Raw genomic sequence first — 101,751 nt, 5'->3', positions numbered from 1 at the left:
CATCAAACAAGCAGAAGGCCATCCTGACGGATGGCCTTTTTGCGTTTCTTCCGCAGCAAAAAACGCTCGCTACGTAAATAACCCGACCATAAAGCCGGGTTTTCGCCTTTCTGTCTTTTAAATCAAGCCGTTAACCCAGCCTTATTCATAATAAACGCGGCTATCTGTTCCACATTATTCAAATCAAGTACCGGAACGCTGAGCGTCACCGGAATATCGCTGGCAACCGCGATAACATGCTCGTCCAGCGTCAGTTCATGTAATTCATGGCCGCAGCCCTGACGCCAGAGAAGGATCTTAGGTACGGCCTCATGTTTAAAACCCTCAACCAGCACCAGATCCAGCCTGGTGACATCCATTCGGCTAACCAGATAAAAAAGATCCAACTCTTCCTCATCCGGGGTTTCGGTCATCAATGCCCAGCGCTGAGAGCTGGCGACCAGCGTTTGCGCCGCCCCGGCTTTACGTAATTCATAGCTGTCCTTACCGGGCTTATCGATATCCATATCATGGTGAGTATGCTTGATTAAACCGGGGCGAACGCCGCGTGAGCAGAGTTCTGGGATCAGTTTTTTCAGCAGCGTTGTTTTCCCGGTTCCGCTCCAGGCGGCTATCGCAAATAACGGAATCATAGCGTCTCCTGCCAGTGAGCGAGATCGTCAGGGGTGTTGACGTTGGCGAAAGCAGATTTTACATCGCTGAAATCGACCGAATGCCCACCGGCCTGGCGCATAAACACCATCACTCGACGTTCACCACTCGTGAGATAATCCTGCAATAACGGTAAAACACTGCGCTGCACCAGCGCGATGGCCGGATGATCCCGCTCGCCATCGTGTACCCAGGCGGCCGGAGAGTGTTGCACACTCCTCTGTAACCGTTCAGCAAGATCCACAGGTATATGCGGCGTATCACAGGGGCAAAAGAGAAACCACTCGCCAGCGCTCTGTTGCATCACCGAGAGCATACCCGCCAGCGGGCCGGGAAAATCCTGCAGCGTATCGGATATCACAGGTAATCTGCTGGCCCGGTAAATATCGAGGTTGCGGTTAGCGCTGATTACCACGCTAGTAACCTGCGGCGATAACCGTTCGGCAACGTGTTGCCATAGCGGTTTCCCTTTTAATTGCAGCAAACCTTTATCCTGGCCGCCCATTCGCGAAGCTTTTCCCCCCGCCAGTACTACGCCCGTTACTGCACCGCTCTCTGTCACCCTTATCGCCTCTTTTATTGTGGGTTTTACCCTGCTAACGTGTCTGTACCAAGAGTAAGGAGCCTACCCATGAAATGTAAACGTCTGAATGAACTTATCGAACTTCTCCAGCCAGCATGGCAGAAAGAACCCGAGCTTAATTTAGTGCAGTTTTTGCAGAAACTGGCGCAAGAATCGGGTTATCAGGGCGAACTGGCGGATTTAAGCGATGACATCCTCATCTATCATCTGAAAATGCGCGACACCTCGAAAGATGCGGTGATCCCGGGTATTCAAAAAGATTATGAAGAGGATTTCAAAACCGCGCTGCTGCGCGCACGCGGCGTAATTAAAGAGTAAAACCTTGTAAGCGGCGCAACCGAAAGCGCCGTGAAATGATATTCTGAGTCATTCGTCAAATTTTCGGATCTCAGGATGACAAGCGCCTTTACTTTCCAGACATTACACCCGGACACCATCATGGATGCGCTGTTTGAGCAGGGAGTTCGGGTGGATTCCGGGCTTACTCCGTTAAACAGCTATGAAAACCGCGTTTATCAATTCCAGGATGAAGATCGTCGCCGTTATGTGGTGAAGTTTTACCGTCCGGAGCGCTGGTCAGCCGAGCAGATCCTTGAAGAGCATGAGTTCGCCTTGCAGCTCAAGCATGATGACGTTCCCGTCGCCGCGCCGCTCGCTTTCAACAATCAAACCTTATTCACCCATCAGGATTTCTTGTTCGCTATTTTCCCAAGCGTTGGCGGTCGTCAGTTTGAAGCCGACAATCTCGATCAGATGGAGTGGGTTGGCCGCTATCTGGGCCGTTTGCATCAAACGGGCAGCAAAAAGCGCTTCTCAAGCCGGCCGGATATGGGGGTTCAAGAGTACCTCCTTGAACCGCGTGCGCTTTTTGAGACTACCGCGCTTATTCCTGCCGGTCTAAAAGAGGCGTTTTTGCTTGCGGCTGATAAGCTTATTGATGCCGTGATGGCACAATGGCATGACCGGTTTAACGTTTTGCGTCTGCATGGTGATTGCCATGCAGGCAATATTTTGTGGCGCGACGGGCCGATGTTCGTTGATTTAGACGATGCCCGTAACGGTCCTGCGGTACAGGATCTGTGGATGCTGTTACATGGGGATAAAGCCGAACAGCGTATGCAGCTTGAGATGATCATTGAGGCCTACGAAGAGTTCAGTGAATTCAATCCCGCTGAACTGGCTCTCATAGAGCCACTGCGCGCCATGCGGCTGGTTTACTATCTGGCGTGGCTGATTCGCCGCTGGGGCGATCCGGCATTTCCCAAAAATTTCCCCTGGCTGAACAGCGAAGACCACTGGCTCAGGCAAACCGCGATTTTTCTTGAACAGGTGAACGTTCTAAAAGAACCACCCTTAACATTAACGCCCATGTATTAAACGGAGAGAGTTGACCATGAAGAAGATTTGGCTGGCGCTGGCAGGTATGATGCTGGCTTTTTGTGCTTCGGCTGCGCAACCTACAGACGGTAAGCAGTTCAATACCCTGGATAAACCCGTGGCAGGCGAGCCGCAGGTGCTTGAGTTCTTCTCATTTTATTGCCCGCACTGCTACGATTTTGAGCAGGTCTGGCACGTTGCTTCCGCAGTGAAAAGCAAGCTGCCGGAAGGCACTAAAATGACCAAATACCATGTGGAATTTTTAGGTCCATTAGGTAAAGAACTGACTCAGGCCTGGGCGGTGGCAATGGCCCTTGGCGTTGAAGACAAAATCACCGCGCCGATGTTTGAAGCCGTGCAGAAAACGCAAACCGTGCGCTCCGTTGCCGATGTCCGCGACGTCTTTATCCAGGCGGGTGTGAAGGGCGAAGAGTATGACGCTGCATGGAACAGCTTTGTGGTGAAATCGCTGGTTGCCCAGCAAGAAAAAGCGGCGGCCGATCTGCAGCTACAGGGCGTTCCGGCCATGTTTGTTAATGGGAAATATCAAATTAACCAACAGGGCATGGATGGCAGCAGCCTGGATGCTTTCGTTCAGGACTATGCCAATACCGTGAAATATCTGGTTGAGAAGAAATAAGAGAACGCCGGTCACTGACCGGCGTTTTTGTATTTGTAGTGCACTTTAATGCTACCAATCAGTTCATCTTTTTCATGCCACAGATTATTTAACCACTGCTGGAAGCGGCGTTTAAAGTGCTTATCGTTAACATAATCCCCGTGCAGCGTTTCATCCACCGGCACGACATTCACCCGAACGACAATCCGCGTTAACCTGCCGCTGAGCATATCAAAAAAGGGCGTCCGGTCGTTTTCCGGGTAGCACAGCGTCACATCAAGCACTTTATCGAACTGTTTACCCAACACATTTAGCGCCATCGCGACGCCAGCGGCTTTCGGCGGCAGTAAATGGGTATAGGAAGAACGTACCTGATGGCGCTTCTCTTCGGTAAAGCGTGAGCCTTCAACAAAATTCACAATCGTGGTGGGATGATGGCGGAATTTCTCGCATGAACGGCGCGTCGTTTCGACATCTTTACCGCGGCGCTCAGGATGGCGAATCAGAAAACTTCTGGAGTAACGACGCATAAACGGCATATCCAGCGCCCAGCATGCAAGACCGAGAAAAGGTACCCACGCCAGTTGCTGCTTAAGAAAATACTTGTTCATCGGAATATGGTTACGCAGTAGCACACATAACACCACGATATCCGCCCAGCTATGGTGGTTGCAGATCAGCAAATACCAGTTTTTCTTATTCAGCCCCTCCAGCCCTTCAACATCCCATTTTAAATGGGGATTGAGGTGCAGCAGCCAGCCCAGCGCCTCACACCAGCAATACATCATAAAATTGCATAGGGTGGAAATAGCGCGCCACAGCGCAGGAACAGGAATTAACAGCTTGAATATTCCGGCAATAATAATCGGTACAGAGCAAACAAGGGTGACCAATATAGTCAGCAGCACACTCAAAAACAGCGTGATGGCTGCAAGTAATTTCGACATAGATAACGTATTCAAAAAGTTAGCTGTCAACGCAGCCTAAAGAGAAGCACAAGGGGACAGATTTTATCAGAAAAGCGCTATCAACAACGCTAAACCTACTGGTAATACCCGAGGGCAGGAATCCCGGCAAAGCAAATCCACTTTTCTTATATCCACATAGGCTAAATTGGCAGCAAAAAGCGCCAACGATCCTTTTTACTTGAATAACTAATTGATTTAAATATATTTGTATATTTTTGCGATCGTAAAAAAGGCACAAAAATCCAGCCTGATAAAAATTACTCACAAACTTATCCACAGGATGTTTATGCGTGGGATCCCGACGATCGCGAAATCTTTTCCGGCATTTGCCGCGAAAAACTCATGTTTTGCCCCTGTCTGTGGCATCCTTTAAGCCATAATTTGATAAACAGGCATGGACATCATGGTTCAGATCCCAGAAAACCCACTTATCCTTGTTGACGGCTCGTCTTACCTTTATCGCGCGTATCATGCGTTTCCGCCATTGACCAACAGCGTCGGCGAGCCTACAGGCGCGATGTACGGCGTACTCAATATGCTGCGCAGCCTGATTTTGCAATATCAGCCGACGCATGCCGCGGTGGTGTTTGATGCGAAAGGCAAAACCTTCCGTGATGAACTGTTTGAACACTACAAATCTCATCGCCCACCGATGCCGGATGATTTGCGCGCGCAAATTGAGCCGCTGCACGCCATGGTAAAAGCGATGGGATTGCCGTTGATGGCCGTTTCCGGCGTTGAAGCGGATGACGTGATCGGTACGCTGGCGCGTGAAGCCGAGAAAGCCGGCCGGCCGGTGCTGATCAGCACCGGTGATAAAGATATGGCGCAGCTGGTAACGCCTAATATCACCCTTATCAACACCATGACCAATACCATTCTTGGCCCCGATGAAGTTGTCACCAAATACGGTGTTCCGCCTGCATTAATCATCGATTTCCTCGCGCTAATGGGCGACTCGTCAGACAACATCCCTGGCGTACCCGGCGTTGGCGAGAAAACCGCCCAGGCGCTGCTGCAAGGCTTAGGTGGGCTGGATACCTTATATGCCGAGTCGGATAAAATCGCCGCGCTGAGCTTCCGCGGTGCTAAAACCATGGCGGCAAAACTTGAGCAGAATAAAGAGGTGGCCTACCTCTCTTACCAGCTGGCGACCATCAAAACAGACGTCGAACTGGAACTGACATGCGAGCAGCTTGAAGTTCAGCAGCCTGCGGCGCAGGAACTTCTTGAGCTGTTTAAGCGCTATGAGTTCAAACGCTGGAGCGCCGATCTCGAAGCGGGTAAGTGGTTACAGGCGAAAGGCGGTAAAACGGCAGCCAAAGCGCAGGAAGCCGTAGTGGTCGAGGCAGAGGACGATACCCCTGCTGTCGCGCTGTCGGCGGAAAACTACGTCACTATTCTGGATGAAGAGACACTGCAAAGCTGGATTGGCAAACTGAAAAACGCGCCGCTGTTTGCGTTCGATACCGAAACGGACAGCCTCGACAATATCAGCGCTCAGCTGGTGGGCCTCTCTTTTGCCATCGAACCCGGCGTGGCTGCGTATGTGCCGGTCGCCCATGATTATCTTGATGCGCCGGATCAGATCCCCCGCGAGCGCGTGCTGGAGCTGTTGAAACCGCTGCTGGAAGATGAAAACATCCGCAAAGTAGGGCAAAACCTCAAATACGATCGCGGCGTGCTGGAGAACTACGGCATTGAGCTACGCGGCATTGCCTTCGATACCATGCTCGAATCCTATACGCTGGATAGCGTCGTCGGTCGCCACGATATGGATAGCCTCTCCGCGCGCTGGCTGAAGCACAAAACCGTCACTTTTGAAGAGATAGCCGGTAAAGGTAAAAATCAGCTGACGTTTAACCAAATCGCGCTGGAACAGGCTGGCCATTATGCGGCCGAAGATGCCGATGTCACCCTGCAGCTGCATCTGAAGATGTGGCCGGAGCTGCAAAAACACGCCGGTCCGCTAAACGTCTTCGAAAATATTGAAATGCCGCTGGTGCCGGTAATTTCGCGTATTGAGCGTAACGGCGTCAATATCGATCCTGCCGTGCTGCACAAGCATTCCGAAGAGTTAACGCTACGGCTGGCGGAGCTGGAGAAAAAGGCGCACGAAATTGCCGGCGAGCCGTTTAATCTCTCTTCAACCAAACAGCTGCAGACCATTCTGTTTGAAAAGCAGGGCATTAAACCGCTGAAGAAAACCCCTGGCGGCGCGCCGTCAACCTCCGAAGAGGTGCTGGAAGAGCTTGCCCTCGATTACCCGCTGCCAAAAGTGATCCTTGAACACCGCGGGCTGGCGAAGCTGAAATCGACCTATACCGATAAGCTGCCGCTAATGATTAACCCGAAAACCGGGCGCGTGCACACTTCTTACCATCAGGCCGTTACGGCAACCGGGCGTTTATCGTCAACGGATCCGAACCTGCAGAATATCCCGGTGCGTAATGAAGAAGGCCGCCGTATCCGCCAGGCGTTTATCGCGCCGAAAGATTACCTGATTGTCTCGGCGGACTACTCGCAAATTGAGCTGCGCATTATGGCGCATCTGTCGCGTGATAAAGGTCTGCTGTCTGCGTTCGCCGAAGGTAAAGACATTCACCGCGCCACGGCGGCGGAGGTGTTTGGCCTGCCGCTGGAGAGCGTCAGCAATGAACAGCGCCGCAGCGCGAAGGCGATTAACTTTGGCCTGATTTACGGCATGAGCGCTTTTGGCTTATCGCGCCAGCTTAATATTCCGCGTAGAGAGTCGCAAAAGTATATGGATCTCTACTTCGAGCGCTATCCTGGCGTGCTGGAGTATATGGAGCGCACCCGTGCGCAGGCGAAAAAGCAGGGTTATGTCGAAACTCTTGATGGTCGCCGCCTCTATTTACCGGATATTAAATCCAGTAACGGTGCCAGACGAGCCGGTGCTGAGCGTGCGGCGATCAATGCCCCGATGCAGGGCACGGCGGCGGATATCATTAAGCGGGCAATGATCGCCGTTGATGGCTGGCTGCAAAAGGATAAACCGCGCGTACGTCTGATCATGCAGGTGCATGATGAACTGGTATTTGAAGTGCACAAAGATGATGTTGAGGCGGTATCGAAAAAGATCCATGAACTGATGGAGAACAGCACTCAGCTCGATGTGCCGTTGCTGGTGGAAGTGGGCAGCGGGCCAAACTGGGATCAAGCGCACTAAGATATAGCGTAACAGCGGGCTTTTTCTGTAATAAAGCAACATACAGCCCGCTGTTTTGTGACAGCCATTAGAATTCCCTATGTAAAAGTTGAAAAGAAATTACAAAAAGTGCTTTGTGTGGATCAAAAAAGGGAGTAGAGTTATTCGCGTAGGGTACAGAGGTAAGATGTTCTATCTTTCAGACCTTTTACTTCACGTAATCGGATTTGGCTGAATATTTAGCCGCCCCAGTCAGAAATGACTGGGGCGTTTTTTATTGGGCGAAGCCAAAAAAAAGCGCGACCCATGCCGCGCTTACAGGTTACTCGCCAGGCTCTTCGACCGGCGGCAGGGTATTAAACCAGCCATCCAGCTTCTCACGCAGTTTGTCCACGCCCTGTTTCTTCAACGACGAGAAGGTTTCAACCTGCACTTCGCCATTAAAGGCGAGCACCGCTTCACGCACCATATTCAGCTGCGCTTTACGCGCACCGCTGGCGAGCTTATCCGCTTTCGTCAGCAGAACCAGCACCTGCAGATTGCTCTCAACCGCCCACAGGATCATTTGCTGATCGAGATCTTTCAACGGATGGCGAATATCCATCAGCACCACCAGCCCTTGCAGGCACTGACGTTTTTCGAGGTATTCACCCAGCGCACGCTGCCATTTGATTTTCATCTCTTCCGGCACTTCCGCGTAACCGTAGCCCGGTAAGTCGACAAGGCGTTTACCTTCGGCGACTTCAAACAGGTTGATAAGCTGCGTACGGCCCGGCGTTTTCGAGGTGCGCGCAAGGGTTTTTTGGTTGGTTAAGGTATTGAGTGCGCTCGATTTACCTGCGTTGGAGCGGCCCGCAAAAGCCACTTCTATACCGGTGTCGGCGGGTAAGTGGCGAATATCAGGCGCACTGGTGACAAAATGCGTCTGTTGGTAATTCCAGGTAGTCAAAATGGTCGTCTCCATCGTCAAAGCATGCGGCGATTATACCTGAACCCACGCAAAAGACTGTTTTTCTCGCCGGTAACTTTACTGTAAGTGATTAGCGCCTGTTTTGTAGGATATTGGCCCTTCACAGTATGAGAAATTTCAGAGGAATTGCAGGTTTGAAAAGCGCTAAAACATCGTTAATCAACGGGTTATAATTATAGAATTATCTTAAAGTGCTGACTTTAGTCCTTTTCCTGCTTGTTAGTTCGCCGCAGAAGGGTAAAGTGATTCACCAAGGCCGGATGCTGGTTAGGAAGGATAACTCACGGACTGAGGGGTCAGGAGCGCCAGGAGGCGAAGACCGGAGCAAAACGTCAGAGACGTTTAACAAGGAAAAGGATGCATAACAGGGAGCGTTTTCGCTAACGGAAAAACAGGGCACGTTGATAGCGGACACGGAACGTAAAACCCGTTATGGGTAAAGGGTCAAGAAAAAAGGCGACAGTTTGCACTGTCGCCTTTTTTCTTTGCTTGCTTTCTGCTAGATTCCGCCGCAATTCTATACTGATGAAAAACGACCTAAGACAACGATGATGAAAAAACCGTCTACCAACCCGCGCGGTAAAATACAGCGTAAAACCCGTGAAGAGCTGAACCAGGAAGGCCGCGATCGCAAGCGTGATAAAAAGCACCGCGGTAACGTATCAGGCAGCCGTGCGAACGGTGGCGGCGACGCGTCTGGCTCCGGCAGGGGCAAACAGCAAAAAGATCCGCGAATTGGCAGTAAAAAACCGATCCCGCTGGGTGTCACCGACACACCGGTCAACAAGCAGCACAAACCTAAGAGCGAGAAACCTATGCTTTCACCGCAGGCTGAGCTGGAAATGCTGGAAACCGATGAGCGCCTGGACGCGCTGCTGGAACGTCTGGAAGAGGGCGAAACCTTAAGCGCCGAAGATCAGACCTGGGTCGATGCCAAACTGGATCGCATTGATGAACTGATGCAGAAACTCGGACTCTCTTACGATGACGACGAAGAAGAGGAAGAAGAAGGCAAAGAAGATATGATGCGTCTGCTGAAGGGCGGTAACTAATACTTTCCTATGGGGCTTCCCGTCCTGCTTATAACCCTTCCGGTTATATGTTATCTGGTGTGGTTATTCGTTAAACTACAGCGGTTGTCGCGGCGCAAAGTGTGGCTGCGCAACCGGCTTATGACCCGAAACGAGGTCAGGCCAGGCCGCCGGAATCGCCAGCGGCGTCATCGGAAGGAGTAAGCAATGTCTGAGCAAGTCATCGACTGGGATCTGGCCCTGATCCAGAAATATAACTATTCCGGGCCGCGTTATACCTCCTATCCCACCGCGCTGGAGTTTTCCGACGCCTATGGTGAAGAAGATTTTCGCCAGGCCGTAGCGCGCTATCCTGAGCGGCCGCTCTCGCTGTATGTGCATATCCCCTTTTGCCATAAGCTCTGCTATTTTTGCGGCTGCAATAAGATTGTCACCCGCCAGCAGCATAAGGCCGATCAGTATCTGGATGCGCTGGAACAAGAGATAATTCACCGCGCGCCGCTGTTTGCAGGCCGCCATGTCAGCCAGCTGCACTGGGGCGGCGGGACGCCAACCTACCTGAATAAAGCGCAAATCAGCCGCCTGATGGCGCTGCTGCGCGGCCATTTCGCTTTCAATACCGATGCAGAGATCTCCATTGAAGTGGATCCGCGCGAAATTGAACTCGATGTGCTCGACCATCTGCGCCATGAAGGCTTTAATCGCCTCAGCATGGGCGTGCAGGATTTCAATAAAGAGGTTCAGCGTCTGGTCAACCGCGAGCAGGATGAAGAATTTATCTTCGCCCTGCTCAATCATGCCCGCGATATCGGTTTTACCTCGACCAACATCGACCTGATTTATGGCTTGCCTAAACAGACGCCGGAAAGTTTCGCCTTTACCTTACAGCGGGTAGCAGCCCTGAGCCCGGATCGCCTGAGCGTGTTTAACTACGCCCATCTGCCGACGTTGTTCGCCGCCCAGCGCAAAATCAAAGACGCTGATTTGCCGACGGCGCAGCAGAAGCTCGATATTTTGCAGCAGACCATCGCCTCGCTGACCGGTTCCGGTTATCAGTTTATCGGAATGGATCACTTTGCCCGCCCGGACGACGAACTGGCTATTGCCCAACGAGAGGGCGTGCTGCACCGTAATTTCCAGGGTTACACCACCCAGGGCGACAGCGATCTACTGGGGCTCGGCGTTTCCGCCATCAGCATGCTTGGCGACAGCTACGCGCAAAACCAGAAAGAGCTCAAACTCTATTATCAGCAGGTGGATGAGCAGGGAAATGCGCTGTGGCGCGGTATCGCCTTAACGCGCGATGATTGTATTCGTCGCGATGTGATTAAGGGGCTGATTTGCAACTTCCGCCTGGAGTTTGCCGGGATCGAACGCGCCTGGGATCTCGATTTCCACGACTATTTTGCTGAGGATTTGCGCCTGTTAGCGCCGCTGGTGGAGGACGGGCTGGTCACGATGAACGGGACCGGATTACAGGTGACGGCAAAAGGGCGTTTGCTGATCCGCAATATCTGCATGTGTTTCGATGCCTATCTGCGGCGCAAGGCGCGTTTGCAGCAGTTCTCACGGGTTATCTGACATGTATCAGGCCTGCAAAAGAGATTCTGCAGGCCTGATACACGCAGCGTAACGCGATGTTTAGCTAAACAGCCCAACCAACGCGGCGCACAGAACGGCGGCAATGGCCGTTTGTGGTGTGTGACTTGCAGACGCGCCAGCTTCGACGCCTGCCGTGACCACATTAATTAATGATTCCAGCATGATGACCCCCCGATAAACGGGCAAGATCATACGTCACTGTTGGCAACAGTAAAGCGCAAAATAGCATCAATTTGCGATTAGGCATCATTTTTTACATTTTGTGCGCGCGTCATTCCATTCCCAGTTCTTTCAGCTTACGCGTCAGGGTGTTACGCCCCCAGCCTAGCAGGCGCGCGGCTTCCTGTTTATGGCCCTGCGTATGGCGCAGCGCCGTCGTCAGTAAGGTGCGTTCCATTTCGGGTTGCGCTTCGGAAAGCAGGTTTTGATGACCGGAACGCAAGGCGCGATCCGCCCACTGCGCCAGCAGCGTCGCCCAGCTGTCCGGCAGGCTCTGCGACGGGCTATCCGGGACGCTGGTTTCAAACAGTTCAGCGGGCAAATCCTGAATTAATACTTCCTGACCAGCGGCCATCACCGTTAACCAGCGGCAGGTATTTTCCAGCTGGCGAACGTTGCCTGGCCAGGCCAGCCGCGTTAACGCCGCTTCGGTTTCCGGGTGCAGCTGTTTCGTTTCGACACCCAGTTCGCGTGCGGCAACGTGTAAAAAGTGGCGCGCCAGGCGCGGGATATCTTCCCGCCGCTCGCGCAACGGCGGCAGATGGACGCGAATCACGTTCAGACGATGGAACAGATCCTCACGGAATTTCCCCTCCTGAACGCGCACTTCAAGGTTCTGGTGGGTGGCGGCGATAATACGCACGTCGACTTTGACCGGTGCATAGCCGCCAACCCGATAGAATTGTCCATCGGCCAGCACGCGCAGCAAACGCGTCTGCACATCCAGCGGCATATCGCCAATTTCATCAAGAAACAGCGTCCCGCCATCGGCCTGTTCAAAGCGCCCCTGACGGATAGTATTCGCGCCGGTAAAGGCTCCTTTTTCATGACCAAACAGTTCCGACTCAATCAGGTCTTTCGGAATGGCCGCCATATTGAGGGCAATAAACGGTGCTTTAACCCGCGGGCTGTGGCGATGCAGGGCGTGAGCGACCAGTTCTTTACCGGTTCCCGATTCACCGTTAATCAACACGCTAATGGACGAGCGCGACAGTCGGCCGATAATGCGAAATACATCCTGCATCGCAGGCGCTTCGCCAATAATGTCCGTCGTTGGCCCGCTGACCTGCACATTGCGCGGCTGCTGCTGCTCCTGATAGTGGCTAATGGCCCGTTCAACTAGCGCCACGGCTTCATCGATATCAAAGGGTTTAGGCAGATAATCAAATGCCCCTTGTTGATAAGCGCTGACCGCCGCGTCGAGATCCGAGTGCGCGGTCATAATGATCACCGGCAACATCGGATGGCGCTGCTTAATCTGTTTCAGCAGTGCCAGCCCATCCATCCCCGGCATACGAATATCCGAAAGCAGTACATCCGGCGTTTTGGTGGTGAGTGCATCAAGCACCTCATTGGCACTTTCAAACGTCGTACAACTTAAGCCTGCCCCGGTGAGTGCGCGTTCAAGCACCCAACGGATGGAGCTATCGTCATCAACGATCCAGACTATCCCTCGTTGCATAAACACCTCTACTTCCGAATAGGCAGGAATACCGAGAATTCGGTATGGCCTGGCCAACTGGTAAATTCAATTTTGCCCGAATGCTGATCGATCAAACTACGGGCGATAGACAGCCCAAGTCCGGTGCCGCCTTCGCGCCCGCTTACCATCGGATAGAACAACGTATCCTGCAGATTTGAAGGAATTCCCGGACCGTTATCTTCCACATCTATTCTCGCCGCGAGGCGATAGCGCACGCCATGCAGGGTTAGCTGGAAGGCGGTACGGGTACGCAGAACAATCTCGCCCCCTTGCGGCCCCAGCGCCTGCAGCGCGTTACGCACAATATTCAGTAAAACCTGCTCGATTTGGTCGGGATCGTGAGCAAGTTCCGGCAAACTCGGATCATAGTCACGGGTTAAGGTGACGTTCGCCGGCAGCTCCATCGACACCAGTTTCACCACGCGTTCGGCAACTTTGTGGATGCTTTCGGTAACATGCATCCCCGGTTGCTGCGGTCCGAGCAGCCTATCCACCAGATTGCGCAGGCGGTCGGCCTGTTCAATGATCACCCGGGTATATTCCAGCAGGGAGGGATCGGGTAAGGCTTTGCTCAACAGCTGCGCCGCGCCGCGTAAACCGCCGAGCGGGTTTTTAATTTCATGAGCCAGACCGCGTACCAGATCGCGCGCCGCCACTTGCTGCGCATGTTGAAGCTGCTCCTGGCTAAGACGGCGCTGGTTATCCATCGGCGCCATTTCCAGCAAAATCATCCCGTCCGGCAGCCGTTGCGCCGTCAGGGAGAGAATATGCGAGCGTCCGTCGATGACCAGCGTCACTTCGTTATCGGTAAATCCCTGACCGGCATGCAGACTTTCCTGCATCAAACCGATATTCAATGAAAAGTAACTCAGCAGGTCGGGAAGCGGTGTACCGAATAGCTTGCGTGAACTTTGCGCCAGCAGCTGCTGTGCCGCAGGGTTGGCGTAATGTACCGCCAGGTCGTCATCAACCAGCAAAATGCTGTTGATCAAAGAATTGAGGATCTGCCCAGCATCGGGCAGCACGCCACTTGCCATTTAGCAGTCTCCCGGAGGTGTGCACCAATTTAGTGCATTATAGTGACTTATCGATAAAAAGCGCGTGAGATCAGGTTGTTGGTGGAGAAAAAAGCCCATCCAGAGATGGGCTAAAATTTCCACGGCAACAAAAATTTCAAACGTATTTCCTGCTGTAGCGGCGCTGGCAGCCTTCGCTCACCCCGGTCACATAGTTAACCTGTGCTGCCGGGGATTCACTCCGTTGCTGCCTTGCTACAACAAGAAATTCGCCGAGTATAAAAATTAAACGCTGTAATAGAGTTCAAACTCTACCGGGTGCGGCGTCATGCGCACGCGGTCGTTCTCTTCAAGGCGCAGCGCGATGTAAGCATCGATAGCGTCATCGGTGAACACGCCACCGGCGGTCAGGAACTCGCGGTCAGCGTCGAGCGCGTTGAGGGCTTCTTCCAGAGAGCCTGCAACCTGCGGGATCTCTTTCGCTTCTTCAGCCGGCAGATCGTAGAGGTTTTTGTCCATCGCTTCGCCCGGATGGATTTTGTTTTTAATCCCATCCAGACCGGCCATCAGCAGGGCGGCAAAGCACAGGTACGGGTTAGCCGCCGGATCCGGGAAACGCACTTCGATACGACGCGCTTTCGGAGAAGCTACCACCGGAATACGGATGGACGCAGAGCGGTTACGTGCGGAGTAAGCCAGCATAACCGGCGCTTCGTAACCCGGGACCAGACGCTTGTAGGAGTTGGTGGTCGGGTTAGACAGGGCGTTGATGGCTTTCGCGTGTTTGATTACGCCGCCAATGTAGTACAGCGCCATTTCAGACAGGCCAGCGTATTTGTCGCCAGAGAACAGGTTAGTGCCGTTCTTGGAGAGAGACATATGGCAGTGCATACCGGAACCATTATCGCCAAACATCGGTTTTGGCATAAAGGTCGCGGTTTTACCGAAGCGGTGAGCCACGTTGTGCACGACATATTTGTAAATCTGAATTTCGTCCGCTTTTTTGGTCATGGTGTTGAAGCGGGTTGCCACTTCGTTCTGACCCGCCGTTGCCACTTCGTGGTGGTGAGCTTCAACGACCAGGCCCATCTCTTCCATCACCAGACACATGGTAGAGCGCAGATCCTGTGATGAATCGACCGGCGGAACCGGGAAGTAACCGCCTTTCACTGCCGGACGGTGACCTTTGTTACCACCTTCGTATTTGGTGGTGGTGTTCCATGCGCCTTCGATATCGTCGATAGCGACGCTGGAACCGGAGATAGAGCTACCGAAACGCACGTCGTCGAACAGGAAGAATTCTGGCTCTGGCCCAAACAGAACGGTGTCCGCCAGACCGGTGGAGCGCAGGTACTCTTCAGCGCGTTTAGCGATGGAGCGCGGGTCGCGATCGTAGCCCTGCATGGTGCCAGGTTCGAGGATATCGCAACGGATAATCAGGGTAGACTCTTCGTAGAACGGGTCAATGACAGCGGTAGAAGCGTCCGGCATCAGCACCATGTCTGATTCGTTGATGCCTTTCCAGCCGCCAATCGAAGAACCATCAAACATTTTACCTTCTTCGAAGAAGTCGGCATTTACCTGATGGGCTGGGATAGTGACGTGCTGTTCTTTACCTTTGGTATCGGTGAAGCGCAGATCGACAAACTTCACTTCGTGCTCATTCAGCATCGTCAAAACGTGTTCAGCGGACATACTTAAACTCTCCCGGATTTGTCATTGTCGTCGTGGTAACGAGGTCTTCTGGTGCTATATAAAGCTGGCACTGTTGCCGTATAATTGTTGTAGCGAAATCTATGCCAACTTTTAAATGTCACCAAAAAGGCGTTATCATGCACGGCATAGTGCAAAAGGGCTGCACCATGATGGTTGCATTGCACCAATATAGTGCTTTTATGTGAACACAGGGCACTATATTGGTGCAATTTTCGTTAAATGCCCCTTTTAAAGCTCCGTGAAAGCGATCACAAAGGAACTCTGCAATACTTGTTTGCGGAGGATGTTTGTGATCCTGTTTAGTCCTTCGATTAATACGTGTACAATAACGCGCTATTTCTAATGCCTGAGGCAAAGTTGTGATCGAAAATCTGCGTAACATCGCCATCATTGCTCACGTTGACCATGGTAAAACCACCCTGGTTGACAAGCTGCTGCAGCAATCCGGTACGTTCGACGAACGTGCTGAAACTCAAGAGCGTGTGATGGACTCCAACGATTTGGAGAAAGAGCGTGGGATTACCATCCTCGCTAAAAACACCGCTATCAAATGGAATGATTACCGTATCAACATCGTTGATACCCCAGGGCACGCCGACTTCGGTGGTGAAGTTGAGCGTGTAATGTCCATGGTCGATTCCGTGCTGCTGGTGGTTGACGCATTTGACGGCCCTATGCCGCAAACGCGCTTCGTGACCAAAAAAGCATTTGCCCATGGCCTGAAACCGATTGTGGTAATCAACAAAGTTGACCGTCCTGGCGCGCGTCCGGACTGGGTTGTCGATCAGGTGTTCGACCTGTTCGTAAACCTGGACGCAACCGACGAACAGCTGGACTTCCCGATCGTTTACGCTTCTGCGCTGAACGGTATCGCGGGTATGGACCACGAAGACATGGCTGAAGACATGACCCCGCTGTACCAGGCGATTGTTGACCATGTTCCGGCGCCGAACGTCGATCTCGACGGCACCTTCCAGATGCAGATCTCTCAGCTCGACTACAACAACTACGTTGGTGTAATCGGCATTGGTCGTATCAAACGCGGTAAAGTTAAGCCGAACCAGCAGGTCACTATCATTGATAGCGAAGGCAAAACCCGCAACGGTAAAGTCGGTAAAGTTCTGACCCACCTGGGCCTGGAGCGTATTGATAGCGACCTCGCGGAAGCGGGCGATATCATTGCCATCACCGGTCTTGGCGAGCTGAACATCTCTGACACCATCTGCGATCCGCAGAATGTGGAAGCGCTGCCGGCGCTGTCTGTTGATGAGCCGACCGTCACCATGTTCTTCAACGTCAACACCTCGCCGTTCTGTGGTAAAGAAGGTAAGTACGTGACTTCACGTCAGATCCTCGACCGCCTGAACAAAGAGCTGGTGCACAACGTTGCGCTGCGCGTTGAAGAGACCGAAGACGCTGATGCGTTCCGCGTTTCCGGCCGTGGTGAACTGCACCTGTCCGTATTGATCGAAAACATGCGTCGTGAAGGTTTCGAAATGGCGGTTTCCCGTCCGAAAGTTATCTTCCGCGAAATCGATGGCCGCAAACAAGAGCCGTTCGAAAACGTGACGCTGGACGTCGAAGAGCAGCATCAGGGTTCTGTCATGCAGGCACTGGGCGAGCGTAAAGGCGATCTGAAAAACATGAATCCGGACGGTAAAGGCCGCGTACGTCTCGACTACGTGATCCCAAGCCGTGGTCTGATCGGCTTCCGTTCTGAGTTCATGACCATGACCTCCGGTACCGGTCTGCTTTACTCCACCTTCAGCCATTACGACGACGTTCGTCCGGGCGAAGTGGGCCAGCGTAACAACGGCGTGCTGATCTCCAACGGTCAGGGTAAAGCGGTTGCGTTTGCGCTGTTCGGTCTGCAGGATCGCGGTAAGCTGTTCCTCGGTCACGGTGCGGAAGTCTATGAAGGCCAGATCATCGGTATTCACAGCCGTTCTAACGACCTGACGGTAAACTGCCTGACCGGTAAGAAACTGACCAACATGCGTGCGTCCGGTACGGACGAAGCAACGGTTCTGGTTCCGCCAATCAAGATGACCCTGGAGCAGGCTCTGGAGTTTATCGATGACGACGAACTGGTAGAAGTGACGCCGCTCTCTATCCGTATCCGTAAACGTCACCTGACGGAAAACGACCGTAAACGCGCAATGCGCGGGTCCAAAGAAGACTAATTTCGCTTCTTACCTGTGAAAAAGCCGCTGAATCTCAGCGGCTTTTTTTATGGCTCTCTCTTTCCCATGAAGTCGCAAACTATTCAATTTCGCGCTTTCCCGCTACAGTTAATTCTCCAGGGCTGGCAAGGAGAGAAAAATGCTCTATATCTTTGATTTAGGTAACGTGATTGTCGACATCGACTTCAACCGGGTGCTGGGAGCCTGGAGCGATTTTAGTCGTGTCCCGCTGGCAACATTAAAACAAAGCTTCACCATGGGTGAGCCGTTTCATCAACATGAGCGTGGCGAACTGAGCGACGAAGATTTTGCCAAAGCGCTCTGTCACGAGATGGAATTACCGCTGAGTTATGAACAGTTCTCTACGGGCTGGCAGGCGGTATTTGTCGCGCTGCGCAAAGAGATTGTCGACATCATGCAGCGCCTGCGTGAGCAGGGGCATCGCGTCGTGGTGCTGTCGAACACTAACCGCCTGCATACCACCTATTGGCCGGAGCAATACCCTGAAATCCAGGCTGCTGCCGATCACATCTATCTTTCACAGGAGATGGGCATGCGCAAACCTGAAGCACGGATCTATCAGCAGGTGCTTGCGCTGGAAGGCTATCCGGCCGAAGAGAGCGTCTTCTTTGACGACAATGCCGAGAATATTGCCGGGGCTGAAAGGCTGGGAATCGCCAGTATCCTGGTGACGGGGAAATCCACCATCCCGGACTATTTCGCGAAGCAGCTATGATAAAAAACCTCCGTCACCACGCTAGAAACCGCATGCGCACGCTGTGGGCGTGGCTGCGGTTGTTATGGCAGCGTATTGATGAAGACCATATGACGACGCTGGCGGGGAATCTCGCCTTTGTCTCATTACTGTCGCTGGTGCCGCTAATCGCCGTGGTGTTCGCGCTGTTCGCCGTTTTTCCGATGTTTTCCGAGATAAGTATTCAGTTACGACATTTTGTCTTCGCCAATTTTATTCCCACCACCGGCGATGTGATTCAAAACTACATCGAACAGTTTGTCGCCAATTCCACCAAAATGACTGCGGTAGGCGCGGTCGGGCTGGTCGTCACCTCCCTGCTGCTGATGTACTCCATTGATGCGGCGTTGAACACTATCTGGCGCAGCACGCGCGTGCGCTCGCATGTCTATTCGTTCGCCGTCTACTGGATGATCCTGACTCTCGGCCCGTTGCTGGTGGGTGCAAGCCTGGCGATCAGCTCCTTTTTGCTGTCGCTACATTGGGTTAACGAACTGGATAGCGTGATTGACGATGTGCTGCGCATCTTCCCGCTGCTCCTGTCTTGGCTCTCTTTCTGGTTGCTCTACAGCATTGTGCCCACCACGCAGGTGCCGAATCGCGATGCCATTGCCGGTGCCTTTGTCGCCGCGCTGCTGTTCGAACTGGGGAAAAAGGTTTTTGGTCTGTATATCACCCTGTTTCCTTCCTACCAGCTGATTTATGGCGTGCTGGCTGTGATCCCCATTTTGTTCCTCTGGGTCTACTGGACCTGGTGTATCGTCTTGCTTGGTGCTGAAATAACTGTCACTCTCGGTGAATACCGAAAACTAAAAATAGCCGCACAGCAAGAAGAAGCAGACCAACCATGATTGCATTAATTCAACGAGTGACCCGCGCGAGCGTGAGCGTGGCGGATGAAGTGACGGGCGAAATTGGCCCAGGGCTTTTAGTGTTGTTAGGCGTCGAAAGAGAAGATGACGAACAGAAAGCGGACCGCCTGTGCGAACGCGTGCTGGGGTATCGCATTTTTGGCGACGCGGAAGGAAAGATGAACTTGAATGTCCAGCAGGCCGGTGGCAGCGTGCTGGTGGTTTCGCAGTTTACGCTGGCGGCGGATACGGAACGCGGTATGCGTCCGGGCTTTTCCCGCGGTGCCGCACCAGAAAAAGCGCAAGCGCTCTATGACTACTTTGTGGAGCGCTGTCGCAGTAAGCAGATAGAGACGCAAACCGGGCGATTCGCTGCCGATATGCAGGTTTCGCTGGTCAATGATGGCCCCGTCACATTCTGGTTGCAGGTATGAGCCAGCTTGCGGCGTGGCCCCTGGTCACAAGAGAGAATGCAGCTATGTATCACCTTCGCGTACCGCAAACGGAAGACGAGTTAGAGCTCTATTACCAGTTCCGCTGGGAAATGCTGCGCCAGCCGCTGCATCAGCCGAAAGGGTCCGAGCGCGATGGCTGGGATGCGATGGCGCATCACCAGATGGTTGTCGATGAAGAGGGCAACATCGTGGCGATCGGGCGGCTGTATATTAATGCGGATAACGAAGGCTCTATTCGCTTTATGGCCGTACATCCCTCCGTACAGGACAAAGGTCTTGGCACCCTGATGGCGATGACGCTGGAGTCCGTGGCTCGCCAGGAAGGGGTGAAGCGCGTGACCTGTAGCGCCCGTGAAGATGCGGTGGCGTTCTTCGCCAAGCTCGGGTTTATCAATGAAGGGGAGATCACTGCGCCGCAAACCACGCCGCTGCGTCACTTTTTGATGATTAAACCCATCGCCTCGCTCGATGATATCCTACATCGCGGCGACTGGTGCGGACAGCTACAGCAGGCCTGGTATCAGCATATTCCCCTGAGTGAAAAGATGGGCGTCCGTATTCAGCAGTACACCGGGCAGAAATTTATCACCACCATGCCGGAAACCGGCAATCAAAATCCGCACCATACGCTGTTCGCCGGCAGCCTGTTTTCGCTGGCGACGCTCACCGGCTGGGGGCTTATCTGGCTGATGCTGCGCGAGCGGCACCTTGGCGGCACCATTATTCTTGCCGATGCGCATATCCGTTACAGTACGCCGATTAGCGGTAAGCCGAGCGCGGTTGCCGATTTAGGCTCCCTGAGCGGCGATCTGGATCGTCTGGCGCGCGGGCGAAAGGCGCGGGTCCAGCTGCAGGTTGAGCTGTCTGGCGATGAGCAGGCGGGCGCTATTTTCGAAGGGATTTATATCGTGTTACCGGCTAAACCTTTCGGCTCGTTTGTCGAGGGTGGTAACGAAGAAGAGTAAACCGGGCGCGCCCGAGATTTGCGGCGCGCGGTCCTGTTCAGGCTCTTGCCACGCGTGCCGCCACATCTCTTATCGTATCCCTTGCGCTCTGACTAATGCCCGCCAGCTGGAAAAAGCCGTGGATAACGCCCAAATAGCGCGAGCAGGTACAGTTTACGCCTTGCTCAATCATATGCTGGTACAGCGCTTCGCCTTCGTCGCATAACGGATCGAACTCGGCGGTAATGATGTGTACCGGCGGCAGACCGGAAAAATCATCGCGCCACAAAGGACTCACATCCGGCAGCATCCGGTCCGTATCACCCAGATAGAATTCATACCCCGTTAACAGCGCTTCGCGCGTGATGACATAATCGGAACCGTTAAAGGTATAGCTGTCAAAATAGGCGGTGGCGTCGAGCATCGGATAGATCAGCACCAGCTGGGCGGGCTGCCAGGTTGCTGCTGCTTTTAGTCGAAGTGCGGTGACCAGCGCCAGATGCCCGCCTGCGCTGTCCCCTGCAAGGGTGATCCGTTCCCGGTTAATTCCCAGTTTTTCGGCGTTTTTCCAGATGATATCGGCACCCGTTTGCGCATCATCATGCGCTGCAGGCCAGCGATGCTCCGGCGCTAAACGGTACTGAACCGCAATCACCTGACAACCGCTATAAAAAGCCAGCTGCCGCAGCTGATTGTCATGCGTCTCGAAACTACCGCTGATAAAGCAGCCGCCATGAAAGTAGATTAACGCCGGGAGAGAAGCGTTGCCGACATTGGCAGGGGAATAGCGACGAAACGTCATGCCGTCGAGGGTAAGATCTTCAGTATCGACCCTTGTCTCCCGCTCGCCTGCCAGCACCGTACTGGCGAGATAGCCTGCGCGCCTGTCATCAATGCTCATCGCTTTCACCGAGGGGCGCCCGGCGGTGATAAAGTCGCTCACCAAACCGGCAATACCTTTTTCCAGTGCCATTTCCGTAACCTTTATCTGTATATATATCCAGCCTTTATAGCCTGGTTTTTTCACAATGGAAACGGCAGCGTTTTACAAAAAGTGGGGTACACGCAGTTGCGGGGAAAACATAAGAGAGAATAACCCTTGCCAGAGCGGCAAGGGTGGGCATTATTCCCCTTCGCCAGGGAATAAGAAGGGATTGATGGAGCTACGGGCAAAACCTTCCTGCTCCATGCGGGCGTCCAGCACCAGCGAGGCCAAATCATCGGCCACCGCTTCGACGTTGGGATCTTTTTCCTGATACAGCAGCTTCAGGTAAGTACCGCAGTCACCGCAGCTTTCCGCTTTGATCGCCGCCTGCTCGTTATCCAGCGACCAGTAATGCAGATCGCGGGTTTGCTCGCAGTTGCTGCACTTAATGCGCACCACATGCCACTCGGTTTCGCACAGATTACAGTGCAGATAGCGCAGCCCCTGCGTGGTGCCGATATGGACCATGCTGGAGACCGGCATCGCGCCGCAAACCGGGCAGAACTGGCGCTGTTCACCATATTCCGCGCGGGCTTTGCCGGGGATCAGGCTGGCCATTTGCGCCCAGTACAGAGAGAGCGCGGCCCAGATAAACGGCGCTTTATCGCTGCTCACCGAGGCGAAATCAGAGGCAAACAGGGCGCTGGCCATCGCTTCCAGCTCCTGCGCCGAGGCTTTTTCCAGATTCTCAATCACCGCCAGCGCCGGCCCGCTCATCTCCGGTTTTAACTCGGCTATCAGGGAGTGCAGCAGCTTGTGCCAGTGCGCATCGCGCGGCAGCACGTGAATATCCAGCGGCGGCTTACCCTGCGCGGCGGCCTCTTTGATGCGCGCCGTCAGATCAATGTGCAGGGGGTGATCGTAGAGCACCACTTCCTGGGCATGGGCGATAAGCGCGGCGAAACGCAGGTAATCACCCAGTGGGTTACTCTCTGCCAGTTCGCGCAGACGTTCTGCCCGACGGTTGTAGAGATTTTTCAGCCTGGGGAATAATAACGGCGGAATAACTTCCGCCGTGCGTTTATCGCTCTTCTCCAGCTCATCTTGCGGGATTATGCGAATACTCATTCAGTCGATTTTTCCGTTGTCTTTGCGAACTTCCCGGTACCAGCGCGGGTGATGTTTCTTCGCCCACGTGCTGGTCACCCAGCCTTCCACCATTGCGGTAATCGTGCCTTTTACCCACAGGGCGGCGTAAATATGCACCATAATAACCACAATTAGCGCGACTGCGGCAAATGAATGCACCATCAACGCTAAGCGGATCACCGGGATGGGGAACGCTGGCGCGAAGTAAGGGCGCCAGATAACCACGCCGCTTACCAGCAGCAACACCAGGAAAATAATTGCCGCCCAGAAGACACACTTCTGACCGAAATTATAGCGCCCGGTGTCGCCCACTTCCTCATTGACGACAATCTTACGAATATTCTTCGCCCAAAAGATATCATCCCGATTGATTAGGTTATGGTGCCAGTAGCGGAAAAACATGATGATAAACGACGCAAACATCACCACGCCGACGAACGGATGGATAATGCGCGCCATCTGCGGCGTGCCCAGAACATTCATCAACCAGTTGAAGGAGGGGAAGAAAAACCCCAGCCCGCTTATTGCCGCCAGCATGAAGCAGAAGGCGGTGACCCAATGGTTAATGCGCTCTGGCGCCGTATAGCGCACGATGGTGTCACGTCTTTTCATTTGCGCACCTCGTCTTTCTCTTCATGCAGGTTATCGTCTTCCTCTTCCGCGCGGTTCGGACCGACACCGACGTAGTGGAAGATGCTGGCTGCGAAGGTCGCGGCAAAGCCAACCGCCGCAAGCGGCTTCCAGATACCTTTCCAGAACTTCACGGTAGGGCTGATTTCCGGGTTCTCCGGCAGGCCGTGATAGAGATTCGGCTTGTCGGCATGATGCAGCACATACATTACGTGCGTACCGCCAACGCCAGCCGGATCGTACAGGCCTGCGTTGTCATATCCACGGGTTTTCAGCTCTGCCACGCGCTCGCCGGCCAGGTTCTTCATATCCTCTTTGGAGCCAAAGTGGATAGCCCCGGTCGGACAGGTTTTCACACAGGCCGGTTCCTGGCCCACCGTCACACGGTCAACGCACAGCGTACATTTATAGACGCGGTTGTCTTCCGGGTTCAGGCGCGGCACATCGAACGGGCAACCCGCGATGCAGTAGCCGCAGCCAATGCACTGCTCAGACTGGAAGTCGACGATGCCGTTGGCATACTGAATGATAGCCCCTTCTGACGGACAGGCTTTCAGACAGCCAGGATCGGCGCAGTGCATGCAGCCATCTTTACGGATCAGCCACTCCAGTTTGTCGTTCTGCTCCACTTCCGAGAAGCGCATCACCGTCCACGATTTGGCGGTCAGATCCGCCGGGTTGTCATACACCCCGACGTTATGCCCCACTTCATCACGAATGTCGTTCCACTCGGAACAGGCCACCTGACAGGCTTTACAGCCGATACAGGTGGTGACGTCGATAAGCTTCGCCACTTCTTGCTGGTGATCCCGCGCGTGTGGCGCGGGCGTGAAGTCGTTAGTCGCGGAACGACGGATGATGTCTTGCGATTGATAAGCCATAAGTCGTCTCCGTTACACCTTTTCCACATTCACCAGGAACGCCTTAAACTCCGGCGTTTGGGTGTTTGCATCGCCCACATACGGCGTTAACGTATTGGCGATAAAGCCTTTCTTCGCCACCCCTTCGTAACCCCAGTGAATAGGAATACCGATGGTATCGACTTCCTTACCGTGTACGTTCAGCGTGCGAATACGCTTGGTCACCACCGCCTTGGCTTTGATATAGCCGCGGTTGGAGGAGACGCGCACCGTATCGCCCTGCGCGATGCCCAGCTTGTTCGCCAGCTTCTCGCCGATTTCAACAAACTGTTCCGGCTGCATAATCGCGTTAAGGCGCGCATGCTTGGTCCAGTAGTGGAAGTGTTCGGTGAGACGGTAAGTGGTACCGACATACGGGAACTTATCCGCTTTACCCATCGCTTCCAGATCGCCTTTAAAGACGCGAGCAGCGGGGTTGGAGACCACATTCGGGTGCAGCGGGTTGGTGCCCAGCGGCGTTTCAAACGGCTCGTAGTGTTCCGGGAACGGCCCTTCCGCCATCTTATCGATAGCAAACAGGCGGCCCATCCCTTCCGGCTGCATGATAAACGGCCCGACATTACTGCCCGGTGCGGCGGCGCTGTAGTCCGGAATATCGTATCCGCCCCATTTCGCACCGTCCCATTTCAGCAACTGACGCTTCGGATCCCACGGTTTACCCTGGGGATCTGCGGAGGCGCGGTTGTAGAGAATGCGGCGGTTAAGCGGCCACGACCATGCCCAGCCCAGCGTATTACCAAGGCCAGACGGATCGGCGTTATCGCGGTTAGCCATCTGGTTGCCTTTCGGCGTCCAGCTACCGGCGAAAATCCAGCAGCCGCTTGATGTGGTGCCGTCGTCGCGCAGATGGGCGAAGGTACTTAGCTGTTCGCCTTTCTTCGCAAGCACGGTTCCGGTTGCCGGATCGATCACGTCCGCCAGCGCTTTCCCGTTGCTCTCCATGGCCACTTCTTCCGGCGACGGGTTTTCCGGCGTCGAATAGTTCCAGCTCATGTTCAGCACCTGTTCCGGGTTGGCACCGCCTTCCGCCGCATACATATTTCGCATGCGCATGAAGATGCCCGCCAGGATCTCGCCATCGTTCAGCGCTTCGCCCGGGGCGTCCGCACCTTTCCAGTGCCACTGCAGCCAGCGGCTGGAGTTAACGATGGAGCCGTTCTCTTCCGCAAAGCAGGTTGATGGCAGACGGAACACTTCGGTCTGAATTTTCGCCGGATCGACATCGTTAAATTCGCCGTGGTTCTGCCAGAAGTTAGAGGTTTCGGTATTGAGCGGATCAATCGTCACCAGGAACTTCAGCTTCGACAGGGAAGCGACCACTTTGTTTTTGTTCGGGAACGAAGCCACCGGGTTGAAGCCCTGGCACAGGTAGCCGTTAACCTTACCTTCGCTCATCATTTCGAAGTACTGCAGAACGTCGTAGGCCTTGTCCCACTTCGGCAGCCAGTCAAAGCCCCAGCTGTTTTCTGCTGTCGCTTTATCGCCGAAGAAAGCCTTCATCATCGAAACGAAGAATTTCGGGTAATTACTCCAGTAGTTTACCTGGCCTTCCAGCAGCGGTTTCGGCGTGTTGGCGGTGAGGTAAGTCTGGAGATCGGTCTGTTTTTCACTCGGCAGCGTCATATAGCCGGTCAGGCTTTGCGACAGCAGGCCCAGATCCGTCAGCCCCTGGATATTGGAGTGACCGCGCAGGGCGTTCACGCCGCCGCCCGCCATCCCCATATTGCCCAGCAGCAGCTGAATCATCGCCATGGTACGAATGTTCTGCGCACCCACGGAGTGTTGCGTCCAGCCCAGCGCGTAGAGGAACGAGGCGGTTTTATCATGGGCGCTGGTTTCGGCGATGTACTCGCAGACCTTCAGGAAGTCCGCTTTTGGCGTGCCGCAGATATCTTCCACCACTTCCGGCGTATAGCGGGAAACGTGGGTTTTCAGCAGGTTCCACACGCAGCGCGGATGAGTGAGGGTGGTATCGCGTTTGGCGAAACCTTTTTCATCCAGCTCGTAGTTCCAGCTGGTTTTATCATATTTGCGTTTTTGCGCGTCATAACCGGTGAACAGGCCATCGTCGAAGCCAAAATCTTCACGCACGATCAAGCTGGCGTTGGTATAGGCCTCGGTGTATTCACGGTTATATTTTTCGTTGGTTAACAGATACAGCAACACGCCCGACAGGAAGGCAATGTCGGTACCGGAACGAATCGGCGTATAGAAATCCGCAACAGAGGCGGTACGCGTAAAGCGCGGATCGATAACAATCAGCTTCGCGCCATTATGGATTTTGGCTTCCATCGCCCAGCGGAATCCCACCGGATGTGCTTCAGCCGCATTCCCCCCCATCACAACGATAAGGTTGGCGTTTTTCATGTCGACCCAGTGGTTGGTCATCGCACCGCGACCAAAAGATGGAGCAAGACTTGCTACCGTTGGTCCGTGTCAGACACGCGCCTGGTTATCGACGGCTAACATGCCGAGTGCGCGGGTAAATTTTTGCGTTAAATAGCCGGTTTCATTACTCGATGCGGATGCACACAGCATCCCGGTGCTCAGCCAGCGGTTAACCGTGGTACCTTCCGCGTTTTGCGCGATATAGTTGGCGTCACGGTCCGCTTTCATCAATTTGGCGATGCGGGTAAACGCTTCATCCCATGAAATTTGCTGCCATTTATCTGAGCCTGGTGCACGGTATTCCGGGTATTTGAGGCGGCTTTCTGAATGGATAAAATCCACCAGACCTGCGCCCTTCGGACACAGTGCACCACGGTTTACCGGATGATCGGGGTCACCCTCAATATGAAAGATTGACGCTTTGGCGTTTTTTGCTCCGTCGCCGAGGCTGTACATCAACAGCCCACAGCCAACGGAACAATATGTGCAGGTGTTACGGGTTTCACGGGTGCGCAGCAGCTTATACTGCCGCGTTTCCGCGAGCGCGACGGCCGGGGCAAAGCCCAGCGCCGCTGCCGTGGTTCCTGCCATACCGCCAGCACAGATCTTAAAGAACTGTCTTCTGCTGACCTGCATGGTTTGCTCCTGGTTTGACATTACTCTTATCGTTTTTTTCTTTGCGGTGGTTGGCGCAAAGGTTCAGAATTGCTGGTAATCCCTCATATAAAGGGGGACCGCAACGAAGGCTACCACATACCAGGTAGGCTCAATCTGACGTGAAGGATTCAGAAGTGCTGCTATTCCCCCCCTTTTCCCGAGGGATAAGCGCGGAGAATACCATAATGTTGGTACGCTTGTTCGATAACGGTTAAAGCAAAGTGAACAATTTGCAGGCTAAAAAGCACAAAAATGCAACATCAATCACAGGCGCCCGCGAGGTGTTGCTGTGGAAACGCGCCGATTTGCAACAAGCGGTGCCGGATACGCTGGCACAAGAGGTTCCCGTTGCGCTGGTCTACAACGGCATCTCCCATGTTGTGATGATGGCCTCGCCGAAAGGCCTTGAAGCATTCGCCATTGGCTTCTCCTTATCCGAAGGGATTATTGAGAGCCCGTCAGAGATTTATGGCATGGACGTGGTGCCCTCCTGCGACGGCCTTGAAGTGCAGATTGAACTCTCCAGCCGCCGTTTTATGGGATTAAAAGAGCGGCGGCGCGCGCTGGCCGGGCGCACCGGCTGCGGTGTCTGCGGCGTTGAGCAACTCAATGATATTGGTAAGCCTGTTGCCCCGTTGCCCTTTACCCAGACCTTTGATTTACGCGCGCTGGATACCGGACTGACGCACTTAACGGATTACCAGCCGATTGGCCAGTTGACCGGCTGCACCCACGCCGCCGCCTGGATGTTGCCCTCCGGCGAGTTAGCGATCGGCCATGAAGATGTTGGCCGTCATGTCGCGCTGGATAAGCTGCTCGGACATCGCGCGCGCGAAGGGCAGCGCTGGCAGGCTGGAGCCGCGCTGGTATCGAGCCGTGCCAGTTATGAAATGGTGCAAAAATCGGCGATGTGCGGCGTTGAAATCCTGTTTGCGGTTTCCGCTGCGACCACGCTGGCGGTGGAAGTGGCCGAGCGGTGTAACCTGACGCTGGTGGGTTTTTGTAAACCGGGCCGGGCGACGGTCTATACGCATCCGCAGCGATTAATCGCCTGTAATTAACATCAAAAAATTTGAACTTTGTGAGCAAATCCTTCCGCTTTTTGTTGAGTGAGATGAGGTCTATTATTTCTTTCATCGAGGCAAAACGCCTCACTCAAACAAACGAACGTAAGGGTTTATCTCATGAAAAGCATCAAAACTTTTGTCGCATTTATCGCTCTGGCTACTTCTTTCGGTTCTTTCGCCGCGCAATCTGTCACCGCTACCGACTCAACCATGTCCGGTGCCGAAGCGAAAATCGCCGCGCAGGCTCAGCAGGCAGGTGCCTCTTCGTATCAGATTACCGAAGCCTATAACGGTAACCAGGTGCATATGACTGCCGAACTGAACAAATAATCGCACTACAGTCGAAAGAGCGCCTACGGGCGCTTTTTTCATTTGTGCGACAGGTGAAAACAGAATTAAGGCGCGGCGCTGGACTCTGCTATGCGCTTACGGGACACTGTAGGCGTTTTGCCGTCTACGACCCGGAAAGGTATGTCACTTAAAGCCATCGCCAAACAACTCGGTATCTCTGTCACCACCGTCAGCCGCGCCCTCAATGGCTATGATGATGTCTCTGCCGAGACGCGCGCTCGCGTGCAGGCGGAAGCGGACCGGCGTGGTTATCGCCCGAACACCCTGGCGCGGCGTTTGAAAATGGGCAAAATCGATGCCGTGGGTCTGGTCTTTCCCGTGCATCCTGTTCCGCTCAATAACAGCGTGTTTATGGAGATGGTCGGCGAGATTAGCCGCGAACTGGCGAGCCACGATATCGATCTGTTATTGATTGCCGATGACGATCTCGCGGATAAGCACAGCTACCTGCGCATGATACAAAGTCGTCGCGTTGATGCCCTGATTGTCGCCCACACCCTGGATAACGACGCACGACTGGAGCAGTTACAGGCCGCCGGTTTCCCTTTTCTGGCGCTGGGGCGCAGCCAGCTTGCGAAACCCTATGCGTGGTTTGATTTCGATAACTATGCCGGGACCTACCGCGCTACCCGCTTTCTTATCGACCACGGGTATCAGCGTATTGCCATGCTCAGTGAAAATAACAGCCAGGCGTTTATCGCCCAGCGCCGTCAGGGCTATTTAGACGCGCTGCGCGATAGCGGGCTGTCTGACGAGTGGTTACGTACGCTGTCGCCTTCCCGCCGCGCGGGTTACCAGGCCGTTGAAGCACTGCTGGCGCTGCCACAACCGCCGCAGGCGATCGTTACCGACTGCAACACTCACGGCGATGGCGCGGCGATGGCGCTGCTGAAGCATGGCAAACTGCTGGGTGAAAATCGCGTTGCGCTGGTGGTATATGACGGTTTGCCGGACGACAGCATTGTCGACGTCGATGTTGCCGCCGTGGTGCAGGCCACCCGCGAAGCGGTGGGTAAACAGATTGCCGATATGGTCCGCCAGTTGATTGCCGGTGAGCCATTAACCGACCTGCAAGTGCTGTGGCAAACGGAGTTTCGCCCCGGCGTGACCGCCTGAATTTTCCCCTCCCTTTTAATAACAAAGTTTAGCGCAGCTCACAGAACCAAAACGTTTCGGTTGTGATCCGAAACGTTTCGGATAAAGGATTAACTATTCTTTATCTGGAGATCCCTGATGGAAGCTCGTTATTTGCGTCTCGAAAGCGCCGCCACCGACATCGTTATCAACACCCACCCGTTTGCGGAAATTATCTATTGGGGGCCGCACCTGCATCACTTCACTGCCGAAGATGCACAAAGTCTGATTCGCCCGGTAGCTAACGGCAGGCTGGATGTAGATTCGCCGGTCACGCTGATGGCGGAATGCGGGCACGGTCTGTTTGGCTCACCGGGGCTGGAAGGGCATCGCAACGGCGAAGATGGCTCGCCGATTTTTACCACCGTCGAGGTTGCGCAGGAAGGGCAGACGCTAACACTCATCAGCGAAGATCGGCTTGCCGGGCTGCGGCTGACCAGCGAATTGCGCCTTGATGCGTGTGGCGTACTGCAAATCCGTCATGGGCTGACCAATCTGGCCGCCAGCGACTGGCAGGTCAATCGGCTGGCCGTGACGCTGCCCATTGCAGAATACGCTCGTGATGTGATGGCTTTCCACGGGCGTTGGATCCGCGAATTTCAGCCCCATCGCGTTACCCTTGAGCACGACAGTTTTGTGATTGAAAACCGTCGTGGGCGCACTTCCCACGAACATTTCCCGGCGTTAATGACCGGCAGCCGCAATTTCAGCGAATCCCAGGGCAGCGTCTGGGGTGTGCATCTTGGCTGGAGCGGCAACCACCGCCTGCGCGCCGAAGTGAAAACCGATGGTCGTCGCTATATTCAGGCTGAAGCGCTCTATCTGCCGGGCGAAATGGCAATTAGCGCAGGGGAAACGCTCTGGACGCCGTGGCTCTATGCCAGCCACTCAACGCAGGGGCTGAACGGCATGAGCCAGCAATTCCACCGGTTTCTGCGCGCCAATGTAATCCACTTTGTGCAGGATAAACCTCGCCCGGTGCATCTCAATACCTGGGAAGGGATCTACTTTAATCACCAGCCTGCTTACATTATGAAAATGGCGGAGGAAGCCGCTGCCCTCGGCGTGGAGCGCTTCATTATTGATGATGGCTGGTTTAAAGGGCGCAATGACGATTTTGCCGCGCTGGGCGACTGGTATCTCGACGAGAAGAAATATCCCGACGGGTTAAGGCCGGTCATTGAGCATGTGAAAGGGCTGGGCATGGAGTTCGGTATCTGGGTCGAGCCGGAGATGGTAAGCCCCAATTCCGACCTATATCGCGCCCATCCTGAATGGGTTTTAGCGCTGGATGACTATCCGCAGCTCCTTGGGCGTCATCAGCTGGTGCTGAATATTACCCTTCCCGAAGCCTTTGATTATTTACTTGAGCGCTTGAGCTGGTTGCTCGGCGAGCACGATATTGACTATGTGAAGTGGGATATGAACCGCGAGCTGGTCCAGCCTGGTCACGGGCGGCGCGCCATTGCCGATGCGCAAACTCGCGCTTTCTATCGCCTGCTGGATACCTTACACAGCCGCTTCCCGCATATTGAATTTGAATCCTGCTCTGCGGGCGGCGGGCGTATCGATTATGAAGTCCTGTCCCGTTGCCACCGCTTTTGGGCATCGGACAGTAACGATGCGCTGGAGCGCAATGTTATTCAGCGCGGCATGAGCTACTTCTTCCCACCGGAAGTGATGGGCGCGCATATCGGCAATCGTTATTGCCATGCCACTTATCGCCAGCACAGTATTGAATTTCGCGGTCTGACGGCGCTGTTCGGCCATTTAGGTCTGGAGCTGGATCCGGTAAGCGCCGATGCCCGCGAGCGAGAAGGCTATCGCCACTACGCAACGCTGTATAAGCAGTGGCGGCAGGTGATTCATAGCGGCACCCAGTGGCGCATTGATATGCCGGACAGTACTACGCTTGCACAGGGGATCGTCAGCCAGGACCAGCGCCAGGCGCTGTACATCGTAAGCCAGCTGGCGATGCCGGATTATTCGCTGATGGCGCCGTTGCGGGTTTTAGGGCTCGATGCACAGGCGCGGTATCGCATTACGCTGCTGGATCACCCCAATATTCGCATTACGGATGAGGGCGGGCACACCATGCGCCAGCTTCCGGCCTGGATGACCACGCCGCAGATTGTCAGCGGGGAATGGTTAATGCAGGCGGGGCTTTCTCTGCCGGTGCTGGACCCGGAAAGCGCTATCCTTATCGGTTTTGAACGCGTGTGACCCTAACGGGGCCGCACGGCGGCCTCAATACTGAGGATAATAATAATGAACACAACTGCCTGTACTCATAAAAATAACCCGACGTTCTGGATATTTGGTCTCTTTGTTTTTCTCTATTTCTTTATCATGGCCACCTGCTTTCCGTTTTTACCGATTTGGCTTTCCGATGAAATAGGGCTGAGCAAAACCCATACCGGGATTGTTTTCTCCTGCATGTCGCTCTCGGCGATAACCTTCCAGCCGATCCTCGGCGTTATTTCCGACAAACTGGGGCTGCGGAAAAATATGCTGTGGGTGATTGTCAGCATGCTGGTGCTTTTCGCGCCGTTCTTCCTGTATGTTTTTTCACCGCTGTTAAAATTCAATATCTGGGCCGGTGCGCTGGCGGGCGGGTTATATATTGGTTTCGTCTTTTCCGCCGGTTCGGGCGCCATTGAAGCCTATGTCGAAAGAGTGAGCCGTCACAGCCATTTTGAATACGGGAAAGCGCGGATGTTTGGCTGCCTGGGCTGGGGATTATGCGCCTCGACGGCGGGAATTTTATTTAGCGTTAATCCGGCATTTGTCTTCTGGATGGGCTCCGCCGCCGCCGTGGTGTTAATGGTGCTGCTGGCACTGGCAAAAATTCAGGCGCAGGAACCGCTGGTTGCCACAGGTGAGGGAAACCGCGCGTCGCCCATTAATATTAAAATGGTCGTTGATCTGTTCCGCATGAAAAAGATGTGGATGTTCGTGCTGTATGTGGTGGGCGTAGCCTGCGTCTACGATGTTTTTGATCAGCAATTCGCCACCTTCTTTAAATCCTTTTTTGCCACCCCGGAAGCCGGAACAAAAGCCTTCGGTTTTACCACCACCGCGGGCGAATTATGCAACGCGATAATCATGTTCTGCTCGCCGTGGATTATTAACCGCATCGGCGCAAAAAATACGCTGCTGATTGCCGGGTTAATGATGGCGACGCGTATTGTTGGCTCGTCATTTGCCACCACGGTTTATGAAGTTATCGCCCTGAAAATGCTCCATGCGCTGGAAGTACCGTTCCTGCTGGTGGGCGCATTTAAATACATTACCGGCGTGTTTGATACGCGCTTATCGGCAACGATATACCTGATTGGTTTTAATTTCGCCAAACAGCTGGCGGCGATTTTCCTCTCCGCCTTTGCCGGTAATATGTATGACCGCATCGGTTTTCAGGACACTTATTTGATTCTCGGCTGTTTTGTGCTGGCGATGACCTTACTCTCCGCCTTCACCCTGAGCGGCAGACAATCCGCTGCTGCGCCAACGCAGACGCTGGAAGCGCGATAAAAAAACGCTGCCGCACAGGCGGCAGCGTTCTCAACAACAGGCTATCGCTCCCTTAGGTGAGCGATAGTTTTTTACGCCAGATAGAACACTTCTTGTAACTCCGCGCTGACCGGGCTGTTATCCGCATTGGCGGGCATTACATCGCGCATATGCTGCCACCAGCGCTGGCAAACTTCGGTGTTCGCCACCGCATTCCAGCGCTCTTCAGACTCAATTTCCACCGTGGCGAACAGCAGATGACGGGCTTTATCGAGATAAATAACGTAGTTATGCGCACCATGCGCTTTCAGCACCGCTTCCAGCTCCGGCCAGATAGGATTGTGGCGGCGCTCGTACTCTTCGTGGGCATCAGGATTCACCTGCATCACAAAGGCTTTACGGATCATAACGCCTCCAGATACAGCTCGCGGACTTCATCGCGGCTGGCGATACGCGGGTTGCACGGCGCGCACGGATCCGCCAGCGCCTTATCCAGCCAGCCTTCAATATCGGCTTTGGTGACGCCAAGCTGGCTGAAACCGGAAGGAATGCCCACGCGTGTGCTCAGAGCGCGGATCGCATTGATGGCTTCCTGACTGGCTTGTTCATCGCTCATGCCAGCGGTATTGACGCCCATCGCTTGCGCCACGCGGGCAAAACGGGCAACGGCGTTCGGACGGTTAAAGTTTTCGATAATCGGCAGCAGAATAGCGTTACAGACGCCATGGGGCAGATTGTGGGTCGCCCCCGGCTGGTGCGCCAGCGCATGCACCAGCCCAAGACCGGCGCTATTAAAAGCCATCCCGGCAAGATACTGACCAAACGCCATCTGCTCACGGGCTTCCAGGTTGTGACCATCATCGACGGCTTTTGGCAGCCAGAGGTTAATCAGGCGAATCGCCTCCAGCGCGTTGGCGTCCGTCAGCGGGTGTGCACCAACGGAAACATAGGCTTCCACAGCGTGGGTCAGGGCGTCCATCCCGGTTGCCGCCGTTACCGACGCGGGGATCTCCAGCATCACGCTGGCATCATCCACGGCGATATCCGGAATAATATTGGCATCGATAATCACCTCTTTTACCTGGCGAGCAGAGTCGATGATTACCGCGTTACTGGTCATCTCCGCCGCCGTACCGGCGGTGGTATTGATAGCAACCAGCGGAACGCCGGGGTTTTTAACCTTACCGACGCCGGAATAGGCGGTTGACGGGCCGGGGTTGGCGGTGAGGATTTTTACCGCTTTGGCGGTGTCGATCGGGCTGCCGCCGCCGAAGGCGATAATATAGTCACAGGCGGCATTCTTATAAGACGCATAGCCTCGCTGCACCAGTTCCTCTGTTGGATTTGGGAATACTTCATCAAACAGATGGTACGGCATGTTGTTCGCTTTCAGCGCGGCAAACAGGCTGTCCAGCAGGCCAAGTTTTACCAGCTGGCCGTCGGTCACAATCAGCGCTTTGCCCCACTGTTTATTGGCCACCATCGTGACCATATCGCCGATAGCGCCCGCGCCGTGCAGACTGATTTTGGGTAGTGCTAACATAAAGCTCATTTTTTACTCCTTGATACGCGTCCTCCTTCAGGCTGCTTTAATGCTGGCGGCATAAAGGATTGGCGTAGGGTTATTTTGATTTTTACCGGCGGCAACCTTGCCGCCGGTGGGATTCATAAACGCCTGCGCTGCAGGATGCGGCGGGTAATGATCGGCAGCGAAATCACCACGATCAGCATCGCGCCGATAACAATCGACATCACAATGCCCGGCACATTGAGCAGGCTCAGGCCAAAGGTCACCAGCCCCATCAGGAAGGCGGCAATAATCACGCCCACCATGCTGCCGGAACCGCCAAGAATATTGACGCCGCCGAGCACCGCCATCGTCACCACCGACAGCTCCCAGCCCAGCGCAATCGTTGGCCGCGTGCTGCCCAGACGCGAGGTCAGCAGCACCGAGGCCAGCCCCGCCATCAGCCCCACCAGCGCAAAGAGGATCAGGTTGTGGCGTTTGACGTTAATACCGGAATACCACGCGCCGGTCGGGTTATTGCCGATAGCGTAAGTCCGGCGGCCAAAGTTGGTTTTGTGCAGCAGGAAAGCGAACAGCAGCCCCAGCACGATAAACAGCGCAAACTCAAAGGAGAGCGCCCCCCAGACATAGCCCTGACCAAACCATGCAAAACTCTCCGGCCACGTATTAAGCGCCTGATCGCCGAGCAGAATGTAGGTGATACCGCGATAGAGGCTCATGGTGCCGATGGTGATAACAATCGATGAGAGATTGAAGCGGGTCACCAGAATACCGTTGAACAAGCCGCACAACAGACCCACACCCAGGCCGACGCACACCAGCAGCGGCGTATCCATACCTGCCTGGGCGCAAAAGCCCATTGCCGTGGAACTCAGGGCCAGAATGGCGGCCACTGAGAGATCAATTTCCCGGGCGATAATCAGCATCGCCATCGGCAAGACGATGATCGCTTTTTCAGTGAAGTTGAACGTCGCGTCAGAAAGGTTCCAGATATTGAGGAAGTAGGGCGAAGCGAGGGCGTTTACCGCAAACACCGCCAGCGTCACCGCCAGTAAAAATCCTTCCCAGCACAGCAGACGCCCTAGCAGCGAAGGCGCTGGGGAGGTTTTTTCCACGGCGTCAGAAGTCAATATTTTACTCATGATTTCACCGCCTGTTTTTGCCTGGCCAGCGCCGCGTCGCGCAGGATCAAGCGGCCTTTGCGTTTGTTGCCGCGCTCATTGAGCAGCACCGCAATGACAATCACCGCGCCGGATATCGCCATCTGCCAGAAGGGCGAAACGCCGATCACCGGCAGGGCGTTATTAATGACCCCAAGGAATAGCGCGCCGAACAGGCAACCCAGCACGCGCCCGGTGCCGCCCATGGTGCTAATCCCGCCGATAACACAGGCCGCAACCACTTGAAGTTCGAAGCCGTTTGCCACATCGACATAGGCCACCGCAAAGCGCGAGATCCATAAATAGCCGCAGAAACCCGCCAGCGCTCCGGAGAGGCAGAAGCTGACAAACTGCATTTTGCCTGCGTTGATCCCGGTGTAATACGCCGCCGTCGCGTTGCCGCCTGCGGTATAGAGTGCGCGACCGGTACGGCTGTAGCGCAGGAAATACCCCACCACAAACAGCGCGGCGACAGCGCACCAGCTCAGCACCGGCATGCCCAGCACCGACGCGCGCGGCAGGCCAAGAAAGCTGGCGCTCATCTGGTTCGCGTTCACCCAACTGCCGCCGGAAAGTAAAAAGATGATGCCGCGATAGATGCTCATGGTGCCGAGGGTGACGACAATCGCCGGGATCCCCAATTTCCACACCAGCAGGCCGTTAATCATGCCCATCACCAGCCCGAGCAGCGTTGCCAGCAGCAACAGCGACCAGATTGGCACATCCGGGTGATGGAAGTTGATCAGCGCGACAATCATGCCCGTTAGCGCCAGGTTGGCCGCCATCGACAGATCGATGCCTTTGGTCAGCAGCACCATCATTTGACCGAGGGCGAGAATGATAAGAATGGCGGTATCGTTGAACATTTCCACCAGATTGCCAGGGCTGACAAAAGCGGGGACGCGGCTGCCGATAATCAGTATCAGCAGCAGGATCACGCCGCCGAGCAGCGCTTCGCGATGTTTAAGCAGTTGTTGCCACATTATGCTGCCTCCTTTCCGGCACCGCTGGCGGCGCTGACAATGGTTTCCGCCGTGGCGTCGCCTGCTTTGTACTCCGCGACCATCAGCCCTTCATGCATCACAATCAGCCGATCCGCCATGCCCATTACTTCCGGCAACTCGGAGGAGACCATAATCACCGCCAGCCCTTGCGCCACCAGTTCGGACATAAACTGGTGCACCGCGGCTTTCGAGCCGATATCGATCCCTTTGGTCGGTTCATCGAGGATGATCACATCCGGGTGGGTGGCGAGCCATTTGCCGATCACCACTTTTTGCTGATTACCGCCGGAGAGGGTTTCCACCGCCTGCCGCCAGCTGGCGGCTTTCACCTGCAAACGGCGGGCATACTTATCCGCCAGCGCCCACTCTTTGCCCTCGTTAAGCACGCCGCTACCGTTGAGTTTGCTCAACTGCGGTAGGCTGATGTTCTGTGCAATCGACAGCTCAATAATCGCTCCCTGCTTTTGCCGCTCCTCCGGCACGCAAACAATCCCGGCGTTAATCGCATCTGCCGGCTGGTGGAAATGGACTTTGCGACCGTTGAGGATAATGTCGCCGCTGGAGGGCTGAGAAACGCCGGAAAGCGCCTGCATCAGTTCGGTGCGCCCGGCGCCCACCAGGCCGTAAAAGCCGAGGATTTCACCTTTGCGCAGCGAAAAGTTGATATGGGCAAATTCCGTGGGATGGCATAAATCGCGCACCTCCAGCACCGTTTCGCCCGGCTGGCACGCCACTTTTGGGAAGCTCTGGTTAATGGCGCGGCCCACCATCATCGCTACCATCCGCTCTTCGGTAATGTCGTTGATAGCACCAGAATCGACATATACGCCGTCGCGTAAAATGGTGTAGTGATCCGCCAGCTCGAAAATTTCATCGAACTTGTGGGAGATAAAGAGGATCGCTTTGCCTTCCTGCTTCAGGCGCTCAACGATTTGGTAGAACTCCAGAATCTCATGCTGCGAGAGTGCCGCGGTGGGTTCGTCGAGGATCACCACCTGCGCTTCAAACGACAGCGCACGGGCAATCGCCACCATATGGCGCTGGGCAATACTTAAGGTTTTCAGCGTCGCACGCGGGTCAATTTGCACTTCCAGCCGACGCAAAATCCCCTGCGCCTGCTGGTGCATGGCGGGCCAGTCGAGTTTCTTCAACCAACCCTGATATAAATAGTGCCCGACAAAGATGTTCTCGGTGACCGATAACTCGTCGAACAGCACGGTTTCCTGATGAATAGCGGTGATCCCCACTTTATGCGCCGCTTCGGGCGTGGGCAGAGAGATGGGAATCGCCTTATAGAGAATCTCGCCCTCTTCGGGCTGATATATACCGGTCATCACTTTGACCAGTGTGGATTTCCCCGCACCGTTTTCACCGATCAAGGCGGTGACTTTTCCGGGCCAGAGATCGAGCTGTACATTCTCAAGGGCGCGCACACCGGGAAAAATTTTGGTGATGCCCTTAAGCGACAGCAAAGGGGTGGATGCCGTCATGATAGTTCTCCAGTTTTACCCTCTCCCGCAAGAGAGGGCGGAAAGGGATTAGAAAATCTTCGAGAACTTATCAATATTGCTGGCATCGTAGACGAACGGCTCAGCCATCGCGCCGCTGCCGTCAGCATCCAGCTTCACTTTGCCGAGTTTACCCATGCTGGCTTCCTCTTTGGTCGCCGTGCCTTTTACTAAATCGTCCGCTAAGTAAGTCGCGGCATAGCCCAGATCGATAGGATTCCAGATAGCGAAGCTTTTACTGGCACCGGATTTAATGGCACCCGCCATTTCAGATGGCAAACCAAGGCCGGTTACGTACACTTTGCCAATCTTGCCCTGATCTTTTACCGCCTGCGCCGCAGCCACAATGCCCACTGACGAAGGGGAGACAATCACTTTCAGGTCCGGGTAAGACTTCAGTAAGCCGACCGCTTCGCGGTAGCTCTTATCGGAGAGATCGTCGCCATACGCGACGGTCACCAGATTAATCGACGGATACTTCGGCAGGATTTTTTTCATCTCCGCAATCCAGATGTTCTGGTTGGTGGAGGTCGGCGTGGCGCTCAGAATAGCGACATCGCCTTTTTCAACATTCAGCGCTTTGAGCGCATCGGCGGCCAGTTTGACGTTGGTTTCGCCAATCAGCGCATTGTTCGACGGGTTCAGGTGGATCTGCCGCCCGGCTTTCGCCACGCCGGAATCCCAGGAGACGACTTTAATCCCACGCTGCATCGCTTTTTTCAATACCGGCACAACGGCGTCCGGATCGTTAGCGGAAATGGCGATCGCATCGACGCCCTGGGCGATCAGCCCGTTCAGGACTTCGATCTGCGCTTCGGCGGTAGTGGTGGTTGGGCCGGTGTAAATCACTTTCACATCGCCTAACTCTTTGGCTGCCTCCTGCGCGCCGGTGTTTGCTGCTTCAAAAAAGCCATTACCTAAAGATTTCGCCACGAGGGCAATTTTTACTTCAGCTAAAGCGGAACCGGACAACGCCAGAATGGCAACGGTGAGGATCAAGCTTGCTTTTGTTTTCATTGCTTTTACTCCACGAGAGTTAGTGTTTGTAGGGCTTGCAGGTGAGGTTCGCCCCGTCTCAGTGAGCGGGGCGCGATGTTGTTATTTATACAGGTCTAATGCGGACTGCAGCGGCGTCACGCCAAAGCGTTTGCCCAGCGCAATCAGTTCTTGCTGGGTGATGGTCTGCTTCATACCGCCCATCGAATAGATTTTTACCAGCACTTCGGCGGACTTCTCGGCGGTGTCGATCAGACCAAAGGCTTCGTCGAGGGTCGGCCCGCTGCCAAAAACGCCGTGGAACGGCCACAGCACCAGCGAATGTTTTTGCATCTCCGACGCGGTGGCCTGGCCGATCTCATCGGTACCCGGCACCATCCACGGCAGAATGCCCACGCCGTCCGGGAACACCACCAGACATTCAGTGCTGCCTTCCCACAGTTTGCGGGTAATCACATCGGTGCGGTTTTCCAGCACGTAGGTCAGGGCGATCAGGTTGGTGGCGTGGCAGTGCATGATCACGCGATCTTTGCCGCCGGTCGCTTTGATACGCTCACAGTGGGACAAGAAGTGCGCCGGAAGTTCGGAGGTCGGTACCGCTTCATGCTCCAGGCCCCACAGAATATGGTAACCCGCGCCGTCGCTGTCGACTTTCACCACGCCTAAGTTGGCCGCCGGATCGAGCTGAACATTGCGGAAAAATTTACCGGAACCGGTGACGATAAACGGCGTATTGGCCAGCAGCGGCATCGGTTGGCTCAGGGCAATATAGCGCGGCTTTTGCGCAAAATCGGCGGCGAAGGGCGCAATATCCGCCTCGTCCAGGCGCAGCGTCAGGTTGCCGCCGTTGCGTTCATCCCAGCCTTTCAGCCAGGCGTCCGAGGTGGCTTTAATCATCCCCTGGACGAACCAGGAATCGGTGATGGTCTGCATAGTCTTCTGTTTCCTGTTAATTACCCGGTAGCGCTGCGCTTACCGGGTCTGATTGATGCGCGGCGATTAGCCACGTTTGCTTAATACGTCTTTCTCATAAGCGCGAACGCTTTCCAGCCATTGGCCGCCGACGGGCGTATCGTGACGCTGGCAGTACATCTCCCACACCGCTTGCCACGGCAGGGATTTTTGCTCTTCCAGCAGCGCCAGGCGCGCGGTGTAATCACCTTCGGCTTCCAGTGCGCGCAGCTGTTCAACCGGCTCCAGCAGGGCGCGCAGCAGGGCTTTTTTCATGTTGCGCGTACCGATAACCCAGGCGGCGATGCGGTTAATGGAGGCGTCGAAGAAGTCGAGGCCGATATGCACGCGATCGAACAGTTTGTGGCGGATAATTTCGCTGGCGATGGCCTGGGTTTCGTCATCCAGCAGCACAACGTGGTCGCTGTCCCAGCGTACCGGGCGGCTAACGTGCAGCAGCAGGCGCGGAACATAGAGCATGGCGGCGGAGATTTTGTCGGAGATCACTTCCGTCGGGTGGAAGTGGCCCGCATCCAGGCAGAGGGCGGTCTGGCGGCTGGTGGCGTAGCCCATATAGAACTCGTTAGAGCCTACGGTGTAGCTCTCTGCGCCGATACCGAACAGTTTGCTCTCTACGGCGTCGATATGATGTGCCGGGTTCAGTTTTTCACCGATCGCTTCATCCAGCGCATTCAGCAGACGCTGACGCGGGGCGAGGCGGTCAACGGTGACATCTTTCATACCGTCCGGGATCCAGATATTCATTACCGACGGCGTACCCAGCTGTTCACCAAAGTAAGCGGAAACGCGGCGGCTGGCTTTCACATGGTCGATCCAGAACTGGCGGATCTCGTCGTTGGCATGGGAGAGGGTAAAACCGTCGGCGCTCAGCGGATGCGAGAAGCAGGACGGGTTAAAATCCAGCCCCAATTTGTTGGCTTTTGCCCACTCAACCCAATTTTTGAAATGTTCAGGTTTGATTTCATTACGGCTAACCGGGGCATCTGACTCAAGATAAATTGCGTGCAGGTTCAGGCGTTTCGGGCCGGGGATCAGGCTCAGGGCCTGTTCAAGATCGGCGCGCAGTTCCGTTGCATTACGCGCTTTGCCTGGGTAGTTACCGGTGGCCTGAATGCCGCCGGTCAGGTTGCCTTCCGGGTTTTCGAAACCGGCTACGTCATCGCCCTGCCAGCAGTGCATGGAAACCGGCAGGCGATCGAGCTGGCGCAGCGCCTCCTCGACATCAATACCTACGGCAGCGAAACGCTGTTTAGCAATTTCCCAGGCTTGTTCAAGTTGAGTGGTCATGCGCAAAGCTCCTTTGTCTGTCGTTGTTGCTGAAAGCGCGCGACGTAGCGGGCGATTTCATTATCAGAATGTGGGGTAAAGGTAATCAGTGAGTGGTTAGCCGTGACCACCTGGCGAAAATCATCGACGTTGCTTAATTCATCCAGCGTCATCAACTGCACGCCGATATTGCCGAGGGTGGAGGCTTCCACCGGCCCGGCAATCACCGGCAACCCGCAGGCATCGGCGCAAAGCTGGTTCAGCAACTGGTTCTGGCAACCGCCGCCGACAATATGCAGATGGGTAAAGGGTTTGCCGCGAAGGGTGGCAAGTTCACTCAGCACATCGGCATACAGCAGGGCGAGGCTATCGAAGATGCAGCGCGCCAGTTCGGCGGCGCTCTGCGGCACGGGCTGGCCCGCTTCCCGACAAGCAGCCTGAATTTCAGCGCTCATGTTTTGCGGGTTGATAAAGCGATCGTCGTTCGGGTTAATCACGAAACGGCAGGCCGGGCACTGCTCGGTAAGGGCAATCAGCCCAGGCAGGTCGCTGATGTTTTGCTCTTTCAGTACGCGCTGCAGCAGCCACAGGCCCATGATGTTTTTCAGCACCCGATAGCGGCCTTCCGCGCCGCCTTCGTTGGTAATATTGGCGGCTAACGCCGCATCGCTGGTGAACGGAATTTTGCTTTCAAAACCCATTAACGACCAGGTGCCGGAAGAGAGATACGCGGCGTCTTTATCCGCCAGCGGCGCGGCGATCACCGCGCTGGCGGTGTCATGGCTGGCGACGGCGACCACCGGAATGGCGTTGCCCTGCGGGCAGATCCAGTTACCGATCACGTTGCCAGGATGGGTTGGCGTGCCAAACCAGCGAGCCGGTACGCCCGCCCAGCTAAGCAGCGCATCGTCCCAGTTATCGGTATTGATATTAACCAGTTGAGTGGTGGTGGCGTTGGTGTATTCCCAGTTGAGATTACCCGTCAGGCGATAGCTGAAATAGTCCGGGATCAGCAGCGCGTGATCGGCCTGCTCCAGCAGTTCAGGCTGCTGTTCCGCCAGCGCGCGCAATTGGTACAGGGTATTGAAGGGGAGAAACTGAATGCCGCTGCGGCGATAAATATCCGCTTTGCCGGGCTGCTGCATGGCGCGGTGCATAATGCCGTCGGTGCGATCGTCGCGGTAGGCAATCGGCAGGCCGACGCGCGTGCCTTCCTTGGTAACCAAAACATAATCGACACCCCAGGTATCAATACCAATGCTGTCCGGCTGAATGCCTTCCTCGCAAACTTTGTTCAGTCCGAGGCGAATCTCCGCTTCCAGGCTGTCGATATCCCAGCAGTCAAAGCCGTCGACTTTTTGCAGACAGTTAACAAAACGGTGAATTTCGCGAAGCGAAAGCGTGCGGTTTTGGCGATCAAAACGCGCCAGCATGACGCGTCCGCTGGAGGCGCCTAAATCTACCGCAACACAATGGCGAAAAGTCATGATCGGGTCCTTCTTAGAGTCATTGCGAACAGTCTAAAAAGGGGCAAGCGGTTGTACCTTCTTGCCACTGACAGCGGCGTTTTAGCGCTGGCAAGAAAGCAAAGGTGAACGTGAGAGAGTTCACAGTTTCCAGTAATGGTGCTTTTTCCGGTCAGTGTGACCCTTACCACATTTCCCGATCTTTCCGGGCGTTTCTTGAAAAAACGGCAGGCTATGCGCAAATTGGCGTCGAAAATTCAAGGTCAGGTCGGCAACCCTTAATTACTATTTTGAGAACACTTCTCACCTCTGGGGCAATCATGACCGTACTGCATAGCGTGGATTTTTTTCCGACCGGTAAATCACCCGTTGCCATCGAACCGCGATTACCCCAGGGCGCCTTTCCGGAACATCATCATGATTTTCACGAAATCGTGATTGTCGAACACGGAACCGGGATTCATGTATTCAATGGCCAGCCTTACACCATTAGCGGCGGCACCGTCTGCTTTGTGCGCGATCACGACAGACACTTGTATGAACATACGGATAATCTCTGTTTGACCAATGTGCTATACCGTTCGCCGGATGCCTTCCAGTTCCTTGCTGGCCTGAACCAACTGCTACCGCAGGAGCTGGATGGACATTACCCGTCGCACTGGCGCGTGAGCCAGCAGACGCTGGCGTTGGTGCGCGGGATTATTAGCAAGATGGAAGAGATGGGCGATGAGGTGGAAACACACGATATTGCCAACCGTGAAATGCTCTTTATGCAACTGCTGGTGTTGTTACGTAAGAGCAGCCAGCAAGAAAGCGCAGGCAATAGCGATGCGCGGCTTAATCAGCTGATGCTGTGGCTGGAAGATCACTTCGCGGAAGATATTTGCTGGGAGTCGCTGGCGGAGCAATTTACCCTGTCGCTGCGGACCCTGCACCGCCAGCTTAAACAAACCACCGGCATGACGCCGCAGCGCTACTTAAACCGTCTGCGGTTGATTAAGGCGCGCCACATGCTGCGTCATAGCGATGATAGCGTCACCGATATCGCATTTCGCTGTGGTTTCGGCGACAGTAATCACTTTTCAACGCTGTTTCGCCGCGAATTTGACTGGTCGCCGCGCGACATTCGCCAGGGACGCGACACGCTGCTTCAGTAACGAGAAGGCTATCACCGATTTTTTGCCCGATTTCCGCTAATAATGTCAGGTTATTAATGGCAGAGGTGGCGTTGTGTCAGGTCAGTTAATTCTTCGTAAAGCAGACTTTTTCCCCCGTGCCGGACAGGCCGTTGCGGTGGCGGACCGCTATCCGCAAAACGTCTTTGCCGAGCATACCCACGAGTTCTGCGAACTGGTGCTGGTGTGGCGCGGCAACGGCCTGCATGTCCTCAATGGCCGTCCTTATCGCATCACCCGTGGCGATCTGTTTTATATTCGTGCCGAAGATTGCCACTCCTACGCTTCGGTGAATGACCTTGTATTACAGAACATTATCTACTGCCCCGATATGCTGACCCTCAATCTTGACTGGGCGGCGCTGATTCCTGGGCTTAATGGCGCACCCTGGATCCCCCACTGGCGGATTGGCAGCAGCGGCATGGCGCAGGCGCGGCAGGTGATGACCCAGCTGGAACATGAGAGCACCAAAGACGATCCGCTGGCAAATATGATGGCGGAAACGCTATTTGCCCAGTTAGTGATGATGTTAAAGCGCCACCGTTTTGCCACCGATAACCTTGCCGCTACCCACAGCGAAGCGCTGCTGGATAAGCTGATTACGGCTCTTTCCGGCAGCCTGAATCGCAGCTTTGTACTGGAGCGTTTTTGTGAACAGGAACAGTGCAGCGAGCGGGCGCTGCGCCAGCAGTTTCGTACGCAAACCGGGATGACCATCAACCACTATTTGCGTCAGCTGCGGATTTGCCACGCGCAATATTTGTTGCAGCATTCCGAGCAGATGATCGGTGAAATTGCCATGCAGTGCGGCTTTGAAGACAGTAACTACTTTTCGGTGGTGTTTAGCCGTGAGGTAGGGATGACGCCGGGTCAGTGGCGTCATCGTAGTCGGGTTGCTGCCTGATTAGCTGGCCATGCCGAGGCCGACGATATTGGCGGCAATAATAATTACCACGCAGCCGAGGCTCAGTACCCCCACCGGCGACCGTCCGGCGTTCTTCCACTCTTTCAGTACCAGGCCAACAAGGCCGCCGCACAGCACGTAGAAGCTCATATGCAGCATCCAACTGACGTAGTCATACTGCGCCGGAATCCGCGCATGGCCCCAGGCGTAGAAGAAGAACTGCAGATACCACATCAGGCCGCCCAGCGCTGATAGCAGGATATTGCTAATAATCAGCCCACGCGCCAGCGAGAAGTCTGCTTTTACCGACAAGTTTTTCACTTTTGCCAGGCGGATAAAACAGAAGCCCAGATTCACCAGCGCACCGCCACCCATAATCACCACATAGCTTGGCAGCGCCGTGTAGAGGGGATCGATGCCCAGCGCAGCGGCGGCTTCGTGCATCGGTTTGGCGGCATTCATCGCAAAGGACATGCCGGCGGAAAAGATGCCGCACATCACCGCCAGTAGTAACCCTTTTTTCAGGTTGAACTCTTCGGCTTTGATGCCCATTTTGCGCTCTTTCAACTGACCGGCGCGGCTGACAATCGCCACACCCACCAGCGCTACCAGCACGCCCAGCAGCGTCATTCGCCCGCCTTCGGTATTGATCAGCACATCGATTTGGCCGTTGAGAATGGGCGTCATTAGCGTACCGACCACCAGCGTAATGCCAATGGCGATACCAATGCCCATCGACATGCCCAAATAGCGCATCGTCAGGCCATAGTTAATATTGCCGATGCCCCACATGGCGCCGAAGAGAAAGACCGGCAACAATGTTGAAGCGTTAAAGGAGCTGAAATAAGCCCAAAAATCAGGCAATAACAGCGCGCTGACGGTCCACGGCAGAATAAGCCATGAGACGAGGCCACCAACAGACCACATGGTTTCCCACGACCAATGTCTGACCTTTTTAAACGGGGCATAGAAACAGGCTGCACTGGCCGCGCCTATCAAATGCCACAAAATTCCCATCGTAATCGCGTTACTCATTTATCCATCCTCTTTGTTTTTATCGTCGGGGGTACAAACAGCCGACCCGATGAGTGTAAAAATTGGACAGAGGATTAACCTTGAGGCGTTTGCCGCGTTATAGGGCAGGCTGGCAGTGAGCACGTGATGCGGATGAGCAGGTTCACAATTTCAAGAACATAACCTAAATTTTAACCTTACAAAAAGTACGGCATTGATAAACATTTTCAATATCATTTAATTAACTATAATGAACCAACTGCTTACGCGGCGTTAACACAGTAGCCGCTTACCTTTGATGGAGATGAAAATGAGCTATACATTGCCCGCTCTGCCGTACGCATACGATGCCCTTGAACCACATTTCGACAAACAGACGATGGAAATCCATCACACCAAACACCATCAGACCTACGTGAACAATGCCAATGCCGCGCTGGAAACCCTGCCGGAGTTCGCGAGCCTGCCGGTAGAAGAGCTGATCACCAAACTGGATCAGCTGCCGACCGACAAAAAAACCGTACTGCGCAACAACGCTGGCGGCCACGCTAACCACAGCCTGTTCTGGAAAGGTCTGAAAAAAGACACCACCCTGCAGGGCGATCTGAAAGCCGCTATCGAGCGTGATTTCGGTTCCGTAGAGAACTTCAAAGCTGAATTCGAAAAAGCCGCAGCCACTCGCTTTGGTTCCGGCTGGGCATGGCTGGTACTGAAAGGTGACAAACTGGCTGTGGTTTCTACCGCTAACCAGGACTCCCCGCTGATGGGCGAAGCGATCTCCGGCGCGTCCGGCTTCCCGATTATCGGCCTGGATGTGTGGGAACATGCTTACTACCTGAAATTCCAGAATCGTCGCCCGGACTACATCAAAGAGTTCTGGAACGTGGTGAACTGGGACGAAGCTGCTGCGCGTTTCGCTGCGAAAAAATAAGCCGCGCGCTTCACCCACGTAAGTGAATTCCTGCCCCGTCTGGCATCGCCGACGGGGCATTTTTTTATCTATTTTCGCTTATCCATAACTTTTAGGAGCGTTGATCCTAAAATAATGAAATATTGTTTTGTTATGGTTGGTTGATCACTTTTCTTCCTCGGGTCCAGATCTACTCTCTCTTCATCCGCGCGGCTGCTGTCCCGTACAACCGGAGTGCCGACGCCCTAAAAATCGACCGGTTTCGACAGGTGAAGATATGCAAATCAAGCGTGCAATTGAGAAGATCCCCGGCGGTATGATGCTGGTTCCCTTGTTCATCGGTGCCTTGTGCCACACCTTTGCACCGGGGGCGGGTAAATATTTCGGTTCATTCACTAACGGCATGATCACCGGCACGGTGCCGATCCTCGCGGTGTGGTTTTTTTGTATGGGGGCATCCATCAAGCTAAGCGCTACGGGTACGGTGCTGCGTAAATCCGGGACGCTGGTAGTAACTAAAATCGCCGTCGCCTGGATTGTCGCGGCAGTGGCGTCACGGTTGATTCCCGCACATGGCGTTGAGGTGGGGTTCTTCGCCGGGCTGTCGACACTGGCGCTGGTGGCCTCAATGGATATGACCAACGGCGGACTTTATGCTTCCATCATGCAGCAGTACGGGACCAAGGAAGAGGCCGGTGCGTTTGTGCTGATGTCGCTGGAATCCGGCCCGCTGATGACGATGATTATCCTGGGGACCGCGGGCATCGCCTCCTTTGAACCTCACGTCTTTGTCGGTGCGGTGCTGCCGTTCCTGGTGGGTTTTGCGCTGGGTAACCTTGATGCAGAGCTGCGCGAGTTTTTTGGCAAAGCGGTACAAACCCTGATCCCGTTTTTCGCCTTCGCCCTCGGCAATACCATCGATTTAGGTGTAATTGCCCAAACCGGACTGTTGGGGATTTTGCTTGGTCTGTCGGTGATTGTGATTACCGGCATTCCGTTGATTATTGCCGATAAAATGATTGGCGGCGGGGACGGAACGGCGGGTCTTGCGGCCTCCAGCTCGGCAGGCGCGGCGGTAGCAACGCCGGTGTTGATTGCGGAAATGGTGCCGGAATTTAAAGCCATGGCGCCGGCGGCAACGGCGCTGGTCGCGACATCGGTGATTGTCACGTCAATCCTGGTGCCGATTTTGACCTCGCTCTGGTCACGCAAGGTGAAAGGCGACAAGGCGGAAATCTCAGTGCGGAATACCGTGAAATAAAGCCATCAAGCCGACCTGGGCGCAGGTCGGCTTTTGCGTTATTGGATAGCAAAGACCGTATCGATAATCTGGCACTGCTGCTCATTGAGCGCGCCGCCAAAGTTGCGGGCAACGGGAGTACAGTAGCCGAATTTACGTGATACGACGGTTTTAATCGTCGTGACAAAATCATCGCCAATGCTATAGATGGCCATAAATTTGCCGATCTCAAGCTGCACCTGATGCAGCGTCGCCACATCACCTTGTCGCCACGCTTCCCGCGCTTTAACAAACAGCTCCGGCATCACATTGTTCAACCCGGAAATCACGCCCGCGCCGCCTGCCAGCAGATTCGGAATGAAGTATTCGTCGTAACCGCACAGCACCGCGAAATCGTCCCGCACCTGGCGGGTGGCCAGAATCATGTTGCGAGTGTGCGACTGGCAATCCACCGTATCTTTAATGCCCGCAAAATGGGGGAATTCAGCCGCCAGCGTTGCCACTAACTCTGGTGTTAAATCGCAACCGGTACGCGCCGGAAAGTTATAGGCAAACCATTTGCCGCTGATGGTGTTACCGAGGGCGCGAAAATAGCTCAACAGCTGGTTACTGGTTTGCCCGTAGTAATAGGGCGGCAGCACCATTACGGCTTCATAGCCGGTGCGAAAAGCTTCGTCGGCCATCCACAGGATATCGTTAAAACAGGTGGAAGAGACGTTGGCGACCATGGAAATGGGTGACATGGCGCGTGCCTCACGGAGCAACAGCAGCCGCTCTTCCAGTGAGAAAGAGGCAAACTCACCTATACTGCCCATCAGTAAAACCACATCGATTTTTGCCGCCGCCAGGCGGGTAAGGTGTTGTTGTAAACCCGGTAGATCGATTTTGCCTTCAGGATCCATCGGCGTGATGGAAGGGCACCAGACACCGGAAAATGGGGTTTTATGCATCACGTCACTGCCTCCTCGGTTAATGAAATCGCGTTTCAAAAGTGCTTAGTAAGTGATAGCACGGCGCGGGTGTAGGCATATGCATGCATGTCTCATTTTCACAGGTTGGGTCGGCGAATAAGTGGTGTAATAGGGCAATGAACGACGTATGCGGGAGGTGGTATGCAGTATCCGGTTGCAGTATTTACAGGCACAGTCAGGGACTACCCGGGCAGTCGGCCCAGCGCGATTGCCAAGTTGCAGGTTGATGGTGAATTATCGCTGACGGAAACCGGGGTTAACGGCGACCAGCAGGCGGAGAAAAGTTACCACGGCGGAACCGATCGCGCGCTGTGCCACTATCCCCGTGAGCATTATGCCCACTGGGCGCAGAGGTTTCCCCAACAGGCGGCGCTGTTTTGTGCGCCTGCGTTTGGCGAAAATCTTTCCACCGAGGGCCTGACAGAGAAAGAGGTCTTTATCGGCGATATTTTTCGCTGGGGCAAGACGCTGATCCAGGTCACGCAGCCGCGCTCGCCCTGTTTTAAACTTAATTACCATTTCGGTATCAGGGATATGTCATCGCAGATGCAGTCCAGCGGTCGCGTTGGCTGGCTCTATCGGGTGATAGGCAGCGGAAAAGTATCGCCGGACGCGCCGCTGGAACTGGCCTCACGGGTGAGTAATGTTAGCGTTTATGACGCGGCGGCAATTGTCTGGTTTCAGCCTTTCGACGATGAACAATATCATCGCCTGCTGTCGGCAGCGGGATTGTCAGCGAGCTGGACACGTACTCTGCAAAACCGGCGCTTTAGCGGCAAAATCGAAGATAATTCACGAAGATTGTTGGGAAAATAAAACGCCCTCGCTAAGAGGCGAGGGCATTTATCAGGAACGTTTATACAGCGGTAGCCAGATGGTCAGGCGTAAACCGCCCAGTGGGCTGTCATCGGCTTTTACCCAGCCGCGGTGCTGCTGGATAGCGGTTTCGACAATCGCCAGCCCAAGGCCGGTACCGCCGGATTCACGATCGCGGGCTTCATCGGTGCGGTAGAAGGGACGGAAAATCTGCTCCCTGTCTTCCGGGCTGACGCCAGGACCGTCATCGTCGACGTTAATCGTAATGCCGTCTTTATCCACCGCGAAACTGACTTCAATTTTGCTGTTCGAGTAGCGCAGCGCGTTGCGCACGATGTTTTCAACCGCGCTTTCCAGCGCGCTTGGGTTACCGTACAGCGGCCACGGGCCCGGCGGGAAATTAACGGTCAGGGATTTGCCCATCTGCTCCGCTTCAAAGGCCGCATTATCCAGCACCTCATTCCACATCTGGTTGGCTTTCACCGTTTCGCTGACCAGCGCGTTTTTCTGCTGATTGCGCGACATCACCAGCAGATCGTTGATCATGCTGTCCAGCCGCTGCGCCTCGGTTTCAATGCGTTCAAGCTCTTTGCTTTCGCCGCTGCGACGACGCAGCAGCGCGGTGCCGAGCTGTAAACGCGTGAGCGGCGTACGCAGTTCGTGTGAAATATCGGAAAGCAGGCGCTGCTGGGCGGTCATCATGCGTTCCAGCGCCGTCACCATCTGGTTAAAACTGGCCCCGGCGGCAAGAAATTCCTGCGGCCCGGCTTCCAGTTCCGGATGCTGACGTAAGTTACCCTGCGCCACTTCATCCGCTGCGTTTTTCAACTTACGCGCGGGTTTCGCCAGGCTCCACGCCAGCCACAAAAGCAGCGGCGAGCTGATAAGCATGGTGACGATCAACAGCAATAAAGGGCGGTCAAACAGCAGGTTGATAAAGTCAGATTGCGAATTGCTGGCGGGACGAATCAGATAGAGCTGGTAGTTATCCTCTCCATCGCGAACGGAGAAGGGGCCAACCATTTCGACCCGGCCATATTTTTTCTTCTGCGGATGGTCGGAGTTATCCGCCTGGCCGATGAAGTTACGGATGATTTGCATCTCGTTGCGCTCGGCACCAATTACGCGCCCTTCGCTGGTCACCAGCAGCAGGCGTTGACCGGGCGGCGCCCATTTGTCGATGGCGCGAAACAGCCTGCGCCACCACATAAGATCGTTTGGCGGATCGTTCGACAGTTCCGCTTCAACATGCTGTTCAATCATCACGCCCTGACGCTGCTCGCTGTCCAGCAACTCCGTCATTTGACGGGAGTCCAGCTTCGGCACCATCAATACCAGCATCAATACCAGCGCCAGCGTGAGCCAGAAGATGGCAAAGATGCGGGCGGTCAAACTTCCTATCATGAAGCGGACACCATCAGATAACCGCGGCCGCGCAGGGTTTTAAACCATGGATGCCCATCTTTGCGCTCCGGCAATTTGCGCCGCAGATTGGAGATGTGCATGTCGATAGCGCGGTCAAACGGCGTAAGACGTTTACCCAGCACTTCCTGGCTTAAATGTTCCCGCGAAACCACTTGTCCCAGATGCTGAGCCAGCAAATAGAGCAGGGTGAATTCGGTGCCGGTCAGTTCCAGCGCCTGGCCTTCGAAGCTGGCTTCCTGGCGTCCCGGATTGAGACTCAAGGCATCCACTTCAAGGGTCGGCGAGCCGCTGTCGCTGTTTTGCTGCTGCTCGCTCCAGTGCGAACGGCGCAGGATCGCACGAATACGCGCGACCAATTCACGATCGTTAAACGGTTTTGGCAGATAGTCATCCGCACCCAGCTCAAGGCCGAGGACGCGATCGAGTTCACTGCCGCGGGCGGTCAGCATAATGACCGGCGTTTGGTGTGTCTGGCGTAGTTCTTTAAGCGTGTCGATACCGTTTTTCTTCGGCATCATGACATCAAGCAAAAGCAGGTCGATGCTATCGTCGAGGAGGTCAAGCGCCTGCTCCCCGTCGTGGGCAACGAGTACATTAAAACCTTCCATGTCGAGCAGTTCCTTTAACAGGGAAGTAAGCTCTCGGTCATCATCTACTAAAAGGATTTTATTCATTGTTTAAATACCTCCGAGGCAGAAATTACGTCATCGAGACTCGCTAATCCATGACTTTACGTTGTTTTACACCCCCTGACGCATGTTTGCAGCCTGAATCGTAGACTGATTATCGTTCAGTCGTGAGACGAAAAAGGTATTGGAGAAAATGATGCGCATCGCTGTTACCGTTGCCGTCATGGCCTCAACGCTGGCGTTTAGTACCGTTAACCACGCAGCTGACGTCGTAACAGGCGATAACTGGCAACCGATAGAGGGGTTAGCCCAGCGCAGTGTTCAGAGCCATATGTTCGACGGTATTAATTTAACCGAACACCAGCGTCAACAGATGCGGGATTTGATGAGTCAGGCGAGACACGATCAGCCTCCTCTTAATGTTAGCGAAATGGAGACAATGCATCGGCTTGTCACCGCACAAAATTTTGATGAAAACGCTGTACGCGCTCAGGCAGAAAAAATGGCGCAGGAGCAGGTAGCCCGTCAGGTTGAAATGGCGAAGGTCCGCAACCAGATGTACAACCTGTTAACGCCAGAGCAGCAAGCGGTTTTAAACCAGAAACACCTGCAACGGATGACGCAACTACGTGAAATTTCACAAATGCAAAAAAGCTCTCCGTCGACGGTTCTGAGTAGCAGCAGTACCAGGCATTACCAGTAACAAACCCTGTTTTCCTTGCCATAGACACCATCCCTGTCTTCCCCCACATGATGTGGGGGTTTTTTTTATCAATCATTTAGAAAAAAGCTTAAAAACCAGCGTCTCATAACACCGCTATCAGCTGTAGTAAAACGCTTTAAGTTAGCAGAGTGTACATTCCGTAGACCATTCTCCCGTTAACAATCCGCCCGATGTAACGCTGAAAATTTTAATTTGATCCACTTAGCACGCATAAAAAAAGGCTGTGAAAATTAACAGGTGTTAGTTGACAAATCCAAAAATTTGCACCAGCATTCAGGTTGACAAATTTAGAATTTTGCACGGAGATGCTTGATTGATGGCTAACTACAAATTGCCGTGGAATTTTTACCCACAATTGAATGAAGATCGTCTATCTACTATCGCTGAAGAATTACTTACTGTTCTGGATCAGACGTATGAGCAACTTTCTACACCATATGATGACAACTACACTAGGGGCACTTGTACTTTTGGGCGGCAACGACAAATGCTCTTGGCGCTCTGTATGAGTGGTAAGCATAGCTGGTTGAATCTTAAGCATGCGGGCATGGATATCACTTTTGAAATCGATGCTATACCAGTACGTTTCTTTGCGGATGATCCTGAGAGTCCTAAGAAACCTGGTTTCTACCGTAGAAATGAAGTTGATCAACTCTTTGAGCCAGAATTAGAAATACCAACATTACATCGTTTTGTGGTAGAAAAGCCTGAATTTGAAGGTGAGGGAGCGCGTGTTCATTTCATCGGTTATAACATGCTTGATGAGATTGTATCCAAGTGGACATACGGTGATGCACGCTTGGCAATACCGCATTCTACCGATGATACACCACCAGAAGCAGTCAAAATTGAGTTAGATGATATCCGTCCTTCTGTTCCTGATAAAAAGGAAAAGAACGGCGATAATGAATAGTAGGTGAAAAGTGTTTAACGGTTCTAATTTGCGGTTAGCTCGTCTGTATCACGAGTTATCATTGGAGCAAGTCGCTGAGCGGGTCGAAAAGACCCGCCAGTATATTCAGCGGCTGGAATCCGGCTCTGCAGTCCCCACTCGTGAGCTTGCGAATAAATTAGCGGCTATTCTGTTTGTAATGCCTGAATTCTTTGAAGTTAACGACCAATCACCTGTAAACGAAGAGATCGTTCATTTTCGTAAACGTAGCTCAACGCGAATGGCAACAAAATGGGCTACTTTGGCTAAAGCAGAGCTGTATCGTCGCGTTATTGAAGTATTTGACGAATATTTAGACTTGCCTCCAGTAAGATTCCCTGAGCTAAGGGCGTATACACAAGATGAGATCGAAAAAGCAACGGAGAAGTGTCGTGTTGATTGGGGGCTAGGCTTTGGTCCTATTGATAACATGACTAGACTGGCTGAGAAATTAGGGGCATTCGTTACTTCTTTTGATTCTGTTTCTGATGATGTGGACGCACTTTCTGTACCTCTAAGTCGCCCCTTTATTGTAAGAAATACAGCTAAGAAATCCCCATGCCGTCAGCGCTTTGACATTGCTCATGAGGTCGCACATCTAATTCTCCATGAAGGGGTTTCGACAGGAGATAGAGTAACAGAATCTCAGGCAAATCGTTTCGCATCGGCTTTGTTACTGCCTCGCTCAGCAATGGCAAAATATTTTCCTCGCCCTATAGGGGGACGTATTGATTGGCAAGGGCTTAGTCAGTTTAAATTGACGTGGAAAGTTAGTAAGGCTGCAATTATCTACCGTGCTCATCAGCTTTCCCTTCTAACTGATGCTCAATATAAAACGGCATTTTTTGGTTTGAAACGAAAGGGAGAAGCTATCGATGAGAAAGAGGACTGCCTAATCCCACAAGAGACACCAGAGCTTTTTCATAAGGCAATGAAATATTTAACAAATGAGATGTCCATAGATGCTGGTTCACTTGCTCGCCGCTTATGTATCACCCCAGCGATGCTTGAAGAATTATCGAATGGAACACTTTTAGCAGGTCTGGAATATGAAAACCTTTCTGAGAATGTGGTGTCCATGTCAGCGTATCGCTTCAGGCAGGCATAATTAATCGTAGTGTCAAATCCCGTCACGGCGGGATTTTTTATGTCGAAGTGTAGTCAAAATGTAGACGAAGATAAGAGTGCATCCCTTTATTCTATTGTTTTGCTGATAGGATTTCTTCGCCACCCTGAATTCCCCTGCATTAAGTATGGTTTTTTTGCCTGGCGTCAACCCAAAATAATTTAAAAAATTAGATGATTGAAACCAGCCTCGTCCTGCCCGTTTCGAAAACCCAGGCCTCTAAACAAAATGTAGCCATGGCCAAAGCACAAAGCACGAACGCATTTGAGAAAGGTTTCAGCCCGTTATAAGCGGAGCGGCTGGCAGGCAAAAACATCCTTATCATCCATTCATAAATCACCCCAATAACCCTGAAGTGCTTGCATGATGGGGTTATTGGGGTTATTGGGGTTATTGGGGTTATTGGGGTTATTGGGGTTATTTTATCGGAACATGGCAGGGAAGCAGGATGGAAAGCAGGAAGCTTATTGTAGAGATCAAGGCCGACGGCTGGATCCTGATTAGGGTGAATGGATCACACCACCATTTACCCACCCAACAAAACCGGGACTGGTGACGGTTCCCCACCCCAAAAAAGATTTACCGATTAAGACGGTAAAAAGCATCAGGAAACAAGCCGGGATTGACCCCCGCTTTCTCGAAGAGGCTTAATTATGTTTTACCCAATCGCTATTGAAGCCGGGGACGAGAAACACGCCTATGGCGTAATGCCTGGCTGTTTTTCAGCAGGTGAGAGCCTGGACGAGGCTATTGCCAATGCAAAGGACGCGATCACCGGGCATATCGAACTTTTAGTTGAACTCGGTCAGGACATTCCCGCTGTCTCTTCAGTTGGAGAACTGGCGAAACGCGATGAATTTAAAGGATATACCTGGGCGCTGGTTGATGTGGATGTTATTCGCCTGCTGGGCGGTTCTGAGAAAATCAACGTCACGCTACCGAAATCGTTAATTGATAGAATCGACCGTTGTGTTGCCACGCATCCTGAGTTTAAAAGCCGATCCGGTTTTCTCGCTCAGGCGGCCCTTGAACGCATTACGATGTGCAGGTAAAAGACCGCTAATTTTTTCTGAGACCGTACCGGCTGGCTATTCAACTTAACGGGTCAGTTCAGCCGACGGTATTTTTACCTAACATTTCTCTGCCTAATTAACCCATTATCGCCGTTTGCTATCCGTTATAATTCCCGCAGGATCAAAGCTGGAGCGTTTATGAATCAATCCTATGGGCGGCTGGTTACCCGGGCGGCAGTTGCGGCAACCGTTATGGCATCCGTACTGCTGATCATTAAAATCTTCGCATGGTGGTATACCGGCTCCGTCAGTATTTTGGCGGCGCTGGTTGATTCGGTGGTGGACATCGCCGCGTCACTAACCAACTTGCTGGTGGTGCGCTACTCGTTGCAACCTGCGGACGAAGAACACACCTTTGGTCACGGTAAAGCGGAGTCGCTGGCGGCGCTGGCGCAGAGTATGTTTGTCTCTGGCTCCGCGTTGTTCCTCTTTTTGACCGGCATTCAGCATCTTGCAAGACCAGAACCGCTTCATGCTGCGGGCATCGGGATTACGGTCACGCTGATTGCGTTATTTAGCACAGTGATTCTGGTCACTTTTCAGCGCTGGGTTGTACGTAAAACACACAGCCAGGCCGTGCGGGCGGATATGCTTCATTATCAGTCTGATGTTATGATGAACGGCGCAATTCTCATCGCGCTGGGGCTTTCGTGGTATGGCTGGCACCGGGCGGATGCGCTTTTTGCGCTGGGTATCGGCGGCTATATTTTGTATAGCGCGTTACGCATGGGGTATGACGCCGTTCAGGCATTGCTGGACAGAGCCTTACCTGATGAAGAGCGCCAGGAAATCTTCACTATCGTCACTTCCTGGCCGGGCGTCAGCGGCGCTCACGATCTTCGCACGCGGCAGTCAGGGCCGACCCGTTTTATTCAAATACATTTGGAAATGGAAGATAACCTACCGCTTGTACATGCGCATCTTATCGCTGAGCAGGTGGAACAGGCGATTTTGCAACGTTTCCCAGGTTCCGATGTCATTATTCATCAGGATCCTTGCTCAGTAGTACCTCAAGGACGATAAACACCCGGACGCTTACGTATTTCTTTGTAATAAAGTGAGCCAGACCTGCTTTTTGTGTATAAATTACCGCCATAGGGTCTGACCTGAATCAATTCAGCAAGCTGGGTTTGATATACTATTTGCAGCATAGAGTTTTGTTCGCTCCCACAGGGGAGTCGCTTAAGGCCAAAGATTTTATTTTGTATTCCTATGTTCAGAGGTAGTCATGATTAAAAAAATCGGTGTGTTGACAAGTGGCGGTGATGCGCCAGGCATGAATGCCGCTATTCGCGGCGTCGTCCGCGCAGCATTGACAGAAGGTCTGGAAGTCGCGGGTATCTATGATGGTTACCTCGGCCTGTACGAAGACCGCATGATCCAACTCGACCGCTACAGCGTGTCGGACATGATCAACCGCGGCGGTACCTTCCTCGGTTCCGCCCGCTTCCCGGAATTCCGTGAAGAGCATGTCCGCGCCGTGGCTATCGAGAACATGAAAACACGCGGTATCGACGCGCTGGTTGTTATCGGCGGCGACGGTTCTTATATGGGCGCTAAACGCCTGACTGAAATGGGCTTCCCGTGCATCGGTTTGCCGGGCACTATCGATAACGATGTTGCCGGTACCGACTACACCATCGGCTACTTCACCGCGCTGCAAACCGTGGTTGAAGCCATCGACCGTCTGCGTGACACCTCTTCTTCCCACCAGCGTATCTCTATCGTTGAAGTGATGGGCCGCTACTGCGGCGATCTGACGCTGGCGGCGGCTATTGCCGGTGGCTGTGAGTTTATCGTGCTGCCGGAAGTGGAATTCAATCGTGAAGACCTGGTAGCCGAGATCAAAGCCGGTATCGCCAAAGGTAAAAAACACGCCATCGTGGCGATTACCGAGCATATTTGCGATATCGACGAACTGGCGAAGTATATCGAGAGCGAAACGGAGCGTGAAACTCGCGCGACCGTGCTGGGTCATATTCAGCGCGGCGGTTCTCCGGTGCCTTACGACCGTATTCTGGCATCCCGCATGGGTTCTTATGCCATCGAGCTGCTGCTGCAGGGCTACGGCGGCCGTTGCGTTGGTATTCAGAATGAAAAAATGGTGCATCACGATATCATTGACGCCATTGAAAATATGAAACGCCCCTTCAAAGGCGACTGGCTCGACTGCGCGAAAAAACTTTACTAAGCGCCAAAACGCCTCTGGACTGGAAAACGCCCTCTTCGTTGAGGGCTTTTTTTATCGTTGATTATTCTTCGGAGTTATAACCAATCTTTTTTTATTCTTTAATCTACAGATTTCTTTCTGGCAGTCTGATGTCATCAAAAACGATAACCTGAAGAGAGTGGGCGATGAATAAATGGGGCTTGGGGATAACATTATTGCTGGCTTCTACCAGCATTCTGGCGAAGGATATCCAGTTATTAAACGTCTCGTACGATCCGACGCGCGAGTTGTATGAGCAATACAACAAAGCGTTTAGCGCTCACTGGAAACAAGAGACCGGCGACAATGTGGTGATTCGTCAGTCCCACGGCGGCTCCGGCAAACAAGCCACCTCAGTGATTAACGGTATTGATGCCGATGTCGTCACCCTGGCGCTGGCCTACGATGTGGATGCCATTGCCGAGCGTGGCCGTATCGATAAAAACTGGATCAAGCGACTGCCGGATAACTCCGCACCGTACACCTCGACCATTGTTTTCCTGGTACGCAAAGACAACCCGAAACAAATCCATGACTGGAACGATCTGATTAAGCCGGGCGTTTCCATTATCACGCCGAACCCGAAAAGCTCCGGCGGCGCGCGCTGGAACTACCTTGCGGCCTGGGGCTATGCCCTGCATCAGAATGGCGGCGATCAGGCCAAAGCGCAGGAGTTCGTCAAAGCGCTCTATAAAAACGTGGAAGTGCTGGATTCTGGCGCGCGTGGTGCAACCAATACCTTTGTTGAACGCGGCATTGGCGATGTGCTGATTGCGTGGGAAAACGAAGCGCTGCTGGCAACCAACGAGCTGGGCAAAGATAAATTCGACATCGTGACCCCGAGTGAATCTATCCTCGCCGAGCCAACGGTTTCCGTGGTCGATAAAGTGGCTGAGAAAAAAGGCAGCCAAAAAGTAGCTGAAGCCTACCTGAAATATCTCTATTCGCCGGAAGGCCAGGAGATAGCGGCGAAGAATTTCTACCGCCCGCGTGATGCGCAGGTTGCTGCCAGATATGCCAATGCTTTCCCGAAACTGAAACTCTTTACCATCGATGACGTGTTCGGCGGCTGGACGAAAGCGCAAAAAGAGCACTTCGCCAACGGCGGAACATTCGACCAAATCAGCAAGCGTTAACGGTCTCAGGACGCCCTCATAAGAGGGCGTTTTACTGCTCTGTGCAGAAAATCCGTATTTTCAAATCCCACAACGAAATGCGCTATTATTCCGTTTCATTCAGCAAAGGAAGCGGAATCATGAAAACTGCACGTCGTATCGTCTTAGTTATATTGCTGCTGGTCCTGCTGGCAGCAGCGGGAACCTGGCTGTGGTTTAAAAAGAGCGCTAACCCTGATGCGTTGCGCCAGATAGTGACGGAACAATGTCTGCCAAACGACCGCGAGCATCATTCACCAAAACCGTGCGAGCAGATCAACCTAAAAGGCGGCTATGTGGTAATGAAAGCCTCCGAGGGGCGACTGCAGTATTTACTGATGCCAACCTATCGCATCAACGGGACGGAAAGCCCGCTGTTGTTACAATCCGCAACGCCGAATTTTTTCTGGCAGTCATGGCAATCCCGCGACTTTATGAGCAAACTGCGCGGCAGCACGGTGCCAGACAACGCCATTTCCCTGACCATTAACTCGCGTTCCGGGCGCTCACAGAACCATTTCCATATCCATATCTCTTGTCTGCGTCCTGATGTACGCGCGAAGCTTAATGATAATTCTGCACGCATCAGCAGCCAGTGGCTGGAATTCCCCGGCGGCCTGCGCGGTCATCAATATTTAGCCCGCCGCGTTACCGCAGAAGAACTGGCGCAACGCAGCCCGTTTTTGATGCTGGCAGAAGAAGTGCCGGAGGCAAAAGCGCATATGGGACGGTACGCGCTGGCGATGGCGCAGCAGGCGGATGGCACGTTTGTGCTGCTGGCTACCGAGCGTAATTTACTGGCCCTTAATCTGGCATCGGCAGAAGAACTGCAGGATCATCAATGCGATATTCTGCAGTAACCCCACCATAAATCGCGTTTACTCAGCACGCCTGTCACCGTAGACTTGCTGGAAAAATCTACAGGAGACAGGCATGTCATTCTGGCTTTCACACCCTCTTGTCCTTCCCTCTATTATTGTCGGTATTACCATAGTGCTGTGGGCCACCTCGCTCCTGCCGGAATTTATCACCGCGCTGCTCTTTTTTACCGCGGCGATGGTGGCGAAAATCGCGCCGCCGGAGGTGATCTTCGGTGGTTTTGCTTCTTCGGCTTTCTGGCTGGTATTTAGCGGCTTTGTCCTTGGGGTGGCGATCCGTAAAACCGGGCTGGCGGACAGGGCGGCGAGGGCGCTTTCGGCCAGGCTCACCGACTCGTGGCCGCAAATGGTCGCAAGCGTAGTGCTGTTGAGCTATGCGCTGGCCTTTGTTATGCCGTCGAACATGGGACGCATTGCGCTGTTGATGCCGATTGTCGCCGCTATGGCCGCACGAGCGGGGATTCATGAAGGGACGCGTCCATGGTACGGGCTGGCGCTGGCGGTGGGTTTCGGCACTTTCCAGCTGTCGGCGACCATCTTGCCCGCCAATGTGCCGAACCTGGTGATGAGCGGCGCGGCGGAAGGCTCTTACGGCATTCATCTCAACTATCTGCCTTATCTGCTGCTGCACACGCCGGTGCTCGGTATTTTAAAGGGGCTTATCCTGATTGGCCTGATTTGTTGGCTCTTCCCCGGCCAGCCCCATGCGCCGCGAGAACAAACTCCAGCGGAACCGATGAGCCGGGCGGAGAAGCGGCTGGCGTGGCTGCTGGCGGTGGTACTGATTTTGTGGGTGACGGAGAGCTGGCATGGTATAGGGCCGGCATGGACCGGGCTTGCCGCTGCCTGCGTAACGCTGCTGCCGCGCGTGGGCTTTATTAATGGCGACGAATTCTCCAGCGGCGTCAATATTCGGACCTGTATCTATGTAGCGGGGATCCTGGGGCTGGCGATTACCGTGACACAAACCGGCATTGGCAACGCCGTAGGCAATGCGCTGCTGCATGTAATGCCCCTCGATCCCGCACAACCCTTCACCAGTTTCCTCGCACTCACCGGCATTACGACCGCGCTTAATTTTATTATGACCGCTAACGGCGTACCGGCGCTGTTTACCACGCTGGCGCAGAGCTTTGCCGATGCTACCGGCTTTCCGTTGCTGACGGTGATTATGATTCAGGTGCTGGGGTATTCCACGCCGCTGTTACCCTACCAGGCGTCGCCGATTGTGGTGGCGATGGCGCTGGGTAAAGTTCCGGCAAGGGCAGGAATGCTGCTTTGTCTGGCGCTGGCGGTAGTGACGTACCTGGTGCTGTTACCGCTGGATTATGCGTGGTTTAGCGTACTGGGGAAATTGTAAGACAAAACCCTCTCCCGGGCGGGAGAGGGTTGTACCGCATTAAGCCTGTTTAGCGGCTTCTGCTGCTTTAACGATCACCGCGAAAGCGTCCGCTTTCAGGGATGCGCCGCCAACCAGCGCGCCGTCGATGTCCGGCTGAGTGAACAGTTCAGCTGCGTTGCCCGCATTCACGGAACCGCCGTACTGGATAATCACTTGCTCAGCCACTTTCGCATCGGCTTTAGCAATATGATCGCGGATGAATTTGTGAACGGCCTGCGCCTGCGCCGGGGTAGCAGATTTGCCAGTACCGATAGCCCAAACCGGTTCGTAAGCAATGACCGCGCCTTCGAAGGCCGCAGCGCCCTGAGTTTTCAGCACTGCGTCAATCTGACGTGCGCACACTTCTTCGGTTTTACCCGCTTCGTTTTCGGCTTCGGTTTCACCGATGCACAGAACCGGCGTCAGGCCCTGTTCTTTCAGCACGGCAAATTTCTTCGCGATCAGCTCGTCAGATTCTTTGTGGTAAGTACGACGTTCAGAGTGGCCGATAATGATGTATTTAGCGCCAATATCTTTCAGCATTTCAGCGGAGGTTTCACCGGTGAACGCGCCAGACAGGTTAACGTCAACGTTTTGCGCGCCCAGCACGATGTGGCTGCCGTCAGCAGCATGTTTAGCCAGATCGAGGTACATTTCCGGCGGAGCGATTGAGACAGCACAACCCGTTACGCCAGCCAGTTCGGTACGCAGGTTTGCAACCAGTTCGTTTACCATGTGGCGGCTGCCGTTCAGTTTCCAGTTACCCATCACTAAAGGATGTCGCATTTTTACTCTCCACGCGCTTGGCGAATTAAGGAATATGGCCGCCCGTCAGGGCAGCATGGTCTGTGAAACAGTATAGAGATTCATCCCCTGAAAGGCTTTGCTTTTTGTCATTTATTGTTCTCATCAAGGGCATCAGAAAGCGTCAGCTTAATCGGTTCAACTGCGAAGGTCAGCCCCTTTTCCCCGTTATCTGCCACCACATAGCGAATCGCGCCTTCCGTTTCGGCGTAGTAAGCCTTATTACGGCCGCTGGCGAGTAATTTTTGCAGCTTTTGCGTACTCTGGGCGGCAGTCAGCGTCGGGGAAAAGGCGCGAATAAACGCGGCCATATACTCTTGCGCTCTGGATTTTGCCGCTTTTTGATCCGGCCCCTGTACCGGTAGCCAGGTAATTTGCATCGATTTAATTTTTAGTGTGCCGCGCTCCAGCGCCGTCGAGGCGTAGAGGTTATCATTAATTTTTGTCGCCGCTCGCGTCAGATTTGCCTGCTCGCCACGGCTATCGATCGCGCGAAACTCGTTGAGCGCGAGGGTGGGATTATCGGTATTGAATTTCTCGCGGAACTGACTAATGGACTGATCAAAGGTTGGCGCGCCCGGCAATAAATAGGGCGCGGTGGTGGCAGTCGATGGCTCTTGTGCGTATCCCGGCGTGCAGAAAACCAGTGCGGACAAGAGAAGCCAAATTAGATAACGCCATGCTTTCATTCACATCGCCCTCTGTTGAGTATGCTCACGATTAAAACGATATCAGGCTGGCTTGTCAAAAACTCCCGCCACCAGGGTAAACTACGCAGCATGACGAGAAAAGGAACCTTACATGGGTATACAGCAGTGGTTGTTCTCTTTTAAAGGACGCATTGGGCGTCGTGATTTCTGGGTCTGGATGATCCTGTGGGTGCTGAGCATGACCTTGCTGTTCGCGCTGGCCAATGGCGGCATGCTGGATTTTCAGATGGCCGCTTTTATTCTGGTCTGCCTTATCTGGCCGACCGCCTGCGTGATGGTAAAACGTCTGCACGATCGGGGCCGCCACGGTGGATGGGCGCTGCTAATGGTGCTGGCGTGGATGCTGCTTTCGGGCAACTGGCAGATGCTGGGCGATACCCTTGCATGGACGGTGGGGCGTCTGATTCCGGTGGTGATTATCGTGATGTTGCTGATCGACCTGGGCGCTTTTGTGGGCACCCAGGAGGAAAACAAGTACGGCAAAGAGACGCTGGATGTGAAGTACTTCTGATCACCAGTAGTGTTCGGCGGTGATATGCCCCGGACGGCGGCGCAGGTGCTTCGCCATCTGCCGGCTATCTTTCAGCAGTTGTGTGGTATCGCGCACCATTTGCGGGTTACCGCACAGCATCACATGGCTGGTTTCCGCCTTCATTTCAAGCCCGACGGCTTCTTCCAGCGCGCCGCTTTCAATCAGCGCCGGCACGCGCCCGGTCAGGGATCCGGAGATGGCTTCCCGACTCACCACCGTCTGGATCCGCAGCTTCCCTTCGTAGCGCTTTTGCAGCTCCAGCATCAGCGGTAAATAGCTTAAATCCGCCGCATAACGTACCGCGTGCACCAGCACCAGATTTTTAAAGCGCTCAAGATCTTTGCCTTCCTGCAAAATCGACAAGTACGGACCAATCGCCGTACCGGTCGCCAGCATCCATAGGGTTTCGCATTCTGGCACTTCTTCCAGCACAAAGAAGCCTGCGGCTTCACTCACCAGCTGTACTTCATCCCCCGGCTGTAAGGCGGCCAGGCGCGGGCTGAGTTTGCCTTCCGGCACGATAACAAGGTAGAACTCAAGATCGGGGTTGCTCGGCGCGTTTACGTAAGAGTAGGCGCGCTGTACGCGCTCGCCGTCAATTTCCAGCCCAAGTTTGGCGAACTGTCCGGCAGTAAAGGGACGAACAGGACCATGAACGGTGAGGCTGAATAACGCATCGGTCCAGAACTGTACCTTTGTGACTTTTCCTGTTACCCATTCCGCCATGGTTTTCTCCTGTTCTGTAGCGATGCCTTATCTTCATGCCTGGAGGATGAGATTTCCAGCCCGTGCAGGCCGGAAAGCTCAATTGAACAAATACCCTTACAGTATATGCCGCTGCACTTCGGGGTCTTTGCGATCCAGATAGTGAATAGACTGAATACGGCGGATGGTGCGCGATTTACCGCGGATCAGCAGCGTTTCGGTGGTGGCGATATTGCCCTTGCGGGTGATCCCGTCCAGCAGGTCGCCTTTGGTAATACCGGTGGCGGCAAAGATCACGTTGTCGCTGCGCGCCATTTCATCAAGGCGCAGCACGTTGCCCGCTTCAATGCCCATGCCGCGGCAGCGTTTTAACTCATATTCACCAATGCGGCGGTTCTCTTCGTTGTCGCCTTTCACCTGATGACGTGCCAGCAGGCGGCCCTGCATATCGCCATCAAGGGCACGGATTACCGCTGCGGAGATAACCCCTTCAGGTGCGCCGCCGATGCCGTACAGCACGTCGACTTCGCTATCGGGCATGCAGGTTAGAATCGACGCGGCAACGTCGCCATCGGGAATGGCAAACACACGCACGCCCAGCGCCTGCATCTCAGCGATAGCCGCGTCATGACGGGGTTTAGCCAGAATAGTCACCGTCAGTTCGCTCAACGGTTTGCCCAGCGCAGCGGCGACATTGCACAGATTCTCGGCCAGCGGCAGATTCAGATCGATGGCCCCTTTTGCCCCAGGCCCGACAATCAGCTTTTCCATGTACATATCCGGCGCGTTCAGAAAACAGCCTTTATCACCGACCGCCAGTACCGCCAGCGCATTGGCCTGGCCCATCGCCGTCATGCGCGTGCCTTCAATCGGGTCAACGGCAATATCCACCGCATCACCTTTTCCGGTACCGACTTTCTCGCCAATAAACAGCATTGGCGCTTCGTCGATCTCGCCTTCGCCAATCACGATGGTGCCGTCGATATTGACGTTGTTGAGCATGATGCGCATGGCATTAACCGCTGCGCCATCTGCCGTGTTCTTGTCGCCACGCCCCAGCCATTTATAGCCAGCCAGCGCCGCAGCTTCGGTCACACGGGAGAATTCGATGGCAAGTTCTCGTCTCATAACAAACTCTATAGTGAAAGAAATTGAACGAAGTTTATCACAGCGAGGAGAGGAGGGCTTATTGGACAGATGCCCTCTCTGCGATGAGAGAGGGCACGGTTGAGGCAAATTACTCTTCGTGATCTTCCCACGCCAGCGCGCGTTTGACGGCTTTTTTCCAGCCGCTGTAACGGAAGTTACGTTCGGTGGTTTCGATACCCGGACGGAATTCGCGTTCGATCACCGCTTTTTCCTGCAGCTCATCAAGGTTCTGCCAGAAACCAACCGCGAGGCCAGCCAGGTAGGCCGCACCCAGCGCGGTAACTTCACGTACTTCCGGGCGTTCGACGCGGGTGCCGAGAATATCGGACTGGAACTGCATCAGGAAGTTGTTGGCCACCGCGCCGCCGTCCACGCGCAGCGCGTGTAAACGAATGCCGGAGTCCGCCTGCATCGCTTCCAGCACATCGCGCGTCTGGAAGGCGATAGATTCAAGGGTAGCGCGAATAATGTGGTTTGAGTTGACGCCGCGGGTCAGACCGAAGATGGCCCCGCGCGCATAGGGATCCCAGTACGGCGCGCCAAGGCCGGTAAAGGCCGGTACGACATATACGCCGTTGGTGTCTTTCACTTTCGTCGCGAAGTATTCAGAGTCGAACGCATCGCTAATTAATTTCATTTCGTCGCGCAGCCACTGAATGGACGCGCCCGCCATAAACACCGCGCCTTCCAGCGCATAGTTCACTTCGCCTTTCGGGCCACAGCCGATGGTAGTCAGCAGGCCATGCTCTGATTTCACCGCTTTCTCGCCGGTGTTCATCAGCATAAAGCAGCCGGTACCGTAGGTGTTTTTCGCCATCCCTTCTTTTACGCACAGCTGGCCGAACAGCGCAGCCTGCTGGTCACCGGCGATACCGGCGATAGGAATACGCGTACCGCCTTTACCACCAATGTTGGTCTGACCGTAGACTTCGGATGATTTACGCACCTGCGGTAGCATTGCGCGCGGGATATCCAGCGCCTCAAGCATTTTGTCATCCCACTCCAGCTCGTGGATGTTGAACAACATGGTACGTGAGGCGTTGGTGTAATCGGTGACGTGAACGCGCCCCTGAGTCATTTTCCAGATAAGCCAGGTATCAACGGTACCGAACAGCAGTTCACCGCGTTTCGCACGTTCGCGGGAGCCTTCAACATGATCGAGGATCCATTTAACTTTGGTGCCGGAGAAGTAGGGATCAATCACCAGGCCAGTGGTGCTACGAACATAATCTTCCATGCCGTCGCGTTTCAGTTTTTCGCAAATATCTGCGGTACGACGGCACTGCCAGACGATAGCGTTATAAATCGGTTTACCGGTTTCACGTTCCCAAACGATAGCGGTTTCACGCTGGTTGGTGATGCCGATGGCGGCAATCTCGTCGGAATTAATATCGGCTTTTGCCAGCACTTCCACCAGGGTAGAACTCTGTGATGCCCAGATCTCCATCGGATCGTGTTCAACCCAGCCTGGCTTAGGATAAATTTGTTCAAATTCACGCTGAGAGACGCTGATGATGTTGGCGTCATGATCCATCACAACGGCGCGGGAGCTGGTAGTGCCCTGATCGAGCGCAACGATATATTTTTTGTCAGTCATAGTTATGTTCCCGTAGTCACATTACAGCGAAGCTTTTTGTTGAGTGGTGGAGGCGGTACCTTTTTCGTCCGCCGCCTCACTGGTATTCGACGGTAAATGGCGGCCAATCAGTTTACGATAGCCGAATGCGCCAAGCGCCGCGCCTACGATCGGCCCGAACAGCGGAACGAGGAAGTAGGGAATATCTTTGCCGCCGGTAAAGGCGACATTGCCCCAGCCAGCCAGCCAGGCGAACGTTTTCGGGCCAAGATCGCGTGCCGGGTTCATCGCGAATCCGGTCAACGGACCCATTGAGGCGCCAATAACCGCGATCAGCAGACCGATGAGCAAGGGTGCCAACGGGCCGCGCGGAAGTCCGTTACCGTCATCACCTAACGCCATAATGACGCCCATCAGCACGGCGGTAATGACCATTTCAACGGCGAAGGCCTGAATAACGTTGATGTGCGGGTTGGGGTAGGTTGAGAAAATACCCGCCAGATCGAGACTTTCAACACTGCCACGCACCATATTGTGCGTTTGTTCGAAATCGAGGAAAAGATTGTAGTAAAGCCCGTAAACAAGCGCAGCCGCGCAAAACGCGCCGGCAAACTGAGAAATGATGAAGGGAACAACTTTACGCCCTTCAAAGCTAGCGAAAAGACATAATGCGATAGTCACAGCCGGATTCAGATGTGCGCCGGAAACCCCTGCGGTCAGGTAGATGGCCATTGCCACGCCCAAACCCCAGATAATGCTGATTTCCCATTGGCCGAAGGTGGCGCCAGCCACTTTCAACGCCGCCACACATCCCACACCGAAGAAAATCAACAACCCGGTGCCGAGAAACTCGGCGATGCACTGGCCTTTTAAGGTTGGTGTCTGACTCATAATCGGATCCTGCAAAAGGTAATGGTTATTGTTAGCACAAGCGATCGCTCGCCCATGATGTCCTGTAGACACAGTGTTAATTTATCGTTAACGAGCAAAAACGAGAAATATCGAAATTAAAATGTGTGTACTCTGTCAATAAAATGAGCGTTTTCGAGCGTTAGCGCACGTTTTTAAACTACAGCGAAGTGTGAGCTGAATCAGTTTAGTAACCAAAGTATTAACAATTTAGTGGTAGCGCCACGGGTTGCACCAGGAGGAGGATGAAAAGTGTTGCAAAGCGCAAACAGCGTGGATGCGCGCTGGACAGGGGCTGGCGGGCTTCATACAATCGGTGACAAGCGAGATTCGCTCAAATTCATAAGGCGTCGCCGGTAGTCGGGACGGGGTTATAGCAGGACACGTATCATTCGGGTTGTAAGAAAGCGGTGACGCAGCTGCAACGCGAAGAACCCAGTGTATATCCATCAACGCCTTGCAACTCAGGAGAGGTATGACAATGTCATTAGAAGTATTTGAAAAACTGGAAGCGAAAGTGCAGCAGGCGATTGATACCATCACGCTGTTGCAGATGGAAATCGAAGAGCTGAAAGAGAAAAACAACAGCCTGGCGCAGGATGTTCAGTCCGCGCAGCAGAGCCGTGAAGAGCTGGAGCGTGAAAATCACCAGCTGAGAGAACAGCAGCACGGCTGGCAGGAGCGTTTACAGGCGCTGCTGGGCCGCATGGAAGAAGTCTGATTCCTGAGCAGAGCGTGGCGCGCATTCGCCCCGGTCAGAAGGTTTTCAAGGCTGGGTTGAATGATTCGCTGAATGGCTGGAACGCGATTTTCAGGGAAAGTACTGAAATGATATGCGACGGAGAAGCCAGGCGCTGTGCGGGACGAAAAGAAAATAAGAAGGGCACCTGAGGGTGCCCTTTCGTTTACTCGATATCAAGCGGGTCTTCGGAGAGGATAATACCGGTATTGTCGGCATACAGATGGTCACCGGAGAAGAAGGTTACACCGCCGAAATTGACGCGCACGTCGCTTTCACCGATACCTTCACCCGCTGCGCCAACGGGAATAGCGGCAATCGCCTGGATGCCAATATCCAGCTCTTCCAGATCGTCCACCTGGCGCACCGCGCCGTAGACCACCAGGCCTTCCCACTCATTTTGTACCGCAATACGGGCGAGATCGGCGTCGATTAAGGCGCGACGCATAGAGCCACCGCCATCGACCAGCAGAATACGACCACGGCCGTTTTGTTCGAGCAGATCGTACAGCAACCCGTTATCCTCGAAACATTTCACCGTGATGATTTGTCCGCCAAACGACGACCGTCCGCCAAAGTTGGAGAACAGCGGTTCCACGACGTTGATCTCTTCCTGGTAGATATCACAAAGCTCAGAGGTATCATATTTCATAGGATTAGCGTTCAGTTGCGACGAGAGCCCTCAGTATATCGCGCATCGCGCGCTGTTGGCAAAATCATCAATTGTTAATTGACAATTATCAGTTAAAAATGCGTTTGGCTAAGGACTATTCCTAATACAAACAATAAATTAGTCAATAAAGCACCTTTTACCGTCCGTTCCAGCATCGGCGGCATGGCACGCGCATCGCGTTCGCGCAGCACAAAGCGCGCCTGTTTGATAAGCAACGGCGCTGCCAGCACAAACAGCCAGCCCCACAGGCTATGCAGCGATAAGAGGTTAAAAAGCGCCAGACACAGCAGCGCGCCGACCAGCAAACCAGCATGGTAGCGTCGTGCGTTGATCGGCCCTAAACGCACCACTAGCGTGTTTTTGCCATTTTCACGATCGCTATCGATATCGCGCAGGTTATTGATATTCAACACCGCCGCCGCCAGCAGACCGCAAGCGGTGGCGGGCAGAATAACCGCCGGGATCAGCATATGGGTTTGTAAATACCAGCTGCCGATAACGCTTATCCAGCCAAAGAAAATCAGCACTGAAATATCGCCAAGACCAATATAACCATAGGGGCGTTTGCCAACGGTATAGGTGATGGCGGCGATTATCGACAACCCGCCAAGCGCCAGGAAACCGATATAATCCGCCATGCTTTGCGAGGCCGCCGTCACCAGCATCAGCCCGGAAACGCAGCTCAGCAGAATGACAATTATCAGTGCACGCTTCATCTGACCAAGGGAGATGGCCCCTTTTTGCATCCCGCGCAATGGGCCGATGCGATCCGGCTTGTCGCTGCCTTTTACCGCATCGCCGTAATCATTGGCGAGGTTGGAAAGGATTTGCAGCAGACCGGCGGTGATTAGCGCAAGCAGCGCCACCAGCGGATCGAAATAGCCCTGCCACCAGGCGAGCACCGTCCCTACGATAATCGCAGCGAACGCCAGCGGTAATGTTTTTGGGCGTAGGCTTTCAAGCCATGCCTGGGTAAGGCTTTGTGATTGCGTTTCGTTCATAAAGTCAGCCAACAAAAATGGGGGCCTGAGCCCCCATCGAGTGTGATGAAAACAGTGTTGCCGCGATTATAAGATAAAACGGCTCAGATCTTCATCTGCCACTAAAGCATCAAGATGCTTACTCACATAGTCTGCATCAATAACGATAGACTCACCGTCCAGATCGCTGGCGTCATAGGAGATATCCTCCATCAGGCGCTCCAGCACGGTATGCAAACGGCGCGCGCCGATGTTTTCCGTGGTTTCGTTCACCTGCCATGCGGCCTGGGCGATACGTTTGATGCCATCATTAGTGAAATCAATCGTTACGCCTTCCGTCGCCATCAGCGCTTTGTACTGTACAGTAACAGACGCGTTTGGCTCCGTGAGAATACGTTCGAAATCTTCTGCGGTCAGCGCCTGCAGCTCAACGCGAATCGGCAAACGGCCCTGCAGCTCCGGAATCAGGTCCGACGGGCTGGCAATCTGGAATGCGCCAGAGGCGATAAACAGAATGTGGTCGGTTTTCACCATCCCGTGTTTCGTCGATACGGTGCAGCCTTCCACCAGCGGCAGCAGGTCGCGCTGCACGCCTTCACGGGAAACATCCGGGCCGGAGGTGTTGCCGCGCTTACAGATCTTGTCGATTTCGTCGATAAACACAATCCCGTGTTGCTCAACGGCGTCGATAGCCTCCTGCTTCAGCTCTTCCGGGTTGACCAGTTTTGCCGCTTCTTCTTCGATCAGCAGCTTCATCGCGTCTTTGATTTTCAACTTACGCGGTTTCTGCTTCTGGCCGCCCAGGTTCTGGAACATCGACTGCAGCTGATTGGTCATCTCTTCCATGCCCGGAGGCGCCATGATCTCAACGCCCATTGGCGCTGCTGCCAAATCGATTTCAATCTCTTTGTCATCCAGCTGGCCTTCACGCAGTTTTTTGCGGAAAGACTGGCGGGCAGCGGAAGGTTCAGCCGCCTGTTCCGGCTGGCCCCAGTTGTTTTTGGCCGGTGGGATCAGCACGTCGAGAATACGCTCTTCCGCCAGCTCTTCCGCGCGGTAGCGGTTTTTTTCGATTGACTGGCTGCGCACCATTTTCACTGCCGCATCCGTCAGATCGCGGATGATAGAATCCACTTCTTTCCCGACGTAGCCCACTTCGGTGAACTTGGTCGCCTCAACTTTGATAAACGGCGCGTTGGCCAGCTTTGCCAGACGGCGGGCGATTTCGGTTTTACCGACGCCGGTTGGGCCGATCATCAAAATGTTTTTCGGTGTCACTTCATGGCGCAGCTCTTCATTAAGCTGCATGCGACGCCAGCGGTTACGCAGAGCAATCGCCACAGAACGCTTCGCCGCGTCCTGACCGATAATGTGTTTATTCAGTTCGCTGACAATTTCGCGTGGGGTCATTTCAGACATGGGAGATCCTTACGCTTTAGAAGGTAATTCTTCGATGGTGTGGAAGTGGTTGGTGTAGATGCAGATATCGCCTGCAATTCCCAACGCCTTTTCAGCAATTTCGCGTGCGCCAAGCTCGGTATTTTCCAGCAGCGCGCGGGCAGCCGCCTGGGCATATGGCCCGCCGGAGCCGATAGCAATCAGGTCATTTTCCGGCTGGATCACATCGCCGTTACCGGTAATGATCAGCGACGCGGTTTCGTCGGCCACCGCCAACAGCGCTTCCAGCTTGCGCAGCATCCGATCGGTTCGCCAGTCCTTTGCCAGTTCGACGGCGGCTTTCACCAGATGGCCCTGATGCATTTCCAGCTTGCGTTCGAATAATTCGAACAGCGTAAAGGCGTCGGCCGTACCGCCGGCAAAGCCCGCAATAACTTTGTCGTTATACAGGCGGCGAACTTTTTTCACGTTGCCTTTCATCACGGTGTTACCCAGTGTGGCCTGGCCATCACCGGCAATAACCACATGGCCGTTACGGCGTACGCTTACGATTGTTGTCACGAGCAGACCCCTTGGTTACAAATGCACAATACAGCGCCCCGCACGGTGTACGGGGCAGAATGCAATTATAGATGGGGGGGATTTTGGGGGTTTCAACCCCCGGTGCCAAGACGGATGCAGTTTCCATGGCCGGCCATTTTCAGGCGGCTAATAGTTGAATCGGCGTTGTCTTTCCCTTTCACCGGGCCAATTACCACGCGATTCCAGCCGTTATTGCTGGTAATGCGTGAGTCGAAACCTTCGAATGCCAACTGGGCGCGCACCGTTTCGGCCTGATCCTGGCCTTTAAACGAGCCGCACTGAATAAGCCAACGGCGATCGTCTTTTTTCTCAGCCGTTTGCGGTGGCGCTTTCGGCGTTTCCACTTCCCGGGTTACCGGTGCGGCCTGCTGGGTTTTCGGCTGCGCGGTAGCGTTATGCGGCGGCGTTTGCAGCAGGTCCTGATACGGTTGTGAATTCGACGCGGGCTTTGAAGAAGTGGCCGTTTGCGTCTGGCGCGGCGGCGGGGTGGCCGTCGTGCGTGCCGGCTGCTGCACCGGTTGTTCGGTTCGCGTTTGTGTACGCGGCGGCTGAGCCTGTACAGGCTGCGACTGCGTCCACTGCTGTTGCTGCTGCGCCTGGCGTTGACGCTGCAGGGTTTGCTGGCGCTGCTCCGCCGTTTGTTCGTTCCACGGCACTTCGTTAAGTTGGGTAGGCTGCTGGCGCATGTCGGCCTGCATCTGCGCTAATAGCTGGCGCTGCTCATTGGTCAGCTGCTCCGGTTTTTGTACTTCGCCACCGGCCGTCGGCTCGGTCGGTGCACGTACGCCGGGCTGGCGGCTTTCCAGCTCTTTAATATAGCGCCAGCGCTCTTCCGGTTTCGGCGGCAGGCCGTTACCGGTCATTTTTTGGTTTTGCAGTGTCTCTGCTTCTTCTTTTTTGTGGTGCGTAATAAAGTACAGACCACCGATAAAGGCGACCAGAACGGCGGCCGCAATGGCGACCATGGCGGGGGAGACCGCAGACCGGCTGCGTGGTTTCTTCTTTGAGTTACTCGTCTTGCGCCGCGCAGGAGCCGACTGGCTGCGGCGTACATAATCTCGTTGTGCCACTATCGTTTCGCTGTATTTATCTCGTTTAACAGCCCGCCATGTTACTTAAGCGACGGGGTTTTGACCAGACGAGGCGTCTGAAAGACTGCGGCTTTACTTAAGCGCCCGGGTGGTGCCGCGCACTATCAGTTCGCACTCCAGTAAGCGCGAACCGCTGCTGACATTATGCCCTTGCAACTGCTCAAGCAGTAACAGCATTGCTTCGCGACCAATCTGATAGCGCGGTTGCGAGACGGTGGTCAGCGGCGGATCGCAGAATTCAGCAAGGGTGATGTTATCAAAGCCGATTATTGATAAGTCATCGGGGACTTTCAGACCCCGGCGTTTGGCTTGCGACAGCGCACCGAGAGCCATCACATCGCTATGGCAGAACACGGCGGTTGGCGGCTTCGGCAACGTTAAAAGCTGCTCAAGGGCCCGTGCGCCCGCCTCAAAGGTGAAATCCCCGCGCGTAATATAGTGGGGATCAACGGTCGCTCCGGCGCGGCGCAGCGCCTGAACATAGCCCTGCAATCGGTAATGGCACAGCGGCATCTCTTCAGGACCGGCGATACAGCCGATCAGAGTGTGTCCCTGCTCTTGCAGATAATTAACGGCGTTAAACGCGGCGGTCAGGTTATCAATATGCACCGTCGGCAGCTCCAGTTCCGGCGCAAATTCGTTGGCCATCACCATCGGCGGTAAATTACGTTGCTCTTCAATACTGGCATCAAACGGCAAACGCGAGCCGAGCAGCAGCATACCGTCGATCTGCTTGGTGATAATCAGGTCGATAAAGGTTTTTTCCTGCTGGTTTTGATGTGCACAATCGCCAATCAGCACCAGATAGCCGTTTTCAGCCGCAGTGACTTCAATCCCGCGAATGATTTCGCTGAAAAAAGGATCGCAAATGTCCGGCACAATCACCAGCAACGTACGTGACTCATTACGCTTGACGTTCCGGCCCATCGACTGCGGTAAATAGCCCACTTCCAGTGCGGCTTGTTCAACGCGGTTACGAGTAGACTGCGACACTTTGTCCGGATTCATTAATGCCCGTGACACGGTTGCCGTTGAAACCTTTGCTTTCATGGCAACATCTTTCATGGTTGCCGCCGCAACCTGATTTTTGGGTTTCACCTTGTTCTCCTGGCATGCACGGTGCAAGCGTTGGCACAGTTTTATCAGATAGTTAAGCGCACCGGTTACAGAATTTTCATGAAAAGTGTGATGAATGTTGAATTTTATATCCTGGCTCGCACTCTCAGCCTTCAATCGGGTCAACATCCAGCACCCATTTCACCCGGCGCGCTTCCGGCAGGGTGTTAATCAGGGCTAACGCGCCGGTCACGATATGCTGTAAACGAATGCGGGAAGGGTGTTGTAGCAGGAGTTGCCAGCGGTAGCGCCCGGCGCGTTTGGCCGCCAGCGCCGGCACCGGACCCAGCACCCAGAGCTGGTTATCCGCCAGCGGGCTGGCCTGCAGTAAATTTTTGAGTTGCTGCAAAAACAACGGCGCGTGCTGGTTGTTCTGATCTTCAGCACGAATCAACACATGGCTGGTCCACGGCGGCAGTTGCATCGTTTGCCGCTCCGCCAGCGCCTGTTCAGCAAAGGTGTCATAGCCGTTATGCAGCAGCGTCTGCAACAGCGGATGCTCGGGATGGTGCGTTTGCAGCACCACTTCACCCTGTTTCCCCGCGCGTCCGGCGCGACCGGAAACCTGGGTATAGAGCTGGGCAAAGCGTTCGGCCGCGCGAAAATCTGCGGAGAATAATGCGCCGTCGACATCCAGCAGCGCAACGAGCGTAACATCCGGGAAATGGTGCCCTTTCGCCAGCATCTGCGTACCGATAAGGATCCGCGCGCCGCCGCGATGCACTTCGGCCAGGTGCTGTTCGAGTGCGCCTTTACGGCTGGTAGTATCGCGATCGATACGTGAGAGCGGCACGCCGGGAAACAGCGGCGCTAAGGCCTGTTCCAGCTGTTCGGTTCCGAGGCCGACGGGCAGCAAATGCGTTGATCCGCAGGAGGGACACTGGCGCGGCACCGGACGCTGGCTATCACAGTGGTGGCAGCGCAATTGCTGCTGCCCATGATGGAAGGTGTAATAGTGATCGCAGCGCGGGCATTCCGCTATCCAGCCGCAGTCGTGGCACAGTAAGGCGGGCGCAAAACCGCGGCGGTTGAGAAATAAAATGACCTGATTTCCCGCCTGCAGATGCTGGCGCATACGCTTGATAAGCGCCGGGGCCAGACCGGCCTGTAACGACTGGCCTTTCATATCAAGCACATGCTGCATCGCCGGGCGCGCATGGCCGGCGCGGCGGGTCAGGCGCAGCATATGGTATTTGCGCGCCCGCACATTGTAGAGCGTCTCAAGCGCCGGGGTTGCCGAGCCAAGAATAATCGGGATTTGCTCGCTGTGGGCGCGATAAACGGCAAGGTCGCGGGCGTGATAGCGCCAGCCTTCCTGCTGTTTATACGAGCTGTCGTGCTCTTCATCGATCACAATCACGCCCAGGTTTTTAAACGGCGTAAACAGCGACGAGCGTGTACCGATAACAATTGCCGCTTCGCCGCTCTTCGCTTTCTGCCAGGTGGCGAGCCGCTCGCTGTCGTTGAGGCCGGAGTGCAATACTTCAACCGGGGCGTTAAAGCGCTCACGAAAACGGGCGATAGTTTGCGGCGTCAGGCCAATCTCCGGCACCATCACTAATGCCTGTTTGCCTTGCGCCAGCACATTTTCCAGCACGCTTAAATAGACTTCCGTCTTGCCGGAGCCGGTAATCCCCGCCAGTAGCCAGGCGGAGAAGCGATCCGCCGCGCTATGGATAGCGCCGACCGCCGTGGCCTGTTCGGTATTCAGACGCAGCCTGTCGCCGCTCACGGAAAAGGTAGCGCGCCAGTCGCTAAAGGTCGGCGTTTCGCTATTCATCTCCACCAGTCCTTTGGCGCGTAGCGCTTGCAGGGTGACGCTTTTCAGCTCCAGCGCCGCCAGTTGGTGCTGCCAGACTTTGCCTTTACGCAGCGCCGAGAGCGCCTGTTGCTGCTTGGCCGATTTGATGCGGTTAATGTCCACTGCCTGGCCCTGTTCAGTGGCGAACCAGTAGCCCTGAAACTCCGCGCTGGCGGGTTTCGTCTGGCGTAGCAGAACGGGAAGGGCGTTGAATAACACGTCGCCAAGCGGATGGTGATAGTAATCCGCAGCCCAAAGCAGCAACCGCCAGACCGGCGGTGAAAATGCAGATTCGCTGTCGAGTACCTCTTCCACGCTTTTCAGATCCGCCAGCGGCAGTTCGCTGGTGTCACTGACCGCCACCACAATGCCTACGCGCTGCTGGTTACCAAAGGGCACGCGCACGCGGCTACCTGCGCTTACAGACATCTCGTCAGGCAGCAGATAATCAAAAGTGCGGGGCAACGGCACAGATAGCGCAACGCGGGCGACGGGCATCTCATCTTCCTGACTTGAAAACTGGCGGGATAGTATACACATTGTTGCTACGGGTGAGCGGATCAGTTTGCATGTGCTGGTTAATTTCTGTATGATTCGCCGCCTTTGATGCGTTTTAGCGCGCCAAAGATACACTTACATATTAACTCGCGTGGTGTCTGGCGTTAGGGCTGGAAGAGCGACGCGGCCTTAAACTGAGGTTTCCCATGAAAAAAGGTATTCACCCGAATTATGTAGCGATTACTGCAACTTGCTCTTGCGGTAACGTCATCAAAACCCACTCCACCGTGGGTCACGACCTGAACCTGGACGTGTGCGGCAACTGCCACCCGTTCTTTACTGGTAAACAACGTGTTGTTGATACCGGTGGTCGTGTTGAGCGTTTCAACAAACGCTTCAGCATCCCGGGCAGCAAATAAGTTGCCAAAGAAAAAAGCGCCGAAAGGCGCTTTTTTTGTCTCTGCGTTTTGCTGATGAAGAATATTTTTGTGAAGTTCATCACAAAAATATTGTCCTGATCAAAAAACGAGCATATCATTTTCGCTATCCACTCCAGTAATGATGAGCGAACGAAAATGAGCGATATGCTGACGGCAGTAAAAAACGTACTGAGGTCTTACCTGCTCTCGCTGGCAGAAGTGCACCCGGAAGTCACGCGCTTCTGAGCGAGCCAACGAAATAAATAAAAAGGGCGGAAGTTATCTTCCGCCCTTTTTTGTTTTAATCAGTATTCCCACGTATCCGGGTCGATCCCCAGTTCACGCATAATCACTTTCGCCTCTTCCGGAATTTCGTCGCTGCGCTCTTTACGCAGATCTTCATCGTTCGGCAAAGGCTGACCGGTAAACGCATGCAAAAACGCCTCGCACAGCAGCTCGCTGTTAGTGGCGTGGCGCAGGTTGTTCACCTGACGACGGGTACGTTCATCGGTGAGGATTTTTAACACCTTAAGAGGAATGGACACCGTAATTTTTTTTACTTGTTCACTCTTCTTGCCGTGCTCAGCGTATGGGCTGATATATTCGCCGCTCCATTCAGCCATGAGATACCTTTAATCCTCTTAGTCAGTAGTCTAAGCCCGGATAAGCCAGGGCCGTCATTCCGCGTAGTTTACCGTAGCGTCACCGGGGTGACATGCTGTATCGCTCAGCGGCCGGTACTAAAGCATATAATTTTAACGGCTATTATACTGACGCACAATCTATACGCAAAGAAGTTTAGATGTCCAGATGTATTGACGTCTATTATCTCAGTGTTTACTCTATCAGCAGATTTTTCATCCATTAAGCCAGGAAGCCTTCACCATGACGCGTAAACAGGCCACCATCGCAGTGCGTAGCGGATTGAACGATGACGAGCAGTACGGTTGCGTTGTCCCGCCTATCCATCTCTCCAGTACCTATAATTTCACCGCTTTCAATGAACCCCGCGCCCACGATTATTCCCGTCGCGGCAACCCAACCCGTGATGTGGTGCAGCGTGCGCTGGCGGAACTGGAAGGCGGCGCGGGCGCGGTGATGACCAACACCGGCATGTCGGCAATCCATCTGGTGACCACGGTTTTTCTCAAGCCAGGCGATCTGCTGCTGGCGCCGCACGATTGCTATGGCGGCAGCTATCGTCTGTTCGACAGCCTGGCGAAACGCGGCTGCTACCGGGTGAAATTTGTCGATCAGGGCGATGAGCAGGCATTGAAAGCCGCGCTGGCGGAACAACCGAAACTGGTGCTGGTCGAAAGTCCGAGTAATCCGTTATTACGGGTGGTGGATATTGCCAAAATCTGTCAGCTGGCCCGTGAAGCCGGAGCGACAAGCGTGGTGGATAACACCTTCCTGAGTCCGGCGTTGCAAAACCCGCTGGCGTTGGGAGCCGATCTGGTGCTGCACTCCTGCACTAAGTATCTCAACGGCCACTCCGATGTTGTGGCGGGCGTGGTGATTGCCAAAGATGAGGCGACTGTCACCGAACTGGCATGGTGGGCGAATAATATTGGCGTCACCGGCAGCGCCTTCGACAGCTATTTGCTGCTGCGTGGTCTGCGCACGTTGTCACCGCGTATGGAAGTGGCGCAGCGTAACGCCCAGGCGATCGTCGATTTTCTGCAAACACAGCCGCTGGTGAAAAAATTGTATCACCCGTCGCTGCCGGAGAATCAGGGACATGAGATTGCTGCGCGTCAACAAAAGGGCTTTGGCGCGATGTTAAGTTTTGAACTGGACGGTGATGAGCAAACGCTGCGTCGTTTCCTGAGCGGCCTGTCGTTATTTACGCTGGCGGAATCCTTAGGCGGGGTTGAAAGCTTAATCTCCCACGCCGCCACGATGACCCATGCGGGTATGGCGCCGGAAGCGCGTGCCGCAGCGGGTATTTCTGAGTCGCTGTTGCGTATCTCAACCGGTATTGAAGACAGTGAAGATTTAATTGCCGACCTGGAAAATGGCTTCCGCGTCGCAGCTGAGGGGTAAACATGAGTGTGATTGCGCAGGCAGGGACGAAGGTTCGTCAGCTGCACAAGTTTGGTGGAAGTAGTCTGGCGGATGTGAAGTGTTATCTACGCGTCGCAGGGATCATGGCGGAGTATTCACATCCGGGCGATATGATGGTTGTTTCGGCCGCAGGCAGCACCACTAATCAGCTGATCGGCTGGCTGAAGCTCAGCCAGACTGACCGACTTTCTGCGCATCAGGTTCAGCAATCGCTGCGTCGTTACCAGAGTGATTTAATCAGCGGGCTGTTGCCCGCAGCCATCGCTGACGGGTTAACCAGCGAGTTTATCCACGATCTTGAACATCTGGCGGTGCTGCTTGATGGTGGTATCACCGACGCGGTATACGCAGAAGTGGTGGGTCATGGCGAAATCTGGTCGGCGCGTTTGATGTCAGCCGTTTTGAATCAGCAGGGGATCGAGGCTGCCTGGCTGGATGCTCGCGATTTTCTGCGTGCTGAACGTGCTGCGCAACCGCAGGTCAATGAAGGCGCATCTTATCCCCTGCTGCAACAACAGCTGGCGCAATATCCGGGAAAACGTATCGTTGTCACCGGTTTTATTAGCCGCAATGACGCGGGCGAAACCGTGCTGTTGGGGCGTAATGGCTCGGACTATTCGGCGACGCAAATCGGTGCGCTGGGCGATGTCTCTCGCGTCACCATCTGGAGCGACGTAGCGGGCGTTTACAGTGCCGATCCGCGCAAAGTAAAAGATGCCTGCCTGCTGCCGCTACTGCGTCTTGATGAAGCCAGCGAACTGGCGCGGTTGGCCGCACCGGTGCTGCATGCCCGTACTTTACAGCCGGTCTCCGCCAGCAATATCGATTTGCAGCTGCGCTGTAGCTATAACCCGGAGCAGGGATCGACGCGTATCGAACGCGTGCTTGCCTCCGGTACCGGGGCGCGGATTGTTACCAGCCATGATGACGTTTGCCTGATTGAGTTTCTGGTGCCCTCCGGGCAGGACTTTAAGCTCGCCCATAAAGAGATTGACCTGATCCTCAAGCGTGCGCAGGTGCGCCCGCTGGCGGTTGGCGTCCATGCTGACCGCAACTTGTTGCAGCTTTGCTATACCGCGGAAGTGGTCGATAGCGTGTTCAAACTGCTTGATGAAGCCGGACTGCCGGGCGAATTGCGTCTGCGCCAGGGGCTGGCGATGGTGGCGATGGTCGGAGCGGGCGTGTGCAGCAATCCGTTGCACAGCCACCGTTTCTGGCAACAGTTAAAAGGGCAGCCGGTAGAGTTTATCTGGCAGTCTGACGAAGGTATCAGCCTGGTGGCGGTGCTGCGCGTCGGCCCGACGGAAAGCCTGATTCAGGGCCTGCACCAGTCGTTGTTCCGGGCTGAGAAGCGCATTGGCCTGGTGCTGTTCGGCAAAGGCAATATCGGTTCCCGCTGGCTTGAACTCTTCTCCCGCGAGCAGAGCGCGTTATCAGCGCGTACCGGCTTTGAATTTGTGCTGGCGGGCGTGGTGGATAGCCGCCGCAGCTTGCTGAGCTATGATGGGCTGGATGCCAGCCGCGCGCTGGCGTTCTTTAACGATGAAGCGGTGGAGCAGGATGAAGAGTCGCTGTTCCTGTGGATGCGCGCCCATCCTTATGACGATTTGGTGGTGCTGGATGTCACCGCCAGCGAGCAGCTGGCAAAACAGTACCTGGACTTTGCCAGCCACGGTTTTCACGTTATCAGCGCCAATAAACTGGCCGGGGCCAGCACCAGCGATAACTATCGGCAGATCCACGATGCCTTCGAGAAAACCGGTCGCCACTGGTTGTACAACGCGACCGTCGGCGCGGGCCTGCCGGTGAACCATACCGTGCGCGATCTGCGTGAAAGCGGTGATGCGATTCTGGCGATCAGCGGTATCTTCTCCGGTACGCTCTCCTGGCTGTTCCTGCAATTTGATGGTTCCGTCCCCTTTACGGACCTGGTGGATCAGGCCTGGCAGCAAGGCTTAACAGAGCCGGATCCGCGCGTCGATCTTTCCGGTAAAGATGTGATGCGTAAACTGGTGATCCTCGCCCGTGAAGCGGGTTACGACATTGAACCGGATCAGGTGCGCGTTGAGTCTCTGGTGCCAGCGGGCTGTGAAGAGGGGTCCGTTGATCACTTCTTTGAAAATGGGGAAGAGCTCAATGACCAGATGGTGCAGCGACTGGAAGCCGCCCGTGAAATGGGGCTGGTGCTGCGTTACGTGGCGCGTTTTGATGCCAATGGTAAAGCTCGGGTTGGCGTGGAAGCGGTTCGGTCGGAACATCCGCTGGCGGCGGTACTGCCGGGGGACAACGTTTTTGCCATTGAAAGCCGCTGGTATCGTGATAACCCGCTGGTGATCCGCGGTCCGGGCGCTGGCCGCGATGTAACCGCTGGCGCTATTCAGTCTGATATCAACCGCCTGGCGCAGCTGCTGTAGTTCCCTTCTCTGATCCTCTCCCTGTTCGGGAGAGGATACTGCCGTTACGATCATGAACTTTTTTCATCTTCGCTGAACATTCCTCACACAGAATCGTGATTTTCCTGTTGACGCCCTGATGGTTTTCCGTCATTTTTACATCTGGACGTCTAAACGTATAGAAGTTCGAAAAACAACAAACAATGACACGCGATTGATGAGGTAAGGTATGAGCTTTTTTCACGCCAACCAGCGGGAAGCCCTGAACCAGAGCCTGGCGGAAGTGAACGGCCAGATTAACGTTTCCTTTGAATTTTTCCCGCCGCGCACCAGTGAAATGGAACAGACCTTATGGCACTCCATCGACCGTTTGAGCAGCCTGAAGCCGAAGTTCGTTTCGGTAACCTATGGGGCTAACTCCGGCGAGCGCGATCGCACACATAGCATTATTAAAGGCATTAAAGATCGTACCGGCCTTGAAGCGGTACCGCATTTAACCTGTATCGATGCTACGCGTGACGAACTGCGTACCATCGCGCAGGATTACTGGAATAACGGCATTCGTCATATTGTGGCACTGCGCGGCGATTTGCCGCCGGGCGGGGGCAAGCCTGATATGTATGCAGCCGACCTGGTGACGCTGTTAAAAGAGGTCGCGGACTTTGATATCTCCGTCGCCGCTTACCCGGAAGTTCACCCGGAAGCGAAAAGCGCGCAGGCCGATCTGCTGAACCTGAAACGTAAAGTGGATGCGGGCGCGAGCCGTGCGATTACCCAGTTCTTCTTTGATGTCGAAAGCTACCTGCGTTTTCGCGATCGCTGCGCGGCAACCGGTATTGATGTTGAAATCGTGCCGGGGATCCTGCCGGTTTCTAACTTTAAGCAGGCAAAAAAATTCGCTGACATGACCAATGTGCGCATTCCGGCGTGGATGTCGCAAATGTTTGCCGGACTCGATGACGACGCGGAAACCCGCAAGCTGGTGGGGGCGAATATCGCGATGGATATGGTGAGAATTTTAAGCCGTGAAGGGGTGAAAGATTTCCACTTCTATACGCTGAACCGCGCCGAAATGAGCTACGCCATTTGCCACACGCTCGGCGTTCGTCCGGCATTGTAATAGTCTAAAAAACCAAGAAAAGCCGGATCGCGATCCGGCTTTTTCACCTTTATCCGCAAGCCTCAGGTGATGAGGGGAGGGCGGAGAATGTTACTCCCACTCTTGCAAGAAACGCTGTCCGTACTGGTCAGCAACCAGCAATGCGGCATAGACCTGATCCGGCGTTGCGCCGCCCGGCATATTATGAATAGTTTCCCCCTCAGCACAGGCGGCCTGCGCCACGATTCGCATTTTCGCCGGGATATCGGTTTTGATATCCAATTGTGCAAGCGTAATGGGTAAGCCAACGGTATGGCACAGCGCGGCGACGGTTTCTATCTCTTCAAGCGGCGCATTTTCCAGTACCAATTGGGTTAAGGTGCCAAAGGCCACTTTTTCGCCGTGGTAGAAGTGGTGCGCTTCCGGGATGGCGGTGATGCCGTTATGAATGGCGTGCGCCGCCGCCAGCCCGCCGCTCTCAAAGCCTACGCCGCTCAGATAGGTATTGGCTTCCACCACGCGTTCTAATGCCGGTGTGACCACATGCTGTTCGGCGGCGAACATCGCTTTTTCACCCTCGGTAAGCAGCGTGTTGTAACAGAGCTCCGCCAGCGCCAGCGCAGCCTGGGTACACTGGCCGCCTGCCATGGTTTTTGCACCGCTGCGCGAGCAGGCACGGGCTTCAAACCAGGTAGCCATCGCATCGCCAATCCCTGCCGCCAGCAAACGCGGCGGGGCACCGGCGACAATCTTCGTATCGACAATCACACAGTTCGGGTTATGAGGCAGCAGTAAGTAACGGTCAAACTCGCCGCTGTCGCTATAAAGCACCGACAGCGCGCTACAGGGCGCATCGGTAGAAGCAATGGTTGGAGCAATAGCCACCGGTAAGTGCATGAAGTGCGCCAGCGCCTTGGCGGTATCCAGCGTTTTACCCCCGCCGATGCCGAGCACCGCGCCGCAGCGGGCGTTTTCTGCCACGCCGCGCAGACGATCGATCTCATTTTGTGAACATTCACCGCCGAAGGGTACGATTTCGCAGGTCAGTCCGGCATCCGTCAGACTTTTTTGCAGCGTTTGTTCGGCGAAACCGAGCACAAATTTATCGCCCACCACCAGCCAGCGATCGGCCATCGGTTTGAGATAATCACCGAGCCGGGTGATAACGTCTGCACCCTGGATGTACTTGCCCGGCGACTGAATGATATGGTCCATATACTGCCTCCTTACAGGTTGAGGTTGCCAAAAGCCGTTTTCCAGTCCTGTTCAAACTTCTCTATGGCTGACTCTACCGCGGGCGTATTGAGCATTTGTTGCGCTACATCTAAGGGAAGCGTGATTGCTTCGCATCCGACCAATAAACAATCCAACGCCTGACGCGGTGTCTTGAAGCTCGCCGCCAGCACTTTGCTTTCTGGCGCATGCAGTTGCAGCAGCGTTTGCAGCTCCTGCACCATGCGGATCCCGTCACCACCCTGCGCATCGACACGGTTCACATAAGGCGCGACATATTTTGCCCCGGCCAGTGCGGCAAGCAGCCCCTGTGCGGCGCTGTAAACTGCCGTACCCAGCGTGACAATCCCCTCTTTTTTCAATTGCTTGATGGCGGCGAGGCCTTCTGCGGTGACCGGGATTTTGACCACGATATCCGGCACGGCATTACTAAGCCGTTTGGCTTCTGCCACCATGCCGTCCGCTTCGCGGCTCATCACCTGGGCAAACAGCGTTCCCTGCGGACCAACGGCACTTTGCAGACGCGGCAACACATCCCACAGCGAGGCTCCCCCGGCGGCGATAATGCTCGGGTTGGTCGTTACGCCCGCAAGGGGATAAATGCGCGCCAGGCGCTCAACTTCGGCTACGTTTGCGGTGTCCAGATACAGTTCCATTTTTACGTCCTCAGCGAAATTTTCTGCCCACAGCATAAGAGCGTTAGTCTTGCCGCCGCCATATAACAATTCTGCCAAACGCTGGACAAAAGTGATCGATAAAACAAAGTGCGAGCTGGCTCACAAATGGGTTGGACGCCGATATAAAAAGGTTTTAAGCCACGCCATTAAGCCAGAGGGGAATTGTTAACGTACAAAAATCCAGAGATGTGCTTATTCATCCTGCTCTTTTTTTTCGCTGAGATGGCTGTGATAGTGGCGACGATATTCCGAGGGAGAGCGTTCTGTGTTTTTACGAAACAGGCGGCAGAAGTAGTTGCTGTCAACAAACCCGCAGCTGTGGGCCACTTCTTTCACTTTCAAATCGTAGCCTTTCAGCAGCGCTTTCGCGTGCTCCAGCCGGGTATAGGTTAGGTATTCGTTAAAGCCCACTGAACCGGTTTTTTGAAACAGGTGCGAGAGATAATTAGGGGAGATATAAAACGCCTGGGCGACGGATTCGCGGGTCAAAGGCAGGGCGTAATGTTCATCAATATAGTCACGAACGGCTTCGAATAGCGCCTGGCTGCGCGATGCCGTTTGGATCTGGCTGCCCAATAAATCGTGACAATGGCTCAGCAGGCTACTGACGATCAAACGTGCCGTTTGCTGCTCGTGCGGCTGCATCTGCATTTCATGCAGGGTTTGTAGCAGGAAAGAGCCGACGCGCGGACCGCGCCGCGCGACATGCTGTTTCGCCAGATTTTGCAGCACGGCACCGTCCCATTGCGTCACGCTAAAGGTCAGTTGCTGTTTGCCAAACAGCACGCTTAAGGTAGTCGCCGGTAGCTGCCATTGCGGGTAATTCCAGCCGCCAGCCGGGATATACAGCACGTCATGCTGCGCCATCCTTGCGCTTTCATCATTGATCCCCGCATCGGTCAGGATGCCTTCGAGAACAATTTCCAGCCGCGGGAAATCGACCTGGCAGGCCGTTGCCGGTGGTGATCCGCTCGCACCGGCGAAATGAATTTGTCGTAGCAAAATCGGGCCGTGTATCAGGCGAAAAATAAGATGACCGACGTCTTGAATCATGATGTTCCTTCCATTGCTGGCGAAGGAATAACCTTAACTGTCAGGATCAAAAAAGGCCACATTCAGTGTGGCCTTTTGCGAGTAGTGCTGAGATTAGCCGGTGTTACGCATACCGGCAGCAACCCCGGCGATAGTCACCATTAACGCCTGCTCAACGCGCTCGTCCGGTTCTTTGCCTTCCGCTTCTGCAAGGCGGGAGCGGTGCAGCAGCTCGGCCTGCAACACGTTTAGCGGGTCGGTATAGATATTACGCAGCTGGATAGACTCGGCAATCCACGGCAAATCGGCCATTAAATGCGAGTCGTTGGCGATAGCCAGCACGACGTTAATATCTGCTGCCAGCAGTTTGCGTAGCTCGGAACCGAGCGCCCACAGCTCAGGTTTTACCAGACGCTGATCATAATATTCCGCCAGCCACAGATCGGCTTTCGAGAACACCATCTCCAGCATGCCAAGGCGGGTTGAAAAGAACGGCCAGTCGCGACACATGGCTTCCAGCTCGCTCTGTTTGCCGTCTTCCACCACTTTTTGCAGCGCCGCCCCCGCGCCAAGCCAGGCCGGTAACATCAGACGGTTCTGCGTCCAGGCGAAGATCCACGGAATGGCACGCAGGGACTCAACGCCGCCCGTCGGGCGACGTTTTGCCGGACGGGAACCCAGCGGCAGTTTACCCAGTTCCTGCTCCGGCGTAGCCGAACGGAAGTAAGGCACAAAATCTTTATTTTCGCGCACATAGCCACGGTACATCTCACAGGAGATATCCGACAGCTCGTCCATGATATGACGCCATTCGCTTTTCGGCTCCGGCGGCGGCAGCAGGTTCGCTTCCATGATGGCGCTGGTATAGAGCGTCAGGCTGCTGATGGTGACTTCCGGCAGACCGTATTTGAAACGGATCATTTCGCCCTGTTCGGTAACGCGTAAGCCGCCTTTCAGGCTGCCCGGCGGTTGAGAGAGCAGCGCCGCATGCGCCGGTGCGCCGCCGCGGCCAATCGAACCACCGCGACCGTGGAACAGGGTCAGCTCAATACCGGCTTTCTCGCAGGTTTTGATTAACGCATCCTGCGCCTGATATTGCGCCCAGGATGCTGCCATCACGCCCGCATCTTTCGCCGAGTCGGAGTAGCCAATCATCACCATCTGTTTGCCCTGAATAAAGCCGCGATACCAGTCGATATTCAGCAGCTGGGTCATCACATCGTTGGCGTTGTTCAGGTCATCAAGGGTTTCAAACAGCGGCGCGACCGGCAGCGCGAAGCCGATCCCGGCCTCTTTCAGTAGCAGATGTACCGCCAGCACGTCCGACGGCGTTTTCGCCATGGAGATCACATAAGCGGCGATGGATCCGCGCGGCGCTTCGGCGATCACCCGGCAGGTATCCAGCACTTCGCGGGTCTCTTCGCTCGGCTCCCACTGACGCGGCAGCAGCGGACGTTTGGAATTCAGTTCGCGGATCAGGAAAGCCTGTTTGTCGGCTTCAGACCAGTTTTCATAATCGCCAATCCCCAGATAGCGGGTCAGTTCACCCAGCGCTTCGGTATGACGGGTACTCTCCTGGCGAATATCGATACGCACCAGCGGCACGCCAAAGCTCTTCACGCGGCGTAAGGTATCAAGCAGCTCGCCGTTGGCGATAATGCCCATCCCGCAGGCCTGCAGCGATTTATAACAGGCGTACAGCGGTTCCCACAGCTGTTCGTTTTGCGTCAGCAGCCCGGCAGGTTTTTGCAGTTTTTGGCCTTTCAGGCGCGCTTCCAGCCAGGTCTGCGTCGCGATTAAATCGCCGCGCAGCTTTTTCATCAGGTAGCGATAAGGTTCACGTGCGCCTTCCGCGCCTGCCAGTTCGCGCAGTTCGTCAGTGCACTCGACCATCGACAGTTCAGAAATGAGCAGCTGAATATCTTTCAGAAACAGGTCGGTAGCTTTCCAGCGGCTCAGCAACAGGACATGGCGAGTGATATCGGCAGTAACGTTTGGGTTGCCGTCACGGTCGCCGCCCATCCAGGAAGTGAAGCGTACCGGCACAAAATCCACCGGCAGCTTGTAGTTCAGGTTCTCTACCAGCTGTTCGTTCAGCTCGCGCAGGTAGTTTGGCACCCCTTCCCAGAGGCTGTTTTCCACCACCGCAAAACCCCATTTGGCTTCATCCACCGGGCTTGGGCGGTTTCTGCGGATTTCATCCGTGTGCCAGGACTGGGCGATCAGCTGGCGCAAACGGCGCATCAGCTGGTGGCGCTCATAATCGGCGATGTCGCTGTTATCCAGCTGCTTTAAGCAGCTGTTCACTTCCACCATTTTATGGATCAGCGTACGGCGGGTGATTTCGGTCGGGTGCGCGGTCAGAACCAGTTCCAGCGACAGCGACTCAATGGCTTTAATAATGGTGGCTTCGTTGAGATGAGGTTGGTCTTTAAGCTTGCGGATGGTGCGGGCAATCACTTCCGGGTTGCTGGCTGCTTCACCTTTCGCTGAAATGCTGTGGTATTGCTCAGCGGTGTTGGTGAGATTCAGGAACTGGCTGAACGCTCGCGCCACCGGTAGCAGTTCGTCGTTGGACAGATTCTGCAAGGTGGTGAGCAATTCCTGGCGGTTGGCTTCATTACCGGCGCGAGAAGATTTGGACAGCTTACGGATTGTTTCAACACGGTCGAGAATGTTCTCACCCAGTGCATCCTTGATGGTATCTCCCAGCAGTTTGCCGAGCATACTGACATTACTACGCAATGCGGAATATTGTTCGTTCATGTTACCCCAGACACCCCATCTCATTTTATTTTGTTATATCTGCCGCTGTGCAGATATAAGACACTGTCTTTTATAAAGCCACGTAAAACCCACCGCGTCAATTGTTGCGAAATCGCTTCAGCAAACGAATAAATGGCGACAATTTACGAAATTTAATTCGCATCCGGTCTAATAAGTATTGCTTATAGGATAGTGACTATTGTCACGCTTTTTTGCGCATCAAAACCCCTCTTGCGAGGGGTTAAAAAGAAGCGCAACGCTATTCAATGCCAGCAGAAATGATGTACAACCTGCGTAATCAATTCGCGGGTTGGCTTAATAAAGCGTGTTTCCAAATATTCATCCGGCTGATGGGCCTGATTAATGGATCCTGGCCCCAGCACCAGCGTTGGACAGAGGGTTTGAATAAACGGCGCTTCGGTGCAGTAGTTCACCACGTCGGTTTTCACGCCAAGCAGTTTTTCCACCACCTCGACCAGCTTATGATCCGGCGGGCATTCGTAGCCCGGAATCGGCGGATGCAGTTCTGTCACGGTCAGCCGACCCGGCCAACGAACGCTTACCGGCTCCAGCGCATCGTTTAACAGACCGTTAAGATCGTTTAGGGTCATGCCCGGCAGCGGGCGAATATCCATATGCAGTTCACAGCAGGCGCAAATACGGTTCGCCGCATCACCGCCATGAATATGCCCAAGGTTCAGCGTCGGATAAGGCACGGTGAACGCATCGTAGTGATAACGCTCTTTCAGGCTGTCGCGCAGCTGCAGAATATGGCCGATAGCGTCATGCATAAGCTCAATGGCGTTAACACCGCGCGCCGGATCGCTGGAGTGACCGGATTGACCCAGAATACGGATAGCATTCGAGATATGGCCTTTGTGCGCCCGTATCGGCTGCAGTGATGTCGGTTCGCCGATAATGGCGCAGTCCGGACGCAGCTGTGTGTTCTCGGAAAAATAGCGCGCGCCCGCCATGCTGGTCTCTTCATCGGCGGTCGCCAGCACGTACAGCGGCTTGCTCAGTTTTGTCACATCGACGTCACGCAGCGCATCAAGAATAAAGGCAAAGAAGCCTTTCATGTCGGCGGTGCCCAGGCCATAGAGCTTGTTGTCATGCTCGGTCAGGGTGAACGGGTCGCGCGTCCAGCGCCCGTCATCAAACGGTACGGTATCGGTATGTCCGGTCAATAACAGGCCGCCCGCGCCGCTTCCGGCGCTGGCAAGCAGATTGAATTTGTTGCGGGTACCGGGCACCGGCTGTATTTCAACGTTGAAACCGAGATCGCCAAACCATCCAGCCAGCAGATTGATTAAAGACGCATTACTCTGATCCAGCGATTCTTCCGTCGCGCTGATCGACGGCGTGGCAATCAGGGCGCGGTAGATCTCGATAAATGGTGGCAAATTCATTTTCATTGTTGACATACCTGAGTTCGTGATAGTATCAATATTCATGCACTAAATGTGAATAAAAATACATTAATGTTGAGCGTAAGGGAACCCATGCGGCGACTTTGCTCAGCGACGCGGGATGGATGCCGAGTCTGTCCCTGGCAAACATGACGTAAGAAGGTAAACCGCCCCAATGTTGAACACATTAATTGTGGGCGCCAGCGGTTACGCCGGCGCAGAGCTAGTGACCTATGTAAATCGCCATCCTCATATGAACATAACCGCTTTGACGGTTTCTGCGCAAAGTAATGATGCAGGAAAATGTCTCTCCGATTTACATCCGCAGTTGAAAGGCATCATCGATCTCCCGTTGCAGCCAATGTCCGATATTGGCGATTTCCTCGAGGGTGTGGATATTGTCTTCCTCGCTACCGCCCATGAAGTGAGTCATGACCTGGCGCCAATCTGTCTGGCGGCGGGCTGTGTGGTGTTCGATCTGTCGGGCGCTTTTCGCGTTAACGATCCCGCGTTTTATGAAAAATTCTACGGTTTCACCCATCAGCACCCCGATCTGCTGGCGCAGGCGGTTTATGGGCTGGCGGAGTGGAACCACGACAAACTGCAAGAGGCGAAGCTGATTGCCGTGCCGGGTTGCTACCCGACAGCGGCGCAGCTGTCGTTAAAACCACTGATCGATGCCGGGCTGTTGGATCTCAACCAGTGGCCGGTGATCAACGCAACCAGCGGCGTGAGCGGTGCCGGGCGCAAAGCGGCGCTTTCTAATAGCTTCTGCGAAGTGAGCCTGCAGCCGTACGGTGTGTTCAACCATCGTCACCATCCAGAAATCGCCACCCATCTTGGGGCGAAGGTGATTTTCACCCCGCATCTGGCCAGCTTCCCGCGCGGGATCCTCGAAACCATTACCTGTCGCTTGCAGCCGGGCGTTACCCACGCGCAGATCGCGCAGACGTTCCAACAAGCGTACGGCAACAAACCACTGGTGCGTCTGTATGAGAAAGGCGTTCCGGCGTTGAAAAACGTGGTGGGCCTGCCGTTCTGCGATATCGGTTTTGCGGTACAAGATGAGCACCTGATTGTTGTTGCCACGGAAGATAACCTGCTGAAAGGCGCGGCGGCACAGGCGATGCAGTGTGCGAATATTCGTTTCGGCTATGCTGAAACCCAGTCACTAATTTAATTGAACAGGCGTGATGATGAATCCATTAATTATTAAGCTCGGTGGCGTACTGCTGGATAGCGAGGAAGCGCTGGAGCGTTTGTTTACGGCCCTGGTGCAATACCGCGAATCTCATCAGCGCCCGTTAGTGATTGTGCATGGCGGCGGCTGCGTGGTGGATGAGTTGATGAAACAGCTCAATCTGCCGGTGAAGAAGAAAAACGGCCTGCGCGTAACCCCGGCGGATCAAATCGACATCATCACCGGCGCGCTGGCGGGCACCGCCAACAAAACCCTGCTGGCATGGGCGAAGAAGCACCATCTCGCTTCGGTCGGCCTGTTTCTCGGCGATGGCGACAGCGTGAAAGTCACCCAGCTTGATGAAGAGTTAGGGCACGTTGGCCTGGCGCAGCCGGGTTCGCCAAAACTGATTAACGCGCTGCTTGAGGGCGGCTTCTTGCCGGTAATCAGTTCCATTGGCGTGACGGATGAAGGCGAGTTGATGAATGTGAACGCCGATCAGGCGGCAACCGCGCTGGCGGCAACGCTGGGCGCAGACCTTATTCTGCTGTCTGACGTAAGCGGCATTCTGGATGGTAAAGGCCAGCGCATCGCCGAAATGACAGCGGCGAAAGCAGAACAGCTGATTGACCAGGGCATTATCACCGATGGCATGATTGTGAAGGTCAATGCAGCGCTTGACGCGGCGCGCACGCTGGGCCGTCCGGTAGATATCGCCTCGTGGCGTCATGCAGAGCAACTCCCTGCGCTGTTTAACGGCACGCCGATTGGCACACGTATTCTGGCTTAACAACATCACTATTTTCAGTTCGGAGCGGCGCGGCGCCCTTCGGCAGAACGGATAAAAAGAAGGAAGCACACTATGGCACTTTGGGGCGGGCGTTTTACTCAGGCGGCGGATCAACGGTTCAAACAGTTCAACGACTCTTTGCGCTTTGACTATCGCCTGGCGGAGCAGGATATCGTTGGCTCTGTGGCCTGGTCGAAAGCGCTGGTGACCGTTGGCGTTCTGACTCAGGCGGAGCAACAGCAGCTTGAGGAAGCGCTGACGATTCTGCTGGATGAGGTGCGCCTCAATCCGCAAGAGATCCTGCAAAGCGACGCCGAAGATATTCACAGCTGGGTAGAAGGCAAGCTGATTGCCAAAGTCGGGCAACTGGGCAAAAAACTGCACACCGGACGCAGCCGTAACGACCAGGTTGCCACGGACCTGAAGCTATGGTGCAAAGAGACGATCGGCGAACTGCTGCTGGCGACCCGCCAGTTACAAAGCGCGCTGGTGGAAACCGCGCAGAATAATCAGGACGCGGTAATGCCTGGCTACACGCATTTGCAGCGCGCGCAGCCGGTAACGTTTGCTCACTGGTCGCTGGCCTATGTCGAAATGCTGGCCCGCGATGAGAGCCGCTTACAGGATACGCTGAAGCGCCTCGACGTTAGCCCGCTGGGCAGCGGCGCGCTGGCGGGTACCGCTTATGAAATCGATCGCGAACAGCTGGCGGGCTGGCTGGGTTTTGCGTCGGCAACCCGTAACAGCCTCGACAGCGTTTCCGATCGCGATCACGTGCTGGAACTGCTCTCTGATGCGTCGATTGGGATGGTGCATCTGTCGCGCTTTGCCGAAGACCTGATCTTCTTTAACTCCGGTGAAGCCGCGTTTGTTGAGCTGTCCGATCGCGTAACCTCCGGCTCCTCCCTGATGCCGCAAAAGAAAAACCCGGATGCGCTGGAGCTGATCCGCGGTAAATGCGGCCGTGTACAGGGTGCATTGACCGGCATGATGATGACCCTAAAAGGCCTGCCGCTGGCGTATAACAAAGATATGCAGGAAGACAAAGAAGGGCTGTTCGATGCCCTCGATACCTGGCTTGATTGCCTGCATATGGCGGCGCTGGTGCTGGATGGTATTCAGGTGAAACGCCCGCGCTGTCAGGAAGCGGCGCAGCAGGGTTATGCGAATGCCACTGAACTGGCGGATTACCTGGTGGCAAAAGGCGTGCCGTTTCGCGAAGCGCACCATATTGTCGGTGAAGCGGTGGTTGAGGCGATTAATCAGGGTAAACCGCTTGAAGGGCTGGCCCTTGCCGATCTGCAAAAATTCAGCGCTGTCATTGGCGAGGATGTCTATCCGATCCTGTCCCTGCAATCCTGCCTGGATAAACGTGCGGCAAAAGGCGGCGTCTCGCCGGTTCAGGTAGCGCAGGCCATTGCGGATGCGAAGGCGCGGCTGGTGTAAAAACTTCGCTATTAGGTATTTTGAGCCTGGCAATATGCCGGGCTTTTTTACGCAAAAAAAAGCGGACTGTCAGGTCCGCTAAACGTTCACGTTGGCTTTAGTTGTTCAGAGAGAAACAGAGGTTTGGTTGACTCATCAAGGGTAAAATGAGGCACCGCTACGTTTCTGTTGTTAATTATTAAACAGAACGCTTGATAGGGATAATCGTTCGTTGCTATGCTATCTATCGCCATGAACTATCGTGGCGACGGAGGATGGATAATGAATATTCGTGATCTTGAGTACCTGGTGGCGTTAGCCGAACATCGCCATTTTCGCCGTGCAGCCGACTCTTGCCATGTCAGCCAGCCCACACTGAGCGGGCAAATCCGCAAACTGGAAGACGAACTTGGCGTGATGCTGCTGGAGCGTACCAGCCGCAAAGTGTTGTTCACCCAGGCGGGTCTTTTGCTGGTGGACCAGGCGCGCACCGTGCTGCGCGAGGTCAAAGTGCTGAAAGAAATGGCAAGCCAGCAGGGGGAGACAATGTCCGGCCCGCTGCATATTGGCCTGATCCCCACCGTCGGACCTTACCTGTTACCGCAAATCATTCCGCTGCTGCACCAGACTTTCCCGAAACTGGAAATGTATCTGCATGAAGCGCAGACGCATCAATTACTGGCGCAGCTGGATAGCGGCAAGCTCGACTGTGCGATCCTGGCGCTGGTAAAAGAGAGCGAAGCGTTTATTGAAGTGCCGCTGTTCGATGAGCCGATGATGCTGGCGATTTATGAAGACCATCCGTGGGCGAATCGCGATTGCGTGCCGATGGGCGATCTGGCGGGTGAAAAACTGCTGATGCTGGAAGATGGGCACTGTCTGCGCGATCAGGCGATGGGCTTCTGCTTCGAAGCGGGCGCGGATGAAGATACCCACTTTCGCGCAACCAGCCTGGAAACGCTGCGCAATATGGTCGCTGCCGGCAGCGGCATAACCTTGTTGCCTGCCCTTGCCGTACCGCGTGAACGTAAACGTGATGGGGTGGTTTATCTGCCGTGCATTAAGCCTGAGCCGAAACGTACGGTTGGGCTGGTGTATCGTCCGGGTTCGCCGCTGCGCAGCCGCTATGAGCAGCTGGCTGAGGCCATCCGCGGTGCGATGGATGGCCATTTCGACACGGCGTTAAAACAGGCGGTTTAAGCCGTTCAGCGCCGCTACCCGATAGGCTTCCGCCATCGTCGGGTAGTTAAAGGTGGTGTTAACAAAGTACTCAATGGTGTTACCGCCGCCTTTCTGCTCCATAATCGCCTGGCCGATATGAATAATTTCGGCCGCGCGCTCACCAAAGCAGTGGATCCCCAAAATCTCTTTCGTTTCGCGGTGAAACAGGATTTTCAGCGTCCCGACATTCATGCCAACAATCTGCGCGCGCGCCAGATGTTTAAACTGCGCGCGGCCCACTTCATACGGCACTTTCATGGCGGTGAGCTGCTGCTCCGTTTTGCCGACGGAACTGATCTCGGGAATGGTATAAATCCCGGTCGGGATATCCTCAATCAGATGCGCGGTGGCTTCGCCTTTGATCATTGCCTGTGCGGCAATACGGCCCTGATCGTAAGCGGCAGACGCCAGGCTCGGGTAACCAATCACATCGCCCACCGCATAGACGTGCGGCAAGGCGGTCTGATACATGCTGTTGACCTTCAACTGCCCACGACCATCGGCTTCCAGACCAATATTCGCCAACTGCAGGCTATCGGTATTCCCGGTACGACCATTGGCGTAAAGCAGACAATCCGCTTTCAGTTTTTTGCCGGATTTCAGGTGCATAATCACCCCGTCGTCCAGCGGCTCAATGCGCTCATACTCTTCGTTGTGGCGAATGACGACGCCGCTATTCCAGAAGTGATACGAGAGGGAGTCCGACATCTCCTGATCGAGAAACGCCAGCAGCCGATCGCGGGTGTTAATCAGATCCACTTTGACGTTCATACCGCGGAAGATCGATGCATATTCGCAGCCGATCACCCCTGCGCCGTAAATGATCACATGGCGAGGTTCATGGTGCATATCGAGGATCGAGTCGCTGTCGTAGACGCGCGGATGAGAAAAATCGACATCCGTCGGGCGGTAGGGCCGCGAGCCGCAAGCGATAACAAATTTTTCAGCGGTGAGGGTTTCAACAGTGCCGTCGTGGCACTCCAGCGCCAGGGTGTGATCATCAATAAAATGCGCGCTGCCTTCGAGAATTTCGCAGCGGTTACGCTCATAAAAACCCTGACGCATGCGCGTTTGCTGATTAATTACGCTTTCAGCATGGTTCAGGATATCGGCGAAAGAGGAGCGAAGAAGGCGGGTGTGGTCACTGTAGAGCGGGTTTTGGTTGAATTCGATAATGCGGCTTACTGCGTGGCGCAACGCTTTTGAGGGAATAGTGCCCCAGTGCGTACAGCCGCCGCCGACGTTATGGTAACGCTCAATAACCGCTACCCGTGCTCCTTGTTTAACCAGCCCCATTGCAGCGCCTTCGCCGCCGGGACCGGAGCCTATTACTATTGCATCATAATCGTAGGAATGTGGCATGGTAAGGCTTACCTGTTCTTATACATAAAAGCAACATAATACTAACATTAAAGCGGCAGTAACCCAATTAACGTTATGCTTTTTTCCACTGAAAAAGAACAAACTGCGCGTAAACAATCAGTCACAATCCAGTACAATCGGATTGGATTTATTCTCTGGTATAGTGCCAGCGGGCCCCTGCAAGGATTTATAACATCGTGATGGGTGTAAGAGCGCAACAAAAAGAGAGAACCCGACGTTCGCTGATAGAAGCCGCGTTTAGCCAACTGAGCGCGGAGCGCAGTTTCGCAAGCCTGAGCCTGCGGGAAGTCGCGCGCGAAGCGGGTATTGCGCCAACGTCTTTTTATCGTCATTTCCGCGACGTAGATGAGCTAGGTTTGACTATGGTAGACGAAAGCGGGCTGATGCTGCGTCAGTTGATGCGTCAGGCGCGTCAGCGTATTGCCAAAGGCGGCAGCGTGATCCGCACATCGGTTTCCACGTTTATGGAATTTATCGGCAATAACCCCAATGCTTTTCAGCTGCTGCTGCGGGAACGCTCCGGTACGTCCGCTGCGTTTCGTGCGGCGGTAGCGCGCGAAATCCAGCATTTTATTGCGGAACTTGCCGACTACCTCGAACTCGAAAACCATATGCCGCGCGCATTCACCGAGGCACAAGCTGAAGCGATGGTGACGATTGTCTTTAACGCCGGTGCGGAAGCGCTGGATGTGGGGGCGGAACAACGCAGGCAGTTAGAAGAGCGACTGGTACTACAGCTGCGCATGATTTCAAAAGGCGCGTATTACTGGTATCGCCGTGAACAGGAAAAACTGGCGCATCAACCGACGAGTGAAGGATGAGTAATGAAACAGTCTGGACAAGATAAAGGCACGTTGTTGCTGGCGCTGATCGCCGGCTTATCGATTAACGGTACGTTCGCCGCCGTGTTTAGCTCGATTGTACCGTTTTCACTATTCCCGATTATCTCGCTGGTGCTGACGGTTTACTGTCTGCATCAGCGCTATCAAAACCGCACCATGCCGGTTGGCCTGCCGGGCCTTGCCGCCGCCTGTTTTATCCTCGGCGTCTTGCTCTACAGCACTGTCGTTCGTGCGGAGTATCCCGCTATCGGCTCTAATTTCCTGCCCGCCGTATTGTCGGTGGTACTGGTTTTCTGGATTGGTTTTCGCTTGCGCGGGCACAAGCACGAAGCGTCTGAATAAAAATAAAGCCCTCTTCCCGGCGGGAAAGGGCTTTATCCCTTCTACATCAAGCCTCTTTCTTACGCGTAAGCAGTACGCCGCACTCCATATGGTGCGTATACGGGAACTGATCGAATAGCGCCAGACGTGAAATATCGTGCGTCTGGCTCAGCGTTTCCAGATTCTTGCACAATGTTTCCGGGTTGCAGGAGATATAGAGAATACGCGGATACGCCTGCACCATCTTCTCGGTTTCGGCATCCAGACCGCTGCGCGGCGGATCGACAAAAATTGTCTCACACTGATAGCTCTGCAGATCGATGCCCTGCAAACGGTTGAACGCGCGCACGCCGTTCATCGCCTGGGTAAACTCTTCGGCGGACATACGAATAATCTGCACGTTATCAATGTGGTTGGCGGCAATATTATATTGCGCCGCCGCGACGGACGGTTTGGCGATTTCCGTTGCCAGCACGCGGTCGAAATTGCGCGCCAGCGCCAAAGAGAAGTTGCCGTTGCCGCAATAGAGCTCCAGCAGATCGCCTGTCGAATCACGCGTAACATCCAGTGCCCACTCCAGCATTTGAATATTCATTGCTGCGTTAGGCTGGGTAAAACTGTTTTCGACCTGGCGGTAAATCATCTCGCGGCCGCCCACCGGCAGACGCTCATCGACGTAATCCTGATCCAGCTCGATTTTGGTCTTCGTCGCCCGTCCGATGACCTGCACATTCAGGTTTTGCGCACGTAGTGCGTCGCGTAGACGTGCGGCTTCTGCTTGCCACCCTTCGTCCAGCTTTTTGTGGTACAGCAGGGTGACAATCGCCTGATTGCTGAGTGTGCTCAGATAATCAATCTGGAACAGCTTATGGCGCAGCGCCTTATTACCGCGCACCGCGTCGAGGATTACCGTCATTAATTGGTTAATCAGTTCGCTGGCCGCCGGGAAGCTATCAACGCGGATACGTGATTTGGTCTGCTGGTCAAAAATGATGTGGTAAAGATCGTCGCCATCGTGCCAGATGCGGAACTCGGCGCGCATCCGGTAATGGCTGACCGGTGAGCGGAACACCTCCGGAAGCGGCGCGGAAAAAGGCGTCATCAGCGATTGCAGACGCACGACTTTTTCGGCCAGTTGGGCTTCGTACTGTTCTGTCGGCAGGTGTTCGGGGGTCATTATGCTTCCTGAGTGATTAAGAATAACGCGGGGATTGTAGGCATTGCTCAGACGATGTCCAGCCCCGGATGCGTGCTAAATAGTCCCTTAGCAGTCTGGACATCTATATGTAACAGAATGTAGCATCCCTGCTCCGGTCCTGTGAGTTAAAAGGGAATCCAGTGTGAATCTGGGGCTGACGCGCAGCGGTAAGGATTAAGGTGAGAGAGCAGACACTGCCTGTTGGGTGGGAAGTCGCTTTCTGGTTGTACCTCCAAGCCCGAAGACCTGCCGGTATACGTCGCATCTGGTTGACATCATCGCGTGCTATTGATGGAACCTGCGGCATCCTTACTCTTTTGTGGATGCTTCACAATGATTAAAAAAACTTCGCTGCTGGCGGCGCTCTCCGTCACGGCTTTTTCCGGCTGGGCGCAAGATAGCGCGTCAGACAATTTGGTGGTGACAGCAAATCGTTTTCAACAACCGGCTAAGACGGTCCTGGCACCCACGGAAGTGGTTACCCGTGAGGAGATCGATCGCTGGCAATCTCGCTCACTGGTCGATGTTCTGCGTCGCTTGCCGGGTGTTGATATCGCGCAAAATGGTGGATTAGGGCAAACCGCGTCGGTCTATGTCCGCGGTACGGAAGCGAAACACCTGCTGCTGCTTATTGATGGCGTACCGGTTGCCCGCTCCGGGATTTCTAACGATCCTGAACTGAACCAAATCCCGCTCTCTTTAGTGCAACGCGTCGAATACATTCGTGGCCCGCGCTCTGCTGTTTACGGCTCAGGGGCGATTGGTGGCGTGGTCAATGTGATCACCATGACCGGCGATGAGAAATCACAAATCAATGCCAGCGTAGGGTCGAAGGGTTACCAGACCTATGACGGTACGCTGCGTCAGCGCTTTGGCGATACCGTGGCGACGGCAGCGGGTTCTTATACCAGCACGCGCGGCTTTAACGTGCAGCCTGATTCAACGTGGGATCATGATAACGACCGCGACGGCTACCGTAACAAGACCTTCTGGGGCAGCCTGCAGCATAAATTCAACGATAATTTCGACGGCTTCTTTCGCGGTTATAACTTTAGCAATAATGTAGATTATGACCTTGGCAGCGCGCCCTACTCAGCAGCGTACAGCGCCGATGAGCGTCAACTGTTTGTGCAGGGTTGGGATACCGGCCTGAACTTCAAGCAGGGCATTTACTCTTCTCAGCTGCTGGCGAGCTATCAGAAGAGCAAAGATTACAATTACAGCAGCATCTATGGTCGCTATAACGATGGCACTACGCTGGATGATATGGAACAGCGCTACATTCAGTGGGGTAACAATCTTGAGATCGGTAATGGCTCGGTAGGCGCAGGCGTCGACTGGAAACAGGAGCGGCTGGTTTCTTCTAATACTTCGACGCGTGATGCCTATAAGCGCGAGAATTCGGGCCTTTACCTTAACGGAATGCAGCAGCTTGGTGATGTGACGCTGGAAGCGTCGGGCCGTGAAGATAAAGATGATAAGTTCGGCTGGCATGGTACCTGGCAAACCGCGGCAGGCTGGCAATTCGTTGAGAATTATCGCCTGACGGTTTCATACGGCACCGGCTTCCTTGCCCCTTCACTGGGCCAACAGTTCGGTGCGAAGCGGTTTAGTATTGCATCCAACCCGAATCTGAAACCGGAAGAGTCAAAACAGTGGGAAGCGGGTGTGGAAGGCTTAACGGGTCCGCTGGACTGGCGTTTCTCGGCATACCGTTATGAGATCAACAATCTCATTACCTACAGCGATACTGCGTACTACAACATTAATGCGGCAACGATTAAAGGCGTGGAGTGGACGGGTAGCGTCGACACCGGCATCTTCTCGCATCGCGTCACCCTGCAATATATCGATCCCCGTGATGACGAGACCAACGAAGTGCTACCGCGCCGCGCCAAACATCAGGCAAAATACCAGCTTGATTGGTCTCTCTTCGACGTGGATATGGATCTGGCGTGGGAGTACTTCGGTAAACGCTACGACAACCGCACGTCGAGCTACAATCCTGAGCAACGTATTCTGCCAAGTTATAGCACCGTCGACATTTCTGCCTCATATCCTGTGACCTCTCATCTTACAGTTCGTGGTAAAATCGCCAACCTGTTCGATAAAGAGTACGAGACAGCATATGGCTACCAAACTGCAGGACGGGAATACACCTTGTCTGGCAGCTACACCTTCTGACGCACGGCCCACCGTGCTGGTATTTGACTCCGGCGTTGGTGGGTTATCCGTTTATGACGAGATCCGGCATCTCCTGCCGGATCTGCATTATATTTACGCTTTCGACAATGTTGCTTTCCCCTATGGTGAGAAAAGCGAAGAGTTTATTGTTGAACGCGTCGTTGAGATTGTTACCGCCGTTCAGGCCCATTATCCCCTCGCGCTGGCCATTATTGCCTGCAATACCGCAAGCACCGTTTCTTTACCCGCCCTGCGGGACAAGTTCTCCTTTCCGGTTGTCGGCGTGGTACCCGCCATCAAACCCGCCGCGCGTTTAACCGCGAACGGTGTGGTGGGGCTGCTGGCAACCCGCGGTACGGTAAAGCGTCCTTATACACACGAGTTGATCGCGCGCTTTGCGAATGAGTGCCGGATTCAGATGCTGGGTTCAGCGGAGCTGGTGGTGCTGGCGGAAGCGAAACTGCATGGCGAAGCGGTATCGCTGGATGAACTGCGCCATATTCTTGGTCCGTGGCTGCGCATGAAAGAGCCGCCGGATACGGTGGTATTAGGCTGTACGCACTTTCCATTGCTGCAAGAAGAGTTACTGCAGGTTCTGCCGGAAGGTACGCGGCTGGTGGATTCCGGTGCGGCGATTGCGCGACGTACCGCCTGGCTGCTGGAACATGAAGCGCCGGATGCGAAATCTTGTGATGTGAATATTGCTTATTGTATGGCGCTAACGCCCGATACTGTGCAATTACTGCCCGTTCTGCAGCGTTACGGCTTCAAAAAGCTCGAAAAACTGGCCCTTTAGAGCCTTTTTGCGCAAAAAAGAGACGGTTGAAAACTTTTTTCAAATTAGGGGTTGTCAGCGGGAATTAACTCCCTATAATGCGCCTCCACTGACACGGCACAACGGCAAACAAACCGGCCGGTCAGGTGAAGAAATCTGAAAATAAACAGTTGACTTCACGGCGGGAAAACGTAATATACGCAACCCGCGCCGCAGCAAAAAACGCAGCGGCACTGCTCTTTAACAATTTATCAGACAATCTGTGTGGGCACTCAGATGACTGGATTCTTAA

General features: G+C 54.4%; 91 protein-coding genes, 2 pseudogenes and 1 riboswitch. Of the genes and pseudogenes, 46 read left to right on the top strand and 47 right to left on the bottom strand.

Annotation, left to right across the window (positions count from 1 at the left end; genetic code table 11):
* Positions 1 to 122: 122 nt before the first annotated feature.
* Entirely contained in the window at positions 123 to 632 is a 510-nt protein-coding gene (gene mobB / locus RW65_RS03480) for a molybdopterin-guanine dinucleotide biosynthesis protein MobB (RefSeq protein ID WP_156123958.1), read from the bottom strand.
* On the bottom strand, positions 629 to 1,213 hold the full coding sequence (mobA, locus tag RW65_RS03475) for a molybdenum cofactor guanylyltransferase MobA (RefSeq protein ID WP_039055293.1): 585 nt from the start codon (positions 1,211 to 1,213) through the stop codon (positions 629 to 631). Before mobA ends, mobB begins: the two co-directional genes overlap by 4 nt.
* Positions 1,214 to 1,282: 69 nt before the next feature.
* Here mobA and RW65_RS03470 point away from each other — a divergent pair, with 69 nt between their 5' ends.
* From RW65_RS03470 to dsbA, 3 genes are all read left to right on the top strand, one after another.
* Positions 1,283 to 1,552, top strand: coding sequence for a YihD family protein (locus RW65_RS03470; RefSeq protein WP_039055292.1), 270 nt, complete (start codon positions 1,283 to 1,285; stop codon positions 1,550 to 1,552).
* 75 nt (positions 1,553 to 1,627) lie between these two features.
* Entirely contained in the window at positions 1,628 to 2,611 is a 984-nt protein-coding gene (locus tag RW65_RS03465) for a serine/threonine protein kinase (protein WP_039055291.1), read from the top strand.
* 16 nt (positions 2,612 to 2,627) lie between these two features.
* Complete coding sequence (dsbA, locus tag RW65_RS03460) at positions 2,628 to 3,251, top strand: thiol:disulfide interchange protein DsbA (RefSeq protein WP_039055290.1); 624 nt, start codon at positions 2,628 to 2,630, stop codon at positions 3,249 to 3,251.
* Between the two features lie 11 nt (positions 3,252 to 3,262).
* Here dsbA and yihG read toward each other — a convergent pair whose 3' ends face one another.
* Positions 3,263 to 4,177 (bottom strand): 1-acylglycerol-3-phosphate O-acyltransferase, YihG family, encoded by a 915-nt coding sequence (gene yihG / locus RW65_RS03455; RefSeq protein WP_039055289.1) that lies wholly within the window; start codon positions 4,175 to 4,177, stop codon positions 3,263 to 3,265.
* A 424-nt stretch (positions 4,178 to 4,601) separates the two neighbouring features.
* Between yihG and polA the strand changes: the two genes are divergently transcribed.
* On the top strand, positions 4,602 to 7,388 hold the full coding sequence (gene polA / locus RW65_RS03450) for a DNA polymerase I (protein WP_039055287.1): 2,787 nt from the start codon (positions 4,602 to 4,604) through the stop codon (positions 7,386 to 7,388).
* A gap of 166 nt (positions 7,389 to 7,554) precedes the next feature.
* Complete coding sequence (gene spfP, locus RW65_RS23310) at positions 7,555 to 7,602, top strand: small protein SpfP (RefSeq protein ID WP_071892919.1); 48 nt, start codon at positions 7,555 to 7,557, stop codon at positions 7,600 to 7,602.
* 87 nt (positions 7,603 to 7,689) lie between these two features.
* Here the strand turns inward: spfP and yihA are convergent, their stop codons facing one another.
* A complete protein-coding gene (gene yihA, locus RW65_RS03445) occupies positions 7,690 to 8,316 on the bottom strand; it encodes a ribosome biogenesis GTP-binding protein YihA/YsxC (RefSeq protein ID WP_039055299.1) in 627 nt (208 codons plus the stop codon).
* A gap of 572 nt (positions 8,317 to 8,888) precedes the next feature.
* Between yihA and yihI the strand changes: the two genes are divergently transcribed.
* Positions 8,889 to 9,389 carry a Der GTPase-activating protein YihI gene (yihI, locus tag RW65_RS03440; protein ID WP_039055285.1) on the top strand — a complete coding sequence of 167 codons (501 nt, stop codon included), beginning with the start codon at positions 8,889 to 8,891 and terminating at the stop codon, positions 9,387 to 9,389.
* Positions 9,390 to 9,575: 186 nt separating this feature from the next.
* On the top strand, positions 9,576 to 10,949 hold the full coding sequence (hemN, locus tag RW65_RS03435; protein WP_039055283.1) for an oxygen-independent coproporphyrinogen III oxidase: 1,374 nt from the start codon (positions 9,576 to 9,578) through the stop codon (positions 10,947 to 10,949).
* Between the two features lie 60 nt (positions 10,950 to 11,009).
* On the opposite strand, the gene RW65_RS22545 is transcribed toward hemN, so the two are convergent.
* The 4 genes from RW65_RS22545 to glnA form a co-directional block, all read right to left on the bottom strand.
* On the bottom strand, positions 11,010 to 11,132 hold the full coding sequence (locus RW65_RS22545) for a YshB family small membrane protein (protein ID WP_141399381.1): 123 nt from the start codon (positions 11,130 to 11,132) through the stop codon (positions 11,010 to 11,012).
* 109 nt (positions 11,133 to 11,241) lie between these two features.
* The gene (gene glnG / locus RW65_RS03430; RefSeq protein ID WP_039055282.1) at positions 11,242 to 12,651 is read right to left on the bottom strand and encodes a nitrogen regulation protein NR(I); all 1,410 of its coding nucleotides are present in this window, start codon (positions 12,649 to 12,651) and stop codon (positions 11,242 to 11,244) included.
* A gap of 8 nt (positions 12,652 to 12,659) precedes the next feature.
* A complete protein-coding gene (gene glnL, locus RW65_RS03425; protein WP_039055281.1) occupies positions 12,660 to 13,709 on the bottom strand; it encodes a nitrogen regulation protein NR(II) in 1,050 nt (349 codons plus the stop codon).
* A 264-nt stretch (positions 13,710 to 13,973) separates the two neighbouring features.
* Positions 13,974 to 15,383, bottom strand: coding sequence for a glutamate--ammonia ligase (glnA, locus tag RW65_RS03420; RefSeq protein ID WP_039055280.1), 1,410 nt, complete (start codon positions 15,381 to 15,383; stop codon positions 13,974 to 13,976).
* A 380-nt stretch (positions 15,384 to 15,763) separates the two neighbouring features.
* Between glnA and typA the strand changes: the two genes are divergently transcribed.
* From typA to fabY, 5 genes are all read left to right on the top strand, one after another.
* Complete coding sequence (typA, locus tag RW65_RS03415; RefSeq protein ID WP_039055279.1) at positions 15,764 to 17,587, top strand: ribosome-dependent GTPase TypA; 1,824 nt, start codon at positions 15,764 to 15,766, stop codon at positions 17,585 to 17,587.
* A 139-nt stretch (positions 17,588 to 17,726) separates the two neighbouring features.
* Positions 17,727 to 18,323, top strand: coding sequence for a glucose-1-phosphatase (gene yihX, locus RW65_RS03410; protein WP_039055278.1), 597 nt, complete (start codon positions 17,727 to 17,729; stop codon positions 18,321 to 18,323).
* Positions 18,320 to 19,192, top strand: a complete 873-nt coding sequence (locus tag RW65_RS03405) for a virulence factor BrkB family protein (protein WP_039055277.1) — start codon at positions 18,320 to 18,322, stop codon at positions 19,190 to 19,192. The genes yihX and RW65_RS03405 overlap by 4 nt, the downstream gene beginning before the upstream one ends.
* Entirely contained in the window at positions 19,189 to 19,626 is a 438-nt protein-coding gene (dtd, locus tag RW65_RS03400; RefSeq protein ID WP_039055276.1) for a D-aminoacyl-tRNA deacylase, read from the top strand. The genes RW65_RS03405 and dtd overlap by 4 nt, the downstream gene beginning before the upstream one ends.
* Positions 19,627 to 19,670: 44 nt before the next feature.
* Entirely contained in the window at positions 19,671 to 20,612 is a 942-nt protein-coding gene (gene fabY / locus RW65_RS03395; protein WP_039055275.1) for a fatty acid biosynthesis protein FabY, read from the top strand.
* A 37-nt stretch (positions 20,613 to 20,649) separates the two neighbouring features.
* Here fabY and RW65_RS03390 read toward each other — a convergent pair whose 3' ends face one another.
* The 5 genes and pseudogenes from RW65_RS03390 to fdnG form a co-directional block, all read right to left on the bottom strand.
* Positions 20,650 to 21,564, bottom strand: a complete 915-nt coding sequence (locus RW65_RS03390) for an alpha/beta hydrolase (RefSeq protein WP_039055274.1) — start codon at positions 21,562 to 21,564, stop codon at positions 20,650 to 20,652.
* A gap of 150 nt (positions 21,565 to 21,714) precedes the next feature.
* A complete protein-coding gene (fdhE, locus tag RW65_RS03385; RefSeq protein ID WP_039055273.1) occupies positions 21,715 to 22,644 on the bottom strand; it encodes a formate dehydrogenase accessory protein FdhE in 930 nt (309 codons plus the stop codon).
* Positions 22,641 to 23,277, bottom strand: a pseudogene (gene fdoI, locus RW65_RS03380) (formate dehydrogenase cytochrome b556 subunit). Before fdoI ends, fdhE begins: the two are co-directional and overlap by 4 nt.
* Entirely contained in the window at positions 23,274 to 24,176 is a 903-nt protein-coding gene (gene fdxH, locus RW65_RS03375) for a formate dehydrogenase subunit beta (protein WP_039055270.1), read from the bottom strand. Before fdxH ends, fdoI begins: the two are co-directional and overlap by 4 nt.
* Positions 24,177 to 24,188: 12 nt before the next feature.
* Complete coding sequence (gene fdnG / locus RW65_RS03370) at positions 24,189 to 27,239, bottom strand: formate dehydrogenase-N subunit alpha (RefSeq protein ID WP_156123957.1); 3,051 nt, start codon at positions 27,237 to 27,239, stop codon at positions 24,189 to 24,191.
* Between the two features lie 242 nt (positions 27,240 to 27,481).
* Between fdnG and fdhD the strand changes: the two genes are divergently transcribed.
* From fdhD to RW65_RS03340, 5 genes are all read left to right on the top strand, one after another.
* Entirely contained in the window at positions 27,482 to 28,321 is an 840-nt protein-coding gene (gene fdhD, locus RW65_RS03360) for a formate dehydrogenase accessory sulfurtransferase FdhD (protein WP_052250265.1), read from the top strand.
* A 123-nt stretch (positions 28,322 to 28,444) separates the two neighbouring features.
* The gene (locus tag RW65_RS03355) at positions 28,445 to 28,657 is read left to right on the top strand and encodes a YdgH/BhsA/McbA-like domain containing protein (protein WP_039055267.1); all 213 of its coding nucleotides are present in this window, start codon (positions 28,445 to 28,447) and stop codon (positions 28,655 to 28,657) included.
* Positions 28,658 to 28,798: 141 nt separating this feature from the next.
* Positions 28,799 to 29,794 carry a LacI family DNA-binding transcriptional regulator gene (locus tag RW65_RS03350; RefSeq protein ID WP_039055266.1) on the top strand — a complete coding sequence of 332 codons (996 nt, stop codon included), beginning with the start codon at positions 28,799 to 28,801 and terminating at the stop codon, positions 29,792 to 29,794.
* A gap of 117 nt (positions 29,795 to 29,911) precedes the next feature.
* Entirely contained in the window at positions 29,912 to 32,035 is a 2,124-nt protein-coding gene (locus tag RW65_RS03345; protein WP_039055265.1) for an alpha-galactosidase, read from the top strand.
* A gap of 45 nt (positions 32,036 to 32,080) precedes the next feature.
* Positions 32,081 to 33,343, top strand: coding sequence for an MFS transporter (locus RW65_RS03340; RefSeq protein WP_039055264.1), 1,263 nt, complete (start codon positions 32,081 to 32,083; stop codon positions 33,341 to 33,343).
* A 71-nt stretch (positions 33,344 to 33,414) separates the two neighbouring features.
* Here the strand turns inward: RW65_RS03340 and rhaM are convergent, their stop codons facing one another.
* From rhaM to rhaB, 9 genes are all read right to left on the bottom strand, one after another.
* Positions 33,415 to 33,729, bottom strand: coding sequence for an L-rhamnose mutarotase (rhaM, locus tag RW65_RS03335; protein WP_039055263.1), 315 nt, complete (start codon positions 33,727 to 33,729; stop codon positions 33,415 to 33,417).
* Complete coding sequence (gene fucO / locus RW65_RS03330; RefSeq protein WP_039055262.1) at positions 33,726 to 34,874, bottom strand: lactaldehyde reductase; 1,149 nt, start codon at positions 34,872 to 34,874, stop codon at positions 33,726 to 33,728. Before fucO ends, rhaM begins: the two co-directional genes overlap by 4 nt.
* A 113-nt stretch (positions 34,875 to 34,987) precedes the next feature.
* Positions 34,988 to 35,992, bottom strand: coding sequence for an ABC transporter permease (locus tag RW65_RS03325; protein WP_039055261.1), 1,005 nt, complete (start codon positions 35,990 to 35,992; stop codon positions 34,988 to 34,990).
* Complete coding sequence (locus RW65_RS03320) at positions 35,989 to 36,993, bottom strand: ABC transporter permease (RefSeq protein ID WP_039055260.1); 1,005 nt, start codon at positions 36,991 to 36,993, stop codon at positions 35,989 to 35,991. The genes RW65_RS03325 and RW65_RS03320 overlap by 4 nt, the downstream gene beginning before the upstream one ends.
* A complete protein-coding gene (locus tag RW65_RS03315) occupies positions 36,993 to 38,504 on the bottom strand; it encodes a sugar ABC transporter ATP-binding protein (RefSeq protein WP_039055259.1) in 1,512 nt (503 codons plus the stop codon). Before RW65_RS03315 ends, RW65_RS03320 begins: the two co-directional genes overlap by 1 nt.
* 48 nt (positions 38,505 to 38,552) lie before the next feature.
* Entirely contained in the window at positions 38,553 to 39,539 is a 987-nt protein-coding gene (gene rhaS, locus RW65_RS03310; RefSeq protein ID WP_039055258.1) for a rhamnose ABC transporter substrate-binding protein, read from the bottom strand.
* Between the two features lie 81 nt (positions 39,540 to 39,620).
* Positions 39,621 to 40,451 (bottom strand): rhamnulose-1-phosphate aldolase, encoded by an 831-nt coding sequence (gene rhaD / locus RW65_RS03305; protein WP_039055257.1) that lies wholly within the window; start codon positions 40,449 to 40,451, stop codon positions 39,621 to 39,623.
* A gap of 66 nt (positions 40,452 to 40,517) precedes the next feature.
* The gene (rhaA, locus tag RW65_RS03300) at positions 40,518 to 41,777 is read right to left on the bottom strand and encodes an L-rhamnose isomerase (protein WP_039055256.1); all 1,260 of its coding nucleotides are present in this window, start codon (positions 41,775 to 41,777) and stop codon (positions 40,518 to 40,520) included.
* Positions 41,774 to 43,243: a rhamnulokinase gene (rhaB, locus tag RW65_RS03295; RefSeq protein WP_039055254.1), complete on the bottom strand. Its 1,470-nt coding sequence runs from the start codon at positions 43,241 to 43,243 to the stop codon at positions 41,774 to 41,776. The genes rhaA and rhaB overlap by 4 nt, the downstream gene beginning before the upstream one ends.
* 299 nt (positions 43,244 to 43,542) lie before the next feature.
* Here rhaB and rhaS (RW65_RS03290) point away from each other — a divergent pair, with 299 nt between their 5' ends.
* Positions 43,543 to 44,379 (top strand): HTH-type transcriptional activator RhaS, encoded by an 837-nt coding sequence (gene rhaS / locus RW65_RS03290; protein WP_039055253.1) that lies wholly within the window; start codon positions 43,543 to 43,545, stop codon positions 44,377 to 44,379.
* 73 nt (positions 44,380 to 44,452) lie between these two features.
* Positions 44,453 to 45,301 (top strand): HTH-type transcriptional activator RhaR, encoded by an 849-nt coding sequence (gene rhaR, locus RW65_RS03285; protein WP_039055252.1) that lies wholly within the window; start codon positions 44,453 to 44,455, stop codon positions 45,299 to 45,301.
* Here rhaR and rhaT read toward each other — a convergent pair whose 3' ends face one another.
* Positions 45,302 to 46,336: an L-rhamnose/proton symporter RhaT gene (rhaT, locus tag RW65_RS03280; protein WP_039055250.1), complete on the bottom strand. Its 1,035-nt coding sequence runs from the start codon at positions 46,334 to 46,336 to the stop codon at positions 45,302 to 45,304.
* Between the two features lie 289 nt (positions 46,337 to 46,625).
* Here rhaT and sodA point away from each other — a divergent pair, with 289 nt between their 5' ends.
* Positions 46,626 to 47,246, top strand: a complete 621-nt coding sequence (gene sodA / locus RW65_RS03275; RefSeq protein WP_039055249.1) for a superoxide dismutase [Mn] — start codon at positions 46,626 to 46,628, stop codon at positions 47,244 to 47,246.
* A gap of 256 nt (positions 47,247 to 47,502) precedes the next feature.
* Positions 47,503 to 48,486 carry a 2-keto-3-deoxygluconate transporter gene (kdgT, locus tag RW65_RS03270; RefSeq protein WP_039055248.1) on the top strand — a complete coding sequence of 328 codons (984 nt, stop codon included), beginning with the start codon at positions 47,503 to 47,505 and terminating at the stop codon, positions 48,484 to 48,486.
* Positions 48,487 to 48,524: 38 nt separating this feature from the next.
* Here the strand turns inward: kdgT and RW65_RS03265 are convergent, their stop codons facing one another.
* Positions 48,525 to 49,415 (bottom strand): dihydrodipicolinate synthase family protein, encoded by an 891-nt coding sequence (locus RW65_RS03265; protein ID WP_039055247.1) that lies wholly within the window; start codon positions 49,413 to 49,415, stop codon positions 48,525 to 48,527.
* Positions 49,416 to 49,577: 162 nt separating this feature from the next.
* Here RW65_RS03265 and yiiM point away from each other — a divergent pair, with 162 nt between their 5' ends.
* Complete coding sequence (yiiM, locus tag RW65_RS03260; RefSeq protein ID WP_039055246.1) at positions 49,578 to 50,252, top strand: 6-hydroxyaminopurine reductase; 675 nt, start codon at positions 49,578 to 49,580, stop codon at positions 50,250 to 50,252.
* A gap of 30 nt (positions 50,253 to 50,282) precedes the next feature.
* Here the strand turns inward: yiiM and cpxA are convergent, their stop codons facing one another.
* Positions 50,283 to 51,656: an envelope stress sensor histidine kinase CpxA gene (gene cpxA, locus RW65_RS03255; protein WP_039055245.1), complete on the bottom strand. Its 1,374-nt coding sequence runs from the start codon at positions 51,654 to 51,656 to the stop codon at positions 50,283 to 50,285.
* Positions 51,653 to 52,351 (bottom strand): envelope stress response regulator transcription factor CpxR, encoded by a 699-nt coding sequence (gene cpxR, locus RW65_RS03250; RefSeq protein ID WP_039055244.1) that lies wholly within the window; start codon positions 52,349 to 52,351, stop codon positions 51,653 to 51,655. Before cpxR ends, cpxA begins: the two co-directional genes overlap by 4 nt.
* 151 nt (positions 52,352 to 52,502) lie before the next feature.
* Between cpxR and cpxP the strand changes: the two genes are divergently transcribed.
* From cpxP to RW65_RS03200, 10 genes and pseudogenes are all read left to right on the top strand, one after another.
* Positions 52,503 to 53,009 (top strand): cell-envelope stress modulator CpxP, encoded by a 507-nt coding sequence (gene cpxP, locus RW65_RS03245; protein ID WP_039055297.1) that lies wholly within the window; start codon positions 52,503 to 52,505, stop codon positions 53,007 to 53,009.
* A gap of 337 nt (positions 53,010 to 53,346) precedes the next feature.
* Entirely contained in the window at positions 53,347 to 53,943 is a 597-nt protein-coding gene (locus RW65_RS03240) for a hypothetical protein (RefSeq protein ID WP_039055243.1), read from the top strand.
* 10 nt (positions 53,944 to 53,953) lie between these two features.
* A complete protein-coding gene (locus RW65_RS03235) occupies positions 53,954 to 55,069 on the top strand; it encodes an XRE family transcriptional regulator (protein ID WP_039055242.1) in 1,116 nt (371 codons plus the stop codon).
* Positions 55,070 to 55,535: 466 nt separating this feature from the next.
* Positions 55,536 to 55,738, top strand: a pseudogene (locus tag RW65_RS03230) (type II toxin-antitoxin system HicA family toxin).
* 2 nt (positions 55,739 to 55,740) lie between these two features.
* A complete protein-coding gene (locus tag RW65_RS03225) occupies positions 55,741 to 56,139 on the top strand; it encodes a type II toxin-antitoxin system HicB family antitoxin (RefSeq protein WP_039055241.1) in 399 nt (132 codons plus the stop codon).
* A 159-nt stretch (positions 56,140 to 56,298) separates the two neighbouring features.
* Positions 56,299 to 57,183: a CDF family cation-efflux transporter FieF gene (fieF, locus tag RW65_RS03220; RefSeq protein ID WP_039055240.1), complete on the top strand. Its 885-nt coding sequence runs from the start codon at positions 56,299 to 56,301 to the stop codon at positions 57,181 to 57,183.
* Between the two features lie 205 nt (positions 57,184 to 57,388).
* Complete coding sequence (gene pfkA / locus RW65_RS03215) at positions 57,389 to 58,351, top strand: 6-phosphofructokinase (RefSeq protein ID WP_039055239.1); 963 nt, start codon at positions 57,389 to 57,391, stop codon at positions 58,349 to 58,351.
* 164 nt (positions 58,352 to 58,515) lie between these two features.
* Positions 58,516 to 59,505 carry a sulfate ABC transporter substrate-binding protein gene (locus RW65_RS03210; protein ID WP_039055238.1) on the top strand — a complete coding sequence of 330 codons (990 nt, stop codon included), beginning with the start codon at positions 58,516 to 58,518 and terminating at the stop codon, positions 59,503 to 59,505.
* A gap of 119 nt (positions 59,506 to 59,624) precedes the next feature.
* Positions 59,625 to 60,383, top strand: a complete 759-nt coding sequence (gene cdh, locus RW65_RS03205) for a CDP-diacylglycerol diphosphatase (RefSeq protein ID WP_039055237.1) — start codon at positions 59,625 to 59,627, stop codon at positions 60,381 to 60,383.
* A 73-nt stretch (positions 60,384 to 60,456) separates the two neighbouring features.
* Entirely contained in the window at positions 60,457 to 61,761 is a 1,305-nt protein-coding gene (locus tag RW65_RS03200) for an SLC13 family permease (RefSeq protein WP_039055236.1), read from the top strand.
* A 39-nt stretch (positions 61,762 to 61,800) separates the two neighbouring features.
* Here the strand turns inward: RW65_RS03200 and tpiA are convergent, their stop codons facing one another.
* Positions 61,801 to 62,568, bottom strand: a complete 768-nt coding sequence (gene tpiA, locus RW65_RS03195) for a triose-phosphate isomerase (protein WP_039055235.1) — start codon at positions 62,566 to 62,568, stop codon at positions 61,801 to 61,803.
* A gap of 107 nt (positions 62,569 to 62,675) precedes the next feature.
* Positions 62,676 to 63,275 (bottom strand): DUF1454 family protein, encoded by a 600-nt coding sequence (locus tag RW65_RS03190; protein ID WP_039055234.1) that lies wholly within the window; start codon positions 63,273 to 63,275, stop codon positions 62,676 to 62,678.
* Positions 63,276 to 63,387: 112 nt separating this feature from the next.
* Here RW65_RS03190 and RW65_RS03185 point away from each other — a divergent pair, with 112 nt between their 5' ends.
* Positions 63,388 to 63,807 (top strand): DUF805 domain-containing protein, encoded by a 420-nt coding sequence (locus tag RW65_RS03185; protein ID WP_039055233.1) that lies wholly within the window; start codon positions 63,388 to 63,390, stop codon positions 63,805 to 63,807.
* On the opposite strand, the gene fpr is transcribed toward RW65_RS03185, so the two are convergent.
* The 4 genes from fpr to RW65_RS03165 all read right to left on the bottom strand — a co-directional run bounded on the left by fpr (position 63,808) and on the right by RW65_RS03165 (position 68,149).
* Complete coding sequence (gene fpr / locus RW65_RS03180; protein WP_039055232.1) at positions 63,808 to 64,554, bottom strand: ferredoxin--NADP(+) reductase; 747 nt, start codon at positions 64,552 to 64,554, stop codon at positions 63,808 to 63,810.
* 96 nt (positions 64,555 to 64,650) lie between these two features.
* Complete coding sequence (gene glpX, locus RW65_RS03175) at positions 64,651 to 65,661, bottom strand: class II fructose-bisphosphatase (protein WP_039055231.1); 1,011 nt, start codon at positions 65,659 to 65,661, stop codon at positions 64,651 to 64,653.
* 109 nt (positions 65,662 to 65,770) lie between these two features.
* The gene (gene glpK / locus RW65_RS03170) at positions 65,771 to 67,279 is read right to left on the bottom strand and encodes a glycerol kinase GlpK (RefSeq protein WP_039055230.1); all 1,509 of its coding nucleotides are present in this window, start codon (positions 67,277 to 67,279) and stop codon (positions 65,771 to 65,773) included.
* A 21-nt stretch (positions 67,280 to 67,300) separates the two neighbouring features.
* Positions 67,301 to 68,149 carry an MIP/aquaporin family protein gene (locus tag RW65_RS03165; RefSeq protein ID WP_039055229.1) on the bottom strand — a complete coding sequence of 283 codons (849 nt, stop codon included), beginning with the start codon at positions 68,147 to 68,149 and terminating at the stop codon, positions 67,301 to 67,303.
* A gap of 493 nt (positions 68,150 to 68,642) precedes the next feature.
* Between RW65_RS03165 and zapB the strand changes: the two genes are divergently transcribed.
* On the top strand, positions 68,643 to 68,888 hold the full coding sequence (gene zapB / locus RW65_RS03160) for a septal ring assembly protein ZapB (protein WP_086873298.1): 246 nt from the start codon (positions 68,643 to 68,645) through the stop codon (positions 68,886 to 68,888).
* Between the two features lie 184 nt (positions 68,889 to 69,072).
* On the opposite strand, the gene rraA is transcribed toward zapB, so the two are convergent.
* The 7 genes from rraA to priA form a co-directional block, all read right to left on the bottom strand.
* Entirely contained in the window at positions 69,073 to 69,558 is a 486-nt protein-coding gene (rraA, locus tag RW65_RS03155) for a ribonuclease E activity regulator RraA (protein WP_039055228.1), read from the bottom strand.
* A 92-nt stretch (positions 69,559 to 69,650) separates the two neighbouring features.
* Entirely contained in the window at positions 69,651 to 70,580 is a 930-nt protein-coding gene (gene menA / locus RW65_RS03150; RefSeq protein WP_039055227.1) for a 1,4-dihydroxy-2-naphthoate polyprenyltransferase, read from the bottom strand.
* A gap of 66 nt (positions 70,581 to 70,646) precedes the next feature.
* On the bottom strand, positions 70,647 to 71,978 hold the full coding sequence (hslU, locus tag RW65_RS03145) for an ATP-dependent protease ATPase subunit HslU (protein ID WP_039055226.1): 1,332 nt from the start codon (positions 71,976 to 71,978) through the stop codon (positions 70,647 to 70,649).
* Positions 71,979 to 71,987: 9 nt separating this feature from the next.
* A complete protein-coding gene (gene hslV / locus RW65_RS03140; protein WP_039055225.1) occupies positions 71,988 to 72,518 on the bottom strand; it encodes an ATP-dependent protease subunit HslV in 531 nt (176 codons plus the stop codon).
* Between the two features lie 92 nt (positions 72,519 to 72,610).
* A complete protein-coding gene (gene ftsN / locus RW65_RS03135) occupies positions 72,611 to 73,609 on the bottom strand; it encodes a cell division protein FtsN (protein ID WP_072037690.1) in 999 nt (332 codons plus the stop codon).
* Positions 73,610 to 73,702: 93 nt separating this feature from the next.
* Complete coding sequence (gene cytR / locus RW65_RS03130) at positions 73,703 to 74,728, bottom strand: DNA-binding transcriptional regulator CytR (protein WP_039055223.1); 1,026 nt, start codon at positions 74,726 to 74,728, stop codon at positions 73,703 to 73,705.
* 124 nt (positions 74,729 to 74,852) lie between these two features.
* The gene (gene priA / locus RW65_RS03125) at positions 74,853 to 77,045 is read right to left on the bottom strand and encodes a primosomal protein N' (RefSeq protein ID WP_039055222.1); all 2,193 of its coding nucleotides are present in this window, start codon (positions 77,043 to 77,045) and stop codon (positions 74,853 to 74,855) included.
* Between the two features lie 206 nt (positions 77,046 to 77,251).
* Here priA and rpmE point away from each other — a divergent pair, with 206 nt between their 5' ends.
* Positions 77,252 to 77,464 carry a 50S ribosomal protein L31 gene (rpmE, locus tag RW65_RS03120; RefSeq protein WP_039055221.1) on the top strand — a complete coding sequence of 71 codons (213 nt, stop codon included), beginning with the start codon at positions 77,252 to 77,254 and terminating at the stop codon, positions 77,462 to 77,464.
* 305 nt (positions 77,465 to 77,769) lie between these two features.
* Here rpmE and metJ read toward each other — a convergent pair whose 3' ends face one another.
* A complete protein-coding gene (metJ, locus tag RW65_RS03115; protein ID WP_007369220.1) occupies positions 77,770 to 78,087 on the bottom strand; it encodes a met regulon transcriptional regulator MetJ in 318 nt (105 codons plus the stop codon).
* Positions 78,088 to 78,349: 262 nt separating this feature from the next.
* Here metJ and metB point away from each other — a divergent pair, with 262 nt between their 5' ends.
* From metB to metF, 3 genes are all read left to right on the top strand, one after another.
* On the top strand, positions 78,350 to 79,510 hold the full coding sequence (metB, locus tag RW65_RS03110) for a cystathionine gamma-synthase (protein WP_039055219.1): 1,161 nt from the start codon (positions 78,350 to 78,352) through the stop codon (positions 79,508 to 79,510).
* A gap of 2 nt (positions 79,511 to 79,512) precedes the next feature.
* Entirely contained in the window at positions 79,513 to 81,945 is a 2,433-nt protein-coding gene (locus RW65_RS03105) for a bifunctional aspartate kinase/homoserine dehydrogenase II (protein WP_039055217.1), read from the top strand.
* A gap of 208 nt (positions 81,946 to 82,153) precedes the next feature.
* Positions 82,154 to 83,044, top strand: coding sequence for a methylenetetrahydrofolate reductase (gene metF, locus RW65_RS03100; protein WP_039055216.1), 891 nt, complete (start codon positions 82,154 to 82,156; stop codon positions 83,042 to 83,044).
* Between the two features lie 90 nt (positions 83,045 to 83,134).
* Here the strand turns inward: metF and gldA are convergent, their stop codons facing one another.
* From gldA to argE, 5 genes are all read right to left on the bottom strand, one after another.
* Positions 83,135 to 84,238 (bottom strand): bifunctional L-1,2-propanediol dehydrogenase/glycerol dehydrogenase, encoded by a 1,104-nt coding sequence (gene gldA / locus RW65_RS03095; protein WP_039055214.1) that lies wholly within the window; start codon positions 84,236 to 84,238, stop codon positions 83,135 to 83,137.
* 11 nt (positions 84,239 to 84,249) lie between these two features.
* A complete protein-coding gene (gene fsa / locus RW65_RS03090) occupies positions 84,250 to 84,912 on the bottom strand; it encodes a fructose-6-phosphate aldolase (protein ID WP_039055296.1) in 663 nt (220 codons plus the stop codon).
* 213 nt (positions 84,913 to 85,125) lie between these two features.
* A complete protein-coding gene (locus RW65_RS03085) occupies positions 85,126 to 85,986 on the bottom strand; it encodes an AraC family transcriptional regulator (protein WP_039055213.1) in 861 nt (286 codons plus the stop codon).
* Positions 85,987 to 86,079: 93 nt separating this feature from the next.
* Entirely contained in the window at positions 86,080 to 88,731 is a 2,652-nt protein-coding gene (gene ppc, locus RW65_RS03080) for a phosphoenolpyruvate carboxylase (protein WP_039055212.1), read from the bottom strand.
* A 263-nt stretch (positions 88,732 to 88,994) separates the two neighbouring features.
* Positions 88,995 to 90,146 (bottom strand): acetylornithine deacetylase, encoded by a 1,152-nt coding sequence (gene argE / locus RW65_RS03075; RefSeq protein ID WP_039055211.1) that lies wholly within the window; start codon positions 90,144 to 90,146, stop codon positions 88,995 to 88,997.
* Between the two features lie 169 nt (positions 90,147 to 90,315).
* On the opposite strand from argE, the gene argC reads away from it, so the two are divergent.
* The 4 genes from argC (at position 90,316) to oxyR (ending at position 94,735) form a co-directional block, all read left to right on the top strand.
* Positions 90,316 to 91,320, top strand: coding sequence for an N-acetyl-gamma-glutamyl-phosphate reductase (gene argC, locus RW65_RS03070; protein ID WP_039055210.1), 1,005 nt, complete (start codon positions 90,316 to 90,318; stop codon positions 91,318 to 91,320).
* Between the two features lie 13 nt (positions 91,321 to 91,333).
* Positions 91,334 to 92,110, top strand: a complete 777-nt coding sequence (argB, locus tag RW65_RS03065; protein WP_156123955.1) for an acetylglutamate kinase — start codon at positions 91,334 to 91,336, stop codon at positions 92,108 to 92,110.
* A 72-nt stretch (positions 92,111 to 92,182) separates the two neighbouring features.
* A complete protein-coding gene (gene argH, locus RW65_RS03060; protein ID WP_039055208.1) occupies positions 92,183 to 93,556 on the top strand; it encodes an argininosuccinate lyase in 1,374 nt (457 codons plus the stop codon).
* Between the two features lie 261 nt (positions 93,557 to 93,817).
* On the top strand, positions 93,818 to 94,735 hold the full coding sequence (gene oxyR, locus RW65_RS03055; RefSeq protein WP_039055207.1) for a DNA-binding transcriptional regulator OxyR: 918 nt from the start codon (positions 93,818 to 93,820) through the stop codon (positions 94,733 to 94,735).
* Here oxyR and sthA read toward each other — a convergent pair.
* Positions 94,718 to 96,118 carry a Si-specific NAD(P)(+) transhydrogenase gene (gene sthA / locus RW65_RS03050; protein WP_039055206.1) on the bottom strand — a complete coding sequence of 467 codons (1,401 nt, stop codon included), beginning with the start codon at positions 96,116 to 96,118 and terminating at the stop codon, positions 94,718 to 94,720. The two genes, oxyR and sthA, sit on opposite strands and share 18 nt — an antisense overlap.
* Before the next feature lie 197 nt (positions 96,119 to 96,315).
* Between sthA and fabR the strand changes: the two genes are divergently transcribed.
* Positions 96,316 to 96,960, top strand: a complete 645-nt coding sequence (gene fabR, locus RW65_RS03045; protein WP_017459617.1) for an HTH-type transcriptional repressor FabR — start codon at positions 96,316 to 96,318, stop codon at positions 96,958 to 96,960.
* A gap of 3 nt (positions 96,961 to 96,963) precedes the next feature.
* Positions 96,964 to 97,323: a YijD family membrane protein gene (locus RW65_RS03040; RefSeq protein WP_039055205.1), complete on the top strand. Its 360-nt coding sequence runs from the start codon at positions 96,964 to 96,966 to the stop codon at positions 97,321 to 97,323.
* Positions 97,324 to 97,369: 46 nt separating this feature from the next.
* Here RW65_RS03040 and trmA read toward each other — a convergent pair whose 3' ends face one another.
* Positions 97,370 to 98,479: a tRNA (uridine(54)-C5)-methyltransferase TrmA gene (gene trmA / locus RW65_RS03035; protein ID WP_039055204.1), complete on the bottom strand. Its 1,110-nt coding sequence runs from the start codon at positions 98,477 to 98,479 to the stop codon at positions 97,370 to 97,372.
* A gap of 117 nt (positions 98,480 to 98,596) precedes the next feature.
* A riboswitch (cobalamin riboswitch) is annotated at positions 98,597 to 98,768 on the top strand.
* 65 nt (positions 98,769 to 98,833) lie between these two features.
* Between trmA and btuB the strand changes: the two genes are divergently transcribed.
* Both btuB and murI read left to right on the top strand, forming a co-directional pair.
* A complete protein-coding gene (btuB, locus tag RW65_RS03030; RefSeq protein ID WP_039055203.1) occupies positions 98,834 to 100,684 on the top strand; it encodes a TonB-dependent vitamin B12 receptor BtuB in 1,851 nt (616 codons plus the stop codon).
* On the top strand, positions 100,629 to 101,480 hold the full coding sequence (gene murI, locus RW65_RS03025; protein WP_072037688.1) for a glutamate racemase: 852 nt from the start codon (positions 100,629 to 100,631) through the stop codon (positions 101,478 to 101,480). Before btuB ends, murI begins: the two co-directional genes overlap by 56 nt.
* Positions 101,481 to 101,751: the final 271 nt, after the last annotated feature.

The organism is Enterobacter sp. Bisph1, assembly GCF_000814905.1.
Lineage (GTDB): Bacteria > Pseudomonadota > Gammaproteobacteria > Enterobacterales > Enterobacteriaceae > Kosakonia.
Note: the sequence above shows the minus strand (reverse complement) of the source record. Positions and strands in the feature narration are given on the sequence as shown.

Excerpts from the sequence above, each read along its gene's own strand:
- metB (WP_039055219.1), top strand. The coding sequence starts at position 78,350 with ATGACGCGTAAACAGGCCACCATCGCAGTGCGTAGCGGATTGAACGAT.
- cpxA (WP_039055245.1), bottom strand. The coding sequence starts at position 51,656 with ATGATAGGAAGTTTGACCGCCCGCATCTTTGCCATCTTCTGGCTCACG.
- murI (WP_072037688.1), top strand. The coding sequence starts at position 100,629 with ATGGCTACCAAACTGCAGGACGGGAATACACCTTGTCTGGCAGCTACA.
- fucO (WP_039055262.1), bottom strand. The coding sequence starts at position 34,874 with ATGAGCTTTATGTTAGCACTACCCAAAATCAGTCTGCACGGCGCGGGC.
- rraA (WP_039055228.1), bottom strand. The coding sequence starts at position 69,558 with ATGAAATATGATACCTCTGAGCTTTGTGATATCTACCAGGAAGAGATC.
- rhaM (WP_039055263.1), bottom strand. The coding sequence starts at position 33,729 with ATGATCCGTAAAGCCTTTGTGATGCAGGTGAATCCTGATGCCCACGAA.
- oxyR (WP_039055207.1), top strand. The coding sequence starts at position 93,818 with ATGAATATTCGTGATCTTGAGTACCTGGTGGCGTTAGCCGAACATCGC.
- pfkA (WP_039055239.1), top strand. The coding sequence starts at position 57,389 with ATGATTAAAAAAATCGGTGTGTTGACAAGTGGCGGTGATGCGCCAGGC.
- RW65_RS03465 (WP_039055291.1), top strand. The coding sequence starts at position 1,628 with ATGACAAGCGCCTTTACTTTCCAGACATTACACCCGGACACCATCATG.
- RW65_RS03105 (WP_039055217.1), top strand. The coding sequence starts at position 79,513 with ATGAGTGTGATTGCGCAGGCAGGGACGAAGGTTCGTCAGCTGCACAAG.
- RW65_RS03240 (WP_039055243.1), top strand. The coding sequence starts at position 53,347 with ATGGCTAACTACAAATTGCCGTGGAATTTTTACCCACAATTGAATGAA.
- RW65_RS03185 (WP_039055233.1), top strand. The coding sequence starts at position 63,388 with ATGGGTATACAGCAGTGGTTGTTCTCTTTTAAAGGACGCATTGGGCGT.
- btuB (WP_039055203.1), top strand. The coding sequence starts at position 98,834 with ATGATTAAAAAAACTTCGCTGCTGGCGGCGCTCTCCGTCACGGCTTTT.
- gldA (WP_039055214.1), bottom strand. The coding sequence starts at position 84,238 with ATGGACCATATCATTCAGTCGCCGGGCAAGTACATCCAGGGTGCAGAC.
- cdh (WP_039055237.1), top strand. The coding sequence starts at position 59,625 with ATGAAAACTGCACGTCGTATCGTCTTAGTTATATTGCTGCTGGTCCTG.
- rhaB (WP_039055254.1), bottom strand. The coding sequence starts at position 43,243 with ATGACTTTTCGCCATTGTGTTGCGGTAGATTTAGGCGCCTCCAGCGGA.
- rhaT (WP_039055250.1), bottom strand. The coding sequence starts at position 46,336 with ATGAGTAACGCGATTACGATGGGAATTTTGTGGCATTTGATAGGCGCG.
- RW65_RS03315 (WP_039055259.1), bottom strand. The coding sequence starts at position 38,504 with ATGACGGCATCCACCCCTTTGCTGTCGCTTAAGGGCATCACCAAAATT.
- rhaD (WP_039055257.1), bottom strand. The coding sequence starts at position 40,451 with ATGCAGACCATCACCGATTCCTGGTTCGTCCAGGGGATGATTAAAGCC.
- yihX (WP_039055278.1), top strand. The coding sequence starts at position 17,727 with ATGCTCTATATCTTTGATTTAGGTAACGTGATTGTCGACATCGACTTC.
- sodA (WP_039055249.1), top strand. The coding sequence starts at position 46,626 with ATGAGCTATACATTGCCCGCTCTGCCGTACGCATACGATGCCCTTGAA.
- dtd (WP_039055276.1), top strand. The coding sequence starts at position 19,189 with ATGATTGCATTAATTCAACGAGTGACCCGCGCGAGCGTGAGCGTGGCG.
- menA (WP_039055227.1), bottom strand. The coding sequence starts at position 70,580 with ATGAACGAAACGCAATCACAAAGCCTTACCCAGGCATGGCTTGAAAGC.
- argH (WP_039055208.1), top strand. The coding sequence starts at position 92,183 with ATGGCACTTTGGGGCGGGCGTTTTACTCAGGCGGCGGATCAACGGTTC.
- yihI (WP_039055285.1), top strand. The coding sequence starts at position 8,889 with ATGAAAAAACCGTCTACCAACCCGCGCGGTAAAATACAGCGTAAAACC.
- yihG (WP_039055289.1), bottom strand. The coding sequence starts at position 4,177 with ATGTCGAAATTACTTGCAGCCATCACGCTGTTTTTGAGTGTGCTGCTG.
- rhaA (WP_039055256.1), bottom strand. The coding sequence starts at position 41,777 with ATGACCACTCAACTTGAACAAGCCTGGGAAATTGCTAAACAGCGTTTC.
- fdhE (WP_039055273.1), bottom strand. The coding sequence starts at position 22,644 with ATGAGTATTCGCATAATCCCGCAAGATGAGCTGGAGAAGAGCGATAAA.
- sthA (WP_039055206.1), bottom strand. The coding sequence starts at position 96,118 with ATGCCACATTCCTACGATTATGATGCAATAGTAATAGGCTCCGGTCCC.
- ppc (WP_039055212.1), bottom strand. The coding sequence starts at position 88,731 with ATGAACGAACAATATTCCGCATTGCGTAGTAATGTCAGTATGCTCGGC.
- fsa (WP_039055296.1), bottom strand. The coding sequence starts at position 84,912 with ATGGAACTGTATCTGGACACCGCAAACGTAGCCGAAGTTGAGCGCCTG.
- rhaS (WP_039055258.1), bottom strand. The coding sequence starts at position 39,539 with ATGAAAACAAAAGCAAGCTTGATCCTCACCGTTGCCATTCTGGCGTTG.
- RW65_RS03200 (WP_039055236.1), top strand. The coding sequence starts at position 60,457 with ATGTCATTCTGGCTTTCACACCCTCTTGTCCTTCCCTCTATTATTGTC.
- glnL (WP_039055281.1), bottom strand. The coding sequence starts at position 13,709 with ATGGCAAGTGGCGTGCTGCCCGATGCTGGGCAGATCCTCAATTCTTTG.
- RW65_RS03350 (WP_039055266.1), top strand. The coding sequence starts at position 28,799 with ATGTCACTTAAAGCCATCGCCAAACAACTCGGTATCTCTGTCACCACC.
- kdgT (WP_039055248.1), top strand. The coding sequence starts at position 47,503 with ATGCAAATCAAGCGTGCAATTGAGAAGATCCCCGGCGGTATGATGCTG.
- RW65_RS22545 (WP_141399381.1), bottom strand. The coding sequence starts at position 11,132 with ATGCTGGAATCATTAATTAATGTGGTCACGGCAGGCGTCGAAGCTGGC.
- polA (WP_039055287.1), top strand. The coding sequence starts at position 4,602 with ATGGTTCAGATCCCAGAAAACCCACTTATCCTTGTTGACGGCTCGTCT.
- rhaS (WP_039055253.1), top strand. The coding sequence starts at position 43,543 with ATGACCGTACTGCATAGCGTGGATTTTTTTCCGACCGGTAAATCACCC.
- metF (WP_039055216.1), top strand. The coding sequence starts at position 82,154 with ATGAGCTTTTTTCACGCCAACCAGCGGGAAGCCCTGAACCAGAGCCTG.
- glnA (WP_039055280.1), bottom strand. The coding sequence starts at position 15,383 with ATGTCCGCTGAACACGTTTTGACGATGCTGAATGAGCACGAAGTGAAG.
- RW65_RS03085 (WP_039055213.1), bottom strand. The coding sequence starts at position 85,986 with ATGATTCAAGACGTCGGTCATCTTATTTTTCGCCTGATACACGGCCCG.
- fpr (WP_039055232.1), bottom strand. The coding sequence starts at position 64,554 with ATGGCGGAATGGGTAACAGGAAAAGTCACAAAGGTACAGTTCTGGACC.
- mobB (WP_156123958.1), bottom strand. The coding sequence starts at position 632 with ATGATTCCGTTATTTGCGATAGCCGCCTGGAGCGGAACCGGGAAAACA.
- RW65_RS03190 (WP_039055234.1), bottom strand. The coding sequence starts at position 63,275 with ATGAAAGCATGGCGTTATCTAATTTGGCTTCTCTTGTCCGCACTGGTT.
- glpK (WP_039055230.1), bottom strand. The coding sequence starts at position 67,279 with ATGACTGACAAAAAATATATCGTTGCGCTCGATCAGGGCACTACCAGC.
- argE (WP_039055211.1), bottom strand. The coding sequence starts at position 90,146 with ATGAAAATGAATTTGCCACCATTTATCGAGATCTACCGCGCCCTGATT.
- rpmE (WP_039055221.1), top strand. The coding sequence starts at position 77,252 with ATGAAAAAAGGTATTCACCCGAATTATGTAGCGATTACTGCAACTTGC.
- cpxR (WP_039055244.1), bottom strand. The coding sequence starts at position 52,351 with ATGAATAAAATCCTTTTAGTAGATGATGACCGAGAGCTTACTTCCCTG.
- fdxH (WP_039055270.1), bottom strand. The coding sequence starts at position 24,176 with ATGGCTTATCAATCGCAAGACATCATCCGTCGTTCCGCGACTAACGAC.
- argB (WP_156123955.1), top strand. The coding sequence starts at position 91,334 with ATGATGAATCCATTAATTATTAAGCTCGGTGGCGTACTGCTGGATAGC.
- tpiA (WP_039055235.1), bottom strand. The coding sequence starts at position 62,568 with ATGCGACATCCTTTAGTGATGGGTAACTGGAAACTGAACGGCAGCCGC.
- zapB (WP_086873298.1), top strand. The coding sequence starts at position 68,643 with ATGACAATGTCATTAGAAGTATTTGAAAAACTGGAAGCGAAAGTGCAG.
- metJ (WP_007369220.1), bottom strand. The coding sequence starts at position 78,087 with ATGGCTGAATGGAGCGGCGAATATATCAGCCCATACGCTGAGCACGGC.
- RW65_RS03325 (WP_039055261.1), bottom strand. The coding sequence starts at position 35,992 with ATGAGTAAAATATTGACTTCTGACGCCGTGGAAAAAACCTCCCCAGCG.
- RW65_RS03165 (WP_039055229.1), bottom strand. The coding sequence starts at position 68,149 with ATGAGTCAGACACCAACCTTAAAAGGCCAGTGCATCGCCGAGTTTCTC.
- RW65_RS03225 (WP_039055241.1), top strand. The coding sequence starts at position 55,741 with ATGTTTTACCCAATCGCTATTGAAGCCGGGGACGAGAAACACGCCTAT.
- RW65_RS03040 (WP_039055205.1), top strand. The coding sequence starts at position 96,964 with ATGAAACAGTCTGGACAAGATAAAGGCACGTTGTTGCTGGCGCTGATC.
- argC (WP_039055210.1), top strand. The coding sequence starts at position 90,316 with ATGTTGAACACATTAATTGTGGGCGCCAGCGGTTACGCCGGCGCAGAG.
- RW65_RS03320 (WP_039055260.1), bottom strand. The coding sequence starts at position 36,993 with ATGTGGCAACAACTGCTTAAACATCGCGAAGCGCTGCTCGGCGGCGTG.
- RW65_RS03265 (WP_039055247.1), bottom strand. The coding sequence starts at position 49,415 with ATGCATAAAACCCCATTTTCCGGTGTCTGGTGCCCTTCCATCACGCCG.
- RW65_RS03405 (WP_039055277.1), top strand. The coding sequence starts at position 18,320 with ATGATAAAAAACCTCCGTCACCACGCTAGAAACCGCATGCGCACGCTG.
- hemN (WP_039055283.1), top strand. The coding sequence starts at position 9,576 with ATGTCTGAGCAAGTCATCGACTGGGATCTGGCCCTGATCCAGAAATAT.
- RW65_RS03345 (WP_039055265.1), top strand. The coding sequence starts at position 29,912 with ATGGAAGCTCGTTATTTGCGTCTCGAAAGCGCCGCCACCGACATCGTT.
- glnG (WP_039055282.1), bottom strand. The coding sequence starts at position 12,651 with ATGCAACGAGGGATAGTCTGGATCGTTGATGACGATAGCTCCATCCGT.
- RW65_RS03390 (WP_039055274.1), bottom strand. The coding sequence starts at position 21,564 with ATGGCACTGGAAAAAGGTATTGCCGGTTTGGTGAGCGACTTTATCACC.
- hslU (WP_039055226.1), bottom strand. The coding sequence starts at position 71,978 with ATGTCTGAAATGACCCCACGCGAAATTGTCAGCGAACTGAATAAACAC.
- priA (WP_039055222.1), bottom strand. The coding sequence starts at position 77,045 with ATGCCCGTCGCCCGCGTTGCGCTATCTGTGCCGTTGCCCCGCACTTTT.
- fieF (WP_039055240.1), top strand. The coding sequence starts at position 56,299 with ATGAATCAATCCTATGGGCGGCTGGTTACCCGGGCGGCAGTTGCGGCA.
- cpxP (WP_039055297.1), top strand. The coding sequence starts at position 52,503 with ATGCGCATCGCTGTTACCGTTGCCGTCATGGCCTCAACGCTGGCGTTT.
- glpX (WP_039055231.1), bottom strand. The coding sequence starts at position 65,661 with ATGAGACGAGAACTTGCCATCGAATTCTCCCGTGTGACCGAAGCTGCG.
- RW65_RS03470 (WP_039055292.1), top strand. The coding sequence starts at position 1,283 with ATGAAATGTAAACGTCTGAATGAACTTATCGAACTTCTCCAGCCAGCA.
- RW65_RS03340 (WP_039055264.1), top strand. The coding sequence starts at position 32,081 with ATGAACACAACTGCCTGTACTCATAAAAATAACCCGACGTTCTGGATA.
- trmA (WP_039055204.1), bottom strand. The coding sequence starts at position 98,479 with ATGACCCCCGAACACCTGCCGACAGAACAGTACGAAGCCCAACTGGCC.
- RW65_RS03355 (WP_039055267.1), top strand. The coding sequence starts at position 28,445 with ATGAAAAGCATCAAAACTTTTGTCGCATTTATCGCTCTGGCTACTTCT.
- dsbA (WP_039055290.1), top strand. The coding sequence starts at position 2,628 with ATGAAGAAGATTTGGCTGGCGCTGGCAGGTATGATGCTGGCTTTTTGT.
- RW65_RS03210 (WP_039055238.1), top strand. The coding sequence starts at position 58,516 with ATGAATAAATGGGGCTTGGGGATAACATTATTGCTGGCTTCTACCAGC.
- fabY (WP_039055275.1), top strand. The coding sequence starts at position 19,671 with ATGTATCACCTTCGCGTACCGCAAACGGAAGACGAGTTAGAGCTCTAT.
- yiiM (WP_039055246.1), top strand. The coding sequence starts at position 49,578 with ATGCAGTATCCGGTTGCAGTATTTACAGGCACAGTCAGGGACTACCCG.